General features: G+C 65.2%; 100 protein-coding genes and 4 pseudogenes (2 of these 104 running past the window's edge). 43 read left to right on the top strand and 61 right to left on the bottom strand.

What is annotated here, in order from left to right:
• The 5 genes in view from A3E1_RS0105210 to A3E1_RS0105190 are tightly spaced (each overlapping or abutting the next) and all read right to left on the bottom strand, a layout consistent with a single transcriptional unit that may run on beyond the window.
• Nucleotides 1–796, bottom strand: the 5' end (the start) of a protein-coding gene (locus A3E1_RS0105210; RefSeq protein ID WP_020519686.1) for an endo-alpha-N-acetylgalactosaminidase family protein. It extends 3029 nt beyond the left edge of the window; the window shows 796 of its 3825 coding nt (coding positions 1–796); it begins with the start codon at nt 794–796; its stop codon lies beyond the left edge, outside the window.
• Nucleotides 793–2805: a DUF5107 domain-containing protein gene (locus tag A3E1_RS48290; protein WP_020519685.1), complete on the bottom strand. Its 2013-nt coding sequence runs from the start codon at nt 2803–2805 to the stop codon at nt 793–795. Before A3E1_RS48290 ends, A3E1_RS0105210 begins: the two co-directional genes overlap by 4 nt.
• Nucleotides 2802–3641 (bottom strand): carbohydrate ABC transporter permease, encoded by an 840-nt coding sequence (locus tag A3E1_RS0105200; RefSeq protein WP_020519684.1) that lies wholly within the window; start codon nt 3639–3641, stop codon nt 2802–2804. The genes A3E1_RS48290 and A3E1_RS0105200 overlap by 4 nt, the downstream gene beginning before the upstream one ends.
• Complete coding sequence (locus tag A3E1_RS39005; RefSeq protein WP_020519683.1) at nt 3641–4528, bottom strand: carbohydrate ABC transporter permease; 888 nt, start codon at nt 4526–4528, stop codon at nt 3641–3643. The genes A3E1_RS0105200 and A3E1_RS39005 overlap by 1 nt, the downstream gene beginning before the upstream one ends.
• A complete protein-coding gene (locus A3E1_RS0105190; protein ID WP_026208107.1) occupies nt 4529–5830 on the bottom strand; it encodes an ABC transporter substrate-binding protein in 1302 nt (433 codons plus the stop codon).
• A 132-nt stretch (nt 5831–5962) separates the two neighbouring features.
• Here A3E1_RS0105190 and A3E1_RS0105185 point away from each other — a divergent pair, with 132 nt between their 5' ends.
• A complete protein-coding gene (locus tag A3E1_RS0105185) occupies nt 5963–6748 on the top strand; it encodes a DeoR/GlpR family DNA-binding transcription regulator (RefSeq protein WP_020519681.1) in 786 nt (261 codons plus the stop codon).
• Between the two features lie 11 nt (nt 6749–6759).
• A complete protein-coding gene (locus A3E1_RS0105180; protein WP_211215856.1) occupies nt 6760–7329 on the top strand; it encodes a DUF6817 domain-containing protein in 570 nt (189 codons plus the stop codon).
• On the opposite strand, the gene A3E1_RS0105175 is transcribed toward A3E1_RS0105180, so the two are convergent.
• Both A3E1_RS0105175 and A3E1_RS0105170 read right to left on the bottom strand, forming a co-directional pair.
• Entirely contained in the window at nt 7326–8156 is an 831-nt protein-coding gene (locus tag A3E1_RS0105175) for a hypothetical protein (RefSeq protein WP_020519679.1), read from the bottom strand. The genes A3E1_RS0105180 and A3E1_RS0105175 overlap by 4 nt on opposite strands.
• Entirely contained in the window at nt 8150–8473 is a 324-nt protein-coding gene (locus A3E1_RS0105170; RefSeq protein ID WP_026208105.1) for a PadR family transcriptional regulator, read from the bottom strand. The genes A3E1_RS0105175 and A3E1_RS0105170 overlap by 7 nt, the downstream gene beginning before the upstream one ends.
• 65 nt (nt 8474–8538) lie before the next feature.
• On the opposite strand from A3E1_RS0105170, the gene A3E1_RS39000 reads away from it, so the two are divergent.
• On the top strand, nt 8539–9303 hold the full coding sequence (locus A3E1_RS39000; RefSeq protein ID WP_020519677.1) for an NAD(+) diphosphatase: 765 nt from the start codon (nt 8539–8541) through the stop codon (nt 9301–9303).
• 225 nt (nt 9304–9528) lie between these two features.
• Nucleotides 9529–9681, top strand: a pseudogene (locus A3E1_RS45930) (IS200/IS605 family transposase); the annotation flags it as partial.
• Nucleotides 9682–9758: 77 nt separating this feature from the next.
• Here A3E1_RS45930 and A3E1_RS0105160 read toward each other — a convergent pair.
• The gene (locus tag A3E1_RS0105160) at nt 9759–12140 is read right to left on the bottom strand and encodes a phosphocholine-specific phospholipase C (protein ID WP_020519676.1); all 2382 of its coding nucleotides are present in this window, start codon (nt 12138–12140) and stop codon (nt 9759–9761) included.
• Nucleotides 12137–14863 carry a discoidin domain-containing protein gene (locus tag A3E1_RS38995; RefSeq protein WP_020519675.1) on the bottom strand — a complete coding sequence of 909 codons (2727 nt, stop codon included), beginning with the start codon at nt 14861–14863 and terminating at the stop codon, nt 12137–12139. The genes A3E1_RS0105160 and A3E1_RS38995 overlap by 4 nt, the downstream gene beginning before the upstream one ends.
• Nucleotides 14864–15010: 147 nt before the next feature.
• Between A3E1_RS38995 and A3E1_RS0105150 the strand changes: the two genes are divergently transcribed.
• Nucleotides 15011–15367 carry a YciI family protein gene (locus A3E1_RS0105150; protein ID WP_020519674.1) on the top strand — a complete coding sequence of 119 codons (357 nt, stop codon included), beginning with the start codon at nt 15011–15013 and terminating at the stop codon, nt 15365–15367.
• Here the strand turns inward: A3E1_RS0105150 and A3E1_RS0105145 are convergent.
• The 3 genes from A3E1_RS0105145 to A3E1_RS0105135 are packed head-to-tail and all read right to left on the bottom strand — an operon-like array spanning nt 15348 to nt 17546.
• Nucleotides 15348–16535 carry an RNA polymerase sigma factor gene (locus tag A3E1_RS0105145; protein WP_020519673.1) on the bottom strand — a complete coding sequence of 396 codons (1188 nt, stop codon included), beginning with the start codon at nt 16533–16535 and terminating at the stop codon, nt 15348–15350. The genes A3E1_RS0105150 and A3E1_RS0105145 overlap by 20 nt on opposite strands.
• A gap of 9 nt (nt 16536–16544) precedes the next feature.
• Nucleotides 16545–16982, bottom strand: a complete 438-nt coding sequence (locus tag A3E1_RS0105140; protein ID WP_020519672.1) for an RDD family protein — start codon at nt 16980–16982, stop codon at nt 16545–16547.
• Nucleotides 16983–17546 (bottom strand): hypothetical protein, encoded by a 564-nt coding sequence (locus A3E1_RS0105135; protein WP_020519671.1) that lies wholly within the window; start codon nt 17544–17546, stop codon nt 16983–16985.
• Between the two features lie 54 nt (nt 17547–17600).
• On the opposite strand from A3E1_RS0105135, the gene A3E1_RS0105130 reads away from it, so the two are divergent.
• Nucleotides 17601–17810 (top strand): hypothetical protein, encoded by a 210-nt coding sequence (locus A3E1_RS0105130; protein ID WP_157631321.1) that lies wholly within the window; start codon nt 17601–17603, stop codon nt 17808–17810.
• Here A3E1_RS0105130 and A3E1_RS38990 read toward each other — a convergent pair.
• Nucleotides 17788–18804, bottom strand: coding sequence for an AI-2E family transporter (locus tag A3E1_RS38990; RefSeq protein WP_157631320.1), 1017 nt, complete (start codon nt 18802–18804; stop codon nt 17788–17790). The two genes, A3E1_RS0105130 and A3E1_RS38990, sit on opposite strands and share 23 nt — an antisense overlap.
• Nucleotides 18791–19459: a GAP family protein gene (locus tag A3E1_RS0105120; RefSeq protein ID WP_020519668.1), complete on the bottom strand. Its 669-nt coding sequence runs from the start codon at nt 19457–19459 to the stop codon at nt 18791–18793. The genes A3E1_RS38990 and A3E1_RS0105120 overlap by 14 nt, the downstream gene beginning before the upstream one ends.
• Before the next feature lie 61 nt (nt 19460–19520).
• Between A3E1_RS0105120 and A3E1_RS0105115 the strand changes: the two genes are divergently transcribed.
• Nucleotides 19521–19946 (top strand): DUF6325 family protein, encoded by a 426-nt coding sequence (locus A3E1_RS0105115; RefSeq protein ID WP_020519667.1) that lies wholly within the window; start codon nt 19521–19523, stop codon nt 19944–19946.
• Between the two features lie 2 nt (nt 19947–19948).
• Nucleotides 19949–20293, top strand: coding sequence for an SHOCT domain-containing protein (locus tag A3E1_RS0105110; RefSeq protein ID WP_026208103.1), 345 nt, complete (start codon nt 19949–19951; stop codon nt 20291–20293).
• On the opposite strand, the gene A3E1_RS0105105 is transcribed toward A3E1_RS0105110, so the two are convergent.
• Both A3E1_RS0105105 and A3E1_RS38985 read right to left on the bottom strand, forming a co-directional pair.
• Nucleotides 20282–20767 carry an aminoacyl-tRNA deacylase gene (locus A3E1_RS0105105; protein ID WP_020519665.1) on the bottom strand — a complete coding sequence of 162 codons (486 nt, stop codon included), beginning with the start codon at nt 20765–20767 and terminating at the stop codon, nt 20282–20284. The genes A3E1_RS0105110 and A3E1_RS0105105 overlap by 12 nt on opposite strands.
• 1 nt (nt 20768) lies before the next feature.
• Entirely contained in the window at nt 20769–22028 is a 1260-nt protein-coding gene (locus A3E1_RS38985; RefSeq protein WP_211215854.1) for an RNA-guided endonuclease InsQ/TnpB family protein, read from the bottom strand.
• A gap of 251 nt (nt 22029–22279) precedes the next feature.
• Between A3E1_RS38985 and A3E1_RS0105095 the strand changes: the two genes are divergently transcribed.
• From A3E1_RS0105095 to A3E1_RS0105080, 4 genes are read left to right on the top strand one after another with little or no spacing between them, the layout of a single operon-like run.
• Nucleotides 22280–23194, top strand: coding sequence for a site-2 protease family protein (locus A3E1_RS0105095; protein WP_020519663.1), 915 nt, complete (start codon nt 22280–22282; stop codon nt 23192–23194).
• A gap of 44 nt (nt 23195–23238) precedes the next feature.
• On the top strand, nt 23239–24324 hold the full coding sequence (locus A3E1_RS0105090; protein WP_020519662.1) for an energy-coupling factor transporter transmembrane component T: 1086 nt from the start codon (nt 23239–23241) through the stop codon (nt 24322–24324).
• Entirely contained in the window at nt 24321–25883 is a 1563-nt protein-coding gene (locus A3E1_RS0105085) for an ABC transporter ATP-binding protein (RefSeq protein ID WP_020519661.1), read from the top strand. Before A3E1_RS0105090 ends, A3E1_RS0105085 begins: the two co-directional genes overlap by 4 nt.
• Nucleotides 25880–26821: an ECF transporter S component gene (locus A3E1_RS0105080; RefSeq protein WP_020519660.1), complete on the top strand. Its 942-nt coding sequence runs from the start codon at nt 25880–25882 to the stop codon at nt 26819–26821. Before A3E1_RS0105085 ends, A3E1_RS0105080 begins: the two co-directional genes overlap by 4 nt.
• On the opposite strand, the pseudogene A3E1_RS0105075 reads toward A3E1_RS0105080, so the two are convergent.
• The 6 genes and pseudogenes from A3E1_RS0105075 to A3E1_RS0105050 all read right to left on the bottom strand — a co-directional run.
• Nucleotides 26735–27277: pseudogene (locus A3E1_RS0105075) on the bottom strand (DUF998 domain-containing protein); the annotation flags it as partial. The gene A3E1_RS0105080 and the pseudogene A3E1_RS0105075 sit on opposite strands and share 87 nt — an antisense overlap.
• 9 nt (nt 27278–27286) lie before the next feature.
• Nucleotides 27287–28246, bottom strand: coding sequence for an aldo/keto reductase (locus tag A3E1_RS0105070; RefSeq protein ID WP_020519658.1), 960 nt, complete (start codon nt 28244–28246; stop codon nt 27287–27289).
• A gap of 4 nt (nt 28247–28250) precedes the next feature.
• On the bottom strand, nt 28251–28928 hold the full coding sequence (locus tag A3E1_RS0105065; protein ID WP_020519657.1) for a GntR family transcriptional regulator: 678 nt from the start codon (nt 28926–28928) through the stop codon (nt 28251–28253).
• Between the two features lie 29 nt (nt 28929–28957).
• Nucleotides 28958–29695 (bottom strand): SDR family NAD(P)-dependent oxidoreductase, encoded by a 738-nt coding sequence (locus A3E1_RS0105060; protein WP_020519656.1) that lies wholly within the window; start codon nt 29693–29695, stop codon nt 28958–28960.
• Nucleotides 29677–30981, bottom strand: coding sequence for an enolase C-terminal domain-like protein (locus A3E1_RS0105055; protein WP_020519655.1), 1305 nt, complete (start codon nt 30979–30981; stop codon nt 29677–29679). The genes A3E1_RS0105060 and A3E1_RS0105055 overlap by 19 nt, the downstream gene beginning before the upstream one ends.
• The gene (locus tag A3E1_RS0105050) at nt 30978–31805 is read right to left on the bottom strand and encodes a fumarylacetoacetate hydrolase family protein (protein WP_020519654.1); all 828 of its coding nucleotides are present in this window, start codon (nt 31803–31805) and stop codon (nt 30978–30980) included. The genes A3E1_RS0105055 and A3E1_RS0105050 overlap by 4 nt, the downstream gene beginning before the upstream one ends.
• A 105-nt stretch (nt 31806–31910) precedes the next feature.
• Between A3E1_RS0105050 and A3E1_RS0105045 the strand changes: the two genes are divergently transcribed.
• Entirely contained in the window at nt 31911–33134 is a 1224-nt protein-coding gene (locus A3E1_RS0105045; protein WP_020519653.1) for a threonine/serine exporter family protein, read from the top strand.
• Here A3E1_RS0105045 and A3E1_RS0105040 read toward each other — a convergent pair.
• From A3E1_RS0105040 to A3E1_RS0105030, 3 genes are read right to left on the bottom strand one after another with little or no spacing between them, the layout of a single operon-like run.
• A complete protein-coding gene (locus A3E1_RS0105040; protein ID WP_026208099.1) occupies nt 33105–33323 on the bottom strand; it encodes an MbtH family protein in 219 nt (72 codons plus the stop codon). The two genes, A3E1_RS0105045 and A3E1_RS0105040, sit on opposite strands and share 30 nt — an antisense overlap.
• Entirely contained in the window at nt 33317–48973 is a 15657-nt protein-coding gene (locus A3E1_RS38980) for a non-ribosomal peptide synthetase (RefSeq protein WP_020519651.1), read from the bottom strand. Before A3E1_RS38980 ends, A3E1_RS0105040 begins: the two co-directional genes overlap by 7 nt.
• 36 nt (nt 48974–49009) lie before the next feature.
• Nucleotides 49010–50266, bottom strand: coding sequence for a lysine N(6)-hydroxylase/L-ornithine N(5)-oxygenase family protein (locus A3E1_RS0105030; RefSeq protein ID WP_020519650.1), 1257 nt, complete (start codon nt 50264–50266; stop codon nt 49010–49012).
• A 108-nt stretch (nt 50267–50374) separates the two neighbouring features.
• Between A3E1_RS0105030 and A3E1_RS0105025 the strand changes: the two genes are divergently transcribed.
• Nucleotides 50375–51310: a methionyl-tRNA formyltransferase gene (locus A3E1_RS0105025; protein ID WP_020519649.1), complete on the top strand. Its 936-nt coding sequence runs from the start codon at nt 50375–50377 to the stop codon at nt 51308–51310.
• Here A3E1_RS0105025 and A3E1_RS0105020 read toward each other — a convergent pair.
• The 3 genes from A3E1_RS0105020 to A3E1_RS44435 all read right to left on the bottom strand — a co-directional run bounded on the left by A3E1_RS0105020 (nt 51307) and on the right by A3E1_RS44435 (nt 58916).
• A complete protein-coding gene (locus A3E1_RS0105020) occupies nt 51307–51783 on the bottom strand; it encodes a hypothetical protein (protein WP_020519648.1) in 477 nt (158 codons plus the stop codon). The genes A3E1_RS0105025 and A3E1_RS0105020 overlap by 4 nt on opposite strands.
• A gap of 44 nt (nt 51784–51827) precedes the next feature.
• On the bottom strand, nt 51828–52739 hold the full coding sequence (locus A3E1_RS0105015) for a S66 peptidase family protein (protein WP_020519647.1): 912 nt from the start codon (nt 52737–52739) through the stop codon (nt 51828–51830).
• A 318-nt stretch (nt 52740–53057) separates the two neighbouring features.
• Nucleotides 53058–58916, bottom strand: coding sequence for an ExeM/NucH family extracellular endonuclease (locus tag A3E1_RS44435; protein ID WP_211215853.1), 5859 nt, complete (start codon nt 58914–58916; stop codon nt 53058–53060).
• Nucleotides 58917–59082: 166 nt separating this feature from the next.
• Between A3E1_RS44435 and A3E1_RS0105005 the strand changes: the two genes are divergently transcribed.
• Both A3E1_RS0105005 and A3E1_RS0105000 read left to right on the top strand, forming a co-directional pair.
• Complete coding sequence (locus tag A3E1_RS0105005; RefSeq protein ID WP_026208098.1) at nt 59083–60402, top strand: condensation domain-containing protein; 1320 nt, start codon at nt 59083–59085, stop codon at nt 60400–60402.
• A gap of 21 nt (nt 60403–60423) precedes the next feature.
• Nucleotides 60424–61359, top strand: coding sequence for a hypothetical protein (locus A3E1_RS0105000; protein ID WP_026208097.1), 936 nt, complete (start codon nt 60424–60426; stop codon nt 61357–61359).
• A gap of 28 nt (nt 61360–61387) precedes the next feature.
• On the opposite strand, the gene A3E1_RS0104995 is transcribed toward A3E1_RS0105000, so the two are convergent.
• Nucleotides 61388–63571, bottom strand: coding sequence for a rhamnogalacturonan lyase family protein (locus A3E1_RS0104995; RefSeq protein WP_026208096.1), 2184 nt, complete (start codon nt 63569–63571; stop codon nt 61388–61390).
• A gap of 146 nt (nt 63572–63717) precedes the next feature.
• Here A3E1_RS0104995 and A3E1_RS0104990 point away from each other — a divergent pair, with 146 nt between their 5' ends.
• Together A3E1_RS0104990 and dinB are read left to right on the top strand one after the other, a co-directional pair.
• Nucleotides 63718–63963, top strand: coding sequence for a hypothetical protein (locus A3E1_RS0104990; RefSeq protein WP_020519642.1), 246 nt, complete (start codon nt 63718–63720; stop codon nt 63961–63963).
• A 77-nt stretch (nt 63964–64040) separates the two neighbouring features.
• Nucleotides 64041–65231: a DNA polymerase IV gene (gene dinB, locus A3E1_RS0104985; protein WP_020519641.1), complete on the top strand. Its 1191-nt coding sequence runs from the start codon at nt 64041–64043 to the stop codon at nt 65229–65231.
• A gap of 195 nt (nt 65232–65426) precedes the next feature.
• Here the strand turns inward: dinB and A3E1_RS0104980 are convergent, their stop codons facing one another.
• Together A3E1_RS0104980 and A3E1_RS0104975 are read right to left on the bottom strand one after the other, a co-directional pair.
• Entirely contained in the window at nt 65427–66683 is a 1257-nt protein-coding gene (locus A3E1_RS0104980; protein WP_020519640.1) for an HNH endonuclease signature motif containing protein, read from the bottom strand.
• 48 nt (nt 66684–66731) lie between these two features.
• The gene (locus tag A3E1_RS0104975) at nt 66732–67787 is read right to left on the bottom strand and encodes a winged helix DNA-binding domain-containing protein (RefSeq protein WP_020519639.1); all 1056 of its coding nucleotides are present in this window, start codon (nt 67785–67787) and stop codon (nt 66732–66734) included.
• Between the two features lie 27 nt (nt 67788–67814).
• Here A3E1_RS0104975 and A3E1_RS0104970 point away from each other — a divergent pair, with 27 nt between their 5' ends.
• Nucleotides 67815–68297 (top strand): GNAT family N-acetyltransferase, encoded by a 483-nt coding sequence (locus A3E1_RS0104970; RefSeq protein WP_020519638.1) that lies wholly within the window; start codon nt 67815–67817, stop codon nt 68295–68297.
• Here the strand turns inward: A3E1_RS0104970 and A3E1_RS0104965 are convergent.
• Complete coding sequence (locus A3E1_RS0104965) at nt 68294–68839, bottom strand: DUF4240 domain-containing protein (protein WP_020519637.1); 546 nt, start codon at nt 68837–68839, stop codon at nt 68294–68296. The genes A3E1_RS0104970 and A3E1_RS0104965 overlap by 4 nt on opposite strands.
• Nucleotides 68840–68866: 27 nt before the next feature.
• On the opposite strand from A3E1_RS0104965, the gene A3E1_RS0104960 reads away from it, so the two are divergent.
• Nucleotides 68867–70252, top strand: coding sequence for a pyridoxal phosphate-dependent decarboxylase family protein (locus A3E1_RS0104960; RefSeq protein ID WP_026208093.1), 1386 nt, complete (start codon nt 68867–68869; stop codon nt 70250–70252).
• On the opposite strand, the gene A3E1_RS38970 is transcribed toward A3E1_RS0104960, so the two are convergent.
• Genes A3E1_RS38970 through A3E1_RS0104940 form a run of 4 tightly spaced genes read right to left on the bottom strand, consistent with a single transcriptional unit; the run spans nt 70199 to nt 72886 of the window.
• Nucleotides 70199–70786, bottom strand: coding sequence for an ASCH domain-containing protein (locus A3E1_RS38970; protein ID WP_020519635.1), 588 nt, complete (start codon nt 70784–70786; stop codon nt 70199–70201). The genes A3E1_RS0104960 and A3E1_RS38970 overlap by 54 nt on opposite strands.
• Nucleotides 70780–71304 carry a hypothetical protein gene (locus A3E1_RS0104950; protein ID WP_020519634.1) on the bottom strand — a complete coding sequence of 175 codons (525 nt, stop codon included), beginning with the start codon at nt 71302–71304 and terminating at the stop codon, nt 70780–70782. The genes A3E1_RS38970 and A3E1_RS0104950 overlap by 7 nt, the downstream gene beginning before the upstream one ends.
• A gap of 19 nt (nt 71305–71323) precedes the next feature.
• Nucleotides 71324–71908, bottom strand: coding sequence for an HD domain-containing protein (locus A3E1_RS0104945; protein WP_020519633.1), 585 nt, complete (start codon nt 71906–71908; stop codon nt 71324–71326).
• Nucleotides 71909–71920: 12 nt separating this feature from the next.
• Nucleotides 71921–72886 carry a GlxA family transcriptional regulator gene (locus A3E1_RS0104940; protein WP_211215852.1) on the bottom strand — a complete coding sequence of 322 codons (966 nt, stop codon included), beginning with the start codon at nt 72884–72886 and terminating at the stop codon, nt 71921–71923.
• Between the two features lie 185 nt (nt 72887–73071).
• Here A3E1_RS0104940 and A3E1_RS47680 point away from each other — a divergent pair, with 185 nt between their 5' ends.
• Nucleotides 73072–73221: a hypothetical protein gene (locus A3E1_RS47680; RefSeq protein ID WP_020519631.1), complete on the top strand. Its 150-nt coding sequence runs from the start codon at nt 73072–73074 to the stop codon at nt 73219–73221.
• Nucleotides 73221–74186 carry a golvesin C-terminal-like domain-containing protein gene (locus tag A3E1_RS0104930; protein WP_020519630.1) on the top strand — a complete coding sequence of 322 codons (966 nt, stop codon included), beginning with the start codon at nt 73221–73223 and terminating at the stop codon, nt 74184–74186. Before A3E1_RS47680 ends, A3E1_RS0104930 begins: the two co-directional genes overlap by 1 nt.
• Before the next feature lie 25 nt (nt 74187–74211).
• Here the strand turns inward: A3E1_RS0104930 and A3E1_RS0104925 are convergent, their stop codons facing one another.
• From A3E1_RS0104925 to A3E1_RS0104915, 4 genes and pseudogenes are all read right to left on the bottom strand, one after another.
• Entirely contained in the window at nt 74212–75735 is a 1524-nt protein-coding gene (locus tag A3E1_RS0104925) for an endo-1,3-alpha-glucanase family glycosylhydrolase (protein ID WP_020519629.1), read from the bottom strand.
• Nucleotides 75736–75783: 48 nt separating this feature from the next.
• A pseudogene (locus A3E1_RS49090) lies at nt 75784–76754 on the bottom strand (chitinase); the annotation flags it as partial.
• A 28-nt stretch (nt 76755–76782) separates the two neighbouring features.
• A pseudogene (locus tag A3E1_RS49085) lies at nt 76783–77700 on the bottom strand (fibronectin type III domain-containing protein); the annotation flags it as partial.
• A 93-nt stretch (nt 77701–77793) separates the two neighbouring features.
• A complete protein-coding gene (locus A3E1_RS0104915) occupies nt 77794–79194 on the bottom strand; it encodes an MDR family MFS transporter (protein ID WP_051104782.1) in 1401 nt (466 codons plus the stop codon).
• A 14-nt stretch (nt 79195–79208) separates the two neighbouring features.
• Here A3E1_RS0104915 and A3E1_RS0104910 point away from each other — a divergent pair, with 14 nt between their 5' ends.
• A complete protein-coding gene (locus A3E1_RS0104910) occupies nt 79209–79457 on the top strand; it encodes a hypothetical protein (protein ID WP_020519626.1) in 249 nt (82 codons plus the stop codon).
• On the opposite strand, the gene A3E1_RS0104905 is transcribed toward A3E1_RS0104910, so the two are convergent.
• The gene (locus A3E1_RS0104905) at nt 79454–80911 is read right to left on the bottom strand and encodes a PhoX family protein (protein WP_020519625.1); all 1458 of its coding nucleotides are present in this window, start codon (nt 80909–80911) and stop codon (nt 79454–79456) included. The genes A3E1_RS0104910 and A3E1_RS0104905 overlap by 4 nt on opposite strands.
• 80 nt (nt 80912–80991) lie before the next feature.
• On the opposite strand from A3E1_RS0104905, the gene A3E1_RS0104900 reads away from it, so the two are divergent.
• On the top strand, nt 80992–81588 hold the full coding sequence (locus tag A3E1_RS0104900) for a nuclear transport factor 2 family protein (protein ID WP_157631317.1): 597 nt from the start codon (nt 80992–80994) through the stop codon (nt 81586–81588).
• A gap of 91 nt (nt 81589–81679) precedes the next feature.
• Here the strand turns inward: A3E1_RS0104900 and A3E1_RS0104895 are convergent, their stop codons facing one another.
• Nucleotides 81680–81883 carry a hypothetical protein gene (locus A3E1_RS0104895; protein ID WP_020519623.1) on the bottom strand — a complete coding sequence of 68 codons (204 nt, stop codon included), beginning with the start codon at nt 81881–81883 and terminating at the stop codon, nt 81680–81682.
• 1 nt (nt 81884) lies between these two features.
• Between A3E1_RS0104895 and A3E1_RS38965 the strand changes: the two genes are divergently transcribed.
• Genes A3E1_RS38965 through A3E1_RS0104850 form a run of 9 tightly spaced genes read left to right on the top strand, consistent with a single transcriptional unit; the run spans nt 81885 to nt 89508 of the window.
• Nucleotides 81885–82820, top strand: coding sequence for a SagB/ThcOx family dehydrogenase (locus A3E1_RS38965; RefSeq protein ID WP_051104781.1), 936 nt, complete (start codon nt 81885–81887; stop codon nt 82818–82820).
• Nucleotides 82821–83873 (top strand): TOMM precursor leader peptide-binding protein, encoded by a 1053-nt coding sequence (locus A3E1_RS0104885; protein WP_020519621.1) that lies wholly within the window; start codon nt 82821–82823, stop codon nt 83871–83873.
• Nucleotides 83870–85210, top strand: coding sequence for a YcaO-like family protein (locus A3E1_RS0104880; protein ID WP_157631316.1), 1341 nt, complete (start codon nt 83870–83872; stop codon nt 85208–85210). Before A3E1_RS0104885 ends, A3E1_RS0104880 begins: the two co-directional genes overlap by 4 nt.
• The gene (locus A3E1_RS44430; protein WP_020519619.1) at nt 85185–85793 is read left to right on the top strand and encodes a CPBP family intramembrane glutamic endopeptidase; all 609 of its coding nucleotides are present in this window, start codon (nt 85185–85187) and stop codon (nt 85791–85793) included. The genes A3E1_RS0104880 and A3E1_RS44430 overlap by 26 nt, the downstream gene beginning before the upstream one ends.
• Nucleotides 85790–86494 carry a CPBP family glutamic-type intramembrane protease gene (locus A3E1_RS0104870; RefSeq protein WP_020519618.1) on the top strand — a complete coding sequence of 235 codons (705 nt, stop codon included), beginning with the start codon at nt 85790–85792 and terminating at the stop codon, nt 86492–86494. Before A3E1_RS44430 ends, A3E1_RS0104870 begins: the two co-directional genes overlap by 4 nt.
• Nucleotides 86491–87372, top strand: a complete 882-nt coding sequence (locus A3E1_RS0104865) for an ABC transporter ATP-binding protein (RefSeq protein ID WP_020519617.1) — start codon at nt 86491–86493, stop codon at nt 87370–87372. The genes A3E1_RS0104870 and A3E1_RS0104865 overlap by 4 nt, the downstream gene beginning before the upstream one ends.
• The gene (locus A3E1_RS0104860) at nt 87362–88096 is read left to right on the top strand and encodes an ABC transporter permease (protein WP_020519616.1); all 735 of its coding nucleotides are present in this window, start codon (nt 87362–87364) and stop codon (nt 88094–88096) included. The genes A3E1_RS0104865 and A3E1_RS0104860 overlap by 11 nt, the downstream gene beginning before the upstream one ends.
• Nucleotides 88075–88761 carry a class I SAM-dependent methyltransferase gene (locus tag A3E1_RS44425; RefSeq protein ID WP_083929361.1) on the top strand — a complete coding sequence of 229 codons (687 nt, stop codon included), beginning with the start codon at nt 88075–88077 and terminating at the stop codon, nt 88759–88761. Before A3E1_RS0104860 ends, A3E1_RS44425 begins: the two co-directional genes overlap by 22 nt.
• 42 nt (nt 88762–88803) lie before the next feature.
• Complete coding sequence (locus tag A3E1_RS0104850; RefSeq protein WP_020519615.1) at nt 88804–89508, top strand: suppressor of fused domain protein; 705 nt, start codon at nt 88804–88806, stop codon at nt 89506–89508.
• Here A3E1_RS0104850 and A3E1_RS0104845 read toward each other — a convergent pair.
• A complete protein-coding gene (locus A3E1_RS0104845; protein WP_020519614.1) occupies nt 89505–89798 on the bottom strand; it encodes a hypothetical protein in 294 nt (97 codons plus the stop codon). The two genes, A3E1_RS0104850 and A3E1_RS0104845, sit on opposite strands and share 4 nt — an antisense overlap.
• 412 nt (nt 89799–90210) lie before the next feature.
• Between A3E1_RS0104845 and A3E1_RS0104840 the strand changes: the two genes are divergently transcribed.
• The 3 genes from A3E1_RS0104840 to A3E1_RS0104830 are packed head-to-tail and all read left to right on the top strand — an operon-like array spanning nt 90211 to nt 92431.
• Complete coding sequence (locus A3E1_RS0104840) at nt 90211–90768, top strand: hypothetical protein (RefSeq protein WP_020519613.1); 558 nt, start codon at nt 90211–90213, stop codon at nt 90766–90768.
• Nucleotides 90765–91811 (top strand): sensor histidine kinase, encoded by a 1047-nt coding sequence (locus A3E1_RS0104835; RefSeq protein ID WP_026208090.1) that lies wholly within the window; start codon nt 90765–90767, stop codon nt 91809–91811. Before A3E1_RS0104840 ends, A3E1_RS0104835 begins: the two co-directional genes overlap by 4 nt.
• Complete coding sequence (locus A3E1_RS0104830) at nt 91808–92431, top strand: response regulator (protein WP_020519611.1); 624 nt, start codon at nt 91808–91810, stop codon at nt 92429–92431. Before A3E1_RS0104835 ends, A3E1_RS0104830 begins: the two co-directional genes overlap by 4 nt.
• On the opposite strand, the gene A3E1_RS0104825 is transcribed toward A3E1_RS0104830, so the two are convergent.
• The 6 genes from A3E1_RS0104825 to A3E1_RS0104800 are packed head-to-tail and all read right to left on the bottom strand — an operon-like array spanning nt 92428 to nt 97239.
• Nucleotides 92428–92808, bottom strand: a complete 381-nt coding sequence (locus A3E1_RS0104825) for a DUF4345 domain-containing protein (RefSeq protein ID WP_026208089.1) — start codon at nt 92806–92808, stop codon at nt 92428–92430. The genes A3E1_RS0104830 and A3E1_RS0104825 overlap by 4 nt on opposite strands.
• Nucleotides 92809–92818: 10 nt before the next feature.
• Nucleotides 92819–93730 carry a branched-chain amino acid ABC transporter permease gene (locus A3E1_RS38950; protein WP_020519609.1) on the bottom strand — a complete coding sequence of 304 codons (912 nt, stop codon included), beginning with the start codon at nt 93728–93730 and terminating at the stop codon, nt 92819–92821.
• A complete protein-coding gene (locus tag A3E1_RS0104815; protein ID WP_020519608.1) occupies nt 93727–94581 on the bottom strand; it encodes a branched-chain amino acid ABC transporter permease in 855 nt (284 codons plus the stop codon). Before A3E1_RS0104815 ends, A3E1_RS38950 begins: the two co-directional genes overlap by 4 nt.
• Nucleotides 94581–95825, bottom strand: coding sequence for an ABC transporter substrate-binding protein (locus A3E1_RS0104810; RefSeq protein WP_020519607.1), 1245 nt, complete (start codon nt 95823–95825; stop codon nt 94581–94583). Before A3E1_RS0104810 ends, A3E1_RS0104815 begins: the two co-directional genes overlap by 1 nt.
• Before the next feature lie 6 nt (nt 95826–95831).
• Nucleotides 95832–96497, bottom strand: a complete 666-nt coding sequence (locus A3E1_RS0104805; protein WP_020519606.1) for an ABC transporter ATP-binding protein — start codon at nt 96495–96497, stop codon at nt 95832–95834.
• Nucleotides 96484–97239, bottom strand: coding sequence for an ABC transporter ATP-binding protein (locus tag A3E1_RS0104800; RefSeq protein ID WP_026208087.1), 756 nt, complete (start codon nt 97237–97239; stop codon nt 96484–96486). Before A3E1_RS0104800 ends, A3E1_RS0104805 begins: the two co-directional genes overlap by 14 nt.
• An 81-nt stretch (nt 97240–97320) precedes the next feature.
• On the opposite strand from A3E1_RS0104800, the gene rnhA reads away from it, so the two are divergent.
• Nucleotides 97321–97809: a ribonuclease HI gene (gene rnhA / locus A3E1_RS0104795; RefSeq protein ID WP_020519604.1), complete on the top strand. Its 489-nt coding sequence runs from the start codon at nt 97321–97323 to the stop codon at nt 97807–97809.
• On the opposite strand, the gene A3E1_RS0104790 is transcribed toward rnhA, so the two are convergent.
• The 5 genes from A3E1_RS0104790 to A3E1_RS0104770 all read right to left on the bottom strand — a co-directional run bounded on the left by A3E1_RS0104790 (nt 97806) and on the right by A3E1_RS0104770 (nt 103409).
• Nucleotides 97806–98738, bottom strand: coding sequence for a trypsin-like serine peptidase (locus A3E1_RS0104790; protein ID WP_020519603.1), 933 nt, complete (start codon nt 98736–98738; stop codon nt 97806–97808). The genes rnhA and A3E1_RS0104790 overlap by 4 nt on opposite strands.
• A gap of 104 nt (nt 98739–98842) precedes the next feature.
• Nucleotides 98843–99256 carry a VOC family protein gene (locus A3E1_RS0104785; RefSeq protein ID WP_020519602.1) on the bottom strand — a complete coding sequence of 138 codons (414 nt, stop codon included), beginning with the start codon at nt 99254–99256 and terminating at the stop codon, nt 98843–98845.
• A 22-nt stretch (nt 99257–99278) separates the two neighbouring features.
• Entirely contained in the window at nt 99279–100058 is a 780-nt protein-coding gene (locus A3E1_RS0104780; RefSeq protein ID WP_020519601.1) for a class I SAM-dependent methyltransferase, read from the bottom strand.
• Between the two features lie 83 nt (nt 100059–100141).
• A complete protein-coding gene (locus A3E1_RS0104775; RefSeq protein ID WP_020519600.1) occupies nt 100142–102148 on the bottom strand; it encodes a prolyl oligopeptidase family serine peptidase in 2007 nt (668 codons plus the stop codon).
• A 7-nt stretch (nt 102149–102155) separates the two neighbouring features.
• Nucleotides 102156–103409: an MFS transporter gene (locus A3E1_RS0104770; RefSeq protein ID WP_020519599.1), complete on the bottom strand. Its 1254-nt coding sequence runs from the start codon at nt 103407–103409 to the stop codon at nt 102156–102158.
• Between the two features lie 62 nt (nt 103410–103471).
• Between A3E1_RS0104770 and A3E1_RS0104765 the strand changes: the two genes are divergently transcribed.
• The 4 genes from A3E1_RS0104765 (at nt 103472) to A3E1_RS0104750 (ending at nt 106256) form a co-directional block, all read left to right on the top strand.
• Nucleotides 103472–104014, top strand: a complete 543-nt coding sequence (locus tag A3E1_RS0104765) for a helix-turn-helix domain-containing protein (RefSeq protein ID WP_020519598.1) — start codon at nt 103472–103474, stop codon at nt 104012–104014.
• A gap of 36 nt (nt 104015–104050) precedes the next feature.
• Complete coding sequence (locus A3E1_RS0104760; RefSeq protein WP_020519597.1) at nt 104051–105310, top strand: MFS transporter; 1260 nt, start codon at nt 104051–104053, stop codon at nt 105308–105310.
• A gap of 2 nt (nt 105311–105312) precedes the next feature.
• Nucleotides 105313–105963, top strand: a complete 651-nt coding sequence (locus A3E1_RS0104755) for a GDSL-type esterase/lipase family protein (RefSeq protein ID WP_020519596.1) — start codon at nt 105313–105315, stop codon at nt 105961–105963.
• Between the two features lie 65 nt (nt 105964–106028).
• Nucleotides 106029–106256, top strand: coding sequence for a hypothetical protein (locus tag A3E1_RS0104750; RefSeq protein WP_020519595.1), 228 nt, complete (start codon nt 106029–106031; stop codon nt 106254–106256).
• Here the strand turns inward: A3E1_RS0104750 and A3E1_RS38945 are convergent.
• The 3 genes from A3E1_RS38945 to A3E1_RS38935 form a co-directional block, all read right to left on the bottom strand.
• Nucleotides 106237–106881 (bottom strand): DUF6642 family protein, encoded by a 645-nt coding sequence (locus A3E1_RS38945; RefSeq protein ID WP_020519594.1) that lies wholly within the window; start codon nt 106879–106881, stop codon nt 106237–106239. The genes A3E1_RS0104750 and A3E1_RS38945 overlap by 20 nt on opposite strands.
• 19 nt (nt 106882–106900) lie before the next feature.
• The gene (tnpB, locus tag A3E1_RS38940; protein ID WP_211215851.1) at nt 106901–108283 is read right to left on the bottom strand and encodes an IS607 family element RNA-guided endonuclease TnpB; all 1383 of its coding nucleotides are present in this window, start codon (nt 108281–108283) and stop codon (nt 106901–106903) included.
• 348 nt (nt 108284–108631) lie between these two features.
• On the bottom strand, nt 108632–108886 hold the full coding sequence (locus tag A3E1_RS38935; protein WP_020519592.1) for a hypothetical protein: 255 nt from the start codon (nt 108884–108886) through the stop codon (nt 108632–108634).
• A gap of 98 nt (nt 108887–108984) precedes the next feature.
• Between A3E1_RS38935 and A3E1_RS0104730 the strand changes: the two genes are divergently transcribed.
• Nucleotides 108985–109605: an L-threonylcarbamoyladenylate synthase gene (locus A3E1_RS0104730; protein ID WP_020519591.1), complete on the top strand. Its 621-nt coding sequence runs from the start codon at nt 108985–108987 to the stop codon at nt 109603–109605.
• A 154-nt stretch (nt 109606–109759) separates the two neighbouring features.
• Here the strand turns inward: A3E1_RS0104730 and A3E1_RS0104725 are convergent, their stop codons facing one another.
• Nucleotides 109760–110728 (bottom strand): EamA family transporter, encoded by a 969-nt coding sequence (locus tag A3E1_RS0104725; protein WP_020519590.1) that lies wholly within the window; start codon nt 110726–110728, stop codon nt 109760–109762.
• A gap of 76 nt (nt 110729–110804) precedes the next feature.
• Between A3E1_RS0104725 and A3E1_RS0104720 the strand changes: the two genes are divergently transcribed.
• The gene (locus A3E1_RS0104720) at nt 110805–111329 is read left to right on the top strand and encodes a CGNR zinc finger domain-containing protein (protein WP_026208084.1); all 525 of its coding nucleotides are present in this window, start codon (nt 110805–110807) and stop codon (nt 111327–111329) included.
• On the opposite strand, the gene A3E1_RS0104715 is transcribed toward A3E1_RS0104720, so the two are convergent.
• The 3 genes in view from A3E1_RS0104715 to A3E1_RS0104705 are tightly spaced (at most 54 nt apart) and all read right to left on the bottom strand, a layout consistent with a single transcriptional unit that may run on beyond the window.
• Entirely contained in the window at nt 111249–112013 is a 765-nt protein-coding gene (locus A3E1_RS0104715; protein ID WP_020519588.1) for a hypothetical protein, read from the bottom strand. The two genes, A3E1_RS0104720 and A3E1_RS0104715, sit on opposite strands and share 81 nt — an antisense overlap.
• Before the next feature lie 10 nt (nt 112014–112023).
• Nucleotides 112024–113541 carry a GNAT family N-acetyltransferase gene (locus tag A3E1_RS38930; RefSeq protein WP_040390536.1) on the bottom strand — a complete coding sequence of 506 codons (1518 nt, stop codon included), beginning with the start codon at nt 113539–113541 and terminating at the stop codon, nt 112024–112026.
• 54 nt (nt 113542–113595) lie between these two features.
• Nucleotides 113596–114842: the 3' portion of a DHA2 family efflux MFS transporter permease subunit gene (locus A3E1_RS0104705; protein ID WP_020519586.1), read on the bottom strand. Its footprint extends 286 nt past the window's final position; the window shows 1247 of its 1533 coding nt (coding positions 287–1533); its start codon lies off the right edge, out of view — the gene reads right to left on this strand; the stop codon is at nt 113596–113598.

Below are 114842 nucleotides of genomic sequence, written 5' to 3'. Positions count from 1 at the left end.
AGGCGATGGCGCCGTCTTGCCAGTCAACGGCACTGTCAGCATTGCGGTCCGCGGTGATGACGATTTTAGCGAAGGGCAGCGGTTCTTGCTCGGTGGCGCCGTTGGCCTTGACCGTCCAATCACCACTCCACAGGCCGGCCCGCCGGTAGGTTCCCTTGTCCACGACCTGTTTGCGGATGCGGCCGTTTTCGTTGGCGTTGCCGCCTGAGGGGCTGTCATAGTACGAGTTGGTGGAGATCGCGGCAGCCAGTTGCGCCGTGTTGGCGATGGCATACATGACGCCCACGGGACTGGCGTTGACCGCGGTGGTGCCGGTGATGGAGGTGAACGTGTCGCCGGTGCCCGTGGTCGCTGTATGCATGTTGGCCGTCGCGAGAGCGGCACCGGTTTGCGTGCTGCGAACGGACACGAGGTTGTGGTTCGGGATCGCCAGGCTCATCACGCCGGACGAAGCACTGGTGACCTTGAATTCAACGGCGGTGCCGCTGACGGAAATCGTCGCGTTGACGGTGGCACCAGTGGAAAACGACATCGCGTAGTCAACCTTGGTAGAGCTGACCGTGCTCGTAATCGTTGGGGTATAAGCCGTTCCGTTAAGCACGACTTGGCTGAGCGTGTCTTCCTGTCCGTGCAGGGTGCTGCCGCCGAGGGTGTAGCTGATGACGCGGGGAAACGCCGAATCGACTGAGGCGCTGAGTGATCCGGAGCTGATCGTCACCGGGGCGGCGAGCGCTGGTGCGGGAATTGCCACGGCACCGGCCGCGACGGCCAGTGCCAAGACGAGAGTTCGTCTCATTCTCGTGCTCCCGTTCTGAAGTCATACAGACAAGGCAGTTGCGGAAGTGGTGTGGTCCCCCGTTGCGTGTGGTAGCTGAACCACAGATCGTCGAGCGCGTCTTCGCCTTCGCGCAGGTCATCCACGATGATGCCGGTGTCGACGATGCGTGCGGCGCGGTCGAGGCGGCCCGCCGCGAGGGCTGCCCGGCATTCGAGCAGCCGAACCCGGCCGTGTAGGCGCAAATCAAGCACGAGCCGGTCGATGAAGGTGAGTGCTTCGGCTGGTTTGCCGGCTTCCAGGAACGCCTGGATCGTCTCTACGGCGATGGCCCTGACGCCGGGAACCATGCCATGTGCTTGACGCAGCAGCTCCACGGCCGCTGCCGCGTCCTGCGCCGCGAACGCCAGATTCCTTAGTGCCCAGGGGTTCTCGCTCTCGGCACGGGATTGTTCCCACGCGCTGACCGCCTGCTCGCGCTCGCCGGCGTGCCAGCGCGCCACTCCCAGGTGCAGCAGCGTGAACCAGTTGTGTGGGCTCGCGTTTTCGAGCAGGTGCTTCCATTGTGGACTGACCTGATAGCTCGCCGGAGACAGCCGTGGCGCCGGAGCGGTCATCGTGCCGGCCTCCAGCAGGGTCACCCACGACGCCTGATCCCGCCCGAGCGACTCGTCACCAAACGGCGTCCCGGGCAAATCCAGCCCGCCGTGCCATGCCCACTGTGGCGATCGCGGTCCCGGCTCTGCGGCACCATCGGGCCAGGCCAGCATGGCAGCCTTGTCGTGCGGCCCGGGTGCGGCGGAAGGCGCGTGCGGCGCGGACCCTGCGGTGGCGACCGCATCGATTCGCGAGCGGAGGCGAGATTCGAGGGCGCCCCAGCCGGAGCCGGTGTGCAGGATTTCGGTGGGTCGTGCGTCCACGGTGGACGGATCGAGCGCTGGCAGTTGCGGCAGAACGGCGGTTACGGCGGCGGTGGCGTCACCGCGGAGTCCATGAGCCGCGGCCGGGTCAACGGCGACACGGCTGTAGGACTCCAGCCACGACCAGCGCGACTTCGCCGGCATGGGCAGGTGTTCAAGCTGTGTGCGCGCGAGACCGGCCTGGATTTCCAGATACGGGTGGCCGGGCGGGGACAGCCACTCCTGCCATCTCTGCCCGCCGTTGCTGCGTCCCCAGACGAACAGTTTCCGGCCTCTGAGGTTTTCGGTAGAGGTTTGCAGCAGACCCGTGCCGTCGCTGTCGATGGCGGCGATCCAGGGGCGGCGGCCGGGCGGGATGTCGTAGAAGTGATCGGCGGCGTGCTCGAAACGGTCGGTGTAACCGTCGGGCGCGGGGACCTTGTTCAGGATGCCGTCGAAATTCAGGTGCCAGGCCTGTTCGGCTGGTGCCAGCACCCGGGTGCCGTCGCGTTCCGGGACGGCGATGTTGGACCACCAGTAGACGGGCACTTCGTGCTCGTTGGCGTTGGTGATGGTCACGTTCACGAACAGCACAGCGCCTTCGAGCCACACGTCGAGCTGATAGACCAGTTCGCGCATCCGCTCGAATTCCCACAGGCGCAGGAACTTTCCGCCTACGTTGGCGGCGTGCACGGGAGCACAGGTCAAAGGTGTGTGCCCGGTGGTGCCAAGGTTCCACTCCACTCCCCCGGCGAACCACGCGTTGCGTAACGCGAGGTTGCCGGGTTGCAGAACGGTATTGCGGTGCAGCAGTTCGCGTTTGTGCGCCTTGTCGTAGAGCGACCAGAGCCGGCCGCCGTAGTCGAGCAGGAACTCCGCCCGCATCAAGTCGTTCTCTACGACCGCTGTCTTGATCTCGGTGTCAGCGAGGTTGCGGGAGTATCCATCTTGGACGGTGTAGGGCAGCAGCGTGTTCGGCCGGCCATAGGCCAAGTTCCGCGCCATGACAGGGTCGGCCGCGCTCAGGTCGGACGGCACCGTCACCAGCGACGGCCCTCCCAGCGGTGGCAACGGGTTATCCGGCCCGAGCGCGGCCGCGGGCAGGGTAAAGGAGCCGATGCTAATTCTCATTTACCCGACCCCACAGTGAGTCCCTCGATGATGCGCCGGCCGAGCCACAGGTAGATGGCCAGGATCGGGACGACGACAATCACGACACCGGCGAACAAGCCGCCCCAGTTCGACGTGTACTGCATCGTCTGGTACAGACCCAGAAGTGCCTGGGGCAATGTGTATTGCTCGTTGTCGGTGATGAGGATGAGCGCCAGGAGCGTCTCGTTCCACAGGCTGACGATGTTGAGGATGAGTGCCGTGATCAGCCCTGGCTGGGCGAGCGGCAACATGATGCGCACGAACGTGCGCAGTCCCGTCGCCCCGTCGAGCGCGGCCGCCTCCTCCAGGTCTTCTGGCAGGGTGCGGAAGAATCCCGTGAGCAAAAAGACCGTGAACGGCAGCGACATCGCGATGTAGACGATGGTCAGGCTGATCCGGTCGTCCCACCACCCGAAGGTGTCGTTGGCGAACGACGAGATCTGTGTCGTCATCACGAAGATGGGAATGATGACGGCCTGCAACGGGATGCCCATGCCCACGGCGAAAAACGTCGTCAGTGGACTGGCCGTCCAGGTGGTCGAGCGGGTGAGCATATAAGCCGCCGGAGCGGCCAGTGCCACCACGGCCACCGACGCTATCGCCACGATGAACAGCGAGTTGATGAAACCTTGTCCCAGCTCGGAAACGGTCCACGCGCTGTCGTAGTTGGCGGCTTCCACACCGGTCGGCAGCGAGAACGGGTTGTCGAAGATCTCGCGACTGGGCTTGAGGGAGGTGAGGGCGAGCCACCCGAGCAGGGCGACGTTGAAGCCGACCCACACCCACACGGGGATTCTGGCGAGGCGTGCGAGCATCAGAAATGCACCGCCTCTCGCCGCATCACCCGGCGCAGGCCGACCACGAGGACGGTCACGAGGGCGATCATGACGACACCCATGGCACAGCCATAGCCCAGCGCGTAGGCAGGGTTGCGGCCGCCGGTCGTCATGAGGAACTGATAGATCGGAATCGTTCTAGCCTCACTGGGCGGGCTGTCTCCGGTACCAGTGAAGGCGTAAATGAATTCAAAGATCTTCAGGGAGTTAATCACCCACAGCACGGCCGCGACGGTCACGATGTCCCAGCTCATCGGCAAGGTGACGTGCCAGAACTGGCGCCAGCGGTTGGCTCCGGCGAGGGTGGCGTCTTCGTAGAAGTACGCCGGGATGCGCTCCTGCCCGGCCATCAGCAGCGTGACGTAGAACCCGGTCGTCACCCAGATGATGCCGATGAGGATGGTGGCGAAGATGTGATCGGGGGCCAGCCACGAACGGTTGAGCCCCACGGGTTCCAAGACACCGTTGACGACACCCGACGGATCCAGCAGCAGTCCTAACCCGACACCGATGGCCACCGGCGACACGATGTAGGGGAAGAACAGCAGGGCGCGGACCGTCTTGCGGCTCTTCATCTCCCGCAGCACGATCGTCATGAGGAACGCCAGGGCGAAGATGAACACGCCGCAGATCACCAGAATCTTCAGTGAGTTGGCGAACGAGTCTTTGAACGCGTCATCTTCCAGGAGCCGCTTGTAGTTCGCCGCTCCGGTGAAGTCCATCTCGTCGCCGGCTCCCCGCCACTTGTGCAGGCTGATCCAAATGGACGCGATGGCGGGGCCAACGAAGAACGCCACATATATGAGGGTCGCGGGCGCGACGAACGGCCAGTAAAGCCGCCGCCGCGCCCTCGATAGTGCGGTCATTTATTGCTTCCCCAGCTTGATGGTCTCGTCCTTGAGGCGCTTGACGAATCCGGCCGCGTCGAGCTTGCCGTTGAAGAAGTCGGCGTTGGCCGGCTCCCACACGTTGGTCGCCCACTCCGGCGCGATCGCTGAAGCGTCGTCATAGGGCAGGAAGAGGTCGCTACCAGCGGCTGACACTTCCTTCTGGTAGTCGGCCAGCTCCGCTGGCGCGGCCACGTCAGAGCGCGGCGTGAGGTTCTTCGCGTCGGTCGCGATCTTCGCGAGCCGTTCCTTGTTCAGGAAGTACGCGATGAACTTCTTCGCGGCGTCGGCGTTTTTCGCCTTCTTCGGAATGGCGAACCCGATGACCCCGGCCTCCGCGGCCTTGTTGCCCTTGCCACCCTCGACCGTCGGGAACGGGAAAGAGCGGTGCTTGAAGCCGGAAGCCGCCTGCGGGCCGGTCTCGCTCGGTGCCCACGTGCCCATCAGCAGCAGGTCGGTGGGAGTCTTGCCACCCGCCCACGCGTTCTGCTGCGCCGGCCACTTCGTGCCGTTGAAGTCCTTGACCAGGTAGCCGCCCTTGATCAGCTGCTCGACATCCTTGGCGGCCTTGAGGAACGCCGGGTCGTCGAACGTGGCACCGGTCTTGTCGGTCGCGGCCTTCGGCAACAAGCCGATGCCACCGTGACGGATGATGGACCACGTCGTCCAGTAGGCGTCGTAGAACTTGATGTCGCCGTCAAGCGCGATAGGCGTGCGGCCCTTGGCTTTCAGCCCATCGAGCACGGTGATGAACTCTGCCCACGTCTTGGGCGGGTTCGTCGCCAGCTCCGGGTTGGCGGCGGCGTTGAACCACATGGTCGAGCCGATGACCTCGTAGGGCACGACGAACGGCTGCCCGTCCTTGGTCTTGTAAGCCTTGACGAGGCCTTCCGGGATGACCTCGCTGACCTTCTTCGACTCTCCCTCGATGGTCATGCTGTACACATCGGACAGTCCGGTGACGCCGTCGACCTTGCCGAGGTTGCCGGAGATGGCGCCGGCGTCCTGGTCGGTCAGGTCCGGCGGGTCGCCCGCGTTGAGCCGGGCCGCGACCTGCTTGAGCACGTCACGTCCGCTCCACTGGACTTTCACCTTGATGCCGGTGGACTTCTCGAAGCCCTCGATCGCCGATTGCAGCACTTTCTGCTGGTCTTCGCCGGGCTTCCACATGGACCAGTAGGTCAGTTCCTTGTCGCCGCCGCTGCCTGAATCACTTGAGCCGCAACCACTTAGGGCTAACGCCGCGACGGCAGCTATTGCGACTATGTTGCGTACTCTCATTGGGTGCTCCTAACAAGATTTGCAACTTCATGTTTTGTAGATGCAAATATTGCGGCCGCTCTGAGCACAAGTCAACAAGAAACTTCATTTACTGTCTGTTCAATCATGTCGGGAGGCGTTTACTCTTCTTGAGTGAAGAAGTACGACCGCTGGAACGCCCTGATGGAACTGCTCGCCACGCACGGGCAGATTGACATCGACCATGCCGCCGGACAGCTCAAAGTCTCGACGGCCACCATTCGGCGCGACCTCGATGAGCTGACCGCTCAGCAGATGCTCGTGCGCACGAGAGGTGGAGCGGTCGCGCATAGCGTTTCCTACGATCTGCCACTGCGTTACAAGACGGCCCGTCACGCATCGGAGAAGCAGCGCATCGCGCTCGCCGCCGCCGCGATGGTGCCGCCTGACGGCATCGTCGGCCTGACCGGTGGCACGACCACGACGGAGGTGGGCCGGGCGCTCGGGACGCGCACGGATCTGCGATCTGATAGCGGGCCGGTCGAATTCACGTTGGTTACCAACGCTTTGAACATCGCCAACGAGCTAGCGGTCCGTCCCAACTTGAAGATAGTGACCACCGGCGGGGTGCTGCGGCCGCAGTCCTATGAGCTGATCGGCCCCTTCGCCACGAGCGTGCTCAACGAGATCACGCTGGACATCGCGTTCATAGGTGTCGATGGTATCGATCCCGTTCGCGGTGCCACGACACAGCACGAAGGCGAGGCGTTGATCAACCGGCTCATGGCCGAACACGCCAACCGGGTCGTCGCCGTCGCGGACGCTTCCAAGATCGGCCGCCGCGCCTTCGCCCGGATCTGCGGCCTCGATCAAATCGAAACCTTCATCACCGATACTACGGCGACCGACGAGGCCGTGCAGCCCCTGATCGACGCCGGCGTGCGCGTGATGCGTGTGTAGGGTATGCACCGGTGGCGACCCTCGCCGCACCCTGGTTTGGAGTGAAGACAGTGAACGTTGGAGCTCTGAGCCTGCTTATCGACGCGGACGCGCACAAGATTCCGCACCCCGGTGGCATGTTGCTGGCCCACCTCGAACGGGTGCAGAATCTGCTCGACTCGTGGGAAGCCCGCCCGGCGCTGCAGATGGCTGGCCTGTGCCACGCGCTCTACGGCACCGACGGTTTCCCCACCGGGCTCGTGAGTGTGAACGCCCGCGCCGACATCGCCAACACCATCGGCGTGGAGTGCGAAGAGATCGTCTATTGCTATGCCAGCTGTGATCGCAAGTTCTCCTACTCGCAGCTGACCGTCCCGTCTGGACAGTTCCGCGACCGCTTCACCGGGCAGGTCTATGTGCCGACCCTGTCGATGCGCCGCGACTTCGCTGAACTGACCGTCGCCAACGAACTCGACCTGGTCATGGTCAGCGACGAGGTGCGGGCCAGGCACGGTGAGGCGATCAGAAGCCTCGCCATCCGGCTAGAACCGTTGCTGAGCAAGGGAGCTAGCCGGGCGGCGCGGGAACTGGTGACCAGCTAGTCGAGGTGCCAGTTGAGCATGGCCTGGCCGATTTCGGTGTAGTGCCAGGCGTGGATGCCGATCGCCAGCAGCCCGATGACGATAGCGATCACGCGACGGCGTTTGTTTAGGCCCGACGCACCGAAGCCGAAGATGATGGCTAGCACCCCGATGAACGCTGCCGTCATCCCTTCGTCCATCAGCCTGAAGGTGTCAGGAATCCAGCCCAGTTCACGGCCGGCGTTGCCCAGCGTGATCGCGGCGGCCGCGACGGCTATTCCGATGAGGGCAGTGACGACGCGGTATCTGGCACCGGTGCGGCGCCGGGCCGTCCCGGCGATGAGGGTCGCGATTCCCATCCAGGTAACCATCAGCCAGCTCATGATGACGGCCCAAGCGCCCATCATGAGGAGCACCCACAGCGGAATGAGCACGACGAACGGTCCGTCCATGGGCCAAAGGTCCTTGGGATCGAACGGTCCCGCGTATTGCTGCTGCGCCATGGCCGCGAAGATGCCGGGGATGTCCAGAAGGTAATAGCGGAACGGGATCGCGATGAGCCAGGAAATCACTGGTAGCCCGAGTCCTATGAGGACCACGCGGTAGAGCGTGATGACCGACAGCGGCGTCGGAAGCACTATCGTGTGTGGACGGTCGACGCCGGGTTTGCCGGCGTGAGCACGCAATGCGGGCAACGTCCAGGCAGCGGAGAACAGGTAACGCCACTGTCCAGTCGCGCCTATCGCGATGAGGTCGCCGGTCCACTCGTCGCGCTGACGGTTGCGGAAACCTTCTGGCAGAAAGCGGCACAGCAGCCAGATCGCTCCGCGCTGGGCCCGGGTCACCACGCGAGTTTCCTTGTCAGCGCACCGGCTCCACGGCGTTTACCGGCACTCGCCAGCACCTCACGCGCACTCGCGACTCCCGCCCCCGTCAGACGGTAGTAACGCCGGCGCGGACGGCCTTCGGCGTGAGCCTCCGCATCATCCTCTTCCCTGCTGGACAGCCAGCCGGCGCCTTCGAAAGCCACGAGGATCGGGTAAATCGTGCCCGGCTCCAGACCAGCCTCCACCGCCAGGTCAAGGCCATAGCGTTCCTGCTCAGGGTTTTCCAGCATCGCTTGAAGCACGAGCCGTCTTGGTGTCGTCATTCGCAACACAGGCATGTCCGTACTCTATATAGCTATTCCTTATTCTGCATAGGGGTGATTTTGCGTGACACCCTGACTACATGACTTTCGTACCGGGCAGCGCACAGATGACGATGGAGCCCTGGCACCTGTGCCTGGCGGTCCGTGAGGGGAAGCTGGTGCTGCGCGGCGACGGTCAGCTCGCCACCGTCGCGCAGATCGCGGACCTGAGTGAGCCATGGTGCATGGGAACGTTTGAGGGCACTCCTGTTTGGACCGGGCGGTCATCGTCACTAGTGGCCGTTGACTGGATGTCGTTGCCGGAAAGGCTTTCAGCCGCCGGTGTACGAGCCCCGTCCGTCGTGAACTGGCGGGCGGCGCACCGCTATTGCGGTGCGTGCCGAGAGGAGCTGGCTGACAACCGCTGGCACGATGGACGGGACTGCCCCTCGTGCGGTTTGCATGTCCCGCTGGCGTTCCGGCCGGTGGTTCTGGTCTGCATCACGAGGGGACCCGAGGTTCTTCTTGTGCGGCATACCTATGGCAATCCTGAGACCTGGGCGATCATCGGTGGGCTCGTGGAAGCGGGTGAGTCCCTCGAGGAGGCCGCCCGCCGGGAAGTTGGCGAAGAAGTCGGCTTAACGATCGGCGAACTCACGTATGCGGGCAGCCAGCCGTGGCACGCCGGGACGCAAGCCAAGGTGCTAGCTGCCTTCACGGCTGAATACGCCAGCGGCGAGGTGCGCATCGACCCAGACGAGCTGGCCGAGGCACGGTGGTTCGCGCGTCACGCGTTGCCGGCCAAGCTGCCGCCAGCGTTCGCCCTAGGCCGCCGCATCATCGAATCGCTGCGCACTAGCGCTTGAACCAGCTGAGCCCGCAGGCAGTCCGGGTAAGGATGCTGCGCGGGCGGTGAGCCGTGATTGACGATCTCTCCGCCCTGAAGGACGGAGATTCCCTTCACGCTGCGCGTGTTCTACGCGTAGCGTCAGGGCGGATTCCTGCTTCCCGGCGCCGTGCCGGCACGGGTGCCGGTCTTACCTGCGCTCCACAGGCGTTTAGACTCTCGGCGCGTCCCGCCGCGAGCAGATTCACGGCGGCTGCGCCAAGAATTCCCAGACCTGATCCGCCACTACTACCAGACCAACCGACTATGGTCCGGCTCCTACTTCGCCGGATCTGTCGGCGGGGCGCCGTTGTCTGTACTCCGGCAGTACATCGAGCAGCAGAACCGTCCGGTTTAGAACACGCTCAGCAAGCGGCCCTCCCCGCGTGTGCCAGTGCACCGCCCTGAAGGACGGTGCACTGGCGCATATAACCGTCAGTAGCCGAGGATCGTTATCTCGCCTGCTGAGGTCCATTGACCGCGGTTACCGGCTTCGGTCAGGGCACGGAGCCTGACATAACGCGCGGTGCGGGTGGTCCAAGCCAGCGTCTTGGCGGCGGCGGTGTCGGCCCACGTGCCCGTGGAAACCGGTGTGCCCCAAGAGGTGCCGTCGGTGGACACGTGAACTTCGTATTGGCCGACGCGGCCGTTGACGCCCGTTTGGCGGGGCACATAGGACAGTCCCGTGACGTTCTTTACCGAGCCGAGGTCGAGCTCGATGAAGTGTGGCAACGGCGCCACGGTGTTGTACCACTCCGTGTGCCACATCGTCGCGGGAGCGCCATCGACCGCGTTGACGGCCCGCCCGTTCTCCCCCACGGTTTCCTGAGAGTCGACCGCGCGGACTGTCGCGGGCAGCGGCTGGGACGTGACCGCCCCAAACGACGGGTCGCTCGTGGACGGTGCCCCGGTTTCCATGTGCCCGGCGAACCGTCTGAGGAACCCGTCTGTGGTGCTGGCGGTGGCGGTGAAGTCGTACCAATGGTTGTAGGTGGAGACGGTGAAGTAGTCCTCAACGGTCGCCGATGGGGCGACGGTGTAGGTCCACGGTCCGTCGGAGCGATAGCGATTGGCGCGGATCGTGATGACGCACGAAGCCGTGCCGTTGTTGCGCATCGTGAAGTAAACGCGCCCTTCCGACGGTGCGTAGCGCAGCGTCACTTCGGGATTGGCGTTGCCGGAAGTGGTTGCCGTGACCCGGTTTCCGGCGAACTGGCGCAGGAAGCCATTGGCGCCGTAGACCGACAGGTCGTAGGCGCCCGTGGGCGTGCCGGACTGCCAATAGTCCGACAGCGTCTGGCCGGCTCCCACGCCGTAGCGCCACGGCCCGTCGGTGCGGAAGCGGTTGGCGTAGACGTAGAAGAACGCCCCGGCGCCCGGTGTGGAGAAGTCGATCCAGAACTGGCTCGCCGTGACTCTGCCGTGCGCGCTTAAGGCGTAGGGCAGGGGGCGGGCGGGTCTAGTACCCCCTTCTTGGCCCGGCATGACCTGCGTGGACGGAGCGACCGGAGCGGGCAGCGTGGAGCACTGCCGGTCGGCCTCGGCGGGATAGCCCGAGGTGTCAGGCAGGGCAGGGAAAGCCGCGGTGGCGTTGAAGTCGAACGCTGAGGTGAGATCGCCGCACAGCGATCTCCGCCACGGGCTGATGTTCGGCTCCTGAACGCCGAAACGCCGCTCCAGGAAACGAATGACCGACGTGATGTCAAACAGCTCGGAGCAGACATAGCCACCTCTCGTCCAAGGAGAAATGATGATTTGGGGTACACGGTGACCGAGCCCCATCGGCGTCGTCCCGGAGAACTCGCCCGTGATGTCTATTGTGGACAGTCCCTGCGACGAGTTGTAAGGCGCTGCCGGTGGCGGCATGTGGTCGAAGAAGCCGCCGTTCTCGTCGTAGTTCAGGATGAAGACCGTCTTGGCGAACACCGCCGGATTGGCGGCCAGCTTCTTGAGCAGCCGGGCGCACAGGTCCTGGCCCTTGGCTGGAGGCCAGTCCGGGTGCTCGGAAAGGAAATCCGCCGCCACGACCCACGAGACCTGTGGCAGTGTCCCGTTGGCGATGTCGGCGCCGAACTGCGCCACCATGTCGGGCATCTTGCGCATGCCCCGCTCATAGAGCGGGTTGCCGGCCGTGGCCTGGCGGAAGTTCCTGAACCAGGCCAGAGCGTTGTCGTCGTAATTGTTGGCTTCCTGGTAGACCTTCCACGAGATGCCGGCCGCTTGCAGGCGTTCGGCATAGGTGGTCCACGTGAATCCACCGCTGGGCACGGTGTTGTCGGTGACCCCGCTGGAGGTGCCGGACCACAGGTAGAGCCGGTTGGGGTTCGTTGGGCCCATGACAGAGCAGAAGTTGTTGTCACAGATGGTGAAAGCGTCGGCCAGGGCGTAGTAGAAGTCCATGTCCTGGCGGGCGAAGTGGCCCATCGTCAGCGGGCCGATCCGGTTGACCCACTGATCGTGTTTGCCGTTGTTCCACACTGTCGTCAGGCCGGTGCGGCTGTGGTCCGGATCGTCTGAGCACTGGCCGCTGGTGGCGGTGGTGTTCATGCGCCAGGGCATCCGCGTGCCCGTGCCCTGGGGCTGCCGGAAAACGTTGGGGATCGGCACCGGGTCGCCGAAACCCCTGACACCACGCAGGGTTCCGAAGTAGTGGTCGAAGGAACGGTTCTCCTGCATGAAGATGACGACGTGCTGGACATCGGCGATGGTGCCGGCCGCCCCCTGGGGAGCGACCGACGCCAGCGTCTTGACCAGGGCGGGGAGGGCGGCCGTAGCGGCCGCCGCTCCTAGGAGTTGCCTGCGGTTGAGGGGGGTCATACCGGCGTCCCGGTGAGGGTGACCTCCGCACACGATGTCCACGGCCCGCGGTTGCCCGCCTCGGTTAATGCTCTAAAGCGCAGATACCTGGCCTGTTTTGACGTGAACGACACCGTCTTTTCGGTGGCTGTGTCGGCGAAGGTGCCCGTGGCTACCGCTGTGCCCCAGCTCGAGGTCGAGGTGCTCAGATATACCTCGTACTGCCCGACGCGCCCGTTGATGCCACCGTCTTGCCTTGGCAGATAACGGAAGCTGTCGACGTTGTAGGTCGCGCCGAGGTCGATGACGATCTCGTGCGGCAGCTGCCCGGCCGGGCTCGACCACTTGCTGTGCCAGATGGTGCTGCTGCTGCCGTCGAAGGCGTTGGTCGCGGCACCGTTCTCGTTGGTCGTCTCCTGGCTGGAAACGCTCACGAGAGACCAGCCGCCCTTGGGCAGGACGCCGCTGCCGCCGCCGATGGGGGTGGTGGGCGGAAGGGCGAAACCGTTGGCGGTAATGCTGAACGCGCCATTGGTCGCCTTGGAGCCGGTCTTGACTTTCAGCACCCCGGCGCTGTGGAACCAGCCGGTCGAGGCTGAGTCATAGGCCGCCTGGGTGGTGTGCTTGGTCAGCGTCGTCGCGCCATCCGTCACCGAGGTCGGCATGCCACCGTGCACGGTCAGTTCATAGCCGCGTGAGGTTTGCTTGCCGGTGAAGGAACCGTTGCTGGCACCAACATTGATCGTCACGTTGCCCGTGCCTGAGGTTGGCGCGGTCACGTCGATTTGCTGCTTGGCGAACGATCCGGTTTGGAATTGCCGCGTGATGCCGTCGTCCTCATAGAGGGTGAAGCTGGAGTTGCCGCGCGGGTAGATGTCCAAGGTGATGGGCGTGTAAGGCTTTTCGCCGGTGTAGTTCATCTGTGGCCACATCGGCACGATCGAGCCACCCTTGACGAACAGCGGCAACGTGTCCAGAGGAGCGTTGTAGCCGTTCAGTGTCCCCGGACCCTGGTATACCGTGCCCGTCCAGTAGTCGGTCCACGTCCCGGCGGGCAGATAGATCCCGTCGCGGACCGAGGTGTCGCTGACGACCGGTGCGACAAGGAACGCGTCGCCGGCCATGAACTGACCGCTGGTCTGGTTCCCTTGCGCCACGGGGTCATTCGGGAATTCCAGCACCATCGCGCGGGTCGAGGGCACGCCAGTCTCGTGAGCGTTGCGGCTCATCGTGTACAGGTAGGGCATCAGCCGCATCTTGAGCTGAAGGTACTTGCGGTTGATGGACAGGTATGGCTCGCTGAACCGCCACGGCTGCTTGTCGTTGTAACCCGAACTCGGGTTGGTGGCGCCCCAGCCCGACATCGTCATGAAGGCTGGTGTGAACGCCTTCCACTGCAAGTCACGGGCATAGGTCTTCGGGCTGCCCGAGAAGATGCCGTCAACGTCACCGGCCGCGTAGTTGTGGGCGCTCAGGCCGGCACCGGTGATGGCGGGAACGTGCCATCTCATGTCGGCCCACGTGCCATAGGTGTCGCCGGTCCACACGACAGCGTTTCTCTGGGTACCGGCCCAGCCGTCCACTGTCCACACGAAACGGCGTGCGTTGGAGTTGTTCTCGATGCCGTTGACGGCTTGCTGAACCCCTTGGAAGGCGGTCTTGTAGCCGCCACCGATCCACGCCACGTCAGTCTTGACGCCGCGGGTTCCGGCGGTGCCGACTTCCCAGTTGATATTCGCCAGGCCGGTGCTGGTCCACAGTCCTGTTTGGAAGCCCTTGGCCTTCAGGTCGGTGACCGTTTGCGGAAGGCTCGTGTAGCCACAGCCATAACCGTCGTTGGGCAGGAACCAGCCACTGGGCATGTTGGCGTTACGGGCATCCGTCGCGTAGCCCACGACATCGGGCGTGATCTGGTGCCGTGCCCGGTTGTGGTCGCCTTGGTAATCCGGGTTGGAGGCGTTGAAACAGTCGGCGTTGCCGAGCTCGAAGCCCCACATCGGCGCCAGGAACGGCTTGCCCGTTACATCGGTGTAGCGGTTGAGCACGTCCTTGAGCGAGCCGCCAACGAAGTAGAAGGCGTCAAACCGGTTCTCGTTGTGCGTGGTGCTGACGGGGCTGAGGAAGTTGTACTGCCCCTGTGCCCACGTGTTGCGCACGACCCCGTAGCCGTTGGTGCTCATGTAGAACGGTGCTGGGCTGGCGTTGTTGTTCTCGCGCCATCCGTTGTCCACTTTGATCGGCACGGACTTGTCGCGCAGCGCCCAGTCTCCCAAGCGCAGACCGGTGCCGTAGAACTGTTCGGTGGCTCCTCGCGTCAGACTCTGGCTGGCCTGCGATCCGGTCCAGGTCAGTCCCGTGGACTCCTGCCAGACAAGCGTGGTGTTGTCGGTCTTGTAGAGCCGGAACGTCAACGGGGTCTTGTAAACCCGCAGCACGGCCGCGCTGGAGTTGATGCGGTAGTAGGTGCCAGCGTCGGACCACGTCGTGCTGACCGTGCCGAAATTCTGGTTGATCGCGATGTCCGCGCCGGCCGGATCAGTGAAAGATCCCGTGGGCGCGAGCCAGATCCGGAAGATGTCTGCTTTGGACCAGATGACCCGGACCTGAGCAGTACCAGCGGTGATGGTGTAGGTGTTTCCGTTTTGGCTGAACCCGGTTACGTTGCCAACCGTTGCCGCTTGTGCCGCGGCCGGAACGCTTAGCGTTCCGAGCACTACGGCGAGTATGAGCAGGATTTTGCGCATAATAGACCGCCCTCTTTTTATCAAAGTCTGCGAGCGAGTGCACAATTCTGAAACTTCAGGGCATCGTATTTGCATGTACGAGCATCAGCAAGAGTCTGTCGAAATCCAGGTGCCCACATTCGTCAGCATGGTGAAAGGAGGTACGTCATGAAGTACGTGATGTTGATCAACGATGACCCGGATCAGTGGGACGCCATACCCGAGGAGCAGGTAAAACAGGACTACGAAGCGATCTACGCCTACGTCGAGAAGTGGCGCGAACGCGGCAAGTGGGCCGACCAGGGAAACCAGCTCGACCATCCCCGCACGGCCCGCACCATCCGGCACAACGGCACCGCCCCGGTGGTGACCGACGGCCCGTTCACGGACACCAAGGAAGTCGTCGGCGGATATATGGTCCTGGACGCGGTCGACCTTGACGAGGCGGTGGCCATCGCATCGGAGTGGCCGACACTGCACTACGGCGGCTCGATCGAGGTCCGCCCTATTGTCGAGATGCCGTAGCCAGCCGTGAGGCGATGAACGCGCGCTCGGCCGGGTTGGTCGCCAGGTCGAGCGCGCGTTGCCAGGCCGCCCGCGCATCCTCGGCCCGCCCGAGAGCTTGCAGCATCTCGCCACGGGTGGCGTGGAAGAGACGGTAAGAGCCGAGGCGCTCAGTGAGAGCGTCCACATCGGACAGCGCACGCTCCGGCCCCCATAGATAACGGGTCGCCACCGCCCGATTCAGGAGAGCCACCGGATTGCCGGTCTGTTCGTGCAGCGCCGAGTAGAGCATGTGGATTTGCAGCCAGTCAGTGTCCGCCGTGGACGGTGCGCCCGCATGCAGGGCCGCGATCGCGGCCTGAAGCTGAAACGGCCCGGGACGGCGGCGCGCCATAGCACGGTCAAGACGTGCCGTAGCCGACCGGATGAGGGCCGCGTCCCACAGGCCGCGGTCCTGATTTTCCAGCAATACCAACTGTTCCTCGTCATCGAAACGGGTCACGGCACGGGCTTCCTGCAACTCGATCAGCGCGGTGAGCCCGGCGACCTCAGGCTCGCCCGGCATCAGGCGCGCGAGCTCACGGGACAGGTCAAGGGCTTCGCGCGCCAGTTCCCGGCGCTGTGGCTGGGTTTTGGAGCTAGCCAGGTAACCCTCGTTGAAAACAAGGTAGATGACCGACAGCACGGCGGGCAGCCGCTGCGGATAGTCCTCCGGCTCCGGCATCGTGAACCGCACGTTGTCTTTCTTGAGCTGTGCCTTGGCCCGGACCAGCCGCTGGGCCATCGAGGCGGGCGGCATGAGGAAAGCCAGCGCGATCTCTTGACTCGTCAGGCCACAGACCGCGTTGAGGGTCAGCGCCACTTGCACCGGCTCGGCCAGGGACGGGTGGCAGCAGCCGAAGATGAGGGCAAGCCGGTCGTCTTCGCTTTCCGACGGCGGAGTGTTGGCGAGGAGGGCGAGCTTGGCCTGGCCGGTTTGCTCACGCCGCAGGCGGTCCAGCGCCCGGTGCCAGGCGGTGGTGATGAGCCATCCGGCGGGCTTACTTGGTACCCCCTCGGTGGGCCAAATCTCTAAAGCCCTTGCGGCGGCTTCGGCGAGGGCCTCCTCGGCCAGGTCCAGATCGCCCAGGCGGCGCACCAGCGTCGCGAGCATGTTGGCTCGCTCAGCGGCCCAGACGTCTGCCAGCACAGGCCAAGGCTAGTGGACCGGGCGCAGCTTGCGGCGCACCACGGTGCCGAATACCCGGTCGTGCAAGGCGCGCCGCTGGCCGTCCCAAAGCACAGTCACCATCCCGATAAGCCAGACGAGCGGGATCAGCAGGCCGAAGAAGGCGCGGGCGAGGGCACGGGGCAGGCTGACGTGCGCGCCGTCAGGGCGCCGCACGACGGTGCCGAACAGGAGCCCGCCAAGCGTCTGCCCGGTCCCCCACCAGCACATGGTGAAGTAGACAACCGGCACGACGGCGGCGGTCAGCTGGGACAAGGTTTTCAGCCATCCCGGCGCTGAGCCTTCCAGCGAGGTCCAGAGTGTCACCGGCCCGGTCGCGACGACGGGGACGAGGAGGGCCATCAAGGTGGCGTCGATGACGAGAGCGGCCAAACGGGTCACGATCCCGGCATTGTCCGATGTGGACACTTAGCCGCCTGGCGTGAGGTTGAAAACCCGGCGGAAAGCCGACTCGACGCGGTCATCGGCCTTGGCCGACGATTCGCGCAACTCGCCGGTCGCGTCGGAAACCATGCCCTGGCTCTGTTCTGAGATCATCGACCGGATCCGGTCGTCCTTGGCCAGGTCGTCAATGACTTGCGGCAGAATGGTTTGCCGGATCGTGCTCATGAGTTTGGGCGTCATGTCGTCGATAACCTTGGGGATGACGGACCGTTCCGCCCAGGCGAGGCCGTCGTCCATGCTTGTCTTGAGCCACACGGCGGCGTCGTGCCGTCCAATATGGATAGTCCGTGCCCCTTTGCGTCCCGTCTCGTCGAGGAACCCCCGCACGAATTGCGGCGCCCGGGGCATCGCTTTGGCCGCGCGGGTGACCGCTTGGGCGGCTATCTCACGTCCGCGCGCCGCCAGCCCGACCAGCAGGGCCATCGGGCGCGAGGGCGGGCCTTCGGTCAGGTGCAGTTTTTCGCCTGCCAAGACCGCGGCACCCAGAAGCAGACGACGCGCCGGCGGCCGTTCTCCATTGCTGGTCATAAGCCCACTTTTCCATTTTTCTCGCGTCAAAGATGGCTCAATAGGAGAATGACCATGCACTGGCCGGCCACGGTCACGAACCTGGCTTCGGTCGCGGCCCTAGCCGCCGAGGCCGAGGAAACTTATGATCGCCTGCGCATCACGGCTGTGCTTGACGGAGATCAGGTGCGCGTTCAGGTGCTGATGCACCCGCCGGGCGACCCCGTCGCCAAGCAGCAGATGCGGGCGTTCCTTGACGTGGTCAGCTCACTTCCCGTGGCTTGAGGTAGAACTCCCGCACGAGCAGCTGCGCTGAGGCGTAGGCCGGCAGGGCGATGATCGCCCCGAGCACGCCGAACAGCGCGGCCCCGATCATGACCACGATCAGCGCGGCCAAGTTTGAGATCTTCAGGGCGTGCTGCATGACGCGGGGATGATTGACCCAGTTCTCGATTTGCTGATAGACGATGAAAAATATCGTCGCGACGATCGCCAGCGTCAGAGACTCGGTTAGTGCGACCGCGACCACCACGATCGCCGCGATGGTGGCGCCGATCTGCGGGATGAGGTCGAGCACCATCACGATGAGCGCGAGCAGCAGGGCATAGGGAATCCCGGCGATGAGCATGAAGATCAGCGAAGTGGTGCCGGCGATGACGGCGATGCTCACCGCGCCAACGAGGTAGCCGCCCACTTTGCCGAGGATGTCGTCGCCGATTAGCCGGGCCCGGCCGCGCTGCGAAGCAGGGAGCAGCCGGTAGGTGCCGGTCTGCAGCGGTTCGTAGGCGCCGAGTATGAACAGCGACAGCAGCGTCGCGGTGACCGCCATGGCCACGAAGAACGCGGCACTGGCCGCTCCGCCGAGCACGCCGCTTACGAGCGTCGACAGGTGCGCCGGTGTGATGAGATCGGTGAGCTTACTGTCGGCGAGGAACGGCAGCTGCGCTAGTTCCTGCGCCACGGCCGGGATCGCGTCCACGAAAGCGGTGGCTTGTTCGGCGAGGGTTGGCACGATGACGGCCAGCAAACCGCATAGCAGCAGCAGACCGGCGCCGATGATGGCCGTGATCGCCCAGCGGCGGGTCATCCCTTTGCGGACAAGGAAACCGACGACCTGGTTGAGCCCTGTCGCCAGGAAGCCGGCCAGGAAGATGACGATGAGCACGGTGCGGATGTGCCAGGAGGCGATCGCGATCACGCCAACGATGAGCAGCCCCAGGCCCATCCCGAGGCCGAGGCGCAACGGCGAGACGTCCCTGACGGCTCTAAACGAGGCCACCGAATCCCTTGCCTAGCAACACAACTCCCAAAAAGAGCAGCAGCATGGCCATCACCGTGGCGTTGTTGGCCTCAAGCCAGCCCTTGAGCCGGTCAAGCGGACCGCGCATCTTGTCTTGGGCCACGGCGTAACCGATGACGGGCACGGCGACCGTCAAGGCGGCGAGCACGGTGAAGATCGCGACTGTGAGGACGTTTTGCCCGCCGGAAAGCCCGCCTGCACCGATGATCGTGCCCGCGGCGGCGCACATCGCGAGGTTCTTCGGGTTGACCGCCGAGAGCAGGAAACCCAGGCCAGCACCCTTACCTAGGGTCATGGTGTCGATGGCGGACATCCACTTCGGCAGCACCGGCTCGTCACGTGAACGCCACTGCTGCCAGGCCAGATAGAGCAGAAGCACCCCGAGCAGGAGTTTGAACCAGCTCGCCATCGCCGACGGTTCGGCACTGGTGCCCATGCCAGCCGTGCCGGCGATGAGCGCGAAAGCCGTTACCGCGAGCACGATTCCGGCGACCCAGCCGCCGAGGAAACCGAAGCTCGTGCTGCCAGCTTTAGGGCCAAAGAGCATGAGAATGACAGCGATGACGGGTACTGGGCTGACCGCCACCCCCAGGGCAAGCGGCAACAGATCGCCTAAGACCGAGCCCACACCCATGTACTGACGATATGGGAGGTTCCAGCGGCGTGCCCCCATATAAGCGGTTATCGTCGGCTATATGAGCCGTGGCCCACTTGAATTCGTCGTGATCGAGTTTCCGGACCGGGTTCCTGGCCGGATCCTGGGACCTGAGCTGGACCGTCTCGTCGCCAACAAGACGATCCAGCTGATCGACATGCTCTTCGTCTCGAAAGCAGAAGACGGGACGGTCGATTCGTTCGAGCTCGCGGACCGTGACGGTGACGGCGAGTTCGAGGCGCTCGACGTCGCGGCACAGGCGATCGATGGGCTGATCTCACCGCAGGACGTTGCGGCCGTGGCCGAAGGATTGTCACCCGGGGCGACCGCCATGATCGTCCTGTTTGAACACGCGTGGATGCGCGACATCAGGGACACCGTGCTGACCGCGGGCGGCGAAATCGTTCTGGTGGAACGGATCCCAGCCCCGGTCGTGGAAGCTGTCGAAGCATTGGCAGGGAGATAATCATGCTGCGAAGGCCAGTTGTCGTGCGCCGTGGCCCAGGTCTGCTGGGCACCGTCGCCAGAACCGCCGTCATCGCCGGGACGGCGACCGCCACCTCAAACGCCATTTCCGGCCGCCAGCAACGCAAGCAGGAGGAAGCGGCCGCTGCCCAGCAGGCCGCGGCCGAACAGCACCACACCGCGCAGCAACAGCAGTTCGCGGCGGCCGCCGACCCACCACCGGCCCCGGTGCCCGCGGCACCCGCGCTCGACCTCACCGGTGAGCTGCAAAAGCTGGCAAAGCTTAAGGAATCAGGCATCCTGACCGATGCCGAGTTCGCCGCCGCCAAGGCGAAGTTACTCAGCTGACTCCGGCTCGGTCACGTCAGCCAGGGTCGCGTTTAGAGCTTTGAGTGCCGCGTCGGCGTCAACCGCTATAGCCATGCCATGTTCACCGGCGCCGAGGGTGATCTGCCTGCCCTCGATGCGCTCATCGGCGATCACTGGCCACGGGTGCACCGACCCGAACGGCGTGATGGTCCCGCGCTCATAGCCGGTGACCTCCTTCGCGGTAGCCGCGTCAGGCATCGAAAGCCGGTTCACCCCAAGCACTTTGCGCAGTTTCGGCCACGAAATCGTCCGGTCACCTGGGATGAGGACGAACACATAGTCGTTGTCGCCCCTGCGGGTCACGATCGTCTTCACCACATCGGCGACCTCGACACCACGTGCCTTCGCGGCTTCAGAGGCGCTGCGCACCGAGCCGTAACGGATCACGCGATAGCTGACCTCGGCCCCAGCCAGGGCGTCAAAGACAGGATTAGGATTAGGATTGGTCACCATCTCACCTTGACGTTCTCTCCGCACCATGGGACGGAGATTCCCTCCACGCCGCGCGCGGAGGGCGAGCGGAGTTCGGGTGGATTACCGCTTCGCTGCGCTGTGCCGCCATCGCTGCCGGTCTTACCTGCGCTCCACGGTCGTTTGAGTTGTCCCAGCGTCCCTGGGCCAACACATTCATTGCCGCGTTCACGTCCCGGTCGTGGGTCACGCCGCAAATACAGGTCCACGACCGAACGGAAAGCGGCTTGGGACCGTCGAGCCGACCGCACGCCGAGCACGTCTGCGAAGTAGGCACGAACCGTCCAATCTTGCCGAAAGTGCGCCCGTACCTGGCAGCCTTGTACTCCAACATAGCTGTAAAGCTGGACCACCCGGCGTCGTGCACACTTCTGGCCAGCCGGGTCCGGCCAAGACCGACCACGCACAGATCCTCGACATACACCGCTTGGTTGTCACGGATGATCCGTGTCGAGAGTTTGTGCTGCCAGTCCCTGCGCGTGTCAGCCACTTTGGCATGAGCCTTGGCGACTTTGACGACGGCCTTCTTGCGGTTCTGGCTGCCCCGCTGTTTGCGGGACAGATTTTGCTGCAACAGTTTGAGCTTGCGGGCCGCCCGGCGCAGGAACTTCGGCGCGGCCACCCGAGTGCCATCGGACAGGACCGCGAAGTGGGTCAATCCCAGGTCGATGCCCACTTCGGAGTCCGTGGCAGGCAACGATTCGCCGTCAGCCATCTCAACGACGAACGAGACGAAATACCGATCCGCCGCATCCAGGATTACCGTGGCCGAACTGGGATCGGCGGGCAGTTTGCGCGACCAGCGCACGGTCAGGTCACCGACCTTCGGCAGCCGCAGGCGGCCGTTATCCAGCACCTTGAACCTGCTGTTCTTAGTGAAACGGATGGCCTGCCGGTTGTCCTTGCGCGAGCGGAAACGTGGCGGCCCCACCTTGCAGCCTTTGCGCTTGCCGCTGATCGAGGCGAAAAAGTTGCGATACGAGGTGTTCAGGTCGGCCAGGGCCTGCTGCAAAACCACGGAGGACACCTCGCCCAGCCACGCCCGTTCTGGCGTGGCCTTGGCCCGAGTGATGACCCGCTTGGACAAGTCCCCATCCGACAGGTACGGCCGCCCGGCCTCGCGGGCCTCCTGACGTGCGCGCAGGCCATCGTTGAACACCACCCGCGCGCATCCAAAAGCCCTTGCCAGGGCGTCCTTCTGGCTCACCGTCGGGTAGAGCCGGAAGTTATAACGCAGTTGCACAGCCACAAATTACCATTGGCATAGTCGTCTCTACTGGTGCGCTAGGAGTTCCCCTGGCCAGGTATGCCATTTCTACGGCCCAGCCGATCCTGGTCCAGTTGGGACTTTCGTCGGTACATCGAGCAGCAGAAACGTACACCCTAGAAACACAATCGGCCGATCTGGCTCCCGTGCGCACCTTCACCACGGCTCTGAAGTACGGCGCACCGGCAATATTCCCGTAGCGTTCCGCTCCGGTAGCCTTGCTCGCTATGAAGAGCGACGATCCGCTAGAGCGCCTGGCCGCCGAAGAGGACTGGCAAGCCAGAGCGAAGGCGGTCGAGGCGGAGGTCGCGCGCGCCCGCCGCAAAGAGCAGATCCGCATTCCCCGGCCCAGCGGGCGCCGCAGAGCCCGGGGCCATGGCATTTCAAAGCTGTTCCTCGCGATCGTGGCGCTATTCATCCTCAGTGGGGTCACGTTGTGGACCGGCGTCATCCCGGCCCAGGCGAGCATGTTCGTCTTCGTGCTGTCCGGCTGGGTGATCACGCTTTGCTTCCACGAATTCGCTCACGCCCTCACGGCGCACCGGGGCGGTGACGACACCGTCGCGGGTAAGGGCTATTTGCGGCTCGATCCGCGAACGTATGGCCACCCTGTGCTGACCCTCATTCTTCCCCTGATCTTCTTGATGCTCGGTGGGCTGCCCCTGCCCGGCGGAGCCGTGATGATCGAGTCGCACCGGCTGCGCAACCGGTTCCGCGACGCTCTGGTCTCGGCGGCCGGGCCGGCCGTGAACGTCGCCGCAGCCGCTATCTTGCTTTTCGTCGTGTCGGTGTTCGGCCCGGAGTGGATCATCAGCGCCGATTTTCCGGAGCACGCGCCATTCTGGGCTGGCTTGACTTTCCTTGCCTTCCTTCAGGTCGCGGGCGCTTTGCTCAACCTGCTGCCCATGCCGGGCCTGGACGGCTACGGCATCATCGAGCCTTACCTGCCCTCGCGCATCCGGCATCCCCTGAGCAAGGTCAAGCCGTTCGGCATCCTCATCGTCTTCGTCCTGCTCTATTTGCCGCCGGTGCGCGCGGCGTTCATGTGGCCGATCGAGCTGGTGATGGACGGCTCAGGGAGCCCGGTCAACGGTGCCTACTTCGGCAGCAGCCTGTTCATGTTCTGGCGGGACTGGATTTAGGTCACGTTGACGGTAATTAGCCGGGTGTGTTCGGATGACCGCCCGTGAGACTCGATCGTGCCCTGCATCCGGTGGCGTGGTGGCTGTGGGCCATCGCGCTGGCGACCGCTGCGAGCCAGACGAGCAATCCGCTGCTGCTTCTGCTGATCTTCGCCGTGCTCGGGCTCGTCGTCACCGCCCGGCGCGCCAATGCCCCGTGGGCACGTGCGTTTCACTATTACCTGATCATGGCATTGATCATCATCGCGATCCGCGTGGTGTTCCGGTCTGTCTTCGCGACCGGGATCACGGCTGACGATCACATCTTGTTCACGCTGCCCCAAGTGCGCCTGCCGGAGTGGTATGCCGGGATTCAGATCGGTGGGCCGGTTTCGCTTCAGGCGACGCTGTCAGCGGTCATCGATGGGATGCGTTTGGCGTGCCTGCTGTGCTGCATCGGGGCGGCTAACAGCCTCGCCAATCCGAAACGTGCCCTGCGCGTGCTGCCCGGAGCGCTCTATGAACTCGGTGTCGCCGTGACGGTCGCCCTTTCCGTGGCACCGCAACTGGTGGAAAGCGTGCAGCGGGTGGCGCGCGCCCGGAAGCTGCGCGCCGGGCGCCGCCGCGGGCTGCGCGCGTTCCGCTCGATCGCGTTGCCGGTGCTGCATGACGCGCTGGACAGGTCGCTGAAACTGGCCGCTGCCATGGACTCCCGGGGCTATGGCCGGACCGGGGCGGCCACGCCACGATCACGGCGCCTGACCGGGGCGCTCATGCTCGCCGGAATGGCCGGGCTTTGCGTTGGCGCCTATGGGCTTTTGGACCCGAGTGTGCCGCGGGCCGCCGGGATAACCGGGTTCGCCGCCGGGATCGCGTGCAGTGCCGCTGGTTTGGCTTTGGGTAGCAGACGGGTTTCGCGCACTCAGTACCGTCCCGATCCGTGGCGGTGGCCGGAGTGGACGGTCGCGGGATGTGGCGTGGTTACGGCTGTCGTGCTCAGCCTCGGGCTCGGCTACGACCCGGCCGCGCTGAACCCGGTGCTCTATCCGTTGCAGTGGCCGGATCTGCCGCTGTTGCCGACGGTGGCCATCCTGCTCGCCGGTGCGGCTGCCTTCGCCTCCCCTCCCCCGCCCGCCGGAGCCCGCGCGTGATCGAGTTCGCCGACGTCAGCGTCACCTATGAAGAGGCCAGCCAGCCGGTGCTGCGTGACGTGTCACTGTCCATTCCCGAGGGTGAGCTGTGCCTCGTCATTGGGCCCACGGGCACGGGCAAGTCCACCCTATTGGGCACGATCAACGGGCTCGTGCCGCACTTCACCGGCGGGACACTGGCCGGGCGGGTCAGCGTTGATGGCCAAAGCACGGCCGATCATCCACCGCGTGAGTTCGCCGGTTTGGTCGGCGTCGTGGGCCAGGACCCCGTGGCCGGTTTCGTCACCGACACGGTCGAAGAAGAACTCGCCTACGGCATGGAGCAGCTGGCGATCGCACCGTCGGTGATGCGCACGAGAGTCGAGGAAACCCTTGACCTGCTTGGTCTTGCCGATCTGCGGCACCGCGGGCTGCATGAGCTGTCCGGCGGGCAGCAGCAGCGGGTCGCCATCGGTGCCGCGCTCACGGCTCATCCGCGGGTGCTCGTGCTCGACGAACCGACCTCGGCGCTCGACCCGACCGGGGCCGAAGACGTGCTCGCCGCGATCACGCGGCTCGTGCATGACCTTGGCGTCACGGTCGTGCTCGCCGAACACCGGCTAGAGCGGGTGATCCCCTATGCGGACCGGGTGCTTTACGTGGCGGGCGATGGGACGGTCGAATCCGGGACGCCGGCTCGGATCCTGGCGTTGAGCCGGGTCGCTCCGCCGCTGGTCCACTTAGGACGCCTCGCTGGCTGGGAACCCCTGCCGTTGTCGGTGCGTGATGCGCGCCGCCATGCTGGTTCCCTGCGCGAGACGCTGCCGCCGCAACCGCCTGTGCCACACCGGCGTTCGCATGCCACCGGCGTCACCGCGCTTACCGCGCAAGGGATCGTGGTACGCCACGGTGCCGTGTACGCGGTCCGCGGCGTGGACGTTTCGCTTTACGCGGGGCAGGTGACCGCACTCATGGGACGCAACGGTTCCGGCAAGTCGTCGCTGTTGTGGGCGCTGCACGGAGCTGGCCCGCGCAGCGCGGGGAAAGTTGACGCCGCTGAGAAGGTCGGGCTCGTGCCGCAGACCGCCACGGATCTGCTGTATCTGGACACGGTCGGCGCCGAGCTGAGCCAGGCCGACCGCGACGGGGCGGCGACGGGCACGGCACGGTCTATTTTGGACAGTCTCGCGGCGGGCATCCCCGATAGCGCGCATCCGCGTGACCTGTCCGCCGGGCAGCAGCTCGCGCTGGTGCTGGCGATTCAGCTGACGGTCACGCCGGGTGTGGTGCTGCTCGACGAACCGACCCGGGGGCTGGACTACGACGCGAAGGCGGCGCTTGCCCGCACCCTGGATCAGCTGGCGTCCCAAGGACGGTCCGTCGTGGTGGCCACCCACGACGTCGAATTCGCCGCGACGGTGGCCGACCGCGTTGTCGTGCTCGCCGAAGGCGAGATCGTCGCTGACGGTCCAGCACCCGAGGTGCTGACCGCTTCGCCGAGCTTCGCGCCGCAGATCACGAAAGTGCTTGCCCCGCTGCCTTATCTGACGTTGGGCCAGATTCAGGCGGTGACCGGATGACTGCGGTCAAGGTGCCTAAGCGTGCTATCGCCGCTATCGCCATGGCGTCGTTCCTGGGGTTTGCCGCCTTTTTCTGGCCTTTCGGCGTACCAGCTGGATCGGTTGACTCAGCACAGACGGCGCCGCTGCTGTTCGGCATGCTGCTGCTCATCGTTTTGGCGGTGGTCTTCGCCGAGATCGCCGATGGCCGCATCGATGCCAAGGCCCTGGCCATGCTGGGTGTTCTGTCAGCGATCAATGCCGCGCTGCGCCCGCTCGGCGCCGGAACCGCTGGCATTGAAACGGTTTTCTTCGTGCTCGTGCTGGCCGGTCGCGTGTTCGGGCCGGGCTTCGGCTTCACGCTGGGCTGCACGTCGCTATTCGCGTCGGCTCTGCTGACCGGCGGCATCGGCCCGTGGATGCCCTACCAGATGTTCGGCTGCGCCTGGGTCGGCATGCTGGCCGGCCTGCTGCCGAAAGCCAAGGGCAAGAAGGAAATCGTGATGCTGGCCGCCTATGCGGCGTTTAGCGGTTACCTTTTCGGGTTCCTGATGAACCTGTCGTTCTGGCCGTTCTCGGTCGACCCGAACAGCTCGGTCGCTTATGAGCCTGGTCTGCCGCCACTGGAACAGCTCCAGCGTTACCTCGTGTTCTTCAGTGTCACGTCGCTGGGCTGGGACACCGGGCGGGCCGTGACATCGGCGATTCTGGTGGCGTTAGCTGGCCCTGCTGTGCTCGGCGCTTTCCGCCGGGCTGCCCGCCGCGCCCGGTTCCAGGCCAAGCCGGTCTTTACCGGCGCGGGAAACCGCCCACCAGCCCAGCGCGAAGATAGTGGCGACCTCGAAGGTGGCCAAAGCCCGCTCCGTCAGGCCCAGCGGGATGATGCGCCACCAGCGGATGCCGGTGACGGGCTGCAGCACGAACGCGCCCACGATCACCCCAAAGCAGAGCAGGGATAGCACCGCGAAGACCACCGTCCACTTCGCTGGGGTGCTTTGCTTGCGGTGCGCCCGGGCTATCACGATGGCGGCTATGGGCAGGCTGACGAAGGCGACCAGGCTGGCGACCCGGTGAATGTTGCCATCCATCGACGGGCCGACCGACCAGTTGTGCTTGGGGAAATAGACCACGCCGAGCAGTCCCGCGCACCACAGCAGCAGGCCCACGCCGCCAAGGCCAGCGAGCTTCGTTAGCCCGGCTCTCGATAACGCCAGCAGCACGCCAAACGAGCCCAGCGCCAGCGCGATCAGAGCGAGGTTGAACACCAGCGCCGTGTCGTGCAGGGCGTATTCGCTGATCGTCCGCCGCACCGGGTTGAGCTGCCCGCTGTGGGGCACGAGGTGCAGCGCGAGCACGGCTAGGGTTCCGGCGATGGCGGCACCTAGGCCGGCTAGGGCAAGGGGACGGGCTGGCATCACTTCACCTTAGGCCGGGACGGGCGCATCCGCTCTCAGCAGGCCCACAGCCTTCAGCTCTTCCCACAGCGCGGACGGGGGCGCTGGCATGGCGAAAAGTTCAGCGTTGCGCCTGATGTGCTCTGGTTTCGCCGCTCCTACCACGACGGAGGCCACGGCCGGGTGAGCGCCGGCGAAGGCGAGGGCCGCCTGTGGCAGCAGGGTCCCGTGCCGCTCACATGCTTTGGCGATCGCCCTGGCCCGTTCCAGGACTGGTGTTGAGACGGCGGAGTACTCATACGTCGCGGTCTCGTCAGGCGCGGTCTGAGCGAGCAGCCCGCTGTTGAACACGCCCGCGTTGAGCACGCGGATGCCGCGGCGAGTGCAGGCGGGCAGCACCGTGTCGAGCGCGGGCTGCTCTAGCAGGGTGTAGCGGCCGGCGATCATGAGGTAGTCCACATCGGACTCGCTGGCGAAACTCTCCAGGATCGACAGATCCTTCGTGCCGACCCCGATCGCTTTGATCACGCCTTGGCGGCGCAACTCGTGCAACACCGGGTACGCCTCCGTCAGCCCCGTTTCCGGCGAAGGACTCTCATCGGGATCGTGGATCAGCACGATGTCAACGTGATCGGTGCGCAACCGCGCCAGAGATTGCTCGATGCTGCGCTCGATCCCGCTGGCACTGAAGTCCCAGACGCGCCGGTGCGTCGCGGGCACATCGAAGCCGTTGGCGATATCGGTGCGCCCGTTGGCTTCCTGTGGTTCGAGGAGCCGGCCCACTTTCGTCGACAAGACGTAGCTGGACCGCTCGTGCTGTGAAAGCACTTGCCCCAGGCGCGTTTCGGCGATGCCGATGCCATAGTGCGGTGCGGTGTCGTAATAGCGGATGCCGCTTTCCCAAGCGGCCGTGACGGTTCGCGCGGCTTCGCCGTCACTGATCGCTTGAAAGAGGTTGCCGAGAGGACCGGTCCCAAACCCGAGGTTCATCGTGTCATCCAAAGGCGGCGAGGTGGCGCTCGCGGGCCCGGTTCAGGTGATCGTGCATGGCCGTTTCGGCCTGCTGCTCGTCGCCGGCCTCGATGGCCAGCGCGATGCGCTGATGCTCCTGTGCCGTAGTGCCCATCTGCGCGAACGGAAAGTAGAGGCGGTGGATGTGCAAGTGTGCGTGCAGGCGCGCGATGCCGTCGCGAAGGAGAGGATTGCCCGCCGCCCCGGCGATCAGCTGGTGAAACTGAGCGTCCAATTTGGTGAAGGCGGCGTGCGCGGGCCAGCCATCGGCTCCTTCTGGTGCGGGGGCGACGATGTCTGTCGCTTCGCGCAGGATCTGCTGTTTCGTGTCGGTGCCGGCCCGCGCGGCGGCCCAGCGGGCCGCGGCACCTTCGAGCACGAGCCGCATGTCGAACATTTCCATGAACTCGGCACGGGTCAGCAGCGGGCTGACGGCGTATCCGGCCAGGGCACGTTTGCGGACCAGGCCGTCTGATTCCAGGCGGGCCAGCGCTTCGCGCACCGGTGTCGCCGAGACCTCTAGCTGGCGGGCGAGCGCGTCGATGTTGATGCGGTCTCCCGGAGCCAGCGTGTGCTCCATAATCAGCGCCGTAATGGTCTCGTAGACATCATCGCCGAGCGTCGAGCGCCGAAGGCGCGGGAGGGGTGAAGGTGAGGCCACGGTCGATATCCTATAGACAGTCAAGTTGCCTACCGGGGCAGCCGCAGGCCGGACATCCCACCATCGACCGCGAGCGAAATGCCGGTCACGGCACCGGCTCCCGGGCTGGCGAGATAGCAGACAGCGGCGGCGACTTCTTCAGCGCGCACGAGACGCCCCGTGGGCTGACGCGCGGCGAGGCGCGCCTTTTCCGCCTCGGGATCGCTTGTCCTGGCTAGCAATCGCTCCACCCAGGGCGTGTCAACCGTGCCCGGTGAAACGCAGTTCACGCGAATCCCTTCGGCGACATGGTCAGCGGCCATCGCGAGCGTTAGCGCGTGGACCGCGCCTTTGGACGCCGAGTAGAGCGCCCGCTGCACGAGACCTGCTGTCGCCACGATGGAGGAAATGTTGATGATGCACGGGTTCTGGCTCTGTCTCAGGTAGGGCAGCGCCGCTTTGCTGGCCCGTGCGATGCCGGTCACGTTGATGTCGAGGACCCGCGCCCAGTCGGCGTCGTCGTTGGCGGTGACGTCGCCGACGGCACTGATGCCAGCGCAGTTGACGAGCACGTCAATGCCGCCGTGCACTTGCGCCGTGGCTCGCATAGCGTCGGTGAGCGACCGTCCCTTCGCGACATCGGCGGTCAGTCTCAGCCCGGCGCCCTCCCCCGGGCTCAGGTCCAGGACCGCCACGTTGGCTCCGGTGCCCAGAAACGCTTCAGCACAGGCGGCGCCGATGCCGGAGGCGCCGCCGGTGATGACCACACTCAGGGTTGCTGCTGCCACGCTTCACCTTCCGGGAACGCATAGCGGACAAGGGATTCGGGTTTCATTCTGGCCGAGAATCCGGGCACCCGCGGGGCGCGGTAAGCGGCGCGGTCGATGATGACCGGGTCGACGAAATGCTCATGCAGGTGATCCACGTATTCGATCGTGCGGTCGGTCAGGTCGCCCGACACCGCCACGTAGTCGAACATCGACAAGTGTTGCACGAGTTCACACAGCCCCACCCCACCCGCGTGCGGGCAGACAGGGCGGCCAAACTTGGCTGCCAGCAACAGAATCGCCACGTTCTCGTTGACACCGCCAACGCGGCAGGCGTCCAGTTGCACGAAGTCAACAGCGTTGGCCTGTAACAGCTGTTTGAACATGACGCGGTTGGCGACGTGTTCACCGGTCGCGACCCGGATCGGGCCGCCACCCGGGCCTGCCGTCGTGAGGGCCTGACGGATGTCGGCGTGTCCCAAGACATCGTCCGGGCTCGTGGGTTCCTCGATCCACCACGGGTCATAGGTCGCCAGCGCGGTCATCCACTCGACGGCTTCGGCGGTGTCCCAGCGCTGGTTCGCGTCAGCCGCAATCCGGATCCCGGGACCGGCCACAGCACGGGCGAGCGCGAAACGGCGATGGTCGTCGGCGAGGTCCGCGCCCACCTTCAGCTTGATTTGGGTGTACCCGTCGGAGACCGCCTCGCGTACCAGCCGGGTGAGTTTGGCGTCGTCATAGCCCAGCCACCCTGGTGACGTCGTGTATGCCGGATAGCCGTGCCGCAGAAGGTGTTGCGTGCGTTCATCCCGGCCGGGCACCGCTTCGAGCAGCATCTCATAGGCTTCGGCCGGAGTCAGCGCGTCGGTGATGTAGCGCCAGTCCACGAGATCGACGATGGCATCGGGACTCATGTCGGACAGGAACTGCCACACCGGTTTGCCCGCCACCTTGGCGGCCAGATCCCAGGCGGCGTTGATGATCGCGGCAGCCGCGAGGTGGATGACGCCTTTCTCCGGGCCCAGCCAGCGGGTCTGCGAGTCGTGGGTGATCCGTTTGGCGAAAGCGCCCAGGTTGCTGATGTCCTGCCCGATGACAAGCGGCGTCAGGGCTTCGATCGCCGAGCGGCACACCTCGTTGCCCCGGCCGATGGTGAACGTGAACCCGTGCCCCTCGTGCTCTGTGCCCGTGCGCAGCACGACATAGGCGGCCGAATAGTCGGGGTCGGGGTTCATGGCGTCGGAACCGTCGAGCGAAAGCGAAGTCGGGAAACGGATGTCGTAGGTGTCGACAGCGTGGATTTTCACGCCGCCTCCCGGCAAACGCTGCGCTGGCGGCCCAGTCCGTCGATTTCCACCTCGACGACATCGCCCGCCTTGAGGTAGGGGAACCTTCCGGACAGCGCGACGCCTTCTGGCGTACCAGTATTGATGAGGTCTCCTGGTTCTAGGACGGTGTATTGCGATAGGTGCCAGATGATGGTGGCGACGTCGAAAATCATGTCGGCGGTGCTGGAGTCCTGGCGGGACTCACCGTTGACGAACGACCGCAGCCCAAGGGGGCCGCTGATTTCATCGGGCGTGACCAGCCAGGGCCCGAGGGGGTTGAACGTCTCGCACGACTTTCCCTTGGACCATTGGCCACCGGACACCGCGATCTGAAAGTCGCGTTCGGACACATCGTTGGAGACCGTGAACCCGGCGACGCACGCGAGCGCTTCGTCAGGCGAGGACAGGTAGCGGGCGGTCCGTCCGATGACGACGCCTAACTCCACTTCCCAGTCCGTCTTGGCCGACCCGCGCGGGATGAGCACGTCATCGTGTGGGCCCACAACGGTGTTTGGCGCTTTGTAGAACATGATGGGCTGCTCAGGCGGGGCGGCGCCGGACTCGGCGGCGTGAGCGGCGTAGTTCTGCCCGATGCACAGCACGACGCCGGGGCGGGCGATCGGTGCGCCGAGGCGTTGTCCTTCGATGTCGATCTGCGGCAGCGTCGCCACGTCAAGGCTGGCGGCCGACGCCAGGAAGGCGCCGTTGATGTCGGGGGTCACCGGCGACAGGTCGAAGTAGCGGCCGTCGTGGAACACCACGGGCCACTCTGCCCCGGCCGGGCCAACACGCAGGTATTTCATGAACCGCCCTCAACGATATTCAGATCCTATAGGATATTTCCTAGATGTTTACCGTGCGTGTGTCAGCGCCGTCAATAGCCCATCGGGTCTCTACGCTTTCTGGTCATGGGGGACGACGCGCTTGCGCTGGTCGCGCGGCTGGCACACGTGATGGTCAGCGGGAGTTTCGAAGGAACCGTCCTCGCCGAGCGGCGGCTCAAGGCCGTCGCCGCCGCCTATGGTCAGCAAGCCGAAGTCGCCGTGCTCCCCGAGTCGGCGACCGTCACCATCGGCGACCGCACGAGAGTCGTCACGGCGATCCCCGGCATTCCCCCGCTGAACCAGGTTTCAGCGATGAAGGGCTGGGTCGGCGGAGTCACCGAAGGACGGCTGAGCCTGGCCCAAGCCGAACGGGAGCTTTACGCGATCGCCAGCATGCCGCTGCCCTATGGCTGGCCGTGGCGGATTCTGGGCGTTGTCCTGTTCAGCGTCGGGTTTGGACTGTCCGTGCAGGCGACCTGGCAGCAGGTGATCTTCACGACGCTGACCGGTCTGTTCGTCGGGGTTCTCGTCGTCGGGACGGACTTTTACCCGCGCCTGCGCTGGCTCGCGCCCCTGATCGCTTCCGCGCTCGTGGCGATGGCCGCGCTTTACGCCAGCGAACAGGGCTGGATCAGCGGTGGTCCGATCGCGCTGATGCTGCCGGCCTTGTTCGTCTTCATTCCCGGTGACTCCATCACGATGGCCATGCTGGAACTGTCGTCTGGGCGCATGACCGCCGGTGCCGCCCGCATGGTGCAAAGCCTTGCCGCGCTTGGTGTCCTGGCCTTTGGCCCGGTCATCGCGCTCGCCGCTCTCGGTGCGCAGGCTGGCTCGCTGTCCGACGTCGCCGCCCCGGCCACGCTCGGGGTGCTCGCGGGCTGGCTCGGGTGGGTCATCTTCACCGCGGGCGTGATGCTGGTCTTTGGCATGAGCCTGCGGGACTTTCCGTGGGCACTGGCGATGGTGCTTGGTACCTATGGGGTTCAGCTGCTGACCGTGCGGGCCACCGGTGACCTTGTCGGCACGTGGCTAGCCGCCGCCATCCTCACTGCCGCGTGCCTCATCGTGGGCAGGCGACGGCACAGCCCACCGGTTTACGTGCTGTTCCTAGCCGCGTTCTTCGTGCTCACTCCAGGCTCGCATGGCCTGCGTGGGCTCGACACCTGGATCGGCGGGCATCCGATCCAGGCCATCGGTGACTTCGGTGACATGTTCGGCCTGCTGGCCGCGATCGCGCTCGGCATCCTCACCGCCGCCACGCTGTTGCCGGCCGGGGCGTTAACCCAGCCGGGCCATCGCCTCACGTAACGATTTGGGCCGCAGGTCGGGCCAGTTCCGCTCCACAAACGACAGACACTCGTCTTTGCCGTCTACGCCGAAGATGATGCGCCAGCCAGCTGGTACGGCGGCGAATGACGGCCAGAGCGAGTGCTGGTCCTCGTCGTTGACGAGCACGAAGAACTGGCCGTCGGCGTCGTCGAAGGGATTGCTCATGATGCGGAGATCTCCTTAATCGTTTCCTGGATGGCTGTCACGATGTCGTGTGCCTCCTCTGGGCGGAACGTTTCGGTGGCGTAACCGAGCACGCACCGCACCGGCCCGGCTGACCGTGGTTCGTAGAAGCTGAGCACAAGTTCCGCCGCGACAGTTCCCGTGTGGACAGGCGCGAGGCGGCCGGCGAAGCCTTCGATCCCGTCGAGCCGTGCTTGCTCGTGCTGGACGATGAGCACTCGTGGGGCTGGTGTCAACGCAACGTCGGCGTGATCGAACGCGGCCAGGTTGCCTTCCCTTATGCGGGCGAGCAGTTCCTTGATGCCGGGGTCACCTGACATGTCAGTCTTGAGGACGAGCCGGTTGGCGAACCCGCCGACAAGGCCGCTGAGCTCCAGGCGCGGCCGCCCGGCGGCCATGGCCGCCACCGGGATCACGTCACCGAACCCGTGCCGCCGCAGCACCTTTCCGAGCACGGCTTGCAGCACCATGAACGAGGTCGCACCGGTGTCGCCGGGCAGGTCGACCGTGAACTCGATCTGCTCGCCGTGGCGCTTGCCCCGCTTGCCGAAGCCTGTGGCAGTCGCCAAAGCCTTGTCCCAGGCCGCTTCTTGCTTGGTGGCGCGCTGGTCTAGTACGCGGGCGAACCAGTCCGTGTAGTCCGGATAGGACACTGGCAAGGGTTCCAGCTCCTGTCCCGCGTAAGCCGCCGTCAGATCTCGCAGGAACGGCACGACTGACCATTCGTCACAACCCAGGTAGCTAACCGTGATGAGCAATGTCCCATCCAGCAGCCGCGCTCGCATCGGCGGCTGCACCGACAGATCGATCCGCTCGCGGGCCAGCTCCTGCGGATCGCCTTCCGCTATCTCAAGCACCGGCCAAGCAGTGTGCGAACGCTGCCACACTTGCCCGTCACGTTCCTCGAACACGGTACGCAGCGGCCAGTGCCGTTTCACGACCTCGCCGATCGCATAAGCCAGCCGATCGGCGTCGAGTTCGTCGGCATGGCTGAGCGTGAACGCGATATCCCACCCGGTGTGAGCGCCCTCCCAGAGGTTGCGTTGCGTTGGTGTCAGCGGGATCTCGCGGTGTTCCAGCCCGCCACTGAGTTCATCGACTGTGCGCCTTCTGGCCGGCGCCATTTCGCCCGGATCGCCTACATGGCTGCTGTCTTCCGCCGTGTCGCGATCGCCCGAGGTTCTCAGCGCCGTGCCGGAAGGCAAGGGAAGCGGTGGGAGCGGCTCGTTGGCGCCGGAGTCGAGGCGTTCCGCTAGCGCGGCGACGGTCGGGGCGTCGAAGATGTCGCGAAGGGACAGTTCGGCTCCCAGCACCGCCTGCACTCGGCCCACGAGCCGCATCGAGGCCATGGAGTGCCCGCCGAGGGTGAAGAAGTTATCCGTCACCCCGACCGGTTGCGGCAGCTCTAGCACCTCTGCGAACAAGGCGGCGAGGATCTGCTCGCGCGGCGTTTGGGGGCGGTCCGTTCCGGTGAGCGTGGACCAATCGGGGGCGGGCAGCGCGCGCCGGTCGAGTTTGCCGTTGGGTGTCAACGGCAGCGTGGCGTCCAGGACGACAAGCAGCGTGGGCACCATGTATTCGGGCAGCTGCGCGGCGAGGTGAGCTTTCAGCGCCACCGTGTCGATTCCGGTGCCCGTGACGTAACCCACGAGCCGCCCACCGTCGGCGACAACGGCCGCCTGGCTGACCGTCGCGTGTGACGTCAGCACGGCTTCGATCTCGCCGGGCTCGATCCGGAACCCGCGAATCTTGACCTGCTGATCCACGCGGCCAAGGAAATCGAGTGTCCCATCGGCACGCCAGCGAGCGCGGTCTCCCGTGCGGTACATGCGTGAGCCCGGTGTGCTGAACGGATCGGCGAGGAACCGCGAGGCGGTCAGTCCAGGGCGGTTCAGGTAGCCGAGGGCGAGCCCCCGCCCGGCGATGTAAAGCTCCCCGGTCACTCCCGGCGGCACGGGCCGCAGCCGTCCATCTAGGACATAGGCGCGGGTGTTCGGGTCCGGGATGCCGATCGGGACGGCCGCTTGCCAGCCCGGTTCCGCCCGCCACAGCGTCGAGTTCACGGTCGCCTCGGTCAGCCCGTAGGCGGCGAACAGCCTCAGTTTGCCCGCCCAGCGGCGGATGATCTCAGGCGACACCGTTTCCGTGCCGACCAGCACGACGGCGTTATCCGGGATCGTGCAGTCAGCCGGAAGTGCCGACACCAGTGACGGCGGCAGAATCATGTGAGTGACCTGCTGCTCGTGCAGAAGATCGGTCAAAGCGTGTCCTGGCACCCGGGCACAATCCGGCGTGACCACCAGCGTCGCCCCTGTGCACATCGCCATCGCGAGTTCGAAGGCGGCGACGTCGAATCCGATCGACGCGAACTGCAGCACCCGCGACGCTGGCGTGAGCTCCATCCGGTCCACGGCGGTCGCGACGAGGCTGCCGATGCCCTCGTGCGAAACCATGACGCCCTTGGGTTTTCCGGTCGACCCGGAGGTGTAGATGACATAGGCCGGGTGATCCAGACCGGGCCGCGATTGCGTGAGCGGCGGACCGTCTAAAGCGGACAGTGCCGTGAAATCGTCGACCACAAGCCGGGCACCCGAGTCAGACACCATGTACGCCACGCGGTCCGCCGGAAGACTCAAGTCCAGCGGAAGCCAAGCGGCACCGAGCTTGAGGATGCCCAGGATGGTGGCGGTCAGTTCGACGGAACGGGGCAGGGCGACGCCGACGATGTCACGGTCGGCGACCCCTTGTGCCGCGAGCGCTCGCGCCGCCCGCGTGGCCAGCGCGTCGAGTTCGGCGTAGGTGACAATGCGGTCCTCGTCGATAATCGCGATGGCGTCTGGCGTTTTGGTGACCTGGGCTTCGAAGGCGACCGGCAAAGACACCTCGTCCACGGCACGGCCGGTCTGGTTGAACCCGTTGAGCACCAACTCCGCTTCGGCAACGCTCATGATGTTCAGCTCGCTCACCGGCCGCGCCGGATCGCTGAGCACCTCACGCAGCACGTGCGAGAGCCGTTGCCCGAGCATGACAGCGGTGCTGTGGTCGAACAGATCAGCAGCGTATTCCAGACGGCAAACCACATCAGCGTCGTCTTCGGTGAAGCTGAACACGAGGTCGAACTTCGCCGACTTGGCTTGCGTGGGCAGCGCCGAGGCCTGAAGGCCGCCTAGGCTGAACTCTTCCGCGGGGCGCAAGTGATGCCCGACCATCACCTGGAACAGTGGATTGCGGGCGGTGCTGCGAGCCGGGTTGACCGCCTCCACCACCGCCTCAAACGGAATGTCCTGATGGGCGAAGGCGGCCAGGTCTGTCTCCCGGATGCGTTGCAGCACCTCGGAAAAGGCCGGGTCACCGGACAGGTCAGCGCGCAGCACGACGGTGTTGACGAAGAACCCGACGAGGTCGCCGAGCGCGTCGTCGCCGCGGCCGGTGACCGGTGCCCCGACCGGGATGTCCGTGCCCGCGCCCAGGCGGTGCAGCAGCACGGCCACAGCGGCGTGCAGGAGCATGAACATGCTGACACCAGACCGCTTCGCCAGGTCCCGCAACTCTTGCGCACGGAAGTCCACGTGCACTTCCCCGCCCACGAAACTGGGCCGGGCAGGGCGGCTGCGGTCGGCAGGCAACTCCAGTTCCTCGGGAACTCCGGCAAGGGTCCGCTTCCAGAACTCCGCCTGCCGCGCGAGCTCTGGGCCGAGTTCCTGCTGCCACAGGGTGTAGTCGGCATAGGACACCGGCAACGGCTCCCACGACGGGGCTGCGCCGCGGCAACGGGCCGTGTACGCGAGTGTCAGGTCGCGCAGGAAGGGGCGGTCCGACCACTCGTCGGTCGCGATGTGGTGCAGCAGCAGGACAACGACGTGTTCGCTGGGACTCACACGCAGGATCGTGGCCCGCAAGGGGAAGTCCGCGTTCAAGTCGAACGGTTCGTTCAGCGCCGCCTCAACCGCTCCTGGCGCGTCATCGAGCACGGTCACTCGCGGCTGAGCGTCCGCGACGACACGCTGGTACGGCACACTGTCATGGACATCGATCAGCGTCCGCAACGGTTCGTGCCGCCGCATCACGTCCGCCAGCGCCAGCGTCATGGCGTCGGCGTCGAGCGGGCCGGTCAGGCGTACGGCGAACGGGAAGTGATAGGCCGTGCCATCGCCCAGTTGCGCGAGCAGCCAGAGCCGTTGCTGGGCAAAGGAAAGCGGGATTCGCTCCGGCCGCTGGCGAGGTGCCAGGGCTGGCCGTGACGGCTTAACCCGGCCGGACAACCGTTGCGCGAGCTCGGCCACGCGCGGGGCTTCGAACAGGTCGCGGATCGTTAGGTCAACGCTCAGGGCGGCCCGGATGCGGCTGACGAGCCGGGTCGCGAGCAGGGAGTGACCGCCGAGATCGAAGAACGATTCTTCCGCACTGGGCACGGCGACGCCCAGGACGTCGGCGAACAGCCCGCACAGCACGTGTTCGGTTTCGGTTCGCGGCGCACGGCCCACGCTCGCGGCCATCGCTGACGGGGCCGGGAGTGCTTTGAGGTCAAGCTTTCCGTTGAGGGTCAGCGGCAGGTCCTCTAGCGGCATCAGGACGGCGGGCACCATGTAGCCCGGGAGGCGCTCCCGCAGGAAGGCACGAACTTCCTGCGGGAGCGCCGTTCCCGTGTAGTAGCCAAGGAGCCGCCGCGCCACGTTCTGCGCCGGGGCGTCGGCGATGACGGCGGCGCGCCCGACGGACGGGTGCTCAGCCAAGACGGCTTCGATTTCGGACAGCTCTACCCGGTACCCGCGGATTTTGATTTGGCTATCGGTCCTTCCGAGGAAGTCGAGGTTGCCATCCGGGCGCTGGCGCACGAGATCGCCAGTGCGGTACATCCGGTCTCCCGGCGCGCCGAACGGATCGGCGACGAACCGTTCGGCGGTCAGGTCCGGCCGGTGCTGGTAGCCACGGGCCAAGCCGATGCCAGCGATGTAGAGCTCGCCCGGGAATCCAGGCGTGACCGGGCGCAGCCACGCGTCAAGCACGTAGGCACGGGTGTTCCAGATCGGCTTGCCCACCACCGGCGTCGCACTGTCTTCTGTGGACGCGCCAAGGGTGTTGATCGTGTACTCCGTTGGCCCGTAAAGGTTGTACCCAAACGTCGAGTCAGCGTCGCGCAACGCGGACCAGACCGCGCCGGAAACCGCTTCACCGCCGAGCAGCACGAGCGGTGGTTTCTGTTCCAGCAGGCCTTCTTCGAACAGCAGCTGGGCATAACTGGGCGTCACGTTGACGACGTCGATCCGGTGAGCGGCGCAATAGGCGGTCAGTGCCTGGGCGTCGCGGCGCAGCTCCTCGTCACAGACGTGGACCTCGTGTCCCTCGACGAGCCACAGCAGCTCCTCCCACGACATGTCGAACGCGAAGGAAACCGTGTGGGCGATGCGCAGGCGACGCCCGCCCGCCATGGCGATAGCCGGGTTGAAGATGGCGTCGCGGTGATTGAGCTGCATGTTGGTCAGACCGCGGTACGGGGTGATGACGCCCTTGGGACGCCCCGTCGAACCTGACGTGTAGATGACGTAGGCCGGGTGGTCGAGCCGGTTCGCTTGCCAGTGCTCGAATCCGGGTGTCTCCCCGGCACGAAGCGGTTCACCGCTCCACGAGCCAGCCGCCATCTCGTCAACGACGCCGGGCGTCAGCGTACACACCGGTGCGGCCTCAGCCAGCATGTGCGCGAGGCGGTCCTGCGGGTGGTCGAGGTCGAGCGGAAGGTACGCGGCACCGGTGCGCAGCACGGCGAACAACGCCACGACCATGTCCGCCGAGCGTGGCAGGGCAAGGGCCACCACCTGTTCCGGGCCCGCGCCTTTGCTGAGCAGGAACCGGGCCATCTGGTTGATGCGGGTGTCCAGCTCGGCATAGGTCAATGTTTCGCAGCCGTTCACGAGGGCCGTCTCACCCGGTGTCCGGAGTGCTTGGGCGGCAAGCAGATCGGCGACGGTGTCGGCTCCCGTGGCGTGAGCAGTGCCGTCGAAAGCGTGTCGCGGCACCGCGTCGATCTGCCCCACCGGGACGGTCAGTTTCGTGAGCAGTTCGCCGATCGTGGCGGCGAACCGTTCCAGCAGTTCGCTCGCTGAGCTTGGCGGCACCACATCGGGCCGGTAGGCGATGCTGACGACCGGCCGCTCGGCCGGTGTCACAACGAGGGTGAGTGGATAGTGCGTGGAGTCGGTGCTTTCCATGACGCTGACCCCGAACTGGCGCTCCAGCACACTGGCATCGTCGCCGCCACCGAAGTTTTGCAAGACATACAACGTGTCGAACAGTTGCGTGTGACCGGCGATACGCTGAATCTCCGCGAGGCCAACGTGTTCGTGCGACATCACCGCTGCCCGGTCTCGCTGCACGCGCCGCAGCAAGTCGAGCACTGCCTCGCCGGGGCGCAGCTCGACGCGTACCGGGATGGTGTTGAGGAACATCCCGATGGTGAACTCCGCGCCGGGCAGATCGGCCGGGCGGCCCGCGACCGGTGTGCCGAAAACGATGTCGCTGCGCCCGGTGATGTTCGACAGCACCAGGGCCCACGCCGCCGAAACGATCGTGTTGACGGTTAGCCCTTGCCGCCGCGTCTCTTCGCGCAAACGGCTGCTCAGCTCGGGGCTCAACTCGGCCCGGACCTGTTGCGGGATAACCGGTTCGAGCTGCTGCCCGGGTGGTCCGACTAGCGCTGGTTCCGCCAGGCCGCGAAGTGCTTCCTGCCAGACGCGAGCCGACTCGTCCGCGTCACGCTGGCCCAGCCATCGCAGATAGTCGCCATAGGACAGTGCCTGCGGCAGTCCTGAGACGTCGCCACCGTTGCGGTATAAGGTAAACAGCTGCTCCAGGAACAGCCCCTCCGACCAGCCGTCCCACAGAATGAGGTGATGCGTGATGACGAGCCGGTCACCGCCGGGAAGCCTGAGCACCTTCATCCGGAACAGGGGCGGCTTCGCGAGATCAAACCGCTCCTCCCGGTCCGCGCGCAGCAACCGGTCGATCTCGGTGTCATCTTCCACTTCAATAATGGGTACTCCGTAGGCCCGCCCCTGCTCGACAAACTGCACCGGCCGGCTGACGCCGTCACCGGTGAACCCAGCGCGCAGACTCGGGTTGCGTTGCAGCAACACCCGCACCGCGTGTTCCAGGCGTGCGACGTCGATCCGTTCCGCGAAAGCGAAACTCGCCTGCGCCGTATAGACATCCACACCACCGGTGTCATAGCTGGAGTGGAAGAAGAGACCTTCCTGCAACGGGCTCAGCGGCCAGATGTCCTCGATGTGCTCACCGAGGCTGTCAATCTCAGGCTGGGTCAGCGTGATCGCTGTCAGGTCCGAGGGTGTGAGCCGGGGCCGGGCTGTTTTCGCCACCGCGGCAAGGGTTTTCAGCTCGACGGCGAACCGGTCCGCTATCGCGAGCACTTCGGGTTCCGTGAGCGAGGGGCCAGACCAGGTGAAGGTGGCGCTTAGCCGTGGACCTTGCGGCGTCTCCTCGGCAACGGCGTCCACTTGCAACAGGTAGGGCAACGTGAGCTGACCGTCGGGCAGCACGTTCACGGCGCCGGATTCTGGTGCGGGCGCCCAGTCGTGCTCTAGCGCGCCCGGCATCCGCCCGAAGTAGTTGAACAGCACCTGGGCCGAAGCCAGACGGCTGAGCATCGGCGCGGTCTGGGCGTTGACATGACGCAGCAGACCGTAGCCAAATCCGTTGTCCGCGGCTTGGCGGACCGCGTCCTTGACGGACCGCAGGGTTTCCAGGGAGCTTTCCGTGGGGGCGGGCAGCCGGACCGGATGCACGGAGGTGAACCAGCCGACGGTCCGCGAAAGGTCCTGTCCCGCGGCGGGAAGGCGGCCGTGCCGCTCGATGTCGATGAGCAGGTCACCTTTGTCCACGGCGCGATGCAGAGCGGTCAGGAGCACATCGGTGACATCGCCATGGACCGCTTGCGGCGCGCTGGTGAGCACGGCCACGGTGTCGGCAATGGACAGCGTGATGCTGTGCCGTTTGGCGTTGCCCACGGTGCCGTGCGTGACGGGGCCTTCGATCAGCTCTCCGCCGGGCTGAAGCGTGTCAGCCCAGTGCGTCAGCTCGTTGAGCCGGGCTGGTGCGGCGGCTTGTTGCATGGCGGTCCGGGTGAAGGAGCGCAACGACGTCGGCACGGGAAGCAGCGGCTGACCGGCCCAGGCGGCTGCCAAGTCCTCGAAGAGAATCCGCCAGGACACGCCGTCGACGGCGAGATGATGCACCGTGAGCAGAAGCCGCCCCGGTTGCCCGGTCGCGCCCTCGAACCACACCGCTTGCACCATCGTGCCGTTGTCGGGATCGAGGCGTGTCGCGGCTGCGGTCGACTCGGCCGTGATGCGGTCGCGATCGATCCCCTGAACACAGCTCAGGAGTGACGCTGCCGCAACGGTTCCGGGTGGCCGTGCTTGCAGTGACCACAGCAGCCCGGCGATGCGGGTCAGTTTCAGCCTCAGCGCGTCGTGGTGGTCGATGACCTTCTGCAGGACTTGAGTCAGCCGTTCAGCCGTGAGCCCCGCTGGTGTGTTGAGCAGCATCGGCAAGGCGAACGTGCCGATCTCCCCGCCGCGCTCCCGCAACCCGTGCACGACGGGCAGCAAGGCGACGTCACCGATGCTGTCTGGGTCGCCCTGGATCTGCTGCGTCACTGTGCCGTTAGCGGCCAGCGCCGCCGGAGTCCTGTGGTCGAACACGTCCTTAGGGCTGACTTCCAGCCCGGCGCTGCGCGCCTTGCTGGAAACGCTAATCGACAAGATGCTGTCCCCGCCCAGCGCGAAGAAGTCATCATCGACGCTCGCGTCCACGCCCAGCACGTCACTGAAAATCTCAGCGAGCAATTGCGCAGCATCACTAGACGCTGCGGCGGTAAGCGCGGGTGCCGCGGGAACAGTGGACGTGAGGGCGGCGCGGTCGAGTTTGCCGTGCGGGGTCAGCGGCAGGGTGTCATGCACGATGATGTCTGCGGGCACGAGCGCTGCGGGGAGTTGTGCGCGCAGGGCGTCTATGACGAAAGCGGTGTCAGCGGTTCCGCACACGTGCGCTATCAGACGTTGAGCGCCCATCTGTCCGGTGTGGACGGTCACGGCCGATGCGGTGACTCCCGCCATGGCGTTGAGCAGTGCTTCGATCTCGCCGGGCTCGATGCGGTTGCCGCGCACTTTCAGCTGAGTGTCGGTGCGGCCGGCGTAGGTGAGCACGCCGTCGGCGGTGGCCACGGCGAGGTCGCCGGTGCGGTACATGCGGCTGCCCGCCGGGCCGAACGGGTCGGCCACGAAACGCTGGGCGGTAAGGGACGGGCGTTCGGCGTACCCCCGGGCGAGTTGAAGACCAGCGACGTAGATCTCGCCAGGCTGACCGGCTGGCACCGGGCGCAGCTGTTCGTCGAGCAGATAAAGCCTCGTGTTCCACACAGGACGCCCGATGGGCACAGCCTGAGACTCGCCGTCATATCGCCAGCTCGTCACCTGAACAGCGGTCTCGGTCGGGCCGTACATGTTGTAGACCGCTTGTCCCGTAAGCGATTGCCAGCTCCGGGCAGCGCCGGCTGACAGTGCCTCTCCCCCGGCGAGCACGTGACGCAGGCTGGCCACGGACGTGGGGTCGCCCGCGGTCTCCAGGTAGCCGGCGAAAGCACCCAGCATCGGCGCGGCGATCACCATCCCGGTAACGCTTTCGCGGCGGATGAGGCCGCTGAGATAGGCCGGGTCTTGGTTGTCATCGGCGATGACGACAGCGGCACCTGACGTTAGCGGCCAGAAGATTTCCACGAGCGAGGGGTCGAAGCTGCCTGAAAGCTGGTGCAGCACCCGGTCTGACGCTTCGATGGGGAACGTGTCGCGCATCCACGCTAGTTGTGCGGCGATGGCACTATGGCTGACGACGACGCCCTTGGGCCGCCCCGTTGAGCCGGAGGTGTAGAGCACGTAGGCCGCGCTTGACGGCGCGATCACTGGACTGTCCTGTGTCGCGGGCGGCAGATCGGCGAGGAACGCGCGGTCGATGGTGATAGCCGCACCGGAGTCCGCGATAAGGTAGGCGATCCGGCCGGCCGGATATGCCGGATCAACGGGAACATAGGCCGCCCCGGCGCGGTGGACGCCGAGCAGCGCGGCGATGAACTCCGGCGACCGGGCAAGCTCAATGACGATAAACGTTTCCGGCCCCGCACCTAGCGAAGTCAGCTTGGCGGCGATGGATCCGGCGAGCGCCAGGAGATCCGCATAGGACAGGATGCGATCACCGGCGATGACGGCCGGAGCTTGCGGTGTCAGCTGAGCTTGAGCGGCAACAAGCTCTGGCAACAGCGAGTCGGTATGGGCACGCGACGGCCCGGCGAACCCGGTCACGGGCTGCCCGGGATCGGCGGCGAAACCCCTGAGCGTGGCCAGCATCGCGTCACCGAGAGCGGAAACCGTCGCCGCATCAAGCCGGTGTGCGTCGAACTTGAGGTGCAGCTCCAGGTGCTCCAGCGGGACCGCCAGCACCGCGAGGGCATAGTGGCCCTCGCCGAAGAACTCCACCCCGGTGACACGCAGCTGCCCACTGGCGCTGGCCAGCTCGGGCTCCCACGGGTAATTCTCGAAGATGAGCATGGTGTCAAACAGGTCGCCCTGCCCAGCCAGCCGTTGCAACTCACCCAGCCCAACATGCTGGTACTCAAGGAGCCCGGCCTGCTGGCGCTGAAGCGCTGTCACGACGTCTAGAGCGGTGGCGTCCGGCGTCCAGGAAACCCGCACCGGCAGGGTGTTCGCGAACAGCCCCACCATGGTTTCGATGCCGGGCACGGGCGCTTCACGGCCGGAAACGGTGGTGCCAAAGACGATGTCGCAGCGGCCGAGGAACTGTCCGAGCACGGTCGCCCAAGCCGCCTGCACGACGGTGCTCATGGTGACGCCGTGGGCACGGGCTCTAGCGGTGATCGCGGCGGTGTCCTCTTCGGACAGCGCGACGATGATCTGCTCCGGTTCAGCGGGCGATTCGGCTAACGCGGCGATGAGGGCCGGGCTGGCGCCGGCGAGAACCTCCGTCCACGCCTGCTTCGCCGCCTCGTGGTCGCGCTGGCCGAGCCACGCCAGATAGTCGCGATGCGGTGTGACCGGTGGGGTGTGGCCTGTCATGATTTCCTTCAGGATCAAGGGAACCGACCATCCGTCGGCGATGATGTGGTGCAGCGTCAGGATGAGCCAGCTGGACTGTCCGCCGCCGCGCACGAGCGCGCCGCGCAGAAGCGGTGCCGTGCTCAGGTCGAAGGCGCGATTGCGTTGCTGGACAGCGAATTCGTGCGGATCCCCGGCGGCGAGTTCGGTCCACTCAACCGGTGCCGTGACGGCGATGTCCTGCACGATCTGGCCGTTGTCGCGCTGGCGGAACGACGCCCGCAGCGGAGCGTGCCGGTCGGCCACCGTTTGGAGCGCGCGGTGTATCGCGGCGCCATCGACCGGGCCGTGTAGCGAAACGATTTGCTGCTGCTGATAACTGTCCGCTGTGGAGGGTTGCAGTGCGGCGTGGAAGAAGAATCCTTCCTGCAGCGGCGTCACAGGCAACACTTCGCTCACGTTCACGGACAGTTCCGCTCTGGCCGTCTCGATGAGACTGTCCAGGTGCCGCAACCAGCGCGAGGCGACCTCCGCTACCTCGTGTTCGGCGATCGCGTCGCCTGGCCAGGAGATCTGGGCGCTAAGGCATCCGTCGTGCACAGCGGCATTGATTTCCAGCGCATGCGTGACGGGAGTCCGCGGATGCTTGCCAGCGCTGAAGTTCTGCTGACCGCCGGGCAGACGGCCAAGATAGTTGAACAGGACGGTGGCTTGCGCCTGGGGCAGACGATCGCGCAGCACGCCATAGCCGAGACCATCGCCTGGCACGCGCCGCATTTGTTCACGGACCTGCTTGACGGCCCGCCAGCCCGACGCCCGGCCGGTGTCCACGAGCACGGGGTGGATGCTGGTGAACCAGCCAACGGTCCGGCTCAGGTCGGCTTTTCCTTGCCGTCCATGGGTTTCGACGTCCACGAGCAGCGGTGCTTCCCACGCCTGGGCTAGCGCGGCGAGCAGGATCTCCGGAATGTTAGCCCCGGCCGAGGTGGGCAGCGTTTGCAGCAGGAAGGCCGAGCTGTCCTCGGGCAGCGAGACCGTGAGCGAACGAACCGTGCTAACGGTCGCGGCGAACGAACCGAGGGTCCGGTGTGGACGGTTGAGCATCTGCTCCCAGAACGGGATTTCCCCCCAAGCGGGGTCTAAAGTGCGCGAGGCGGCCCACTGGCGGAACGACATGGGCACGGGCGGCAGCGGCTGTCCGTCCAGGGCAGCGGCGAAGTCGCTGAGCAGGATGTGCCAGGACACGGCGTCCACGGCGAAGTGATGCACCACGAGACGGACCGCTTCGAGCCGTGGGCTGTAAACAGCACTGAGCATCAGGCCACTGGCCGGGTCAGGATCGGCGGCCTGAAGCTCATCGCTGATAGCGATGTCAACCGGCGTAGCGTCCGCCAGCACGGTGAGAGTGTCGTGAACGAACCGCGACCGCAGCATATCGTGGTGCTCGGCGAGCCGCTGGAGCGCTCCGGCGATCCGGTCCCGGGACACGCCAGGCACCGCGACGGTCAGGCTCTGGGTGAAACCTTCGCTGACGCCACCGCGTTCGATGAACGTTCGCATGACCGGGGTCAGGTCGACCGGACCGGGATCGCTTTGGTGCACGGCTTTGCCTGGTGCCGTCGCGACTTCGGCCAGGCCGGCCACGGTCGCGCGGTCAAACACGTCCCGCACGCTGAACGTCAGGCCGGCTTGGCGAGCACGGTTCACCAGTGCGACGGCGCTGATGCTGTCACCGCCGAGGCTGAAGAAGCTGTCGTGCACACCAACGGCTGGCAACTTCAGCAGGTCAGCCATGATGCCCGTGAGCTGTCGCTCCACTTCGGACGCTGGCACCGAGCCTGACGTGAGACCCGCCCAGTCGGGCGCGGGCAGCGCCGCCCGGTCGAGCTTTCCGTTGGCGGTCAGGGGAAGCGGGCCATCAAGCGGCACAACGATCGCTGGCACCATGTAGGCCGGGAGCGCTTCAGCGACGTACTCGCGCAGATCTGACGGCACGTCCACGCCGGGAACCGTTGCTACGTAGGCGACGAGGCGCTTTCCGGCGTCGAGCACCACCGCCGCCTGGGCGATGCTGGCGTGTGCCATCAGGACGCTCTCGATTTCGGCGGGCTCTACCCGGTACCCGCGGATTTTGATCTGCTGATCGCTGCGCCCGAGGAAATCGAGGTTGCCGTCGTGGCGCCAGCGGGTTTTGTCGCCCGTGCGGTACATGCGGCTGCCGGGTGGGCCGAACGGGTCGGGCAGAAACCGTTCAGCGGTCAGGCCCGCGCGGCCGTGATAGCCGAGGGCCAGGCCACGGCCGCCGACGTAGAGTTCGCCGGTAATGCCTGGCGCTACCGGCCGCAGGGCCGTGTCGAGCACGTAGCAAGTGGTGTTGGGGTCGGGAACGCCGATGGGCACCGGGCCGGCCCAGTCCTGCGCTGCCGCCCAGAAGGTCGAGTTGACGGTCGCTTCGGTCAGTCCGTAGGCCACGACGACTCGCAGCCGCTTGCCCCAGCGCGCGATCAGTTCGTAGGGCACGGTTTCGGTCCCGACGACGAGCACGGCACCTTCGGGAAGCTCGGCGTGTTCCGGCAGTGCGCTCACGAGCGATGGGGGCAAAATCATGTGTGTCACGCCGTGACCGGTGAGATAGGACGTCAGCGTCTCGTCGGCGACCCGCCGGTGGCTGGGCACGATGACGAGGGCCGCGCCGGTGCACAACGCCATGCAGGTGTCAAAAACCGCGACGTCAAAACCGATCGAGGCGAACTGCGCGACCCGGCTCGCGCCCGAGACCCCGAGCCGGTTGACCGCCGTGAGCACGAGGCTCATGATGCCGTCGTGGCTGAGCACCGCGCCCTTGGGTTTGCCGGTCGATCCCGAGGTGTAGATGACATAGGCGGGAAGATCGAGGGTCAGCGGCGGGCGCACCGGATCGCCGCTGTCCCAAGTGGACGTGGCGATAGCTTCGCGCACCACGGTTTTGGCCCCGCTGTCTTCGAGCATGAACGCGATGCGGTCAGCTGGGAGTTCCAGATCCAGCGGCAGGTACGCGGCACCGGTCTTCAGCACACCGAGCATGGCGATCGTCATCTCCGCCGTGCGCGGCACCGCGATGCCGATGACCTCGCCGGGACCGGCCCCTTCGGCGATGAGCTGGTGCGCCAGCCGGTTGGCAGCGGCGTTTAGCTCCGCATAGGACAGCTGCTCGTCCTCACACACCACGGCGACCGCGTCAGGCGTACGGCGCACTTGCGCTTCGAACGCCTCCGGCCACGAAAGCCCGGCTACCGGCTGCGCATCGGCGGCAAAGCTAAGCACTCGCGAGGTGTCGTGCAAGTCAAAGCTGGCGATCGGCGCATCGGGATCGCTCGCCATGGCACGCAACAGCGTCACATAGCGTTCCGCGTGGCACCGCAGCTCTTCAGCCGTGATCTGGGCGGCGTCGGCGTCGAAGTCGGCCCGCAGCACACCAGATTCCGGGTCGTCTTGCACCACTAGCGACAGGTCGGCGACCGGCCCGTGCGACAAAACCTCGACCGGGCCAGGGCACTCGCCGACCGGCACCCGCTGACCGAACGGCATGATGTTCACCGCTGGCCCCGTGATCGCGGCGAGTCCACCTTGGAGTTTGAGGTCGCGCACGGTGAAGTGGCGGCCGTGGACTGCCAGTTCACGGTAGCTTCGGGCGACCTGTCCCAGAAGATCGGCGGCCGTGTGCTCCGGACGGACCGTCAAGCGCAGCGGCACGACGTTTGCCAGCATGCCCGGAACCGTTCGCTGGTACCGGGTTCGGGCGGTGACAGGCAGTGCCAGAGCCAGATCGGCCGCACCGGTGATCCGGTGGGTGTAGGCCGCCGCGGCCGCGAGCGCCAGCCGGTGCCGCTGCGGATGGTCCAGGTCGTGCAGGCGCACGGTGTGGCGGATCGTTTCCCGCGCGGGCGACGGGCCGCGCGCGATGACGGTCGCGGGTGCGGGGAGGGTAGCGAACTTCTCCTGCCAGAACTGTTTGCTGGCAGGCGTTTGCGGCTCTGTTTTCGTTAGCCGCTCCAGCGACCAGTCCACCGCCGGCACAGTCTCACCAGCGTAGTGTCGCGCGACCCGCTGGCTGAACAACACGATGCCGTAGCCGTCGATGACGAGATGGTGGAAACGCTGATACCACAGCACTCTTTGCGGCCCGACGCGCAGCAGTGCTTGGACGAACATAGGACCGGTGCCGAATCGTCGTGTGCGCTCCTGTGCCATCCAGCGGTCCGCCGCGGCCAGTGCGTCGTCGTCCCCCGACAAGTCCACCACCGGCAACGGCCAGTCCTCGAACGGTTCCGCGAACTGGCGGGGCTCATCGCCGTGCATGACGAACCGCGCGTGCAGGCACCCCGTCTCGTCAACGGTCCGCCGGATCGCCGCCGTCAGCCGAGACGCGTCCAGCTTTCCGTCCAGGTCTATGTAGAAGACGAGATCGAAGGCGGTCGTGCCCGGCTCCATCTGCATGGCCAGCCAGACTTCGGCCTGCGCGCTGGTTAGCGGCAGCATGAGGGAACTCTCCTTACCAGGGAACGTTTTCGGCGCTTAGCGCGACGGCACGAGCGAGCGGATGGACTGCAGGATCTCACCCGCGCGCACCGCTGTGTTGGAAAGCAGCGAGGAGGTGATGCCGTGCGTGTGCTCGGTTCCCCCTTGCAAGTAGATGCCGGGCGCCATGTCTGTGCGCGGCTGAAGCCGGTAGTCGCGGCCAACTTTGAGCCGCCCGTTCTCGTCGCGGCGCAACTGCCCGGCAACGGTCCCTAACACCGGGCCCGGGTCGGCGGGACGGTAGCCGGTCGCGCAGACCAGCACATCGGCGTCCAGGTAACGCTTTTCGCCGGTCAGGAGCGACTCGACAGTCGCCCGCACGCCACCTTCCTGCTCCTCGGCTTCGATGAGCCGGGACATGTTGTGCAGGTGCAGCCGTTGCACGCCGAGCACTTTTTCTTGGTACGACAGGCGATAGAGCTCGTTGATGAGATCCATGTCGACGACCGAGTAGTTCGTGTTGCGGTGGTAGGCCGTCATCAGTTCTTTGATTTCCTGTGGCGCGTGGAAGAAGTCGTCCACGGCCGCCGGGTCGAAGATCCGGTTAGCGAACGGGCTGTCGTCGGCCGGGCTGTAGCCGTACCGGCCGAAGACCGCGGCGATATCGGCCTGCCGGAACCGGTCATGCAGGAACGAGGTGACTTCCGCCGCGCTTTGCCCGGACCCCGCGACCACAAATCCAGCCGGTACTCCCGAAAGCGTGTCCACTTTGGAGAGCAACTCGCCGCTGTGCCAGATCCGGGCCGATCCGGTGATCCCGTCGGGGAAGCACGGCTGCAGCCCGGTGGCGAAGACGAGGTTGCGCGCCTTAATGACCTCAGCGGTCCGCGGCCCCTGAACGATCACCTCAAAGTGATCACCGGTCAGGAAGACGTCTACGGCCTCGTGGCTATACCGCACCAGGTGCCGCACCTGCGCCGCCGCCCATTCGAGGTAGTCGTGAAACTCGATGCGCAATGGGAAAAGGCTCTTGTGGTTGATGAAATCGAGCAGCCGGCCTTGTTCGTGCAGATAGGACAGAAAGCTGAAGGGGCTAACGGGATTGCGCAAAGTCACCAGGTCTTTGAGAAACGAGACCTGCATCGTCGCGTTCTCCAGCAGCATGCCGCGATGCCAGCCAAATTGTTCTTGGCGCTCAAGGAAAACCGCGCTGACCGGGTTATCGGACGTCTCCAGCTCGCTGACGGCGATGGCGAGGGCCAGATTCGAGGGGCCGAAACCAATTCCGGCGAGATCAAAAATCTGGTCCGTCACTGGGTTTCTCCCCACATCCACACACGTCGGTTTAGGTTAGGCTTGCTTAACTTAGGGTTGCCTTGCTTAACTAGTCAAGCCCAGCCGTCCACTTCGAAGGAGAAATTCATGCGCGTCGTCCTAATGGGCTATCAGACCTGGGGTCATAGAACACTTCAGGCTCTGCTGGAGTCGGCGCACGAGGTCGTTCTCGTCGTCACCCATCCCAAGAGTGATCACGCATATGAGAAAATCTGGGACGACTCGGTCGCCGATCTCGCAGCTCAGCATGGTGTTCCAGTGGTCATCAAGAACCGGCCCGACGATGAGCTCACTTCACACGTCGTTGCCGCCAAAGCCGATGTGATCGTGGCAACAAACTGGCGCACCTGGATCCCACCGGAGATCTTCACGGCCGCCCGGCTGGGCACGCTCAATGTGCACGACTCGCTGCTGCCCGCCTACGCCGGATTCGCCCCGCTGCTCTGGGCACTCATCAACGGCGAGAAGGAAGTCGGCGTCACCGCGCACATGATGGATGGCGACCTCGACGCCGGTGACATCGTCTTGCAGTGGGCCGTCCCGGTCGAGGACACGGACACCACCACCGACCTGTTCCATAAGACCGTCAAGATGTTCGGGCCGATCACGATCGAAGGGCTGGCCCAGATCCAGTCCGGCCGCACCGACTGGGCCAAGCAGGACCGGGCGAAGGCGAGCTTCTTCCACAAGCGGTCGGTCGAAGACAGCCGCATCGACTGGACGTGGCCGGCCGAGGAGATCGAACGCCTGGTGCGGGCACAGTCAGACCCCTACCCCAACGCGTTCACCATCCACAATGGACAGAAGCTGCGCGTGACCAAAGCTCGCGTTTCTGACCGCCGCTACGGCGGCACTCCGGGGCGCGTCTTCATCAGGGAACGCGATGGCGTTGTCATCGTCGCCGGAGCCGACGCCCGCCGCGGCCACAACCACGGCCTGGCCATCACCGAGGTCCGCACCGAGGACGGCACTCGCCTGCCCGCCCTCGAATACTTCGCGTCTATGGGCGGCTACCTCGGCTAACCGCCTAGGCGCACCGGCGTAAGCGCTCCCGCAGTGCCGGGAAGCAGTTTGGCGATCAGCTGCCAGAAAGCCGGCAGCTGAGTGGCCGCGCACATGACCTGTTCATCGGTTTGCTGAAGCAGGGCCAAGTGCCGGCACGCGTGTGCGGCCACCGCGTCAAGCTCGACATGCTCCGGACTTGGTGCAAGAGGATGACCCGCGCAGGCCATCGCATCGACCTGAACCGGGGTCGCTCCCCGCTCAGGGTGCAGGTCTGGAACCGCCGCATAGGTGAGGACGATGCCGCCACTGACAGGCCGCCACGAGGTCGAGTGCAGCAGCCCGCCGGACGTGCACGTGGTTAGCCCGGCCAGTTGCCGCGCGGCATCGTCGGGGTGCACGAAGGCCGGCAGGATTTCCCGGACAGCACGGTAGTTCAGACAGCCGTCCCGCTCGGAGAGCAGCAACACCTCGATCTCGATACTGGGCCCCACGCAGGAAGTGTTCCCTTATTGCCAGCATTTTGCAACAAGGCGCGTCAGCCTGTCACCGGGCTGACGGTCAGCGTCGAGGACGCGACGTCCAGGGTGGACATGCTGCCGTGCGGGACGGCGTAGTGCTGATCGCCGTGCCCGATCGGCAGACCCCCGAGGATCGGCACGCCCAGGTGCCCGAGGCGATCCAAGATGATGTCGGCCGCTTCGGGACAGTTCGTGAACTGCCCGACGGCGAATCCCGCGACGCCTTCGAAGGCGCCTGCCCGGCACAGGTGGTTGAGCATCCGGTCCACTTTGTAGTGCGGCTCGTCCACTTCCTCAAGCAACACAACGGTTCCGGCGAGACTAGGCATGTCCTGCGTCCCCGTCGAGGCGGCGATAAGCGATAGGTTGCCACCGAGGAGCGGTCCCGAGGCGGTGCCTTCCGTCCTAGCCGGAGCGGAGGCTTCGGCCGGGTCAACTGTCAGCACAACGGGCTCGCCCGACATCACGGCATGCTTGGCCGCGCGAGCCGTCAGGGAGTCCGCGCCCTTATCAAACTGCGCCGCGACCGGACCGTGCACGCTCACCAGGCGGAGCCGTTGCCACAGGGCGAAATGCAAAGCCGTGATGTCGGAGAACCCGATGACGAGCTTGGGATCGGCTTTGAGCGTGGCGAAATCCACGTCATCCACGATGCGCTGCATGCCATAGCCACCGCGCAGGCACCAAATCGCCCGAATGCTGGCGTCCCTGATGGCGGTGTTGAGGTCGGCGAGCCTCGCCTCATCAAGCCCCGAGAAGTAGCGGTGATTGCCGCGCGCGTTCGGGAAAACGTGCGGCCGCAGCCCCCAGCCGCTCAGCACACTGACCGCCGCCTCAATGCGGTCGTGAGGCACGGGACCCGACGGTGAGATCAGGGCGACGTTGTCGCCTTCTTTGAGCAGGGCCGGGCGCAGCACATCTTGAGTCACGCGCCGAACGCTACCTGCTCATCCGAGCCTGGCGCCCCACACCTTCGCCCTTGGCCGAACTCCGCTGGAGTTATGCGCCGAGGCTCCGCGTTAAGCGATCACTAGCGGCCCAGGTGGAGGTAGGTGTGAAAACCCCCTTTGCTTTGCACCTATAGAGACGCGGCACGCTGCATATTTGTGCCCCGATGGGTGCAGAGCAAAGGGGGTTGGCGAAGGTGTGCTGACCTGCGGGTGGGCCGGGCACGTGAAGCGCCCAGCCACCGCATAGTTGCCCGCATCTACCGCGCTTGGCGTGAGCGTCGCGGCCGGCCGGGAGTATCAGGTGAGCGTGATGCTCACGGTTTGGGTCTGTGCGGCGGTTCCCGGGTGGGTGACCGCGATCGTGATGGTTACCGGGCCGGTCGCCCCGCCGAGGAACTTCGGTGTGGTGAACCACGGCAGGACGAACGAACGGGAGAACGGGTCGTAGAGCGGGCGGACCGCTGGCAACGACTGTGCTCCACTCGCCGACACGGTGACCCGGCCGGATACGACGAGCAGAATCGACTCCCCGACCGGGATCGGGTTGCCCGCGGCGTCAGTCAGCTGGAAGCTCACCGGCACGATGGAGCCAGCGGTGAACCGGGCTCCGGGAGCAGGTGACGTGAGCTTCACTGCATAGTGGACGATCTGGGTGAAGGTGCCTTCACTGCCCAGGAACGATCCGCTGCCGGAATACACGGCCTTGACGCTGTGTGCTCCGGTCGACAGGGTCGCGATGGGGCTGCTCACGGCGACCCCACCGCTTAGGGTGACCGGCCCACCGACGGGTGCGCCATCGACCGTGAACTGGACCGTCCCACCCGGCGTGAGCGGACCGGAAACCGTTGCGGTGAAACGCACCGCGCCGCCAACGATCGACGGGCTAGCCGAGGACGTCACCACGGTCGTGGTCGCCGCCTTGGCGATGGTCACCGCATAAGCCTGCGATGCCGTGCTCACGGGGTTGGTGGCCTTGATGGTGAAGGCGAAACCGCCAGCCGTCGTGGGCACACCCGTGATCGAACCCGAGGACGACAGCGTCAGCCCTGGCGGCAAAGCACCGGCGGTGATCGTAAACGTCACCGGCTGACCGCCCGTGAACGGAACCGTTGCCGCATAAGGCGAGCCGACCGTGCCGTCCGGCAACGTGTCGCCCAGGGTCACACCGTCGATCACGGCCAGGACGACAGCATCCGATGTGGACGGATTGAGCGACGTGTCACCCGAGTAAGCCGCCGTTATCGAGTGTGATCCCACCGGCAATGTCACGCTGAGGGGAGCCCCCACCGCGACGGCGCCTAGGGAAGTGGCCCCGTCGAAGTACGTGACGGTTCCGGTCGGTGCGACCGGCGCCGTTACCGAAGCGGTCAGCGTGACCGGGTTGCCGGTCAGCACAGGGTTCGGGGAAACCGCGACCGTCACGGCGGACACGCCTCGGGCCACGGTAACCGTTACGGGCACTGACGCCGAGCCGAACGCGTTCGACGCCGACACGGTGAACGCGAAAGTGCCTGCCGCCGTGGGGGTTCCGGTCAGGGAACCGTTGGCCGTCAAACTCACCCCTGGCGGCAGCGTGCCAGAGGCGACCGAGGTCGTGACCAGTCCCGTGCCACCGAGGGTGAAAGAGAACAGGTACGGATCCCCGACCACACCGGCCGGCGGCGTGCCCGAGATCGATGCCGCGACACCAAGGTCGAGCCCGGCCACCACGGGGTCGTGGTCGCTCGTGCGGAACCGGTCAGGAGCGTAGAGCGAGACGATCTGCCCCGGGCTCTTGAAGTCGGTCAGATAGTCCAAGACAGACGGTTCGTCGGCGTTGTGGTGCGCGTCGGCCGCGCCGGTGACCTGAGCGGTCAGCGAGGCTGAGGACATCACGTAGTCGAGGTAACCCCACTGCCCGTCAAACACGTAAGAGTAAGCCGAGGAACCGTGGAATGCCTTGACAAGGTTGACATAACCGGCGTTTTCGAGGGCCGCGATCGGGTCTTCACCGGCGTAGGAGTTCAAGTCGCCCACGATCATCACGTCCGGGTCACCGGCCGCTGGCACGACGACCTCGCCGATCCAGCGGGCGAGCTCGATGGCCTGGGCGGTGCGGCGTGGGTTCCAGCAGCTTTGACCGTCGCCCTGATCGGCGTCGGGACCACTGGCCGGGCAGGAGCCCTTGGACTTGAAGTGGTTGCCCACCACGGTGAACCGTGCCCCGGCTGGGGTGACGAACGTCTGGGCCACGGGACGCCGTTCGTAGATGGCGTTCTGGTTGACGAACGTCGCGCCGGCGACGGGCTGCACGGCTGCCGTGCGGTAGATGATGCCGGTCTTGATGGCATCCGTTCCGGCGACGTCGATGACACCGGTGGCGGCGTCAGCGTCCACAAACGACCACGTGCCTGGGCCGTCAGCCGCGTTTAGGGCGTTGACGAGCGCCTGAACCGCGCTGGACGGTCCGTAGCCGTCGTTTTCCATTTCCATGTAACCGATGACATCGGCGTTCAGGAAGCGAAGGGACGCCACCTCTTTGGCGAGCTGCCGCTGATACTCCGTGGTGTCGCTGGCGCCACGGCACTCGGTGACTGCTCCTTGAGTACCAAGGGTGCAGCCCGTAAAGGTGTTGAAGAAGTTGAGCAGGTTGGCGCTGGCCACCTTGACCGGGCCGGAACCCGTGTCCGGAACGGTGGCGGGACGCGGGTTGGCCTCGTCGAAGACCGCTGAGCCACCGAGCGCGCCTAGCGGGCGCAGCCGGTATGCGTTGCCGCTGGCCGCGTTTCCGCCCCACGTGTAGGTCAGCACGCCAACCGGGTTGGTCACGGTGTCGCCACCGCGCAGCGTGTTGCTGGCCGAAAGCGGTTGCCCACCACGGGCCCACACGATCGGGTCGGGGTTCTGGCTCTGCAGCGAGTCATCGATGATGAGCCGGTTGCGGTTGTTAGCGGCCTGTGCCGCGACGACGGCTGCCGTGTCGGTGGCGCGGATGTCTGACGTGGGCTGGCGCAGCCGGCTACCTGAGGACACCACGACCTGGCCGAAGCGGCCGAGCTGGAAGTGCTCGGTCACGGTCAGCGTCTGGTTCACGCGGATCAGCATGCCCTCGTAGCGTTCCAGGACTTCTGGCGACGAGACTGGCAGCGTCACGTTGACTGGGTTCACCGAACCTGAGGTGCCGCAAGGAGATACGCCACTGGCGCTAGTGGTGATTTGCGTCTGTCCCTGGAACTCCGAGACCGCGCCCGTGACCTCAACGACATCACCGAGCGAGACGAGGTTGGCCCCGCCCGTGAAAACGAAGATGCCGTCGGAAGTCAGTGACGTTCCGTCTCCGGTGTCCTGCAAGTAGAAGCCACGCAGGGCCGGCGATGCGCCCTCGTGATCGCCCACGACCGTGCCGCGGACCGCCACGGTCTGCCCGTTGACCGGGCTGGTCTCCATGGCGCCTTGCACCGAGCCGATGCTGGCCACGCTGCCGAGGCAGGCGGGCGCGGCACCCACGGAAACCGTTGCGCTGGTGGACTTGCGCAGCACCGGCGCGAGTTCCTTCGCGATGATGCCGTCGCCGTAGAATACCGTGTCGCCAGCGTCGGTCAGCACCTGCACGGTTGAGGCGTTCGTCAGCGGGCTGGGAACGTCCACCATGGATTCCGGCTTGCCAGGCCCGGCAACGGCGTCCAGCGATCCGGCGCGCAGCAGCGGCTGGCTGGCCGGGTTACCGTCCCAGCTGTAGAAGCGGTATTCGCCGGCGGCGCCGGTTCCGGCGTCGGTCGGCCCGGCGATGATGAGGTACTGCCCGGTGCTGTTGCGGCGAATCTCGCGCACGCCGCGGCCGCCGAGGTCCCAAAGCAGTGGCGTACCAAAGCTCGCGGTCACCCCGGTCGTCGGGTTGCCAGCGACAAGAGCGGCCGGGTTCGTCAGCGGAACGACGATCGCTTTGCTGTCAGCGCTCAGTGGTCCACGGAAGCCGAGCAGCAGGCTTGAGCCGTCGGTGGTGAACTCGGCGCCCTCGATGTTGAAGCCGGCCGGATTCGCCTCAGGCGCGCGGGTCGCCGCGGCGGCGAGGCCGAGACTGTCGCCATTGGACTGATCCCAGGCGATTAGGTCATCGCGCAGCAACTGGTAGCTGCCGCCGAGGCTCACCGTGGTGCCGGAGAGGTTGGTGGTAAAGAACTCTTGCCGGTTGAGCCGGGTGTTGCCCGACGAGTTCTGCCCGTGCGAGCCGACCCAGAAGACCGTGTTCCCCAGGCGCGCCGACGCTTCGATGTCGATTTCGCGCGTCACATTGCTGTCGCGCAGGGCCAGGCCCGCGGCACGCAGATCAAAGACCTCCAGGGGGTACCGCGAGTGCACGCGATCGTAACGGCGTAGCACATTGGTCTCATCGTCAGCCACGAGCATCGTGCCGTCGCCGAGATCGATGGCGGTGCTGGCATCGCTTGCCCCGTAATGGTTACGCGTGCCCACGGGTAGAACGCCAGACACCGCGACCGGGAACGTCGTCGTCGCGCTCAGCGCGCCGTCAGACACGGTGACCGTCAGCGTGGCGTGGCCGACGCCAGCGGGGGTGACCGTCAGGGTTCTGGTCGATCCCGTGCCCGTCGTGCCGCCGGCGGCGACAGCCGTGTTGCTGGACTCGACCGTGACGGTCAGCCCGTCAGCCGGTGTCTCAGCGTCGTTGACGTTGACGGTGCGCAGGGCCGGCGGGTTGTCCGGGTCACCGAGCGTCAGCGCCAGCGCCTCGACCGGAGCCGGGGTGATGCTGGGCGCTGTGTTCGGGGTGTTGTTGACGGTCACTGTCGCGGTTGTACTGTCCGCGCTGCCGCCCGGTCCGCTCACGCGCACCCAGAATGTCATGGTGGCGGTCAGTCCCGGCGTCGTATACGAGGCACCGGTCGCGCCGGAGATCGGATTGGCGGTGTCGCCTGAGGTTCCTGAGTACCACTGGTAGGACAGCGGTCCCGTGCCGCTGGCGGTGACACTCAACGTCGCCGAACCACCCGTCGCGACCGTCGTGTCCTGCGGCTGTCCCGTGATCACAGGCCCCGCGACCGATGCGGCCGGGGTGAACGCGACGCCACGCAGGGCCGTGTTCGCCACACCGGAAGCCAGCGTGACGGGCGTCGCCGACAGCGCGGCGTCAAACACGGCCGTGTCTTCGACCTTGACCAGCTGACCCGTGCCAGCGGTGGTCGTGGCGTACAACGTCGCCGTCCCGCCGGTCACCGAGCCCGTGAGTCCCCTGGCGCCACTGGACGCGGGACGGATCGAGCCTCGTGCGGTCCACGTCGTGCCATCGAAGCTGAACTTGAGGACGCCACCGTTGGGGCTGCCCGAATCGTCGGCGATGTAGAGGGTGTCCACTCCGGACACGGCTGGGCTGCGGTCGAGAGCGACGAAGCCATAGGGGCTGGGCACAGGGATCGTCAGCGTCGGTGTCTGCCCGCCGGTCGCTGGCAGGCCAGACCCGACCGCGTAAACCCCGGTCGTGCCACTGCCCGTGGAGATGGTCAGCTGGCCACCAGCGATGCCGACCGCCCTGATGTTCACGGGAGCCGCGCTATTGATCTGCGTGGTCGCCCCGCCACTGCCAAGAGCGGCTAGCCGCACACCGCCGCTGGCACCGCTCACCCAGAACCGGCTGCCGTCATCGGAGACGGCACCGCGAACGTTGTTGCCGCTGAAGGCATCCGTGATCGCGGTAGCGGTGTCGATGGTGCCGTTGCCGTCAACGCGCCCGACGACACGCGGCACAGCCGCCGTTGTCGAGCTCGCGACACTGGCCGTGCCGGGGTCGGTGTCATAACCGGCCATCGTCAGGAACCGCCCGTCAGCGGACAGCGCCAAGGCGCCCTCCGACGTCGCCGAACCACTCATCGTCAGCCGGCGCTGGTCCCCCGCACCAGCGATCGGCAGGGCGATGGTCTGCACCAAAGCTCCCGCTGGCGTGTATTCGTCCAGGAACACCGGTGTCGCGGCACTGTTCAGGGCAGCCGCTCCCGTGCCCACGCGCAGGACGACAAGGTTGCCCGGGCTAAAGCCGGCCGCGCTCGCGGGCTGGCCCACGACGACGATCGCCAGCGGCACGGCCAGCACCATCGCCAGTATCCGGGCGACTTTCCGGGATAGCCATGGTGGCCGGTGCAAACGTGAAGTGGAAAAACGGGGCACGGGGGATCCTCCGTCTGGTAGGGACAGTCGGCACAGCCACGTTAGGTGACGATGTGTGTACATGGAAGTGCGGTGATGAAGGTTCAGCCTTTGGCTACTGTGCGTTAAAGCGGGCGGGGCTCACAGCGTACACAATGATGGTTTTGAGTCTGTTTATATTGACGGGATGCGGTCATCTTCGTCGATAATGCTTGTCCCGTTTTCGGGCGATGGCTCCGGGACAGAAGAACTCACGTGGGGGCAATGGGACGTTTGGTTCATGATGCGGATGTCGGGCACACCGCGCATGGCTGGCGGGACGATGCCCCTGGCGGCGGGGACGACCGTGGAGCAGATCGCCCATTTGCTGTCGTTCATCGTGAGCCGTCATCAGTCCTTGCGCACACGCATCCAGCTGAGTCCCGATGGCACACCGTCGCAAGTGCTGTCGGCCTCCGGCGAAGTGGCACTGGAAGTCGTTGACACGCTTGATGATCCGGCCGCGGTCGCCGAAACTGTCCGGGCCCGGTTCGCGTCGGAGCCGTTTGAACTGGAAACCGATTGGCCGGTACGGATGGCCGTCGTTCAGCAGGCGGGCAAGCCCGCGCATTTCGTGGCGATGTACCCGCACGTGGTCATCGACGGCTACGGTTTCGACGCGCTCGCCCGGGATTTAGCGCTGCTGGACCAGTCGACCGGGCAGCACCTTGGCCCGCGCTCTGGCGTCCAGCCCATGGACTTGGCCCGCCAGCAACGCGGAGCGTCGGCCTTACGCCAGAGCGCGGCTTCGCTGCGCTATTGGGAATCCGTGTTGCGGGACAATCCGGTGCCCCAGTTTGGACAGTTGCCGCCACGCTCGCCTCGATACTGGGAGGCGACCTATGACTCGCCTGCTGCTTTGCTTGCGTTGCAAGCACTTTCCGTGCGCACCGGACTGCCTTCCGGCCCTCTTCTCATGGCCGCCTACGCTTCCGCTCTAGCGGAAGTCACCGGCGTCGCCCGCCGCGTCATCCGCACTCAGGTCAGCAACCGGTTCCGGCCCGGGTTCCGTGACTCGGTGAGCATCCTTGTCCAGGCTGGACTGTGCGCCGTCTCCACCGGCGGCCCATTGCTCGACGTCGCCGCGGCGGCATGGCGCAGTCAGCTCGCCGCCGGCAAGCACGCCTACTACGACCCGCGTTCGCTATGGGCTTTGCTCTCAGCTCTGGAAGCTGAACTAGGCTTCGCCCCGGATCCCTTGTGCTACTTCAACGACCGCCGGCGTACCGTGGCCGGCTTCGACGGCGTCGCCCCTTCGCGAGCCAGCATCCTTGCCGCACAACCGTTGTCACGCCTCACCCCCGGCGTGCGCTACGACAACACCGACGTGACCGCCTACCTCAACATCAACGCCGTCCCCGGCACCCTCAACTACACCCTGCGCGCCGACACCGCCGCCCTATCCCCCACCGACCTCGAGCACATCCTGCTGTCCATCGAGTCCCGCCTCATCCATGCCGCTATCTAACGGCGTGCTTGAATAGCGGGCATGGTTCGCACCACGCCCCCTCGTCCTGTTGACATCGCGGCGATTTTCCCGGAGCTGTCGGCGCACAGGGCTACCGCGACGCGGCTACACCCTCGGGCGGGCCGTCCCACGGTGCACGACAGCTCTGTTGGCGGGCCACTCATGTGGCCGGCTGAGGAACCGTGGCCGTATTGCGAGCGTGAGCACGAGGCTTCCGTGCTGGTTAAGCCAGATGATGTACGCCGATGGCGCCAGATCCTGCTGATGCCTAAGGGCGAACGGCCGGAGCTGCCGGATCTGGACGAGTCGGAGCCCGAAGAGCTGGCGCACGGCCCGATCGCGATGCTGCCGGTGATGCAGCTGTACCGCAAGGACATCCCCGATTTCATCGGGCCGGCCGACGCTGATGTGCTGCAGGTGCTCTGGTGCCCACTCGACCATCCGGACGAGCACTACAGTCCGCATGTCTTCCTGAAGTGGCGCAACACTTCCGGCGTGACCGAGGTTCTGGTCGACCCGCCGCAGCCGGTCGTCGTCTCGGACTCTTACCTGCCCGAGCCCTGTGTCCTTCATCCGGAGCAGGTCGCCGAATACCAGTACCGCCTGCTTCTTCCGCCGGACCTGAGCGCAAGCATCAAGGACTGGGAGGCGACCTCTGACCTGTCCTATCAGTCCGACCTGTCAATCTCCCCCGGCTACAAGGTCGCCGGTTTCGCCTCCTGGCACCTAACCGACCCATACCCCATGGACTGCGACGAATGTGGCTCGGCGATGTCGTTGCTCGTCACCATCGCCAGTTACGACGGCAACGGCACCGAGGATAGCTGGGCGCCCGTTGAGGATCAGGGCAGTCGAGCCGGCAACGACACGGAGATCCTGATCGGGCGTGGCTACGCCTTGTGGGTTTTCTTTTGCCCACAGTCGTTTGAGCATCCGTGCAAGGCGTCGATGCAATGAGGGGGCTACGACGCAGCCCCCTCAAGCGTCACGGCTGATAGATCGTGGGCCGTGGTGGAGTGCTCATACCGTCGCCGATGAAGTAGCTCGGGTGCGGCGGCTGGTTGTAGGCGGTGTTCTGCCATGCCAGCGCGACGCGGTACATCGGGTCTTGCAGCAGCGTCGGAATCCTTATCCCCGTGGGCGCTGGCGTGGCATAGACGCGCAACGCGGTGTTGTCGCTCAACGGCCAGATCACCTCTTCGCGCCAGTCTCCGAACAGGTCGCCGCTCAATGAAGGTGTGGCTTTGGTGCCGTTGTTGGAATGCACACCGCTGGCTGTCAGGAGCCTTGTGTCCGAAGACGTCCCGTATTTGTCGATGCGCGTCCCGTCAAGTAACTCCCGCACCGGATCGCCGTCCCAGTAAGCGAGGAAGTTAGCCGAACTCGGCTTGCGGCCAAGGTTTCCACCGGTCGCCGACTTGAGATTGGCGTCCGCCGACGACCACGACTCGGCACCGGCGCTGCCGGCCCAGACGTCACCCGACACACCACGGCCGTTGTCGCCCGCCGGGGCGGTCTGCCAAAGGATCTGGCCGGTCCGCGCATCCGCCAGCCACGAGCCAGGCTTACTGCTGTCTTCGGAGACCTTATAAACCTCCAAACCCGTTCTCGCTGGTACTAGATCCCCGGCGTGCAAGGCGTCGCCGTGCCCGAAACCGGTGTTCCACAAAGGCTGGCCGTTGTCGTTGACGCACATGGCGCCGAAGATGATTTCGTCCTTGCCGTCAGCGTCAACGTCGGCGATGGACAGCTGATGGTTGCCCTGCCCCGCATACTGGCCGCCAGCGTTGTTCGAGTCGAACGTCCAGCGTTTGGTCAGCGTTCCGTTACGGAAGTCCCACGCCGCGATGACGGTCCGCGTGTAGTAGCCGCGCGACATGATGAGGCTCGGGCGCTGTCCGTCCAGATAAGCTGTGCCGGCTAGGAAACGGTCGACGCGGTTGCCATACGAATCGCCCCATGAACTCACCGTGCCCCTGGGCGGATCGTAATTCGCCGTCGCCATAGCCGCTCCAGTCTGTCCATTGAAGACAGTCAGGAACTCAGGCCCACTGAGCACATATCCGCTCGCGTTACGGTAGTCAGCGCTGCCGTTGCCGATCACCTGGCCCGTCCCGGACACGGTGGCATCAGCGGTCTTCATGGCGACTTCGGCTCTACCGTCGCCGTCATAGTCGTACACCTGGAATTGGGTGTAATGCGCCCCTGCCCTGATGTTGCGGCCGAGGTTGATGCGCCAAAGCCTGGTGCCGTTGAGTTTGTACCCGTCAACGTAGACCACGTCGGTCACGCCCGACTGAGAGTTGTCCTTGGCGTTCAGCGGCTCCCACTTGAGCACAAGGTCTAACTGCCCGTCGCCGTCGAGATCGCCGACGCTGGCGTCGTTCGCCGCGTACCGTGTGGGATCGGGGTTTTGAATGGGAACATCGAGATAGCCGTTGCTGAACTGGAGTGCGTTCTCCGAGACGGGCTGTTCGACTCCGTTGACCACGGCCCTTACGGTGTAGGCGATCCCGGCCGCCGCACCACTGTCGAAGTAGTTGGTGGAGCTGGTGATCGGTGTCGCGTTGGCCTTCATTCCGCTGCGGTAGACGTTGAAGCCCACGCTGGCCGGATCGGTGGCCAGCCAGCGCCAGCTGACCAAGTTCCCGTTTCCGGAGCGGACACTGATGAGCCCGCGGTTAAGCCGTTCCATCTGTTTGCCCGTCCCGGGCTGCGGTGGCGGGCTGGTCGTTGGCGGTGGCGTCGTCGTTGGTGGCGCGGATCCATTGCAGACGGTCCCGTTGACGCTAAAGCTTGCTGGCGCAGGGTTTGATCCTGTCCAGCTGCCGTTGAAGCCAAAAGACGTGGAACCGCTGGTGGGAATGGCCGCGTTGTAACCCGCGTCGCGGACTGTCACCGTGCTGCCAGCCTGCGTGAACGACCCGTTCCACAACTGGGTCACGGTCTGCCCAGCGCCGAAGTTCCACACTAACGACCACCCGTTGATCGGGTCGCCAAGATTAGTGACCGTAACGCTGGCGCCGAACCCGCCTTGCCACGAATTCGTCACGCTGTAATCCACCCGGCACGCCGCTGCCGCTTGAGCGCCATTGCTCAGCAGCACAGCCGTGCCACCGGTCACGAGAGTCGCGGCCGCAGATGCCGCCAGAAGTCTTCTGTGGAGCATGTTCGGGTCTCCTCCCCCAGCTCGCACTGGGTGCCTGGAGTCCGCGCGCTGCCCCGCGCGCTTACAGTCGTGCCTCATGCTCCGAGGCCGATCGTACTTCTGAACGCGACATACGTCACGGCAAGCAGGTGCTACGCTGCCGCGTCATGCACGTAGACGAGAAGCCGGGACTGCTCAAGACCAGCATTTGGCTTGCTATTAGCGGAATTCTGATATTGATCATCACGTTCTTCTTCAAGCCCACCGATGGCGCATGCATCATGCGCGTAGGCGGCGAGTGTGCCCTTCCTAGCGCCACACCCTACGGCTTGGTCATCGGAATGTTCGTGCTTACGTGGGCAGCCATTTTTTACGCCGCGCACAGAATCATCACGGCTTTGCGAGGACGTTAGTCTCTGACTGCCCCTTCCGGCAGACAGTCGAGCCGCAGGTAGCGGAAATTCGAACGCGTGTTCTATTGTCTTCAGGTATGCGCGAGCTGGCATCTATCCTGCACGCTGACCTCGACGCGTTCTACGCGTCGGTGGAGCAGCGCGACAATCCGCGATTACGTGGCCGCCCTGTGATCGTGGGCGGCGGAGTGGTGCTGGCTTGCAGTTATGAGGCCAAGGCCCGTGGTGTCAAGACCGCTATGGGCGGCCGAGCCGCGCGGATGCTGTGCCCAGAGGCGATCGTCGTCGAGCCCAGGATGTCGGCGTATTCCCAAGCGAGCAAAGAGGTTTTCGAGGTCTTCCGCGACACGACGCCGCTCGTGGAAGGCATCTCGATCGATGAGGCGTTCCTTGACGTTGGTGGCCTGCACCGCATCGCTGGCCCGCCGGTCGACATCGCGGTCCGTTTGCGGGAGGAAGTGCGCCGCCGGGTCGGGCTGCCCATCACCGTCGGCGTCGCCCGCACCAAGTTCCTAGCCAAGGTAGCCAGTCAAGTGGCCAAACCCGACGGTCTCCTGGTGGTCCCGCCTGACGGTGAGCTCGCGTTTCTGCATCCACTGCCGGTGCGATTGCTGTGGGGCGTCGGTCCTGTGACCGCGGAGAAACTCGGCGAGCGCGGCATCCGCACCGTCGGGCAAATCGCACGTCTCGGCGAGGCGACTTTAGTGTCGCTGCTCGGCCAAGGCGCCGGAAGGCATCTGCACGCCCTCGCGCACAACCGCGATCCGCGCCGCGTCGAAGTCGGCCGCCGCCGTGGCTCGATCGGGGCGCAGCGTGCGCTCGGCAGCAGGCCAAGAAAGCCGGAGGAAATCGAGGCCGTGCTCGCGGGACTCGTCGACCGGGTCACCGGCCGCATGCGCAAAGCCGACCGTCCCGGAAGGACAGTGACGCTCCGTTTGCGGTTCGCCGACTTCACTCGCGCGACGCGTTCACGCACCTTGCCCCGCGCTACCGCTGCCACTCAAACCATTTTGGACACCGCGCGCGATCTGCTCACCGAAGTGCTGCCGCTCATCGAGACGCGTGGCCTGACCCTCGTCGGCGTCGCGGTCGGCAACCTCGGCCGCCACGGCTTCGTCCAGCTCGAATTGCCGTTCCGCAAACCAGACCGTGGCGCGCTCGACTCAGCCATGGACGCCGTCCGCGAACGGTTCGGCTCCGCAGCCGTCACCCGCGGCGCCCTCGTCGGCAAAGACCCTGGCCTTGTCATGCCCATGCTCCCTGACTGAAGCTCAGCGATCGTCCGATGCGGATGCCGGTAGTGTTGAACCCATGACGGCGAATCCGGGCCGGTTCCGATGGCGGACAAGGTTAAGGAGACACCTGCCATGGTGGCTTCTCAACCTTGGATTCGCGGCGAAAGGCACCACCGACTGCGGAGCACACGAGTGGTATCACGCTGAAGAGGGCATCAACCGCTGCTATCACTGCACCGTCGGCGTAGCAACGCGATAGATCCGGCCGAGCGGACTTCGCCAAGTGTAAGCGCCTCGGCCTGCCCGCCAGTAGCGCCAGCCGCCATGGTGTTTGGCCCGGTGGTGGTGCCGGCACAGCGGAACCAGGTTTCCCGCCTCCGTCAGGCCGCCCTTCGCCCAATCTTGGCAATGGTCAAGGTCGCAAGCCCTAGCTGGTACTCGGCAGCCCGGCGCCTGGCACGTCCGGTCCCGCGCCCGCAGGTGCCGCACCACCTCGGCCGTCGGCCGTCTGCCGTGCCCACGCCCCAACGCTTCACCAACCGGCGACAATCTGCCCGCGCTCAAGTCGTCTCGGGCCTCGTGATGACTGCCGCGAGTCTCCCGATAGCCGCTCGCACGTGCGCCAGCTGCAGCGTCTGTGTGAACCCGGGCGAGCTGTGGGCGGTGGCGAGTGACACCGTGGAAAGTGTTGCCAGTGCTGGTGTCTGTGGCGGTGAACGTCCACTGCGCCTTGGCTTGCAACGCCGCGACTTGCCGCGCGATGTCGGCGATGACCGGCCCATACCCGGCAAGGTCACCTGGCGTTTCGGCGAGGTTGGCCAAAGCCTGAACAGTCACGGTCAGTTCGACGCTGCCGCCTCGGCCCCCGGTGTCCTTACCGGACAGTCGCTCTAGAAAGATGTCAGCGCGCAACTGATCCATCGTGCGCGTGTCCCCTGCGGCCTTGGCCAAGCGGGCTTGTTGCTGAACCGCTTTAATCGCCGCCCTTGCCTTCGCCGCAGGCAGGCCAAGTCCAAAAACGTTGGCACAGCCATCACTATCAGGCTCGAACACCAGCCGCCGCTCGCTCACCTTTTGCTCGTGCCGTTTCACCGCGCTAGCCGGGTCTTCGCTCAACACGAGACGGGCCAACCGGGCACGCAGTTGCGGGGCCGTAAGACCAGCCGCCACACGAAGAATCTGTGCGCAAACCCGCAAAGCAGGCTCAGAAGCGAGCACTGAAACACCTTCGGCGATGATCCGAGCCTTGGTCAAGTCAATGTCGCCAAGAGCAAGAGCGGAGAAGACACACGGAAAGCCAAGCAGCTCTTGGGCTGACGCCAGCCGGGCGGTAGCCGCCTGCCGCGACCACGTCACCGCCGACGCGATCTCCATCGGAGCGAACTCCCGCACAGGAGTCTCCTGAGCAACGGCCGCAAGGGCTTTGACGACGCGAGACTCAGCAACGGCAACAGCACGAACCGCTGCCACCAGCTCCTCAACCACCCCCGCCACAAAACCCAAACTAGACCCAGGGTCCGACAAGTTCGGCAATCACTCCAGCAAAGATAGCTGGACGTTGTCGTGACCGGCCTCGGCGAACGCGAGAAGGCCAGAAGCTTCCGCTAGGACGCTAGTCTTGTCGGCTTTGGACAGACCGCTAAACAAGCGGACACTGAGCACATCGCGCTTGAGTGCCCATAGGCCGCGCACGAAACCGTCCACGGTCACGACCGCTTCGACGCCAACGTGCTTGCGTTGCGAGTCAGTCATCAGGCGGGAACGGTCCGCATAGGACAGCACGACGTTGTCGAGTGGGGCGAGGAAACGCACGGGTGCGGGGGTGTCAGGGTCTGGGCGCGGCCCATCGGGTACGTCATAAAGGTCGTTGCCGAAGGCCACCAGCGAGGAGCGCATGCCGTCCACGACTTCCCGAAGGCGGGTCAGCCCGCTCCACGCCTGGACATCGGCAACCGTCGCCGGACCGAAAGCCGCGAGATAGCGGCGGATCAGCGTCTGTGGCGAGGGCGACGTGGCCAACGACCGGCCTAGCCAAGAAGGAGCCATCGTGAACGGGGTCGGGCCGTGGCGGCGCCATGTCCCGTCGGGCGGTGGATGAATGATCGGCAGCAGGTACTGGACGGTTCGCGCCAGGGCGACAGCGTCGCGGCCGGGGAACTGGCGCACGAGTTCCTGGCCGAGTTCGGGACGGCTGACCGTTCTGTCGCCGATGAAGTCTCGCGCCGCCTTGGCCAAGGCGGACAGATCTAGCCCGGCGGTCGCCTTGCCGAAGCCGCCTTTCTGCACACGCAACTGCACGGGTTGCAGGAGCGGCTGAAGCCACAGATAGTCCGAAGAAGACACGAGGTGCTGGGTGCCGCGGTAAAGCGTTGCCCGCACGACCTTTCGGCTCTCCAGCAGGCTGATCAGATCCGCGGGTGTGAACGATCGCAGCCGCGACCAGAGCCCGATGTGGGGCGGGTCTGGATCCTGAGCTTGCAGCCCGGCGAGCCGTTCGATGACGTCGAAAGCCGAGACAGCGGACCGTTCCAGCAGGAGCTGCCGCTCCAGCGTCGCCCGGTTGAGCGCTCGCTGCGAAAGAACCGTCACCAAACGAACATTAGTAGGATCCGGGGCATGGGAGTCACGATCCGCGCGGGCGGGGTTGGGGATGCGGCGGCGGTCGCGGAGATTTGGCGTTCCGGGTGGCGTGATGGCCACTTAGGACACGTGCCAGACGCGCTTGTTGAGGCGCGGACGCCGCAGTGGTTCGACGACCGGGCGGCCGAACTGGTCGGCAACACCACCGTGGCGATGGTCGACGGGCAGGTCGCCGGTTTCATCATGGTCCACGGCGATGAGGTCGAGCAGGTCTATGTGCTGAGTGCGCATCGTGGCTCGGGGATCGCCAGCCTGCTGCTCGAAGAGGCGGAACGTCAGGTCAGGTCCAACGGGCACGGCCGGGCCTGGCTCGCGGTCGTCGCGGGTAACTCCCGGGCGCGGCGGTTCTATGAGCGGCAAGGGTGGTCTGACGGTGGCGAATTCGAGCACCAGGCACCGTCGCCGGACGGTCCGATCACGGTTCCGTGCCTAAGGTATGTGAAGAACGTCGGTCACTAAGAAATGGCGCCGTAGTAAAGGGTGGTCAGCCGCGGCAGGCGCCGGCGCATTTCGTCGTGGTCCTCGAAGTCGAAGCTGAAGTCCAACTCGGGGTAGCTCACTTGGTAGGCGTCTTTGGGCAGCTCTTCGCCGGTCGCTGCTTCGTAGGCGTCCCAGGCGACGCTCAGGATCGCTTCGCACTCAACGTTGTCGTTGTCTTCGGCGTGCGCGGCGAGAATCGCTGGCACTCCGGCGAGACTATCCGGATCGGATAGTGCCTGCTGGTAGACGGTTCGGCCCTGGGCGATGAGCCAGCCGCGGAAGTATTCGAAGCCGTCGTCGGAACACCCGCCGTTGATCAGGTAGGCCGCCGCCCACAGCTCGGTGCGGTAGGACATCGCGAGCAGGTCCCATAAGGGCTGGGCGAACGCGACGATTTCAGCCGGTTCGCGCTCCTCCAGCAGGTCGACCAGGCGTTCAGCGACCGCTTCGGCGTCCTCGGCGTCTTCGCCCAAACCGGCCCGAGCCTGGGCGATCAGCTTCCAGACGTCTTCGGTATCCATGGGCGGTGAGTATGCCAAAGTTGAGGGGTGAGCGCTCCTAAGGATGCTTATGATGCCGCGCTGGAGCGTGCCGTGGTGCACGCCCGCGAATGGCTTGAATCCCTCCCAGAACGGGCTGTTCCACCACGTGCCGACGCTGATGAACTGCTGAGCCGGCTGGGAAAACCACTTCCCGATGAGGGTACTGACGCGGCCGCTGTCGTGGATGAGCTGGCCGCGCTGGCGGAGCCTGGGCTGATGGCCATGCCATCGGGTCGGTTCTATGGCTGGGTCATTGGTGGCACGCTGCCCGCGGCGCTGGGGGCCGACTGGATGGTCAGCGCGTGGGACCAGAACTCGGCGATGCGGTTCCCAACGCCCGCTATGGCGGCCGCTGAGGAAGCCGCGGGCCGGTGGGTCGTGGACCTGCTGGGCTTGCCACCCGACAGCGATGTCGGGTTCGTGACGGGTGCGACGATGGCGAACTTCACCGGTCTCGCCGCCGCGCGCCAGCACGTGCTCACGGAAGCGGGCTGGAACGTCAACCATGATGGACTCACGGGTGCGCCACGCGTCCGCGTCGTCGTGGGTGCCGAGCGGCACGACACGCTGGACTTGGCGTTGCGTTACCTCGGTTTGGGTGTGCCCACGGCGGTGGAGGCTGACGAGCAGGGCCGCGTGCGCTCCGATGCTCTCGCCGAGGAACTGTCCAAAGGCGACGGACCGGCGATCGTGTGTCTGCAGGCCGGAAACGTCCACTCTGGAGCGTTCGATCCGTTCGCTGACGCGATCGCTGTCGCGCGTGAGCACAACGCGTGGGTCCATGTCGATGGGGCGTTTGGGTTGTGGGCGGCCGCCTCACCGCGGCTGCGGCACCTGACGGCGGGCTTCGCGGCCGCTGACTCGTGGGCGACCGATGCGCACAAGACGCTCAACGTCCCTTACGACTGCGGCATCTCGATTGTGGCCAACCGCCGTGCTTTGCGGACTGCTATGGGAGTACACGCTAGTTATTTGATTAATCCAGCGGCCGAAACCGGGCCGGCGGACCCGTTTGAGAAGGTGCCTGAACTTTCCCGAAGGGCACGCGGGGTGCCGGTGTGGGCGGCGCTGCGATCGCTTGGGCGCACGGGTGTCGCTGAGCTCGTGGACGGTTTCGTGACGCACGCTCAGGCTCTGGCCGACGGGATCGGCTCGATTGCGGGTGCTCAGGTGCTCAATGACGTTGACTTCACTCAGGTTTGCGTGTCCTTTGGCGACGATGAACGCACGCGCGCGGTGACGGCGGCGTTGCTGGCCGACGGGACCGCCTGGATGTCCGGGTCACGTTGGCAGGGCAGGGATGTGCTGCGGGTATCGGTGAGTAACTGGTCGACCGACTCAGCCGACGTCGCCGCCTCCATCGAGGCCGTCCGCCGGGCCGCGGCCCGCTAACGCATCGAGGATCACCTGGCCGCGCGGAGATAGCTGGTACCCAATGGGCAGGCTCTCGGTTAACCCGAGTTCCTTGAGCCGGCGCACATTCCGCTTGAAGGGCACCGTTTCCCAGCCGAGCTGAGCGGCCAGGTCCGGTGCCCTGACGGCGGGCTGTTCCGCGATCAGGCGCAGAAACGTTGCCGCCCAGGGCAGTTTCAAAACCTTGGCCGTGACCGGGCCGATGTCAGTCGCGGCGTCTTCACGCAGGGCGATGCGAGGATCGGCTCCGGCGAACCGCACCCCGATGCGGTAGAGGTTGCCCTCTTTCTTAAGGAAGGCAAGCAGTTCCGCTCGTGTGGCGAAGCCGGCCTGATGCGCGTCGGCGGCGGTGATTTTGCTGAGTGTTACCGCCTCGACGGAGGTTATCTCGACGAGACCAATGAACGTGCGCAAACGGGTGCCTGCCTTGACCCGTGGACGGTCCCACCGGCGAAACGCCAGCGTGACCTCACCGGTCTGGATGCGGGCCAGTGTGGCATGAGGTATCAGCATTTTTGCAGCAATCCGTAGACGAACCAAAGGCTGCGGTCACCGAGGTCGATGCGCCACTGGGACGGGATTTGCGGATCGGCCTGCTGCGCGTCAGGGAACCGGAACACGATGTCGCCGACCACACATCCCCACGGCTCAAACGTTTCCAGCGGCGGGATGGGGCTGTCGTCTGCTCTGACGAGCCAGCCGTTGAGCGCCATTCCCTGGTCGCCGATGAGAACTTCCCAGCGCAGATCGGGCCACAGCCCGGGCAGGCGCCAGGTGTGCGCGGTCATGGTGAGGTCACCGAACGGGACTGATTTCTTGCTGTCGGCTGGGCCGAGAACGGCTTCGTAGAGCTCGAGACCGCGAGGCGCGCGTTTCGACTTGAGCATAGAGACCCAGCGGTTGTGCGCGGCCATGTATTGCTTGTGCGTCGCGTCAAGGGCGGTATATGCCTGTTCGACCAGCCCGGGCTGGAAGTCGGCCATGCGGCGCAGGAGCATCAGCTGAAACTCACGCCTCGCGAAGCCCTTCACATCGCTTAGCCTAGCGGCCTCAGCTGTCAAACGGTGTCGCGGCGACCAAGTCGGCGAACTGGTACTTCTCGATGTATCTGGCTATCCGTGACGTGGGCTTGAGTTTGCCCTGCTTGACGAGAGCCTCTTGCAGATAGGCCTTCAGGCCGTCGCGGGGGAACTCCTCAAGTGCTTGGGCCACAAAGTGTTTGGGCAGCTCGTCCAAGCGCAGGCCGAGCACGTCGACGGCCGCGCCGATGGTGACGCCGGTGACTTCGGCTCGCAGCTCGTCGTCTGCTGGCCGCAGGTGCAGGGCGATGGCGTCGTAGACCAGGTTCGCTTGTTCGGGTGTGGCGCCGTGTTCGAGCAAAGACGCCTGTGCCACTTGGGCTCCGCGGATTTCGAAGGCGGTCTCGCCGTCTTCGAATTGGTCGGTGAGGCCGAGGTCGTGTAGGAGGCAGGCGACGTAGAGCGTTTCGGTGTCGAAGGTCCGGCCGGCCTGTACCAGGAGCTGCGCACCGAATTGGTAGGTGCGCCGGCAATGGCCCACAAGCGTTGGTGGGCTGGAGGTAACGAGGATCTCGTTGGCGGCGCGGGCTAACGCGGTGTCGGGGATGGTGTGCACGGGATTCCTTTCTCAGAACCGGAAACGGTGGCGGTAGGCGCTTGGTGTGGTGCCGAGGCGCCGGCGAAACGTGCGGTAGAGCGTTTCGGCGGAGCCGAAGCCACAGCGTGCTGCCACCACGTCGACGGGTTCGTCGGTTTGCTCCAGGAGCCGGCGTGCGGCTTCGGTGCGGCTGGCTTCGACGAAGGCGGCTGGGGTGACGTGGGTTTGCTCGGTGAACAGGCGGGCGAAGTGACGTTCGCTGAGGTTGGCGCGGCGGGCGAGCGCGGGCACGGACAGGTCTGCCGACAGGTTCTCGGTCAGCCAGTGCTGCAGGTCGCGGATCTTGCGTGAGCGGGGCTCCGCAGTGGACAGTGGCACGCTGAATTGGCTCTGCCCGCCGGGCCGGCGCAGGTACATGACGAGCCATTGGGCGACTTTGCGCGCGAGCTGTTCGCTGTGGTCTTCGGCCACGAGAGCCAGCGCTAGGTCCATCCCGGACGTGACTCCCGCGCTGGTCCAGACTTTGCCGGACCGCACGAATATCGAGTCGGGGTCGACGTCGATCTCGGGGTGGTCGGCGGCTAGCTGGTCGGTCGAGAACCAGTGGGTCGTGGCGCGGCATCCGTCGAGCAGCCCGGCGGCGGCGAGCATGTGCGCGCCCGCGCACACCGAGGCGACGCGGTTCCACTGTGGTGCCCCGGCGCTGATCCAGTCGACCATGTCGGGGCGCACGATGGGTTTGAGCTGACCGTGCGTGATTTCCAGCCCGCCCGGGACGATGACCGTGTCGGCGGTGCCCACGTCGGCGAAGCCGATGTCGGCCACGATCTGCAGCCCGTTCCCGCCGCGCACCGGCCCCGGACGCGGACCGGCGAGCAGCACCTCGTATCCGCGTTTGCGTGAGCCGAGCAGTTTCGTTGCCGCGTGGAAGACCTCGGCCGGCCCGGTCACGTCGAGCATTCCTACCCCGTCGAAAACCGCGATCACTACCCGCACGGGACAAGCCTGCACTGCTCAGCGGCATGGCAGCAATGACATAACTCTGGCAGATTCGGCCATCCTTCGGTCTGCGGCGAATTCCTTCACCCTCCGTGATAACAACGAAAGGTATCGACATGGCGTCTGCCTGCGTTATAACGTGCGCTCACCTGGTGCATCGAATCGCCCCTAAAAGGAGCGCCATGCGAAAGTCCCGCATCATCCACTTAAGACGGCGGGCCCTGCTCACCGTCCCCGCACTTGTGGCCGCGGCCGTGGCAGTGATCGCCAAGCCCGCGGCCGCGAACACCAGTGAACCGGAATGTCTCGCCGATATTCTGGGAGCGTCCTGATGGCTACCATTCCCTGGCTCGCTGATGTTCTGCGGGCCGCTGGCGTAACGGTTGTCGAGCACGGAGACTGGCGCAACCGGATGCGCCCAGGCTCCTTCGACCCCATCGGGGTGCTGTGGCACCACACCGCGGCGACCTCCAGTGCGAGCAACCCGCATCCCGCCCTCAACATTTGCATCAACGGCCGGCCCGACCTGGCTGGCCCGCTGTGCCAGGCGCTGGTCGACTATCACGGTGTCTTCCACGTGATTTCAGCCGGGCGATGCAACCACGCCGGCCAGGCGCGGGCCAGCGGCCCGATCCCGGCAGGCGATGGCAACACGATGCTGATCGGCTGGGAGATCGACTACAACGGGGTCAACCAGCAGATGACCGCCGCGCAATACAACGCCTCGGTCAAGGCGACCGTCGCGGTGCTGCAGCGGCTCGGCCGCGACGCCAGCTATGTGCGTGGGCACCGCGAGACCAGTACCACCGGCAAAATCGATCCGTCCTTCATCGACCTCAACGCCTTGCGCACCGAGATCGCTGGCCTACTCAACCCGCAACCCCCGGGCTGGTCGTCCATTGTGGACAACTCGACCGCCGGTCGGTTCACCGCTAGCGCCAACTGGGGCACGTCGTCGTATTCGTCGCAGAAATACGGCGAGAACTACCGGTTCGCCGATCCAGTCGCGGCAAGCGATGCCGCCTGGTACCAGTTCGCCATTCCCGAGACGGGCAACTACCGGGTGGAAGCCTGGTATCCGGCCAACTCGGGATACAACTCGGCGGCGCCCTATGTCGTGGTGACCACGGGCGGCAACGTCAGCGTGCACGTCGACCAGCGGGTGACCGGCGGACAATGGCGTGTGCTGGGCACCTTCAACCTTGCCGCGGGTGACGCGAACAAGGTCGGGGTGAGCCGCTGGACCAACGGCACCGGCATCATCATCGCCGATGCCGTGCGCGTTAGCCGCGTCTGATCGTCGCGTAAAGCACCGCCTGCCCTTACCGGCAGGCGGTGCCACCTCCGCCGTGATACATCCAGTCCTGCAACGAGATGCTCGTCTTCGTCGCGGTCGCACTGCGCACCGAAATGACGGCACCCGTTTCACGATGCAGCTCAAAGACGGGATTGTTGCCCGCCCGCAACGGCACCTTGAACGAGGTCACTCCCGCTTCGGCGTCTTTGGTCTGCACGTCGCCGCCTTGCGTGATGGTGAGTTTCCCAGGTGTGGCAAGGAAAGCCAGCAGCTCGACGTCGTTGGTCACGGGATCGCCCTGGACGAGCTTCATCGGCTTGACCTGTTTGGACGTGTCGTAGCCGAGACTGGTGTGATGGCTGCGGTGGAAGTAGTACACCGCATCGCGTTTGAGGGCGGGCCGGGAACCGGTCTTGAACCACGTCAGGTAGTAGGCGGCGACGTCACCAACGGAGTGGCCGCGCTGGGCCGATGGTGCCATCCAGGATTCGGTGTAGTCGTTCCACGTGCGGAAGTAGACCCAGTCAGCCCCGCCGGAGATGGCTTTTTCCATCGTCGCCCGCAAGGTGGCGCTGTTGCCGGACTCCCAGTATTGGCCGCTATATGTCCGGGTGTCTTCGAAGACGATGGGTGCCATGAACAAGCGGCTCTTCTGATGCGCTTGCGACGACATGGTCGCCAGCGATCCGGCGCTTCCCGCCCAGGAACTCCCCCACCGCGAGTAGCCGATGACGCTGTTGTTCCATTGCGGTCCCCGCGAATCCGGTGTCCCGTCAAGGAAAAGCGGCATCATGGTCGTCTTGACCCCTTGCGCCGAAAGTGACTGGCGCACACCGTCCCAAAACGACGGTGCTTTGCGCTCAGGGTAGAACGGCGCGAGCACGATCGAGCCTTCGTGGCGGAACAACGCTGGCTCGTCTTTGACTTTCAGCACGTCGGAGATGATGCCGTCAGGCAACGTGTTCGCCTCTTGGGGCAGGTCGGGGCTGAGCATGATGCGAAACCCGGGGTCGACGGCTTTGACCGCGGCGAGCATGGCTGGCAGCTGATTCCAGCGCTGATCGGTGGCGTGTGTGTGGTATTCCCAGATGAAGCCGTCGAGGCCCACCGCGATCGCCTGCTTGACTTCGAGTTCAAAGTCTTGCTGGCGCCAGGAGTTTCCGCGCACGGGACGGCCGATGGGCCGGTCACGCAAGTCATACTTCCCGGTCGCGTCGCCGGTGAACTGCCACTTGGTGTAACTGTCGCTCGCGGGATCCTTGTTCTCAATGGAAACAGGGAAAGGCGGGAAGTAGAAGGCGAAGGCTTTCTTCTTCGAGGACCGCAACGCCGCCGTGGACGGTTTGTCAAAGGCGAAGGCACCGCAGTTGGGAGCCGTCGATGGACTGGGGTCGCTCACGCCGGAAGCGATGTCCAGATCGGACGGACTTGGCGATGCGGTGCCCGGTGAGATAGCGGCGGTTTCCCTTGGCCAGGCCACGAATGCGCCCGCTAACAGGAGCACGCCCGTGACGATCAGGCAGGTGTAAATGATCGTGCTACGCCGCATCAGAGGAGGGTACTAGGTGGCCCGAACCCGGGCCACCTAGTGTTGCGTTTACGGCATCGAGTCCAGGTGCGCGCTAACGGAATTGGCGAACGCGTAACCGTTGGAGGCGTCCCAGTTGATAGACCAGGTCATCGCGCCGCGGATGGTTGGCCAGGCCGTTGGCGGGACGAAGCTGCCGCAACTGGTGCGGGCCGCCAGACACGTCAAGGCGTTGTTGACCACAGACGGGCTGACGTAGCCACCGCCGGCCGCTGATGTGGTCGCGGGCAGGCCCAGGGCGATCTGGTCTGGCCGCAGCGCCGACTGCAGCTGAATGCACGCCAGCGCGGTCAGGAAGTTGATGGTGCCCTGGTTGTAGGCGAACATCTGGTCACAGCCGAGCATGCCACCGGAGTTGTAGAACTGGGTGTGCACGATGGTGAGGATGTCGCGGATGTTGAGCGCCAGCGAAAAGTAACCGGCTCCCGTGGACTGCATGTCAATGGTCTGCGGTGCCATGGTGATGAGCAGCCCCGCGCCGACACTATTGCGGATCGAGCGCAGCGCCTGCTCCATGTAGGTCGGGTTGAGCCCGTTCTCCAGGTCGATGTCGACGCCGTTGAACCCGTATTCGTTGATCAGCGAGGTCATCGAGTTAGCGAAATTCGTTGCCGCGGCTGAACTGTTGACCGCGACGGACCCCAGCTCACCACCGACGGACAGGATGACCTTCTGGTTGCGGGACTTCAGCGTCGCGATGTCGGCCTTGAACTGTGCCGTGGTGTAGCCGCCGAGCGCCGAGGACAGTCCACTGTCCAAATTGAACGTCACGGCTCCGGGTTGCCCCGCGACGGCGTCAGCGAAGGCGACGGCGACGATGTCGTAAGACGTTGGCACGGAGGACAAACGCAACGGTGTCGCCCCGTTGACGAAGTTCTGCCAGTAGCCAGTGAGCAGGTGCTTGGGCAGATTGCCCACGGGACAGCCGGTCGTGGTGGCGGTCAGCGTGGCTGGGCCGGACTCACCGGTGCTGTTGTAGGCACGCACGCTGAACGTGTAGCTCGTGCACGCCGTCAAGCCGGTGATCGTGGTGGACAGCACGGTGACCGTGGCCTTGAGCGTGGCGCCCTGGTAAACCCGGTAGCCGGTAACGGTTCCGGAGGAGGCGTTCCAGGCGAGGCTGAGCGACGTGTTAGCAGAGGCGGTTACCCGGAAATTGGGCGGCACACCTGGTACACCCGTGGTGCATCCTGTGGTTTGGACAGTGACCGTGCCGGAACGTGGTGATTCCCCGGCGGAGTTGTAGGCGGCCACGCTGTAGGTGTGCGTTGAGCAAGCGGCCAGTCCCGAAATAGTCGCGCTGGTGCCGGTGGGCGAGGCGACCACGGTGCTGCCCTCGTAAACCCGGTATCCCGTAACGGTTCCCGACGACGCTCCCCACGACAACGCGATGGAGGTGTTGGTGATGGTGCCCGGGGTTGGGGTGCCGGGCGTTCCGGGCACCTGGATGCCGGTGCCCTGTCCCTGCAGCGACACGTCGTCGGCATGATAGTTGCCGGTGCCATACCAGCCGTGCAGGTAAACCTGGACGGTGCTGCTGGAGGCGGTGAAGGTCAGGGTCAGCTGGGTCCAGTTGGCCGCGTTGGGCGTCCAGGTCGAGCTTCCACCCGTGACACCAAGGTAGACATAGCTACCGCGCACCCAGGCTGACAGCGTGTAGCTCGTGCCCGAAACGACCGGTACTGATTGGACGCACTTGGCGTTGTCGGAGCCGGCTGGCGCGCCTTGCAGGGCTTTCGTTCCGGTGCGCACCGGTGTGGAGACAACGCTTCCGGTGCTTCCAGAACAAGACCAGGGCGAGAGGGTACCGGTTTCAAAGCCCCCGTTTACCAGCACTTCCGCGGCGGCGGCCGGCGCGGCCGCCACTGCTAAGCCAGCGACCAGGGCGGTAACGGCGGCAGTTGCCACCAGACGCAGTCTGTTCATGGCGACTCCAAAGTCAGGAGGGTCACATCTATAAAGAAAGTTAATTAAATATTCGCTAGTAGCGATGCCCCCTGTCAATGAACGCCCGCCTATTTAGACACTCTTTAAGGTCGGCAGAAACGCCACGGCCACGCCCATCAGCAGGGCCAGGATGGCCACCGCGAGGAACACGCGTTGCGAAGCCACGGCTAGGGCGGCTCCGTCACGCCGTAACGTCGCGTTCGCCATCGCCCCGAACAGCGCCACGCCAACGGCACTGCCCATCGAGCGGCTGAACATGTTGGCACCGGTCACCACGCCACGGTCAGACCAGCCGACGGTGGACTGCGCCGCGATGAGCGTGGGCGAGGCGACGAAACCCAGGCCGGCGCCAATGATGAAGCACGAAAGCGCGACCGAGGCGACCGACGAACTGACCGTGAGCAGGACCGTTCCGCAAAGGGTCGCCGCGCTGCCGATGAGCGCGGTAACACGAAAGCCAAGGCGCAGGTAGACCCGGCTAGACAGCGAAGCCGTGATCGGCCAGCCAATCGTCATCATGGCGAGCGTGAACCCGGCCGTTAGCGGGCTGGTGTGCAGCACTGCCTGCACATAGGTCGGCACATAGGAGGTCAGGCCGATGAGCACAGCGCCGACACCCACCGCGATCAGGCAGCCGATGACGAGGAACCGGTGGCGGAATATCCACAAGGGAAGCACGGGTTCGGCGGCCCGGCGCTCAACGGCGATGAACCAGGCGAGCAGCACCACACCCGCTGCCGGAATCCCTATCCCTGGCAAGGAAATCCACGGCCATGCCTCGCCGCCTTCGAGCATGCCCAAAATGAGCAGGGCGGCACCCACGCTCAGCAGTGCCGCCCCGAGATAGTCGAGTTGATGTTTCTTGCGTTCCACGGTTTCGGTCAGGTTCCGCCCGAGCATGAACGCGGCGAGCAGGCACAGCGGAATGTTGATGAAGAAGATCCAGCGCCACGTCAGGTACTGGGCGAAAACGCCACCCAGGGTCGGTCCCGCGATCGCCGATATTCCCCAAACGCTGGCCAGGTAGCCCTGCACCTTGCCTCGTTCGGCCAGTGAGTAGATGTCACCGGCGATGGTCAGGCTGATCGGCTGGATGGCCCCGGCGCCAAGCCCTTGCAGCGCCCGGAACACGATCAGCGCGGGCATCGACCACGCGAGTCCACACAGGACAGACGCGACGAGGAAGAGCCCGATGCCGAACAGGATGATGGGCTTGCGGCCGAACAGGTCAGCGAGCTTGCCGTAGATCGGGACGGTGACCGCCTGGGCTAAGAGAAACACCGAGAACAGCCACGGAAACTGGGCGAAGCCGCCGAGGTCGGTTACGACGGACGGGACGGCGGTCGCGATAATGGTCGCGTCGATGGCCACGAGCCCGGTCGAGACCATCAGGGCGAGCAGGATCGGCCCCCGTTCCGATCGCAGCCCCACGTCAACGCTGGTTTGCACGTGTCCCCGCTTATATATTTGCATGCTACGATTTTCTGATGATGCGTTTAGCCAGCCGCCTGCTGATCACAGGCGCTATCGCCGCCTTCGCCGCGACCGCGGTCGCGACTCCCGCCGCAGCCATCCCGAATCCGGGACCATACCAAAGCGTCACCTTCACCTACTACTCCAACGCCAGCAAGACCGTGGTGGTCGGTGGCTGGTCCTACGGCTACTGTGGCGAGCCTTTTGACTGGGGTCAGCACACTCGCTATTCCACATACCGCATCATCAACTGCCAGCCCTAGACGCCGAGCCGGTGCCAGGGGCCCCAGATGGCGAAAGTCATCCCGGCCCCGGCCTGGATGTTGACGAATAGCGTGTGCCCGCCAGGGCTGAACGTCGAGCCAGCGAATTCGTCGTTGGAACGGTCGGCCCCACCGCTGCTGCGCAAGCGGTTCAGCGCGATGTCGAACAACCGCCCGTCCTTGGTCAGCCCACGGATGAAGTTGTCCTGCGCGTTGTCCTCACACAGGATCAGCGTGCCGCGCGGACTGGTCGTGATGTTGTCCGGGAAGTCCAGCGTCTGGCGATCCGGTGACTGGTAGACGAGCCGGAGCATGCGTGAGCGAATGTGGTATGCCCACACCTGGCCAGCGCCGTTGCCGTAACCATCGGCGACCGGGCCGGGCGAGGTTTCCGCCGCGCCGCCGCCTTGAGTGGACGTGAAGTAGACGACGCCGCGATCGTAGACAGCGCCTTCGAGCCGGGAGAAGTGAGCCGCTCCCTGCACGCGGCCCTGCTTGCCGACATAGTTCAGCGCGGTGTCGTTCGTGGTCGGTGCCACAACGCCTGGCTCATAAGGGAAACTGGGCGCTGGGTCGTCGATGTCCACCCACACCACCTTGTACGCCGCTCCGTCGGCCTGGTGCGCGGCAAGCTCCGCGTTGGGCGTGCCTTTGACGGCCAGCATTTGCAGCCGGCCACCGTTTTCCAGACGGCCCGTGTGACACGGGTTGCGCCGCGGCACGTAGCGGTAGAAACCGGAGGCGTACCCGAAATTGTCCTCGGTCAGGTAGAGCGTGCCGTCACGCGGGTCGCAGGCGACAGACTCGTGCGCGAACCGTCCCGCGTCGGTGATCGGCTCCCGGTCGGATTGCCCGTCTGAGGGCACTTCGAAGATGAAACCGTGGCGCTTTTGCAGTGCGGTGTTTGGTGCTCCGGTGAAATCTGGCGCGACGTCGGGGCCGTTGACGGTTTCTTCGCAGCTCACCCAGCTGCCCCAGGGCATCGGCCCGCCGGAGCAGTTCATCTGCGTTCCGTTGAGACTGGTGAACGCCTTCTGCACCTCGCCGAACCGCGTCACCTGAATGGTTGTCGTGCCGCCGCGGGCCATCGCGTCATAGGGCGTGCCCGGCCCAAACGCCGCCCCTGGCCCGTTCACTTCGTGGTTGCGGACCAGCCTGATCGTGCCGCGCGGGCCGGGGAACGCGGCCATGCCATCGTGGCGTCCGGGCAGGATGGTGCCGTCATCGAGCGTGACGGGTGTTTCGGTGTCGTGAAACGAGCGATACTGAAAGCCTTCCGGCAAATGCAGTCTGACCTGGTTATCTCGCAGGTCAGCGACCGGCCCAAGCGGCAGCTGAGCGGCCTGCGGTTCGGCCGCGCTCGCGGCTCTGGCGGCGAATCCCGCGAATGGCCCGCCTAGCACGGCTCCCGCTGCGATCCCGCGCAGTAGAGCACGTCGGTCAACAGTTGTCATGACGATCCTCCTCGATCCCCCGCAGCCTGCTGGTAGGTGGAGACGTTAGCGTATGGTCGGGGGAGACCGGAGGGGGAGAAGTGCTCGGCCCGGAAGACAACACCAGGGAAATTCCTATTAGGGGACAGGCACAGGTGCCGCTGCCTGTCACCGCGATCCCTTATAACGAGCCATACTTCGCTCCCCCGCCACCACCGCCACGCAAGTCGCGCAGCCCGCTGAGGGCCATCGCGATCGCGGCCGTTTTACTGATCGTTTGTTCCGGCGGCGTGCTCGCTGGCCTCGCGTTTTCCACCAGCCTGTTCGGTGGCTCCTCGCCCCTGGGCTTGGGCGGCGCACCCTCGCCAACACCGCCGTCGCCGACGCCGCCACCGGTGCTGAGCCCGACCGCGGTGGCCGAGAAGTTCCTTGCCGCGACCGTGGCCAACGATCAGGAGACGGCGCGGTCGCACCTGTGCGTGCTGCTACGCGGTGAAAGCGGGCAAAACTCCAATAACCAGCAGCAGCAATGGCTCGCGATGCTGGTGGGCTTCAAGGTCAGCAACGAGACCATCAACGGCCCAACCGCCGACGTCGACGTCACGCTGACGCTGCCGGTGCTGGGAGAGGTGCCCTTCGGGCTGTACCTGATAAAAGAGGACAAGGACTGGAAAGTCTGCGGGTTCAGCCTGTCCTGATGAACGGGTAACAATCCGTTCATCCATTTACCTCTTTTGATCGATCACCTCCCTCTGTTAACGTACCGACATCCATCGATGACACGCAGTGTCACCAAGAGGGGGTGTTTGCCATGCTGAGCTTCTCTGGCCAGGTGGGAACGACCGCGACCGGTGGTCTTACCGTCACTGTCGCCCCAGGCGCTTCCACCACGTGTGGTGGCGGCAACTGCTGCTGCACGAGCTGCTGCTCCTGGTAGCCCATCACCAACCGGTGACGCCGCGTCGCGGCGTCACCGTCGTCTTTGGAGGGCACGTTGGCGTACCAGCGATCGCAGCAAGAAGTGGAACAAGCGCTCGGCGAGCACAGCTATCTGCGGGCGGCGGGCGGGTTCTCGATGCAGCACACCCTCGTGTCGATCTATTCGTCGTCCACGGTGGTGGCCACACCCGACACCGTCGTTCGTGGACGGTTCGCCGCCTCAGATGACGACTTCGCGGGCGAACAGCTGCTGCTCAACTACCGCAACGACAACGCCAAACTTGGCTTCCAGCTGGGCATCGGCCGGTTCTATGAGCCTGACGCGATCCTCACCTCATGCCACGCTGACCTCGAAGAGGACCTGCGCGAAGCGATAGCGTTGCCTAAACCCAAGCCGCTCAAGGCCGGGCTGACCGCGGTCGTGACGCAGCGGCGCAGTGCCAGAGGTTTCACGGGCAAGCCGGTCGAGCTGACCGACCTGTCGGCGATCCTGTTCCACTGTCAGGGCACGTCAGGTGAACTGCCCTATGGCAATCCGGCCGCGCCGCACGGCATCATCAAGTTGCGCAACGCGCCGTCAGGCGGTGGGCTCTACCCCATTTCGCTTTTCGTGCACGCGTTCGCGGTCAATGGGCTGCCTCCGGCGACGTATGAATACTTGCCTTACGCCCATGCTGTGGCGAAGGTCGCCGACGGCACCGGGGCGGAAGTCTTGCGGTCGCCTGATCTGGAGATGACACAGTCCGGTTTCGCGGTCACGTTCGCGTACAACCTGTATCACAACTCCAGGAAGTACGGCGATAGCGGTGTCGTGTTTGGACTCATCGAAACCGGGGCGATCCTGCAGAACCTGCACCTGGCGCGCACGGCTCTCGGCCTGATCGGCTGCGACCAGGGCAGCTACGACAAGACCGCTATTGAACGTCAGCTAGGCCTCGACGGGCATACCCGCCACGTCGTGCACGTCACCGTCGTCGGGCAGGGGGAATAAGTGGCTTACGTGCTGGCGAGCACCACGCGCCTCATCGAAGACAGTGCCGGGCGAGTGCGCATCCGCACCGGAGTGTGGAACTTTGAGGAAGCCGTCATCGACGTCAGCGCCGAGCCACCCGCGGTAGGGCGGTCCGTTAAGGCGGCGTTGATCGCCTTGGGGCGCGGTCCGATGCGGCTGTCCGATCACCTCGATCCCGGGCTGCTCCCGATCGAACGCGCCAACATCGAGCGGCTCTTCGCCGACATCGCCGGCGCAGGGATGATTACTGACACCGACACCGGCGCTCACCAAGACGCGATAACGGCCGCCTTGCTGGGCCGCCTGGTGACCCCCTACCCGACCGGCGGACAGGCGCCCACCGGTGAGGTGCTGTTCCTGACCGACTCCGACGCGGCCAAGCCACACGCCCAATTGCTTGCCGAAGGCATGCGCCTGAAGCTGACCGTCGTGGAAGACCAGTTAGACCAGGACTTGACCTCCAGAGTGGACGGTCTGGCCACGGAAGCCGCGATCGCGGCGCTCCGGCCGCGGTTCACCCAGGCGGCCGCGATCGTGACCTGTTTTCAGCGCCCGTGGCTGCCCATGCTGCGCAACCTGAACCGGCTCGTCGAGGGCCAGGACACCCCTTGGATCAGCGCTTTCATCGACGGCCCGTTCGTGTCGGTGGTGGGCATCAAGTCCCCGCACACGGGCTGTTTCGAGTGCTTCGAGCAGCGGGCGCTGGCCCGGCTGGAAGACCACGTGTCCTACCACGACTTCGCGCGCTCGCCGCTGGGCCGCCTGCCCGACCGTCCCACGGACGCGCCGATGCTGGCCATGCTGACCGCCATCGCGGTCACCGAGGGCTACCTGCACGCCGCCACCGGCACGTCGCGCTTTAGTGGCCGGGCACTGTCGATTCACCTGCCCACGTGGGAGATTCAGACGCAGGACCTGCTGCGCATGCCGAACTGTCCCGCGTGCGGAAAGGTGTCGCGGCAACGGCTGCGGGAAATCAACTTCAACAGCCGCGCGGCGGTCGACCGTGTGGTGGCCGAGGTGTTGCGGTGACAGCCTTTTACCCGCCTATGGCGCATCTCCTCAAGCGCTATCGTCACCTGGGCGGAAACCAGGCCGGAATCATGCCGGGCTTCTTCGTCACGGTGGCCGACATCCCGGGTGAGCCGCTGATGCGTTCCATGACGGCGACCATGCCGCACTACCACCGCCAGATCATGAATGATCCGCATCTTCAGGTGCAGTACCACCTCAGCGGCTACGGGCTGTACCAAGAAGAAGCCATGATCAAGCTCATGGGCGAGAGCGTGGAACGCTACGCGGCCATGACGGCGATCCGCATGTTCGACCACGAGTTTCGTTACGCGACAAGGCGTGAGCTGTCCGCCGAGGGGGCGTGTTTGCCGCTGGACCTGCTCGGGATTTTCAGCCCCGCGCAGCAGGAAGCGCTGTCTGGACGGCTGCACCGGTATTCAGGGCGACTTCCGGAAGAAGACGACGTCATCGCCTGGGTCAGCTGTCCATCACTGGTGCGGCCGGGCACGGATGTCTTCGTACCAGCGCAGCTTTTCTTTCTTGGCTTCACCGCTAGCGCGCAGCATGCCGATTTGCTTTACACCCCTTCGTTTTCCACCGGAACAGCCGCGCACGTCAGCCTGGACCAGGCGCTGCGCAACGCGCTGATTGAGGCCGTTCAGATCGACGCCTTCATTCTCAACTGGTACACGGCGACTCCCGCGCCGGAGATCATCAACGACGACAGCGATGTGCAGCGGGTACTAGAAAGCCTGCGCCTGGACGAATATGACGTGCGCGCTGGCTATCTGACACGGCCAGAGCTGCCGCTTCCCACGATCGGCGTGTTCCTGACGCGGAAGAAGGACGCGCTGCCGCTCATCAGCTTCGGCGTTCAGGGCGACGGCAGCCCGAAGACAGCGTTTCTGCGCGGCACGATGGAAAGCGCGGCGATCCTGGGACTGGGCATGTATAGCTCCATCTTCGACACGACGAAGGTGCACGCGGCCGTCAACTCCTCGCCCTACCTCGATCTGGACACCAACGTCCTGTTCTACGCCAGCCCACAAGACGCACAGGTGAAGAAAGACATTGTCGGGCAACGGTTCTCCGGCGAGATCAAGCTCAGCGAGATCCCAGCGATCTCGGCTGACCAGCAACTGCCCGAGCTGATCCGGATGGTGGCCGGGGTCAGCGAGTGGGCGTGTTACCTCGACATCACCCCACCCGAGCTGGCTGACACCGACTGGAAAGTGGTGCGGGTGCTCATTCCCGAGCTGCTGAGCATGTGCCTGCCTGGGCTGCCGCCCAAGGCGCACCCGCGGATGACCCGCTATGGCGGAGTTGCGTATGACCACCCGCACCCTTTGCCTTAGCCTGCTGGTGCTTGTCAGCACAGCGTTTCCGGCCCAGGCGGTGCGGCTGGCCCGCACGCGGCTGAGCCCACATGTCACGTTTTCTCTTGCCCTGGCGGCGATCGCCGGGCTCGCGTGGTTCGTGACGCCGCTACGGCCATTGCTCACGCTTCCCTTTGACACGCGCTTTTACGCCATCGCGATTGGCGCCGGGCTTGCGGCGCCGTTCGTGGAATATGTCATCGGATCACTGACGATGCGGCGGTTCGCCAGACTGGCCGTGCACGAGCGGTCAGGGCGCGGGGCCACGGCTCTGCTTGCGGCCGTGGCCGCAGCAGCCGCGGAGGAGGCGCTGTTTCGCGGTGTCGCGTTCACGTTGTTGGAGCAATGGCTCGTGCCAGCCGCCGTCATCGCCATCACGTCAGTGGTGTACGGGCTCAACCACCTGTACTTCGGGTGGCTCACGGTATGGCAGAAAACCCTGACGGGAGTAGGATTCGGGACGCTATTCGTCCTGAGTGGACACAGCCTCGTGATCCCGCTGATCGCCCACGTGACGCAAAACCTCGTCGTGCTGCTCGTCCTGCAAAGGCGCGCGCCATGATGACCTTTGGCGCCCAGGCCATCGCGGTGACAGCGATCTGGCTGGCCGCCTACCGTTTGCCGTTCTCCAGCACGCGCACCAGGCAGCGCGTCAGGTTACGGCTGTCGTCACTGACCGGGGTGCCGTCGAAATACGTCTTCCCGATCCTGGGGACTCTCATCTATCTCGTGCTCGGAGTGTCCGCGGCATACGTGCTGGGCGGTCCGCTCACGTTGTTGCGCTGGCACGTAACGCCACACGGGGTCGCGCTCACCGTCCTTGCCGCCGCGGGCGCCAGCGCCCTGACCGCCTTCGCCATGTCCGTGCTGTATGCGGTCAACCCGCGCACCGACGTACCGTCAGCGGTCACGGGAGTGCGCTGGGTGCAGGAAATCCTTGCCCTGCCCGGGCCGTGGCGCTGGATCGTCCCGGCGGCCAGCGCGGCCGTGGAAGAGTTCTTCTTCCGGGGCGTCGTGCTCATGGGACTGCTGGCCCTGGGCGCACCCGCCTGGGCGGCCGTTGTCATCGCGGGCGTGCTGTTCATCGTGGGCCAGCTGGTGCTCACCGAGACCAGAGCGCAAGCCGTCGTTTTAGGACTGTCCAGCGTCACTATCTCGCTCATCGGCGGACTACTGACCGTCGTCGAGGGTAGTGTGCTGCCAGCGATCCTCATCCATGCATCATTCGCCGCGTACTACACCAATGTGAGGAGGCCGGGGTGATAAACGCGAAGCGTTTGACTGTCCGTTATGGACAGCTGACCGCGCTCGACGACGTATCCATCGCGGTTAAACCCGGGGAAGTCGCCGGAGTCATCGGCCCCAACGGGGCCGGCAAGACAACACTGCTGGAGTGCATCGAGGGGCTGCGTGTGCCCGACTCGGGCGAGGTCACCGTCGACGGCCTGTCCCCGCGGCACGACCGCAAGGCCATGACCGAGCGCGCCGGGGTTCAGTTGCAGCACAGCGTCTTCCCGCCCCGGACTCTGGTGAGCGAGATCTGCCAGGTGTTCGCGTCGTTCTACCGCGACCGGGCCGACTACAACGAACTGCTGGACCGCTTCGGGCTGGCCGAGCACCGCAAACATCAGGTGACCAAACTGTCCGGCGGCCAGCAGCAGCGTCTGTCGCTCGTGCTCGCCTTGCTGGGCAACCCGAAGGTCGTGTTCCTCGACGAGCTGACCACCGGGCTCGACCCCGCGGCACGGCGCGTCATCTGGGAGGAGTTGCGCCAGCGCAACGAGAACGGGCTGACGATTCTGCTGACGTCACACCACATGGAGGAAGTCGAATACCTCTGTGATCACGTCACGGTGCTGATGCGAGGCCGCGTCGTGGCCACCGGAACACCTGCCGGTCTCGTGGGCGAACACTCCCGCGAAAGCCTGGAGTTCACGGGGTCTCTGGGAGAACTCGCGGGCGTCGCCGGCGTGACCGTCGCCTCGGTCGGCAAGCGCACCCTCGTCAAGTGCTCGACGCAGGAGGCCCGGTCCGAAGTTGACGCTCTCCTTCAGGCGCACAACATCTCCGCACGGTCACTCAATCCGTCTCTGGAAGACGCCTACCTCAACCTCACCGGGGGGCAAGCACATGTTCAGTAACGTGCTGGCGTTTGAAAGCAGGCGGATGCTGCGCAACTTCCCGCCGCTGTTCTTCGGGCTCGCCTTCCCTGTGCTGGTGCTGGCCATCTTTGGCGGCATCTATGGCAACGAGCCGTCGGAGTTCTGGGACGGGCGCGGAACGGTCGACATGTCCGTGCCCGCCTATGTCGGCCTCGTCATCGCCGTGGCTGGGCTGATGAGCTTCCCGATCGGCATGGCCGAGTATCGCTCGCGCGGATTCCTCAAGCGGCTCAAGGCGACCCCGGCCCGCCCCGGTTACTTTCTGCTCGCCCAGATCCTCGTCAACGCGGTCATTTGCGTGCTGGGCATCGGGCTGCTGATCGGCGTTGGTGTCGTCGCGTTCGGCCTGCATGCCCCGGCACATCCGCTGGCCTTCGCCGGGATCGCCATTCTAGGCTCGGCGGCGATGTTCGGCATCGGCATGCTCATCGCCTCGGTCGCCGGCTCGGAGCAGACCGCCATCGTCATCGCTAACATCATCTATTTCCCGATGATTTTCCTTACCGGAGCGACGGTTCCGCTCTCGCTCATGCCCGACGCGATGCAGAACATCAGCAAGGCTTTCCCGCTCACCTATGCCATCGACGCGCTGCGCTGGGCGTGGGTCGGCACCGCCGACTCGCTGACCCTGCCGTTGTCGGTGCTCGGCGGGACGGTCGTCCTAACCGGAATTTTCGCGGCATGGCTGTTCCGTTGGGAATAGCGCCACCGGTGCAGGCGACGGCGTTCATCGCCGCCGCCTGCCGCGTGTCCATCGATCCGCTCGCTTCACTGTTTGCCACGGCGCTTTCGGCCACGCAGCGGGCGATGGTTGCTTCGGGCACCGGCGAGGTCTTATCGCGTACCCGCATTATCGATTCGATGCTCTTGGAATGGTGTCCTGGGCGGACGGTCTTGAACCTGGGCGCCGGGCTCTGCACCCGCCCCTACCGGCTCGACCTATCCACGTGCGTGTCGCTCACCGAGGTCGACGCGGCGCCGGTTTTAGAGCTCAAAACCAACATCCTCAGTGGGTACTCGGTGAGCTGTCCCGTGCATCGCATCGCCGGCGACGCCCGGTCTCTGCCTTCTACTCTGACCGCCGATGTGGTGCTGACGGAAGGTCTGCTGGTCTACCTGTCGCCGTCTGAGCTCGCGGCTCTGGCTTCTTGTCTGCCAGGCAGCCACTGGATCGCCGACATCGTGCCCGCATCGTCGGCGGCTTTTATGGCCGCGCAGACTGGCATTTCCCTGTGGGGATTGGACAGTCTGACCGTCTTCGAAGACGCCGGATGGACCGTGGTCGATTACCGTCCGCTACCTGTTCCACGCGCGCCGTCGCCTTCCAGCCACGCTATCGTCGATGGGGTCCTGCACCTCACCCGTTAGCACGGTTACGCAACGTGTCGAGTGGCGTTTATGGTGCGCGGTATGGGATCTTCTGACGCTCCTCAGGGTTCGGGCGTCCTTCGTCACGCCCCGCGGGACCAGCAGTGGGTGCCTGCCGCCGAGCCTGACCCTTATGCCGTTGAAGCGATCGGCCAGCATGTCACCCACCACTTCGGTCCCATCTCCTACGTCTGGCACGAGCTGGCTTCCGATCTGGTGCGCATCGACATTCACGTGGTCACGCCTACGGCGGAACGGCCGTTCTACACTCTTGTCACCGACGGCATGAGCGACCTGGCGATGTCGGTGCCCGCTGAGGCAAACGACAGCCCCTACGCCGAGCTGATGCTCTGCCTGCCCGCCGACTGGGAGCTAAGTGGCGACACGTTCCGTGAAGACCGCAACTACTGGCCGATAGGCCTGCTGAAGTCGATCGCCCGCCTGCCCCACGAATACAACACGTGGATCGGCCTGTGGCATTCTGTGCCCAACGGAGATCCGCCTTCGCCTTACCTGCCAGGCGTCCCGTTCGCTGGCGCCCTCGTGGCACCAATGTTGCGCTGCGACCCGTCGGCGCACGTCATCAAGACCGAGTCGGGAAAGGACATTTCCCTGCTCGCCCTGGTGCCGCTACACCCGGCAGAGGTCGCCCTCAAGGTCCGCTCCGGCACCGACGCCCTCCTCGACGCCCTGGCAACCGTCGAGATCAGCGAACTCTTCTCCCCCACCCGCCCCTCAGCCGTCTAGCCCACCCCCTTCCTTCCCACCTTCACCCACACCGCTTCTGCCCACACCGCTTCTGCCCACGCGCTTCCGCATGCGCCGCTTTCCGCCTGCCGCCGCTTCTGTTTTGCCGCGGCTTCCGCATGCCGCCGCTTCTGCTTGCGCCGTTTCCGCTGACCGCCGCTTCTGCTTGCGCCGTTTCCGCTGACCGCCGCTTCTGTTTTGCCGCCGTACCGCGCCACACGTCGCACCTCGTCCTGCGCCGTCTCAGTGACGGGTTCATCGTGATCCACATCCATTTGCGCGATCGACATCCCTTGGGACGTGATCCACAGGCAGTTTGATCACGTCTGCCGGGCTGTGGATCTCACTTGTGGATGTGGATCAGCGTCCCTGGACGACTCCATGTCCGGCTTGGACACGCATGTGCCCTAGTTGTGGGGGGGGTGCGCCGGTTTGACTGCAGGACATCGATGACAACCGCATGGATGTGGATGTTGGGACGTGATCCACAGCCCAAAGGGTGTGCCCAGCAGGCCATTGGATCACCCTTTTCGGGCTGTGGATCACAGTTCAAGATCCCCGCCACGGCAGCGGAAGCAGAAGCGGCGCGGAAGCGGCCGGCAAGCGCGGCGCGGGCGGGGGTGAAGCAGGTGACGTCTGGCTAAGGCGATGTTGGCCGGATGGCACTGACCGCTGGCGGGATGGATTCGTAGCGTCCGTGGCATGAAGGAAATGATGCGAGCCGGTGCGGTTTGCGGTGTGGTGCTGGGGTTGTCGCTCGGGGTGCCGGGTGCTGTTGAGTCGGTGACCGGTGAGACGGGGGCGACGAGTTTCGTGGTCGGGCTGGGAGCGGCGTTTGGGGCGCCGGCGTTGACGGCAATGTATTTGCTTCAGCGCAAAGAAGCGGGCAGTTTCGGAGGGTTCGCGTATCTGGCGAACGTCATCGGGCTCGGGTTGTTCGCGGGAGTGGCTTTCTCGCTCAACCTCGTGCTGTTCTTCTTGGACGTCACGACGGTGCCGATGCCAACAAAGGTAGCGATCCTCAGCTGTGCGGCGGTTTTCGTCCTCGGCACGATTCTGTTTGGCATCTCGATGCTCAAGGCGAAAGTGTTCCCGAAACTGCCCGTCATCGGCTACTTCACGGCGCTGCCCCTGCTAGCGGTGTTCGCGTCGTTGCCGGACACGGTGCTGACTAGTGGGCTGCACGTCATCGGTGCGGCAAGCGTTATCTGGCTGTCAGTCGTGGTCTGGCGCCGGGCCGCCGTAGTCTCGATGCCGTGACGTCAGACAGGCCCGTTGCGTGGGTGTCGCCGCTGCTCTACGGAGCGGTCCTGGCCGCTGGGCTTTATGCCGGGGCGGCCGGGTTAGGCGACACCCGCCTGCCGTTGTTTCTTGGTGCCCTGGCAGCGTTGGCAGCCCTGGAGTTGCCCGCCGCGCGCAGGCTCAACGCGGGAGTCGTGCTCACGGGGCAGGCTGTGCTTTTCGTGGCGGTGTCCTACGCCGATGGTTCGGGACTGTCGCGGGTGCTGTTCGTTTTGGTGCCGTTCCTCGCCTATTTCACGTATGGCCGGGCGGTCAGCGTCGCTCTTGGGGCGGGTTGTCTCATCGTGTTCATGGCGACGCAACCGCGTTGGTACTCCAATGTGGAGAGTCTGTCCGATCTCCTCATGTTCGGCATCGGGATTGTGCTCGCCATCGCGATGGCGGCGGTAGCCGTCGAGGAACGCAAGGGCCGCAAGGAAATCGCTCGCCTGTCCGCTGCGGCGGAGCGGCAGAAAATGGCCCGCGATATCCACGACGACCTTGGGCACCATCTCACCGCGGTGGTGGTGCTGCTGGAGAAGGCGGCCGCTTACCGCGACCGGGACGCCAGTGAGGCCGACCGTGCGGTCAAGGATGCCGCGAAGTCGGCGAAACTCGCTTTGGCCGAAGTCCGGGAGTCCGTGCGCACCATGCGTTCCGGGGACGGGCCGTTCGATCTGGCCACCGCCTTGCCCAGGCTCGCCGCACCCGATGTTTCCATAACCTTCAACACCACCGGTGGGTACTCAGAAAGCGTGCACACCATCCTCTACCGCGCCGCGCAGGAAGGCATCACCAACGCCCGGCGGCACGCCAACGCGACCAAGATCAGTGTCAGCGCGGATCTCGGCCCGGAGCTTGCCGAGTTAACGGTGACCGACAACGGGCACGGGCTCAACGGTGCGGCGGAAGGATTCGGGCTAAGCAGTATGCGGGCTCGCGTGAGTGCCGCAGGCGGTCAGGTAGTGCTGGAAAACGCGGCTGTGTCTGGTACCAGAGTCAAGGTTTGGATTCCCCGATGATCCGGGTGCTGGTGGTGGATGATCAGCAGCTCATCCGGGAAGGCATCGCGTCGCTGCTGGCCCTCCAGGACGGGATCGATGTCGTTGGCACCGCTAACGATGGGCGTGAAGCGATCGAGCAAGCTGTTGCGCTGCAACCGGATGTGGTGCTGATGGACATCAGGATGCCGGTCATGGACGGTGTCGCCGCGGTGACCGCGTTGCGGCAACGGCAGCCGGGCATCCGGGTCATCATGCTGACGACGTTTGATGACGAGGAATATGTGGTGGCCTCGCTGAAAGCGGGTGCCACCGGATATCTGCTCAAGGACCTTCCGTCTCGCGAGCTGGCTGATGCCGTTCGCTTAGCGCACCGCGGCATCACCCCGCTCGACCCGGCGGCCGCGGCGCTGGTGACGAAGGCTCTCACGGCACGGGTCCAGCCCACGGTTGAGTTACCTGAGCGGGAGCTAGCGGTGCTGAGACTCGTCGCGCGCGGCCTGACGAACCGTGAGATCGCCGCCGAGCTGTTCTTGTCCGAGGGCACGGTGAAGAACTATCTGTCCAAAGTGCTGGAACGGCTGGGCCTGCGTGACCGGACGCAGGCGGCTCTCTATGCCCGCGATCGTGGCCTGATCTAGTCGGTGCGGATCCGGCTCTGCCACCACAGCAGGATCGGCACCACGACGAGTTCCACGACGAGGGCGATGCGGAAAACAAAGTGTGGCCAGCCTGATGCGGCGACCGCCATCAGCCGGGCAAAACCGCCGAGGACTACCGCGCCGAGTGTCACCCGCAGCACGGTCGTGACCTTCTCCACGCGCGGCACCGCCCACCAGGCGACCAGTCCGGCGGTGAACCAGAACGCGTTGGTGAACCGGTACTCGCTGTCGACGGTGGCGTTCACGGCCTCGCCATCGGGCAGCGTCACCGGCCCGAAGAGCATGCCAGCCAGCCCGGAGGCCACCGCGACCGTGGCTAGCACAGCCAGAACGATTTGAAGGGCTCTACGACTCACGCGGGCAACACTACCTGCGCGATAGGCGGGCCGGGATTTTGGCGAGGGTGCCCCATACGCCAGCGCGGAACAGCAACACGGCCAGGACGAAGATGCCCCCGGTCACCAGGCCGATCTGGTCGAAGCCGGAAAACGAGAGGAAGTCTTCGAGCCGCGTGATGATGGCCGCGCCAAGCACGCCGCCCCACAAGGTGCCGATGCCGCCGAGCACGACCACGATGACAGCCTTGCCGGAGGTCGTCCAATGCAGAACGTCCAGCGAGACGAAACGGTGTCCCATCGCGAACAGTCCCCCACCCAGCCCGGCAAGGAAAGCCGACAGCATGAAGGCGAGCAGTTTGTAGCGGTGCACCGGATAGCCCAGAGCCCTTGCCCGCGAAGGGTTATCGCGGATCGCCACAAGAACACGGCCAAACGGCGAGTGGACGATCCGCCAGGCGAGCAACAGTCCCAGCACGACGATCGGCAATGCGGCGTAGTAGAAGTAGAAGTTGTCCGTGATGGTGCGCGGCACGCTTTGCAGCCCGTTCTCACCGCCGGTCAGTGAACTCCACTTGTTGGCGATGACATAAACCATCTGCGCGAACGCCAGCGTCACCATCGCGAAATAGATTCCGGTGCGCTTGACCGCGAGATAGCCAACGGGCACCGCGATAAGGGTCGCGACCACTGCCCCGCTTAGCACCGCCAAAGGAAACGGCCAGTCCCAGTTGATAGCGATCAGGCCGGTCGCATAAGCGGAAGCTCCCCAAAACGCCGCGTGGCCGAAGGAAAGCAGCCCCACGTACCCCAGAAGAAGGTCGATCGACACGGCGAACAGCGCCCAGCACAGGATTTCGACCGCGACCGCCGGGTAAAGCCCGAACGGCAGCCACAACGCGAAGACGATCGCGGCCGGAAGCAGAATCCATTTGAGTTTCACGCCGGGGATTCCTCTCGCCCGAACAAACCGGAAGGCCGCCACAGCAGCACTACGGCCATCACCAGATAGACCAGGATTTGCGAAACGAGCGCACTGTCCAAATAGGCCTCACTGAGCGCCTGCAGCACTCCGATGACGAAGGCCGCGGCGACCGAGCCGAAGATGGAGCCGAGGCCGCCGATGACCACGACCGCGAACACGACGATGATGAGATCGGCGCCCATGAGCGGATGCACGGCCCGCATCGGTGCGGCGAGGACTCCGGCGAGACCGGCTAGGGCGCAGCCGAAACCGAACACCGGCGTGACCCAGCGGCCGACGTTGATGCCGAGTGCTTGCGTGAGCTCGGGGCGTTCCGTGCTGGCGCGCACGATCAGGCCAACCCTGGTACGCGACAACAGGAACCACACACCAAAACAGATCAGTGCCGCCATCGCGAGCACGAAGACGCGGTACGCGGGAAAGTCGAACGCGCCGAAGTCGACCGACCCCGTCAGGCCGCCCGGCGTGGGATAAGGCGTGGACTGCACCCCGAAGCGCCACTTCACCAGGTCCTGGAAAATCAGCGTCAGGCCAAACGTGAGCAGAAAGTTGTAGAGCGGGTCAAGTTTGGCCAGCCGGTGCACGAGGGTGCGCTCGAGGACCATCCCACCGGCCGCGAGCACGAGGGGCACCAGAATCAGCGCCCACCAAAACGACGGCATGCTGAGGGCGAGGAACGCCCCGAGCATGTAGATCGCGCCGTGGGCGAAGTTCACCACCCGCAGCATCCCGAAGATAACGGCCAGGCCGAGGGCGACCAGAGCTAGGAAGCTCCCCCCGACCAGGCCGTTAAAGATGTGCTGTGCCATCAGAGTTTGCAGTCCGCCGACGGGGCACGGAACGCTTCCGCGGCCGGGATCGTCTTGAGCACCTTGACATAATCCCAGGGCTCGGCGACCTCTTTGGACGGCTTGACCTGAGCGAGGTAGGCGTCGTGCACGACACGGTGGTCCTCGGCACGGATCTTTCCGTTGCGCAGGAACACGTCTTCGACAGTGCGGCCTTCGAGGTACTTCACGATCTCGTCAGCGTTGTCGGTGCCGGTGGCTTGCACGGCTTCCAGGTATTGCATGGCCGCCGAGTAGTTGGCCGCGTGGGCGAAGGTCGGCCGCGTGCCGGTCTCCTTTTGGAACCGGTCAGCGAACTCGCGGCTCTTGAGGTCGTAGTTCCAGTACCAGGCGTCGGTGTAGGTCGTGCCTGCCAACGCGTCTGGGGTCAGTGAGTGGATGTCGGTCAGGAACATCAGGCCGACGGCCAGCCCGACTCCCTTTTCCCGCAGCTTGAATTCGTTGTACTGCTTGACCAAAGCGACCAGTTCCGCACCGGCTTGCATCGTCCCCAGGACGTGGGGTTTTGGTGTCAGGCTAGGTGCCTTGAGCAGATAGGTGGAGAAGTCACCGGAGGCGTTCGGGAACGGCGCCGGGTCCTTGGCCACGACACTGCCGCCCGCCTTCTTGATGGCCGCCTCGAACGAGGCTGTCATGTCTTGGCCGAACTGGTAGTCGGGGTAGACGAGGTACCAGTTCTTCGCCCCTTGGTCGGTAACGGTTTTACCCGTCCCGTTGGCGAGCATGTAGGTGTCATAGGCGTAGTGGAAGGTGTACTTGTTACACGCCTTGCCCGTCAGATCCGTGGTCGCGGCGGTGATGTTGAAGTAGAGCTTCTTCTTCTCTTTGGCGACGTCGGCGACCTTCAGAGCGGCCGAAGACGTTGGCACGTCAAGGATCGCGTCGACAGCCTTGCGGTCGTAGAGTTCCGCGGCTTTGGCGTTGGCGATGTCAGGCTTGTTCTGGTGGTCAACCGATTCGACGGCGAGTTCCTTGACCACAGCCTTGTCGCCATATTTGGCTTTGTAGTCAGCCATGGCCATCTCGACGGCCTCTACCGAGTTCTTACCGCTGAGCTGAGCGTAGACGCCGGACTGGTCGTTGAGGACACCGAAGACGACTTTGCCGTCGCTCAGTTTGCCCGACCCTGACCCGGCCGGTCCCCCACCACCACATCCCGCGGCCGCGGTTAAAGCGACGGCACACAGTATCGCCCACCTGCGCATATATATTCACACTCCCAAATAGGTAAGAAGTTCTTTGTCGTCCGGCGTGGTGGGCCGGACCTCGCCCTCGGCGAGCAGGTAGTACTTGTCCGCGACGGTGGCCGCGAAGTGCAGATTCTGTTCCACGAGCAGCACGGTGACGCCGTGTTCCTTGGCCTGGCGCAAAATCGCGCCGACCTGCTCGACGAGCAACGGCGAAAGTCCTTCGGTCGGTTCGTCGCACAGCATCAGCCGTGATCCCATGCGCAGCACGCGGGCGAGGGCGAGCATCTGCTGTTCGCCGCCGGACAGTTTCGTGGCCGCCGAAGCGCGGCGGGCGTACAGGTTGGGAAACGCGTCGTAGACCCGCTGCAACGGCCAGCCGTCTTTGGACACCCGCAGCGACAAGCTCTCGGCGACGGTCAGCGTGGCGTAGGTTCCGCGATCGTCGGGCACCCAGCCCACGCCCAGCCGGGCACGCTGATACGACGCTTTGCGCGCTAAATCGTTGCCGTCTAAAGAAACCCGTCCTGTGTAAGGCAGCAGCCCCATGACACACCGCAACAGGGTCGTCTTGCCCGCGCCGTTGCGGCCGCAGAGGGTGACCACTTCGCCCTTGCCCGCGGACATGCTGACCCCGCGCAGCACTTGGGCCTCGCCGTAGCTGGCCGACAGGTTCTCAATGTCCAGCATGGGCGCTGCTCCCGAGGTAGGCGGTGATGACGCGCTCGTCGGCGCGAACGTCGGCATAGGACCCTTCGGCGAGCACACGGCCGGCTTGCAGCACAGTGACGCGATCCGCCAGGGCTGCGACCACATTCATGTTGTGTTCCACCATGACGACGGTCCTGCCTTCGCGAACGGAACCGATCAGGGCGACGGTGCGGTCGACATCTTCCAGGCCCATCCCCGCCGTGGGCTCGTCCAGCAGCAGGACCGTAGGTTCCAACGCCAACGCGAGCGCGAGTTCCAGCGCACGTTTCTGGCCATAGGCCAGACTGTCCGCTTTAGAGTCTCGCGAGGCGCTCAGCCCCACCAAGTCGAGCAATTCATGTGCTCGGGCAGTGTGCCGTCGCAACAACTTGACCGACCGCCAGAACTTCCACCCATCGCTCTGCAGGGCGAGTTCCACGTGCTCGGTGGCGGTCAGCTGCCCGAACAAGCTCGTGATCTGAAACGAGCGAGCCACACCAAGCCGGGCGACCCGTTCCGGCGGCAACCCCGTCACATCACGGCCCGCCACCTCGATGCGTCCCGCGGTCGGCGCGAGAAACCCGGTGAGCAGGTTGAACAGCGTGGTTTTGCCGGCGCCGTTGGGCCCGACGAGCGCGTGCACCGAACCGGCCGCCACGGACAGGTCCACCGCGTCGACCGCACGGAAGCCGCGGAAATCCCGGGTTAACCCACGAGCGGTGAGCGCTGACGGCTGTGTCATGAGCCAGAAATCTATGAGCCGCCGTGTGACGCGGGCCATGGTGGACGATCACATAAACAGGCGGTTCGTTATGGTGCCCTAATGTCGGAACAGCGGGCCGTGGACATTTTCACCGATGGCGCTTGCAGTCCCAACCCGGGACCGGGCGGCTGGGGTGCTCTGCTTCGTTACGGGGAGCACGAAAAGGAGCTCTACGGTGGCGAAGCCGAGGTCACGACGAACAACCGCATGGAGCTGACCGCCCCGATCATCGCGCTGGAGAGCCTGACGCGCCCGTCACTCGTTCGGATGCATACGGACAGCACTTATGTGCGCAACGGGATCACTCAGTGGGTACCAAAATGGAAGGCCAATGGGTGGCAAACCTCGGCGAAGGAACCTGTCAAAAACGCTGACCTGTGGTTGCGGCTCATCGAGGCGGCCGGCCGGCATCAGGTGGAGTGGTTCTGGGTCAAGGGCCACAATGGACATCCCGAAAACGAGCGCGCCGATCAGCTGGCGACCCGTGGGCTGCAAGAAGCGCTGCCCGGCACGCCAGCAGTAGCGCACCGGGCAGCGTCCGGCCGCTAGGCGACCTGGGCGGAGTTGTAAAGATTCTGGGCGTCGGCGCCGAAGTACGGCCCGAACATCCAGTTCGGAGCGAAGTTGTACTTGAAGCTGTTCACCGAATTGAGCACTCCATTGCCAGTGGCTTCGCTGAACTGCAGGAACCACGGCCCGCCGCTGGAGCCGCCGGTCATGTTGCAGGTCATGCCGATGCCTCCGGTGCCGAGGAACTCGTTGAACACCTTGCCGCTGCAGTAGATCAGGATCGTGCCGTTGTAAGGCGAGGCGGCCGGATAGCCGAAGGCGTACATGTTCTGCCCGCGGGCCTGGTTGAACGCGATTCCTTGCCCGCCAACGACATCGGTCAGGCTGGCGCCGTTGAGCTGGCTGACGACGGCGGCGCCGATGTCGTAGCTGATGTTCTCGCTGGCGACCCATTGCGGGGTGGCGCGCAGCAGACGTGCGGCCCAGGTGCCGTAGGGGGCGTTGCCGTTGTTGTACGCCGGGACGAACGTCCAGTTGGTGTGGAAGGCGCCACCCAGCTTCACGCAGTGCCCGGCCGTGATGATGGTGCTCTTGTTGGTGCTGGTGACCGCGCTGCCGGAGCAGGAGGCGGTCCGTCCCTGGTAGGTGAAGAACACGCGGCCGGTCGTCTTGACGACGTTGCCGCCACCGGTCCAGGCGGAACCGCCGTTGGGGAAGGCCATTGGCTCGACGACGGCGGGGGCGCCCACGGCCACCTGGGACGGTGACGCGTTGACGACCGGAAGGTCAAGCGGGCGCGCGGAGCGCATCCGCTCGGCGGTCCAGAAGTTTTGCGCGCGCTGCTGAGCGGCAGCGCTGACGCTCACCTGAGCGGTTGTGGTAGCGGCGGTGGCTACCGTGCTCATGGCGAAGATGGCGGCGGTGGCGGACAGGATGACGGTCGCGCCACGCCAAAGCGTGCGGTTCATCGGGGATCACACTCCATCTATGTGTAGAGGGTGTCCCCGACGGTAACTGAATATTCACATGTATGATTTGTTCTGCCGCCAGAACCGCCGCTAAATCTGCCGGTCTACGCCTTCGGCCCGGCTATGTTGACCATCCATGGGATGCCGAACTTGTCGGTGCACGCGCCGAACTCGTCGCCCCACATCTGCTTCTCCAGCGGTACGGAAACGGTGCCGCCTTTCGACAGCTTCTCCCAGTAGCCACGCAACTCGGTGGCGTCTTCACCACTGAGGCTCACCGTGATGTTGTTGCCCGGGTTGTGCGGCATGCCCGGCGGAGTGTCCGCGCCCATGAGGGTGAACCCACTTGGCGTCTCCAGCTGCCCGTGCATGATGTTGCTTGCCTCGGGCGCGCTGGGGTCGCCGTACTCGCCGTAGGTGTTCAGTCTGAGTTCGCCACCGAGCACGTCTTTGTAGAACTCCAACGCTTGCCGGGCGTCACCGGCGAAGTTGAGGTACGGATTGAGTATCGATGCCATGATTTTCACCGTAGGACAAGCGTTAGGCGGTCGCTTCGATATAGATGGACTCGTCGTTGCGAAGCACCTGATCGAGGTCGGCGACGTCTTGCCGCGCGCCCTTGCGGTAGGCGTGCACCTGCACGGCGTCGTCGGCGAACCCGGCCTCACCCAGCACATAGCGCAGCTCGTTCTCGTCGTAGATCCACTTGTGGCCGTAGACATAGAACAGCTGGTTGAACATAAACGCGCCCCGGGCCGGCATCGGCGGGGCGATTGCGCTCAGTGCCATGTTCATCCGGCGCCGGTGCTTGCCGAAGAACCCGTCGCCGTTGACGTAACTCTGGGCGTAGACCTTCAGGTCCGGCGTCGTGATCCGCACGGTGCCACCTGGCGCCAGGATGCGGCGGACCTCTTTGAGCCACGCGACCCCGGCCGTTAGCGACACGTGCTCGATCAAATGCTCGGCGTAAACCCAGTCGACGGCACCGTCTTCAATGGGCAGTGGCTCACTAATATCGAGTTCGGTAAACAGCGCCGCCCCATCGACGCGGTAAATTCCACCCCGCTTTGTCGCCGTCTCTCCATTGTGGAGCCCGACGATATCCGAGGCGAGCCCAGCCGGATGATCCGTCTTGAACTGCGCGAACTCGATTCCGGTAACGCCTATGCCTTGCAGCACTTCCCGGGTGAAAAGCGGTGCCTCAGCGACCAGTTCGAGCTTTTCGCATTTGGCGAGATCGACCGTAAAGGTATCCACTAAGGCCGTTAAACCTTCCGGATCCTCCCAGTTCCACGCCAATGCCGCGGAGTCATCCGCCATTGCTTTTCTCCCATCAAGCGCACCCCAAATACAATTTCCCCAGCATGGCGCTTGATGTGCGGCTCAACAATAGAGCGAAAGACCTATATCCCTGAACATGTCTCCCAGAGGAATTGGTACTTCAAGGCGGTCAAGAACGCTGCTTGCTCGTTGTCGGCGGCGGCGCCGTGGCCGCCTTCGATGTTCTCGTAATAGGACACGTCGTGGCCGAACTCGCGCAGGCGGGCGGTCATCTTGCGGGCGTGTCCAGGGTGGACCCGGTCGTCGCGAGTGGACGTGATCAGGAGAACCGGCGGATAGGACGCGTCGCGGGAAACGTTGTGATAGGGCGAGAAACCGCGGATGAAGGCCCAATCCTCGGGGTTGTCCGGATCACCGTATTCGGCCATCCACGACGCTCCGGCTAGCAGCTTGTGGAAGCGCCGCATGTCGAGCAACGGGACGCGAATGACAACGGCGCCAAACATTTGCGGGTACCCCGTGAGCATGTTCCCGGTGAGCAATCCGCCATTGCTTCCGCCGTCGATGCCGATCTGCTCACGGGAGGCGATGCCCCGTTCGACCAGGTCGGCGGCGACGGCGGCGAAGTCCTCATAGGCCCGTGGGCGTTTCTCGCGCAGGGCGGCCAGGTGCCAGCGCGGCCCGTATTCGCCGCCGCCGCGGATGTTGGCCAGGACGTAGACGCCGCCGCGGGCGAGCCAGCCCCGGCCCAGTGTCCCGTCGTAGTCAGGGGTGCGGGAGACGTCAAAGCCGCCGTAGCCGGTCAGCAGCACCGGCCCGACCCGGTCGCCACCGACGACGAAGTAGGGCACCTTCGTCCCGTCGGCGGAGGTCGCGAAGAACTGGCGGACTGTCATTCCTGTGCTGTCAAAGAAAGCCGGCGCTTGCTTGAGCAACTCGGGCTCGCCGCCGCCAATGTGTCCTAAGTGGAGCGATGGTGGGCTGAGGAACTCCGACGAGGCGATGAGGTAGGAGTCGGACTGGTCGGGGTCGGTGTCGACGATCCAGCTGTGCCCATAGGCGGGAACTCCTGGCAGTGGTTGGCGCGTCCAGCCACCGTTTGACGGTGTGTGCACTTCGAGGCGGCTGAGCACGTCGACGAGCAGGCTGACGATGAGATGGTTCTTGGTCCACGCCCAGGAGTAAAGCGACGAGTGGTCGTCTGGAGTGTAGATGACGGACAGTTCGCGGGACCCGGCGATGAATTCGTCGAAGTTGACGGCGAGCAAGGAGCCGGCCGGGTGTCCCAGCCAGTCTGTGCGTGGGCGGATCAGCATCCACTCGCGGTGCACTTCCCATTGCGAGTCGTCGGGCACCTCGATGGGCACGGGCTGCCCGGCAGCGTCGAGGAGATAGCTCTTGCCGCTGAAGAAGTCCACGCTGCGGCGCAGGAAGCTGCGCTCGAAGCCGGGCTCGGGGTCGTGGAAACCGCGGGCGGAAACGTCACGGTGCTCGCCCTCGAACACGGTTTCGGCGTCGCTCAATGGCGTGCCGCGTTTCCATCGCTTGACGACCCTCGGGTAGCCGGAGTCGGTCAGCGACCCGTCGCCGAAGTCTGTTCCCACGAACAGATGGTCTTCGTCGATCCAGCTCAGGCGATGTTTGGCCTCGGGCAGGGTGAACCCGCCGGGCACGAAAGCCTTGGTGCGCAAGTCGAATTCGCGCATGATGGCGGCGTCAGACCCGCCGTGGGACAGGCAGATCAGGGCACGCGCATAGCTGGGGCGCAAGACGATGACGTCGTTCCATACCCAGTTTTGGCCCTCTTGCGCCGCTAACGCGTCGACGTCGATGAGGATTTCCCAGGCGGGATCGTCTTTGCGGTATTCGTCCAATGTGGTGCGCCGCCACAGCCCGCGCGGGTTGGTGGCATCGCGCCAGAAGCTGTAGAAGTGCTCGCCGCGCCAGGCGGGATAGGGGATGCGGTCGTCGCTGTCGAGGACCTCAAGCAGCTCTTCCTGCCGCTCGCGGAACGCGTCGCTTTGGGCTAGCTCGGCCACCGTTTCCGCGTTGCGTTCGCGGACCCATTCCAGCGCGGCTTGTCCCTCAACGTCCTCAAGCCAGAGATACTCGTCGGCTACCTCAGTCACTATGCCACTATGCCAGCGATCGGGCGGTCGCGTCCGCTTCCGAGGGCAGTGTTCGCAGAGTGCGCAAAGGAGACAGGAAAACGGGCAGGAAGGCGAGGCATCCGGCGATGCTGCCGATCCAGATCGTGGTGCGGGCACCGGCGAGTTCTCCGGCGATCCCGCCGAGCAGGCCGCCGATCGGCATCGTGCCCCACACGAGGAAACGCATAGTGGCGTTCATGCGGCCCAGCAAGTGATCTGGGGTGAGGCCCTGGCGGAAGCTGAGCTGATTGACGTTGTAAACGACCACGCCGAATCCGACGACCGCTTGCCCGGCCGCGGCCAGCCATAGTTTCCAGCCTGGTTCGGCCAGTGGCAGGAGCAACGCGAAAGGTGTCGTGAGCGCAACGGAAAGCCAGATGGCAGGCCCCTGCCCGACCCAGGTGGCGATGCGGCGGGCGACTAAGGCTCCGGCGAGGCCGCCGATGCCGCCGATCGTGAACACGAGCCCGATCAGTCCTTCGCGGATGTCTAGGTCGCGGGCGAGAAAGACGAGCAGCATCGACTGGGCCATGGTGCCGAAGAGGTTGAAGGTGCCGGTGCACATGGCGATGCGGCGCAGGAGCGGATGTTTGACGACGAAGCGCAGGCCTTCGCGAATCTCGCGCAGCAGGTGAGCGTCGGGGGCGCGGTCCGGCTTGGGTTCGCGTTTGCGGATGCGGGTGACGAACAGGGCTGAGACCACCATGCCGATGGCGTCGACGAGCAATGCGACCGGTGCGGTGAGGATCTGCACGAGCTGGCCGCCCAGGCCCGGCCCGGCGATCTGGGAGACGGCCCGCATGGATTCCAATTTGGAGTTTCCTTCGACGAGTTTGTCGCGCCCGGCCAGGTGTGGCAGGTAGCTCTGGTAGGCGACGTCGAAGAAGACGGTGAACACGCCCAGCAGCAAGGCGACGGCGTAGAGCTGCCAGATCGTCAGGACACCGGTCCACCAGGCGACCGGAATGGACAGCAGCAGCATGGCCCGCACGAGGTCGGCCACGATCAGCACGTTGCGGCGGCGCAGCCGGTCGACCCACGCTCCGGCGGGTAACCCGATTAGCAGGAACGCCAGCGACATGAGCATGAACAGCAGGCCGACCTGAAACTCGGTGGCCCGCACGGCGAGCACGGCGGCCAGCGGGAGCGCCAGCATCGAGACCTGCTGGCCAAACTGGCTCACGGTGGTGGAGGCGAACAGTGCCCGGTAGTCGTGGTCAGCCAGCAGCCCGAGACGCATGCCGCAAAGAGTCGCACCACTGATTGAGAAAAGTCAACCAGTTAGTCGCTAGGCTGTCTGGCGTGGACAATTCCAAGCGGCCGGCGACGGAAGCCGAGGCCAAAGCGCTCGCGTCGGCGTTGCGGCTGCGGATTTTGCGCTTGTGTCTAGACGAGGCACTGACCAATAAGGACATTGCCGCCCGCCTGGGCAGCCAGCCCGCGACCACCCTGCATCACGTGCGCACCCTTGTCGCGACCGGATTCCTTGCCCCCGCCGAGGTTCGCCGGGGCGCCCGGGGCTCACGCGAGATCCCCTACCGCGCCACGGGCAAGTCCTGGCACATGTCCATCACCGACACCTCGGCTGTGGCGGCGGGCAACCAAGCGATGATCAACGCCTTCCTGCAGGAGGTGGAGCTGGTCGACGATCCCGGGCAGATAATGCTGACCCGCATGGGCTTACGGCTGTCTGACGAGAACGCGGCCGCCTTCATGGAGCGCCTGCACGAGATCTTCGAGGAATACAAACAGCGCCCGCCAGACCCCGACGGCAAACCGGTCTCGATGTTCTTCGCCCTGCACCCCGACACCGGACGTCTAGCCAACGAGCCGTCGATGCCCTAGCCTCTCGGTCATCTGACTTGGACAGGTGACCCACTAATGACAGAGCTCTCCCCTCCCGCTCCATTCGCCGAACCCACCCGCCGCGTGAGCGGTGCCTGGATCGCCTTATTCGGCATGGCCTGGCTGGGCATCTGGATGGCGCAGCTGACCCCGATCCAGCTCCTGCTGCCGATGCAAGTCGAAGCGCACGTCACGGCGACCGGCTGGGAAGACAAGGTCATCGCCTTCGGCGTGATCTCCGGCATCGCCGGGCTTTTCGCCCTGGTCACCTTTCCGCTCACGGGAGCGCTGTCTGACCGGACAGTGTCCAAGTTTGGCCGCCGGCGCCCGTGGATCCTCGGCGGGGCCGTGCTTTTCAGCGGCTCACTTGTCCTTTTAGGACAGCAGAACACGATAACCGGCATCGGCGTCTGGTGGACCGCCACGCTGACCGGCTTCTGCGTGCTCACCGCAGCACTGACCGCCACGATCTCTGACCAGGTTCCCGCCGGGCAACGGGGTCTGGTGTCCGGCTGGATCTCAGCCCCGCAAGCCATCGGGACCATCCTTGGCATCCTGCTGGTCACCACTCTTTCTTTAGGGCTTTTCACGGGGTACGCCGTGATGGCCCTTTTGCTTATGGCTCTTGTGCTTCCCTTCCTGGCGCGGATTCCCGACGCGGTGCTGCCCAGGGAAAGCCGCCCGCCGCTGACGTGGCGCGGTCTGGTGACCGGGTTCTGGATCAGCCCACGGCGTTTCCCGGACTTCGGCTGGACCCTGCTAAGCCGCGTCCTCGTGAACCTCGGCAACGCTTTCGGCACCACGCTGCTGTTCTACTTCCTCGAAGACCACCTCAAGGTCGCCGACGCCGAAGCGTCCATCCTGGTGCTGTCACTGGTTTACATGTTCTTCGTCGTGCTCGCGGCGCTCGTGTTCGGGCCTTGGTCGGACCGTTGCGGCAAACGCAAACCGTTCGTCTGGCTCGCCGCCGGGCTGCAAGGTGTGGCAGCCCTGCTGCTCGCCTTCTTCCCCCACTTCTCCGTCGCCCTCGCGGGCGCGGCGATGCTCGGGCTCGGCTACGGCTGTTTCCTCGCCGTAGACCAGGCTTTGGCCACGCAGGTGCTGCCCGACCCGGCCGCCCGGGGCAAGGACCTGGGCATCATGAACATCGCCACCGCCGTCCCGCAGGCGATCGCTCCCCTGCTCGGCGCCCTGGTGGTCGCCTACGCCGGCGGTTTCAGCGCGCTGTATATCCTTGCTGGTCTGACCTCGCTGCTCGGTTCCGCGGCGGTGCTGCCCATCAAGAAAGTGGCTTAGCGATGCTGACTAACCCCGCCGCGACAACGGTTCTGTGCTTCGGTGACTCCAACACCCACGGCGCTCCCGACGCCCCCGGCAACCGGCTGGCCGCCGACGTGCGCTGGACCGGACAGTTGCAGCGGATTCTGGGCGAGCGCTACTACGTGATCGAGGAAGGCCTCAACGGCCGCACCATCGACATGGACTACCCCGACCGTCCCGGCCTCAACGGGCGCACCTACCTGACGCCTTGCCTGCTCACACACTCGCCACTGGACATAATCGTGCTCATGCTCGGCACCAACGACACCAAAGTCCAGTTTGGACGGTCCGCTGAGGCGATCGCGTTGTCGTGGCACGGTTTTCTCGACGACCTTTTCGCGGTGGCCTTCCGCGCCGACGGCAGCCGGCCCGACGTCGTGCTCGTCAGCCCCATCCACATCGACCCCACGCAGCCGCTGGCCGACATGGAGACCGACAGCTTCGACGCCGCGTCAGTCGCCAAGGCAGCCCAGCTGTCAGCCCTCTACGCGGCCATCGCCAAGGAGCGCGGCTTGCGCTTCCTCGACGCGGCCGCAGTCGCCGCTCCTGGCGCTGACAGCATCCACCTGACCGTCGCCTCCCACGCCGCCCTCGCTGAGCTGATCGCCACCGAAATCACCTCCCGCTAACCCACCCGGCCAGCGAAGGTTGGCGTTGCGGATTGGAGCCGGGGAAACGTGGGCATACTGAGCTTATGGTGACAGTTACGGCGGACGATGTGCGGAAGCTCGCGCGTGGGGAACATGGCGAAGTGCTGGCCGTCATCGACGGCGCGATTCATTTGGTCCCGCGCGATCAGGTCAACGGCGGGGTCGTGCTCTACACCCGGGAGACGCTGATCAGCGAGACCGGGGTTGAGCTGACGGAGATGGAAGCCGAGACGCTCGCGGCCGGATTGACGGCTAAAGCTGCGGGACTATAGCCGAGCCATTGAGCTTGGCTTGGCGCGGAACGCGCACGGGTGCTGACGGGCGCCACGTGCGGCCGGTGCCATACACGATTCTGAAGCCGAGGTAGGAAGCCAGCGGCGCCCACGGGCCAGAGCCCATGCGCAGCTCAGCGGCATTGCGCCGCTGGCCGTTGGCCAGCACGTCGAGCAGGACCGTTTCGAAGGCGGCCGACTCGACCCAGTTGACTTCGCGTGTGTAGCCACAGACAAGATCTGCGCCGGTCACCTCAAGGAACCGGCGCAGAACGGCATCGGGGGCCCGTAAGACCGAACAGCTTCCAAAGTAGAGCCGGCGCCCCTGACATCGCCCTTCGAGCTGGTCAGCGACGTCTTCTAAGGCGACGGTGTGCCAGTCGGTCAGGCAGAGCTTGGTCGGCTCACCATGCATGGCGAAGAAGCCCACCGGGTAGTCGGCGTATTGCTTGAGCAGCCAGCGGTCAAGGTAGTAAGTCAGCTCGTCGGGGGTCGCGACATCTTTGTGGATATAACGGATGGTGCCTAGCCTGTCCAGAAGCTCCAAAGTAGGCAGAACAGATCCACGCTCATGCAGATCTCGGTGCCACTGTCCCTCGATGCAGAAAATTCCACCCTTGGCCACAAGTCGCCTCCGTTGCAAGTCAGTCTTGGGAAATGCCATGACTAGCAGTCCGCGCTTGCGCGTGGACGGTCCCGGTCTGGTCCGCAGTTGCGGTGCCGGGTTCTCGTTTCAACGCCACCTGCCCCACGGATGGGGTCTTCTGGTTGGCTCGGCGAGCGTTTGATGTCTCCGGGCCACTCCCGGCGACGTTGTGCTGTGCCGCGAGCGCGGCGAGGTTGCGTGCGGCATTCAGATCCCGGTCGAGGACCAAGCCGCAGTTTTCGCAAGTGTAGACGCGTTCGGATAGACGCAACTTGGGTTTCGTCGCGCCACAGTCAGAACATGTTTTAGAACTGGGGAACCAGCGGCTGGCGACGATGAGGGTGCCGCCGTGCCATCTGGTTTTGTAGTCGAGTTGTCTGCGGATCTCACCGAATCCAGCGTCATGAATTGCGCGGGCCAGCAGCCGGTTTTTCGCCATGCCGGCAACGTTGAGGTCTTCGATGACTATGGTGCCGTAGGTGGCAGCCAGGGTGGTCGTCAGTTTGTGCAGGCTGTCGCGGCGCAAGTTACTAACTCGGGCGTGCGCGCGGCCGAGGGCTCTACGGGTGTCTGCCCAGTTTTTCGATGCTGTCCGGCGAACATTCGCCTTCGTGTCATGTGGTCCGATCTGGCGGGCAGCCCGGCGGGAAAGTCGCCGCAGGCGCCGCAGACCAGCTACGAGATGACGAGGGTTATCTATGACATGCCCGTTGGATAGGACAGCTAAGGACTTCACGCCCAGGTCGACGCCGATCACCTCGTAGGGGCGGGCTGGGCGGCGTTGCGGACGGGTGACTTCCACGGTGAACGAGCAAAACCAGCGTCCCGCCTGATAGCGAACGGTCGCGGATAGTATTCGCGCGGTCCCTGCCTCCAGACGGCGTGCGAGTTTACGCGTGGATTCGTGCGTTTTGATCGTGCCCAGTCTTGGCAAGGTCACGTGGTGGCGATCCGCCTCGACCCGGATTACCCCGGTAGTAAACCGGGTCGAAGGTGTGGTGTTGCGCTTGGACTTGAATCGGGGGAAGCCAACCCGTTTACCTTGACGCTTGCCCGACTTGGAGTCGGCCCAGTTGCGCAATGCTCTGGCCATCGCGTCTAGGCCTGTGTTGAAGGCCTCTTTGCTGCATTGCGGCCACCACGGCGCCGCCGCCGGCTTGGCCTGGTTCCACGCCCGCCGCAACGCCGGCAGGTTCCAGCCCACCGCTGGCGTCAGGTCCTGGTCAGCCACTCCATACGACCGCTCGGCCACCCGCTGTCCGATGTTGGCTTTGACCGCTGCGAGTGCCCAATTGAACGCGTACCGTGCGGCACCGGCGTGCCGTTGCAAATCCCTGGCCTGGGCCGGGCTCGGGTCCAAAGCGAACCTGTATGCCTGCATCACGGCCATCATGACCAGGCTTCCTGGTTCCTTATAACAACCGCGACCGCGTTAGCTGCCGGTCGCGGCACCGGCCAACTTTCAGGCAGACGGGCACACAGCGAATTCAGACCGCAAAACCCGAAGCCGGTCAACCGATCCCAATGGTCCACAGCCAACACGCTAGCGGCGGGGTCTGACACTGAACCTCGTCAAGACGTGATCTGGTATCGGTCAGCCTGCTGGTCCGTGTTGGAGGGTGAGGGTGGCTTTGGCCGGTGTCCGGGCGCGGGTGGGCGGCAGCGGACTACGGCGAAGATCGTCCTGGCGCTCTGTATAGCGCAGCTCCACTCGCCTGGCCCAATTCAGTTACTCCACAGGCGGGTTGCCGTCGCAGTTTTGGGTGGTGAAGACAAGGTATCCCTGCCGCACACCCCAGGAGTGAGGCGTTCCTTCGCAGTTCACGCTGTATGTGCCGCGCACCTGAGTGCGGCTGGAGTCGGTGTACCACGTGTGCAAGCACATTTTTCCGGCCGGGCAAGGATAGAGGGCCTGTGCCGGGGCGGCTGGCAGGACGATCGCGGCACCGGCGATGGCTGCGGCGAGAAGAAGGCGGCGGATCACACTGGGCTCCTTTGTGGACGGTAGCTTGTGTCATCGAATTTAATCGATTTAGTGGTCCGATGGAAGGTATCTGCGCAGGCAGGACTTACGCTTAGCGAGTGGCCAGATATTTCGACGTGCACCCGGACAATCCGCAACCGCGCGCGATCGGCCAGGTTGTCGCACTGATCAACGAGGGCGGACTGATCGCCTACCCCACCGACTCGTGCTATGCCCTGGGCTGCAAGGTGGGCAACCGCGACGGCATCGAGCGCATCCGTGACATCCGCAAGCTTGACGACAAGCATCATTTCACGCTTGTGTGCCAGGACTTCGCGCAGCTGGGGCAATACGTTCAGATCAGCAACTCGGTGTTTCGGCTGGTGAAGGCCACGACGCCGGGGAGCTACACCTTTATTTTGCCGGCTACCCGTGAGGTGCCGCGTCAGCTGGCGCACCCCAAGAAGCGCACGATCGGGGTGCGCATCCCGCAGCATGCCGTCACTCAGGCGATAGTCGCTGAGCTGGGCGAACCGCTTGTGTCGAGCACTTTGCTGCTGCCCGGCGAGGCCGAGCCGCTGACGGAGGGCTGGGAGATCAAGGAACGTCTGGACCACCAGGTTGACGCGGTTGTCGACGCCGGTGAGTGCGGCACGATTCCCACGACCGTCATCGATCTGTCCGAAGACGAGCCGCAGATCCTGCGCGTCGGCGCCGGCGACCCAACGCCGTTCGAGTAGCCGGTTCGTGATCCACATCCGTTCAGACGTGATCAAAAGGCGGTTTGATCACGTCCCGCGGGATGTGGATCACCGTCAGGGATGTGGATCACGATGAAGCGGGCAGGCATCGCACCCGGCGAAGCGGCAGCCGGCTCGCCTACGCCGAAGCGCGTTAGGCCGACACCATCTCGGGCTTGATCTGATCTGGGGTGGCATCGTCGTGTTTGGACGGGCGCAGCTCGTCGGCGCGCACGAGCGCGACTCCGGCGATGATGAGCAGGCCACCGGCGAGCTGAACCGGCGTGGGCAGTTCATCGAGCAGTAGCCAGGCGATGAGGACGGCGAAGACGACCTCGGTCAGCCCGACGAACGATGACAGGCGTGCGCCGAGAATCCTTGCCGCGCCAATGCCCGCGACGTAGGCGATGAGGGCGGCGACCAGCGACAGGCCGAGCACCGGCACGAGCCAGCTTGTCTGCTCGCCAGCGAAGGTGACTTGGCCGAACGTGGCGCGCAGGGGCAGCAGGCCGATCGCGCCGAGGGCTAGCAGCACGACGGCGCCGACGGCCATGCCGCCGCTGGCCAGGGCGACCGAGGGCAGTTGCGGGTCGACTCGTGCTGACAGGACGAAGTAGGCCGCGAGACCGATCGCCGCCCACAGGCCCCACAGGACGCCGACGATGTTGAGGCTGGTGTTGCCGGTGAGGTTCAGCACGAGGAACAGCCCGGCGATGGCGGCGATCGATCCGGCGACGGTCAGGGCGCGTGGGCGTTGCTTGTGCACGGCCCACATCCAGATGACGACCAGGATGATGCCGAGGTATTCGAGCAGGAGTGCCACGCCGATCGGCAGGTAGCGCACGGCGTTGAAGAAGCCGACCTGTGCGCTGGCGACCGCGAGCAGGCCAAAGACGGTCACGCTGCGCACGTTGCGGCGCAGGACGGACAGTTTGCCGCGCAGCGCCCACGCCGCCGGAATGGCAAGCAGCACCGCCGCAAGCCCGACTCGCATCGCGACGGCGGCTTCGGCTGACCATCCCGCGTCGATGAGGGATCGGGCAAACGTGCCGGAAGTGCCGAAAGTGAACGCGGAGACGAGGGCTAGCGCGAGGCCGATCCCGGCGGAACGTTGCGGGCGCATGACGTGCCCTCCTAGCTGTAATGAGCAAAGGGTGGTTACACTAATGACGCTAGGCTGGTTCGCGACAGGAGTCAAGATGCTCTTTGCCCATGACACGGAAGTCGCCTTGGTGTCGGCCGCCGCCCTCGTGAACGCCGACCTGCCAGACATCGATGCCGTTGATGAGTTCTTCGCCGCCTACGACTGGGCCGGCACGTGGAGCCGCACCAAGACGGAGCTCAAAGCCGTCCAGGAGCTGCGGCCGCGGTTACGTGAGCTGTGGGACGCTGACGAGGACCGCATCGTGGAGATCGTCAACTCCCTCCTGCTGGAATACCGCGCGTTGCCACAGCTGGTCAAACACGACCACTGGCCCTATCACCTGCACGCCGTGCCGTCGGATTCCCCATTGTCAGCCCGGATGGCCGTTGAGGCGGCGATGGCGTTCGTCGACGTCGTGCGCAGTGGCGAGGTCAGCCGGCTGCGCATCTGCGAGCTTGGCGACTGCGGCAACGTGCTCGTTGACCTGTCTAAGAACCGGTCAAAGCGCTTCTGTGACACCGGATGCGGCAACCGGGCCGCGGTCAGTGCCTACCGTGCCCGCAAGGCTGCCCGGAAGTAACCGGCCCTTGGGGCCAGCGGCGCTTTGCAGCTGTTCGACCGCGATAGACACGCGCAGTTGCATCGCGCGCGATGACGGGTGCAGCATCGGGCGGTAGCCCGAGGCGAGCACCGCGACCGACGCCGCAGGCGTGAGCACTTCCACGACGGTCGCCGGGGCGAGGGACAGTGGTTGCGCGTAACCACGCAACGACCACGGCAGCAGCCTTTCCCGCACCACCAAAGCGATCTCACCGTCGTGGCGGACCATCACACCGTCGGGAAGCGAACGCAGCGGCGCCTCATGTGTGCGCTGAATCCGGGTGCGGGAATGGACCCGCTCACGGTGCAGCTGGGCGTCCATTTCCGGGGCCTTGGGCCGGTCCGCCAGGCGATGCGCTCGCTGCCAAGCCTGCCCGTAGGCGAGGTAATCGGCGCGCCGGCAGTAACCACAGGGCCGGTGTCCGGCGGCCAGAGCCGTTGCCTCGTCAAGGAAGAACAGAGCGGTCCACCGTCCCGGTGGCATCGGATCGCGCTGAACATCCTTATAGGACAACAGACAGCAGATCCACAACTTGGACCGCCAGCGGGACTTTCCGAGCTCACGGCCCTGACCGTGCAGGCAGCCGCGGTTGCCCATGAGCAGCCCACGGGACGGGTCAGCGACGATCTCACCCGTTGGCAGCACCCGGTTCTGCAGAGCCATCGGCAGGAATCTACACCTGTTGCCGCTGTTGCGCCTCAAGCAAAGCGGCCGGAAGCGACCGGAGCACCGGCCAGGTCCAGTGCCCCATCAGGCTGATCTGCAGCCAGTTGCGGGCGCGCAGGTAGCCGCTCTGGTAGGCCAGCAGGTACCCTGCCACCTCCATCCGCTGCCCCACCACGAAAGCGTCGCCGTCGATCGCGATGCTGATGATGCCGGGAGCGGCGCGTTCTGGCGGCGCGATGAGGGCGAAGCCCAAGCGCCGCAAGCGCCGTTGCAGCCAGGCCGACGCGTGCGCGAGCCGGGCGTAACGGTCGGCCCAGTCCGTCGCGCTGACCGCGGCGTCCAGGGCGGCCACGAGATTCGATGACTGTGTGAACGCGACACCGCCACTGTCCACATAGGACCTCAGGTCGAGGTAACGCGCGACGGTCGCGGTCGGTGGTGGGTTCTGCTGGAAGAAGACCATCGAGATTCCCGGGTACGCGCGAAGCGCCTTCCCGCTGGCACCCGAGGCGAGGTGCACTTCGCTCAAGTCGACCGGCACCGTGCCGATGGAGCTGATGCCATCGATGGCCAGCTTCACTCCCCCGGCCGTGCAAAGCTTTGCCAGCCAAGGCAAGTCGAGCAGCACGCCCGTTGATGTCTCGCAGTGCGTGACCCATGCCCACGTGACGTGGCCGAGCTGAGCGGCAAGGTCTTCCGGTGACGTGACGGTGACGAAATCGAGCCCTGCCCGGCGCGCGTGATCGGTGAGCCGTTGCCCGAACTCGCCCTCCGAGAGCACCACACCGGTGCCGCCCAGTGCCGTGAGCTGACCGGCGACCACATCGTTGGCCAGCGTGCCCGATCCCATGAGCAGCTGACAGTGCGGCGCGCTGACCATGGCTGCCAGCTGGGACTGCAAGCGCGCCAAGGATTCGCGGTAGCCGGGCGCGCGGTGGTAGGCGGCCGGGGCTGATAGTGCTCTCGTTACCTCCGGTGCCACGGAGACTGGACCGGGCAGGAAGTTATGCTGCGCCGCGGCCCGTGGCTCGTGCAGGTACATGGGCTGAAACTGGGCGCCGGGCACTCCGGTAAGCGGGCCGAACGGGACGAAGCCGAACTTGTAGTACATGTCGAGGGCTCTCGTCGTACCAGATATGAGGGCCAAATCGCAGCCTTGCTGGCGGAAATGCGTGGTCAGCAGTTCGATGAGCCGCATGGTTATCGCACTGTGGCGATAGGACCGTTCCACGGCCAGAAGCCGGAACTCAACGGGCCGCCCCGGCGGCAGATGCCGGTCTAGATCGTCCACTTTGCTATCAAGGGAGAACGGGCGGACCGCCCGCCCGGCCAGCATCCCGACGACGTGGCCGTCGTCTACACAAATCGCGTAGGTGTTCTCGTCATGGAACCGGTCCACGAGCCGGCCGTCGTCATGGGCCTGATGCTGCGGAATCTCTTCGGCGAAGGTGCGGTGGTTGAGGCGGTGGATCGCTTCAAACTCCGTTGGCGAATCGGCAATCTTATAGACGAGCGCCTGTGGCATGCCGTTCATTGTGTGCCACGGGCATCCTTTATGGACGCCCGTGGCATTAGTTAATTAGTGAACACCGGTGAGAACCGGCTGGTTTTCCTGGTCAGGGGCACGTTCGATGCGCTTGCGCGGCAGGAACAACGCCGGGATGAGGCACAGGACGACGAGCACGAGAGCGACGACGTAGGTGCTGCCGAACGCTTCGGCCAGGGCACTGCGTCCTTGCTCCAGCACGGGTGCCGGAGGCATTTGCTCCGCCGGGACCCTGCCCTGGATGACCGCGCTGTAGATCGTCGCCGCCTGGCTGTTGAGCACCTGGTTGGTCAGGATGACCGACATGGTTGCGGTGCCGATCGAACCGGCTACCTGCTGCACGATGTTCATCATCGTGGAACCGCGGGCGATCTGGTGATCGGTCAGGCTCGCCATCGCCGAGGACATGATCGGCATCATCGTCATGCCCATACCCATACCGAGCACGAAAAGTGACCCGAGCAGGAACACATATGACGAGTCAGCCGCGACCTGGGTGTAGCCACCGAGGCCCAGGGAGATGATCACGATGCCGATCAGCACGATCTTGCCTGGCCCGAACCGGTCCGTCAGCTTGCCACCGATCGGCATCGTGAGCATGGCGCCCAGGCCGTTCGGGATGAGAAGCAGACCGGTGTCGAGGGTTCCCTCACCGCGCACCTGCAGGAAATAGCTAGGCAGCAGCAGCATGCTGCCCATGAACGCCACCGAGAACAGGGTCATCGTGACCACGGCGATGGTGAGGTTGCGGTTCTTGAACAGCGACAGGTCGACCAGCGCGTGTTCCTTGCCCAGGGCGTGGAAGACGAAGCCGATGATGAGCGCCAGGCCGATCAGGCCGGGCACCAGAACCTTCGCCGAGGCAACGGTTCCCGCCTCCGGGATCGACGACGCGCCGTAGAGGAACAGCGCCAGGCCTGGTGAAAGCAGGAGCATGCCGAGGAAGTCGAAGGACTCCGAGGGCTTCGGCTCGTCCTTGGGCAGAATCTTCAGCGCGGCAATGAAAGCGACGATGCCGATCGGCACGTTGATCAGGAAGATCCACTGCCAGCTCTGCGACTCGATGAGCCAGCCGCCGAGGATCGGCCCGCCAATGGGACCGAGCAGCATCGGAACACCCAGCACGGCCATGACCCGGCCGACGCGGTCGGGACCCGCGGCCCTGGTCATGATGGTCATGCCCAGCGGCATCAGCATGCCGCCACCAAGACCTTGCAGCACCCGGAAAGCGATCAGCGGGCCAATGTCCCACGCGAGACTGCAAAGCACCGACCCGCCAA

The organism is Catelliglobosispora koreensis DSM 44566, assembly GCF_000379685.1.
Classification (GTDB): Bacteria; Actinomycetota; Actinomycetes; order Mycobacteriales; family Micromonosporaceae; genus Catelliglobosispora; species Catelliglobosispora koreensis.
The sequence above is the reverse complement of the archived record's forward strand: the minus strand, read 5'-3'. Positions and strand labels throughout refer to the sequence as shown.

Excerpts from the sequence above, each read along its gene's own strand:
- A3E1_RS0104970 (WP_020519638.1), top strand. The coding sequence starts at position 67,815 with ATGGGAGTCACGATCCGCGCGGGCGGGGTTGGGGATGCGGCGGCGGTC.
- A3E1_RS0104715 (WP_020519588.1), bottom strand. The coding sequence starts at position 112,013 with ATGGCTCTGCAGAACCGGGTGCTGCCAACGGGTGAGATCGTCGCTGAC.
- A3E1_RS48290 (WP_020519685.1), bottom strand. The coding sequence starts at position 2,805 with ATGAGAATTAGCATCGGCTCCTTTACCCTGCCCGCGGCCGCGCTCGGG.
- A3E1_RS38930 (WP_040390536.1), bottom strand. The coding sequence starts at position 113,541 with ATGCCACAGGCGCTCGTCTATAAGATTGCCGATTCGCCAACGGAGTTT.
- A3E1_RS0104860 (WP_020519616.1), top strand. The coding sequence starts at position 87,362 with ATGTTCAGTAACGTGCTGGCGTTTGAAAGCAGGCGGATGCTGCGCAAC.
- A3E1_RS0104790 (WP_020519603.1), bottom strand. The coding sequence starts at position 98,738 with ATGAACCGCACGCTTTGGCGTGGCGCGACCGTCATCCTGTCCGCCACC.
- A3E1_RS0104720 (WP_026208084.1), top strand. The coding sequence starts at position 110,805 with ATGCTCTTTGCCCATGACACGGAAGTCGCCTTGGTGTCGGCCGCCGCC.
- A3E1_RS0104815 (WP_020519608.1), bottom strand. The coding sequence starts at position 94,581 with ATGGCACAGCACATCTTTAACGGCCTGGTCGGGGGGAGCTTCCTAGCT.
- A3E1_RS0104760 (WP_020519597.1), top strand. The coding sequence starts at position 104,051 with ATGACAGAGCTCTCCCCTCCCGCTCCATTCGCCGAACCCACCCGCCGC.
- A3E1_RS0104990 (WP_020519642.1), top strand. The coding sequence starts at position 63,718 with ATGCACGTAGACGAGAAGCCGGGACTGCTCAAGACCAGCATTTGGCTT.
- A3E1_RS0105135 (WP_020519671.1), bottom strand. The coding sequence starts at position 17,546 with ATGACCAGCAATGGAGAACGGCCGCCGGCGCGTCGTCTGCTTCTGGGT.
- A3E1_RS0104965 (WP_020519637.1), bottom strand. The coding sequence starts at position 68,839 with ATGGATACCGAAGACGTCTGGAAGCTGATCGCCCAGGCTCGGGCCGGT.
- A3E1_RS0105190 (WP_026208107.1), bottom strand. The coding sequence starts at position 5,830 with ATGAGAGTACGCAACATAGTCGCAATAGCTGCCGTCGCGGCGTTAGCC.
- A3E1_RS0105045 (WP_020519653.1), top strand. The coding sequence starts at position 31,911 with ATGGGGGACGACGCGCTTGCGCTGGTCGCGCGGCTGGCACACGTGATG.
- A3E1_RS0104910 (WP_020519626.1), top strand. The coding sequence starts at position 79,209 with ATGATGCGTTTAGCCAGCCGCCTGCTGATCACAGGCGCTATCGCCGCC.
- A3E1_RS0104780 (WP_020519601.1), bottom strand. The coding sequence starts at position 100,058 with ATGGCGGATGACTCCGCGGCATTGGCGTGGAACTGGGAGGATCCGGAA.
- A3E1_RS0104995 (WP_026208096.1), bottom strand. The coding sequence starts at position 63,571 with ATGCTCCACAGAAGACTTCTGGCGGCATCTGCGGCCGCGACTCTCGTG.
- A3E1_RS38980 (WP_020519651.1), bottom strand. The coding sequence starts at position 48,973 with ATGCTGCCGCTAACCAGCGCGCAGGCCGAAGTCTGGCTGGCCATGCAG.
- A3E1_RS0105050 (WP_020519654.1), bottom strand. The coding sequence starts at position 31,805 with ATGAAATACCTGCGTGTTGGCCCGGCCGGGGCAGAGTGGCCCGTGGTG.
- A3E1_RS0104800 (WP_026208087.1), bottom strand. The coding sequence starts at position 97,239 with ATGACACAGCCGTCAGCGCTCACCGCTCGTGGGTTAACCCGGGATTTC.
- A3E1_RS0104750 (WP_020519595.1), top strand. The coding sequence starts at position 106,029 with ATGGTGACAGTTACGGCGGACGATGTGCGGAAGCTCGCGCGTGGGGAA.
- A3E1_RS47680 (WP_020519631.1), top strand. The coding sequence starts at position 73,072 with ATGCGAAAGTCCCGCATCATCCACTTAAGACGGCGGGCCCTGCTCACC.
- A3E1_RS0105005 (WP_026208098.1), top strand. The coding sequence starts at position 59,083 with ATGCGGTCATCTTCGTCGATAATGCTTGTCCCGTTTTCGGGCGATGGC.
- A3E1_RS0104915 (WP_051104782.1), bottom strand. The coding sequence starts at position 79,194 with ATGCAAATATATAAGCGGGGACACGTGCAAACCAGCGTTGACGTGGGG.
- A3E1_RS44425 (WP_083929361.1), top strand. The coding sequence starts at position 88,075 with ATGGCTGTTCCGTTGGGAATAGCGCCACCGGTGCAGGCGACGGCGTTC.
- A3E1_RS0104845 (WP_020519614.1), bottom strand. The coding sequence starts at position 89,798 with ATGTCGATCGCGCAAATGGATGTGGATCACGATGAACCCGTCACTGAG.
- A3E1_RS0104810 (WP_020519607.1), bottom strand. The coding sequence starts at position 95,825 with ATGCGCAGGTGGGCGATACTGTGTGCCGTCGCTTTAACCGCGGCCGCG.
- A3E1_RS0105070 (WP_020519658.1), bottom strand. The coding sequence starts at position 28,246 with ATGAACCTCGGGTTTGGGACCGGTCCTCTCGGCAACCTCTTTCAAGCG.
- A3E1_RS0104830 (WP_020519611.1), top strand. The coding sequence starts at position 91,808 with ATGATCCGGGTGCTGGTGGTGGATGATCAGCAGCTCATCCGGGAAGGC.
- A3E1_RS0105000 (WP_026208097.1), top strand. The coding sequence starts at position 60,424 with ATGGTTCGCACCACGCCCCCTCGTCCTGTTGACATCGCGGCGATTTTC.
- tnpB (WP_211215851.1), bottom strand. The coding sequence starts at position 108,283 with ATGCAGGCATACAGGTTCGCTTTGGACCCGAGCCCGGCCCAGGCCAGG.
- A3E1_RS0105110 (WP_026208103.1), top strand. The coding sequence starts at position 19,949 with ATGCTGCGAAGGCCAGTTGTCGTGCGCCGTGGCCCAGGTCTGCTGGGC.
- A3E1_RS0105095 (WP_020519663.1), top strand. The coding sequence starts at position 22,280 with ATGAAGAGCGACGATCCGCTAGAGCGCCTGGCCGCCGAAGAGGACTGG.
- A3E1_RS38970 (WP_020519635.1), bottom strand. The coding sequence starts at position 70,786 with ATGCTGATACCTCATGCCACACTGGCCCGCATCCAGACCGGTGAGGTC.
- A3E1_RS0105200 (WP_020519684.1), bottom strand. The coding sequence starts at position 3,641 with ATGCTCGCACGCCTCGCCAGAATCCCCGTGTGGGTGTGGGTCGGCTTC.
- A3E1_RS0104870 (WP_020519618.1), top strand. The coding sequence starts at position 85,790 with ATGATGACCTTTGGCGCCCAGGCCATCGCGGTGACAGCGATCTGGCTG.
- A3E1_RS0104770 (WP_020519599.1), bottom strand. The coding sequence starts at position 103,409 with ATGCGTCTCGGGCTGCTGGCTGACCACGACTACCGGGCACTGTTCGCC.
- A3E1_RS0104905 (WP_020519625.1), bottom strand. The coding sequence starts at position 80,911 with ATGACAACTGTTGACCGACGTGCTCTACTGCGCGGGATCGCAGCGGGA.
- A3E1_RS38995 (WP_020519675.1), bottom strand. The coding sequence starts at position 14,863 with ATGCGCAAAATCCTGCTCATACTCGCCGTAGTGCTCGGAACGCTAAGC.
- A3E1_RS0105025 (WP_020519649.1), top strand. The coding sequence starts at position 50,375 with ATGCGCGTCGTCCTAATGGGCTATCAGACCTGGGGTCATAGAACACTT.
- dinB (WP_020519641.1), top strand. The coding sequence starts at position 64,041 with ATGCGCGAGCTGGCATCTATCCTGCACGCTGACCTCGACGCGTTCTAC.
- A3E1_RS0105170 (WP_026208105.1), bottom strand. The coding sequence starts at position 8,473 with ATGCCTGTGTTGCGAATGACGACACCAAGACGGCTCGTGCTTCAAGCG.
- A3E1_RS0104805 (WP_020519606.1), bottom strand. The coding sequence starts at position 96,497 with ATGCTGGACATTGAGAACCTGTCGGCCAGCTACGGCGAGGCCCAAGTG.
- A3E1_RS0105115 (WP_020519667.1), top strand. The coding sequence starts at position 19,521 with ATGAGCCGTGGCCCACTTGAATTCGTCGTGATCGAGTTTCCGGACCGG.
- A3E1_RS0104930 (WP_020519630.1), top strand. The coding sequence starts at position 73,221 with ATGGCTACCATTCCCTGGCTCGCTGATGTTCTGCGGGCCGCTGGCGTA.
- A3E1_RS39000 (WP_020519677.1), top strand. The coding sequence starts at position 8,539 with ATGACTTTCGTACCGGGCAGCGCACAGATGACGATGGAGCCCTGGCAC.
- A3E1_RS0104925 (WP_020519629.1), bottom strand. The coding sequence starts at position 75,735 with ATGCGGCGTAGCACGATCATTTACACCTGCCTGATCGTCACGGGCGTG.
- A3E1_RS0105130 (WP_157631321.1), top strand. The coding sequence starts at position 17,601 with ATGCACTGGCCGGCCACGGTCACGAACCTGGCTTCGGTCGCGGCCCTA.
- A3E1_RS0105080 (WP_020519660.1), top strand. The coding sequence starts at position 25,880 with ATGACTGCGGTCAAGGTGCCTAAGCGTGCTATCGCCGCTATCGCCATG.
- A3E1_RS0105105 (WP_020519665.1), bottom strand. The coding sequence starts at position 20,767 with ATGGTGACCAATCCTAATCCTAATCCTGTCTTTGACGCCCTGGCTGGG.
- A3E1_RS0104840 (WP_020519613.1), top strand. The coding sequence starts at position 90,211 with ATGAAGGAAATGATGCGAGCCGGTGCGGTTTGCGGTGTGGTGCTGGGG.
- A3E1_RS0105150 (WP_020519674.1), top strand. The coding sequence starts at position 15,011 with ATGAAGTACGTGATGTTGATCAACGATGACCCGGATCAGTGGGACGCC.
- A3E1_RS0104785 (WP_020519602.1), bottom strand. The coding sequence starts at position 99,256 with ATGGCATCGATACTCAATCCGTACCTCAACTTCGCCGGTGACGCCCGG.
- rnhA (WP_020519604.1), top strand. The coding sequence starts at position 97,321 with ATGTCGGAACAGCGGGCCGTGGACATTTTCACCGATGGCGCTTGCAGT.
- A3E1_RS0105160 (WP_020519676.1), bottom strand. The coding sequence starts at position 12,140 with ATGACCCCCCTCAACCGCAGGCAACTCCTAGGAGCGGCGGCCGCTACG.
- A3E1_RS39005 (WP_020519683.1), bottom strand. The coding sequence starts at position 4,528 with ATGACCGCACTATCGAGGGCGCGGCGGCGGCTTTACTGGCCGTTCGTC.
- A3E1_RS0105120 (WP_020519668.1), bottom strand. The coding sequence starts at position 19,459 with ATGGGTGTGGGCTCGGTCTTAGGCGATCTGTTGCCGCTTGCCCTGGGG.
- A3E1_RS44430 (WP_020519619.1), top strand. The coding sequence starts at position 85,185 with ATGACCACCCGCACCCTTTGCCTTAGCCTGCTGGTGCTTGTCAGCACA.
- A3E1_RS0104725 (WP_020519590.1), bottom strand. The coding sequence starts at position 110,728 with ATGCGCCCGCAACGTTCCGCCGGGATCGGCCTCGCGCTAGCCCTCGTC.
- A3E1_RS0104850 (WP_020519615.1), top strand. The coding sequence starts at position 88,804 with ATGGGATCTTCTGACGCTCCTCAGGGTTCGGGCGTCCTTCGTCACGCC.
- A3E1_RS0104755 (WP_020519596.1), top strand. The coding sequence starts at position 105,313 with ATGCTGACTAACCCCGCCGCGACAACGGTTCTGTGCTTCGGTGACTCC.